Genomic DNA, 115343 nt, shown 5'->3' with positions numbered 1-115343 from the left:
TAACCAAAATGCGTTTAACATTGTCTTTCTCTCGCAGTATGGCCGGTAAATTAACGGCACTGACGCGAGCAGGAGCAGAAAGTTGCCCGGCAGGTGATTCTGTCTTATTTGATGTATTCATCATAGGATGCGCCATCATCGGCAACGAAAGAGGGGCAATAATGCTATCCAAGTGTTCACTGCATGGCAATTCTTTATTTGATCGTGTGCGACGGGTTGACAAGCAAGACGGTTACTACGACCCCAACGGCATGTTTCCCCGCCGTTTCACATTTGGGCTGTCTGCCCTTATCAAACAATATAACCAATTGACGTCATCGGCGCAGGCAGTTTGGACGCGACCAGCGCACAGCCAACGGAGCGTACACGTAGTACGTGACGGCGGCGAGCACTGCTCACGTTCAAAATGGCAAGTAAGATAGTCAATTAGCAGTCAATTTTAAAGGCCGGGGGCTTTCCATAAAGAAGTCGTCAGCCCACTGTCTACTAACGTCAACTGATCGGTATACACTGCTTGCCAGTTGGTTTTGGCTGCTTGATATAGCGCTTTATGTTCAATATTGGGCTGGTATTCTCGCTCCCAGCGCACCAGCCGCTCTCCGGTTTTATCGAGTGCTTCATATAGCCCGACCCCGACACCTGCTGCAATCGCACAGCCTAAAGCGGTGGCCTCTTTTACTACCGGTACACGGACCGGAATACCCGTCACATCCGCCAGAATCTGACTCCATAGTTTGCCTTTTGAACCGCCGCCGGCAAATACCACTGACGAGGCTTTGACACCGGAGAATTCCGCAATTTGTGCCAAGTTACAGGCCGAAACGATTGCTGCGTTCTCTTCCAACGCACGGAATAAAGTGGCTTTGTTGCATTTTTCAGGGTCGAGCGACAGGTTAATAAAGGAAGGTGCGGCGTGATACCAGGATTTAAAGCGCATAACATCAGAGAAAATGGGCATCACTCCGTAAGCACCAGCAGGCACCCGCGCCGCCATATCTTCCAGCAAACTATAAGTATCAATCCCTAACCGCTGGGCGAGTAATTTCTCTTCGGCACAGAATGCATCACGGAACCAGCGCATGGTCAGGCCGGTAAAGAAGCTGATGGATTCTGCTTGCACCATGCCGGGAATGACGTGAGGGTTAATGCGTGTATTCATATTGGGATCAGTAATCGGTTTGGGTAAGTTAACCACCTGTTGCCAGAAAGTGCCCCCCAACACCGCTGTCTGCCCCGGTTGTACCACTCCTAACCCTAAGCAGCCGAGTTGTACGTCACCGCCGCCCATCACTACTGGCGTTCCAGCCAACAAACCACACTCTTGTGCGGCCTCTGCCGTGACATGCCCGAGCAAAGTACCGGTTTCTTTGACTGGCGATAAGATATCAGCGCGTAGCCCGGCCATTTCCAGCAAGTTCGGCTGCCAGTTGCGCGTGACTAAATCCAGCATTCCGGTCGTGCCCGCATTGGAGGGGTCTACCGCCAGCTCGCCACTGAGCATATTCGCCAACCAGTCGCTTATCATGGTTAATGTCCCGGCCTGACGATAAATGTCAGGGCGGTAATGCGCCAGCCACAATAATCGAGGCATCGCACTTAAAGCCAGTGTTTGACCGGAGCACTGATAGACTTCAAGTTCAAAGCCATTATTGTGCAACTCTTTCAATTCACTGACTTCACGGCTGGCTCGGGCATCCACGTTAGCACAAGCCCAAATAGGTTTACCGCTGCGGTCATAGAGCACAATCCCCTCGCGCATTGAGCAGGCTGCAACCGCGCGGATAGCACTGGCTGGCAAGTTGGCCTGATGCAACGCCTGACGGATGCATTGACAGGTCAGCTTCCAGTTGGTGGTTAAATCAAACTCCATCGACCCAGGGACATCAGGTACTGGCAAATGTAGCCATTCAGCCTGTCCGGCTGCTATCTGATTTCCATTAAGATCAAATATTACCGCCCGGACACTGCCGGTGCCTGCATCCAAAGCCATCAGATATTCAGCCGATGAGAGTTGATTCATTGTTCGATCCTCAGCTTCAATGTGTTTTTATATAAATTCGTGTATAAATCCGTCCTCTACTGCCATAAATTAAATCTTGTAAAAATAGTCAATTAAATCAGTTTAATAATAGACCGCGCCGTCAACTCATCAGTCACTAGCGCATTCACATACTTGCCTTTTAGCGCAGCTACAATGGCTTCAGATTTCTCCACCCCGCCCGCCACACCAATCACCGTAGGAATGTTTTTCAAATCTGCCAGTGAAATACCGATTAATTCCTGGTGAATTTGCATATCTGCTGCCAGCGCGCCATCGGCCTGCATAAAGTAACCGAGGATATCGCCGACCGCGCCTTTGCGGCTAAACATCAGTTGTTCACCTTCGCTGATATAGCCAGAGCGCAAAATAGTGGCTTCTTTTTGTTGATTGACCGAACCAATCCCCACCACCGCAACATCAGCCGCACACGCCGCCAGCATCACATCGCGCACACTGTTTTCCTGGCGGAATGTTTCAGCAACTTTGGCACTGGAAGCCCGCAACGGCGCAGGAATAATGCTGACCTGACAGGCCGCATCAAGCTGCCCAATCCCAGTCATATAAGAACCTACACCACCGGAAAGAGTCACCAGGCGCACCTGCTGCGAGGCAATAAAGCCACTTAAATGCTGCAAAGCACACATAGTGGTTTCACCAAAACCAACCGCCAATAGCTGCTGCGGTTGTATCAATGCCATCAATAGATGTGCTGCGCCAATACCCAACCGGCTGCTGATACTAAGATCAGCTAAAGAAGGTAAAATGCGGATATGCTTCAGGCCGAAATGCTGTTGCAGCGCATTTTCCAGTTCCAGACAACCCTCATAGCGCGAATTAATCTGTACCCGGATAACCCCAGACTGACGGCCTTTCTCCAGCAATCTGGAGACCTTCAATCTGGTCAGCCCCAGCAGTTCGCCAATATCCCCTTGTGTTAAGCCATCGTGATAATAAAACCACGCAATGCGAGCGAGCAGTTCCTCTTCACTCATGCTATTACCCGGATATTTGTATTCATCGTTGGACAACATAGGTTTTTCTTTTGTTACTGATTTTTCTTTCATCATTACCGGCTGTTCTCTTCTCACTGCTTATCGATGCAAACCACTTATCGACTCAAATGTGTACGTCATGAATGTTAAATCTTAATAGATAACTACGCTAACAGCTTAAACCACACATTTGAACATATTTTAATTTAAATTTTTTTATTCACAGAATTGTGATCTTGATTACGCCACTAATGGGATTATACAGCTATCTTTTTTGAACACTTTTAATTTTAAATTATTTTTGTTCATTACGGGGACGATAATGCCGCACACTAAAGCCTCACCGCCACCGCTGCTTCAAGTGCGCGGCATCAGCAAACAGTTTTCCGGCGTAGTGGTATTGAAAAGTATCGACTTTACTCTGCAACCGGGTCAGGTCCACGCGCTATTGGGAGGCAACGGGGCAGGTAAATCAACGCTGATGAAGATCATTGCCGGAGTGCTCCCCCCCGACAGCGGCACTATTGAAATAGATGGGCAACCCTGCCTTAACCTCACTCCTGCCAAGGCCCACCAGCTAGGTATTTATCTGGTGCCGCAGGAGCCAATGCTATTTGCTAATTTGTCGGTTCAGGAAAATATTCTATTCCGCTTGCCAAAACATCAAGCAGACAAAAAGAAAATGACACAGCTGCTGCAAAGTTTAGGCTGCCACCTGGATTTGGCAGTCAATGCTGGTTCGCTGGATGTTGCTGACCAACAATTAGTCGAGATCATGCGCGGCCTAATGCGTGATTCCCGAATTTTGATTCTTGATGAACCCACCGCCTCGCTAACACCAGCGGAAACCAATCGCTTATTCAGCCAAATAAAAATGTTATTACAACAAGGGGTTGGGGTGGTGTTTATCTCCCACAAACTCCCGGAAATTCGTCAACTGGCGGATTGGGTCAGTGTGATGCGCGATGGCGGAATCGCGCTGAGTGGGGTCACTCACGACTTCTCAACCGACACCATTATTCAGGCAATTACCCCACAAGCCAAAAACAGTGAGCTAACGGATACCCAGAAGTTATGGCTAGAGTTGCCGGGCAATCGCCGCTCTCAGGCCCGGGCGCAGTCCAATCAACCGGTGATACAAGTGTGCGACCTGAGTGGCGAAGGTTTTGCTCATATCTCTTTTGAGGTACGCGCCGGTGAAATTCTTGGCCTGGCGGGAGTGGTTGGCGCTGGCAGAACAGAATTAGCCGAAACGCTCTATGGTTTGCGGCCCGTCAGCGGGGGCAAAGTCATGTTGGAAGAGAGCGACATCACCACGATGAAAACCGTCAATCGACTGGCTACCGGCCTGGTTTATTTGCCAGAAGACCGGCAGGCCTCCGGCCTCTATCTCGATGCCCCATTGAGCTGGAATGTCTGTTCGCTCACCCAAGGTAACCAGGGGATATGGACTCATCCGGCACAGGAAGCCGCCATTTTAGAGCGCTATCGCCGCGCGTTAAACATCAAATTTAGTCACCTCGAACAGCCGGTTCGCACCTTATCCGGTGGTAATCAACAAAAGCTGCTGATTGCCAAGTGTCTGGAGGCCAACCCGCTACTACTGATTATTGATGAACCGACCCGTGGCGTCGATGTATCTGCCCGCAGCGATATTTATCAATTGATCCGCAGCATTGCGGCTCAGCATGTGGCGATCATTTTTATCTCATCTGATCTGGAAGAAGTGGTGCAAATGGCGGATCGCGTGTTGGTCATGCACCAGGGGGAAATCAGTGGCGCGCTGGAGGGCAGTGCCATGAATGTCGACACTATTATGCATCTGGCCTTCGGTGAACATCATACCGACGCCCATCAGTCTGCCGAAAATGAGGGTGCATCATGTTGAAATTTATTCAAAACAACCGCGAAGGCACCGCCCTGCTGGCGATCCTCGCCTTATTTGCCCTGCTCGGCGTGATCGACCGTAATTACTTCAATTTGCAAACTTTTACCATGATCTTTAGCAGCGCGCAGATCCTGATCCTGCTGGCGATCGGCGCCACTATGGTGATGCTAACCCGCAATATTGACGTTTCTGTTGGTTCGATCACCGGCTTATGTGCGGTGACGGTCGGCATGGCGCTTAATGCCGGTTTCGGGCTGGCACTATCCTGCCTGTTTGCGCTATTGGTTGGCATGGGGGCGGGCTTCTTTAATGGCATTCTGGTGACCTGGCTGCGCATTCCGGCAATTGTCGCCACACTCGGTACGCTGGGGTTGTATCGCGGCCTGATGCTGTTGCTGACCGGTGGCAAATGGATCGAAGGATTACCAGCGGATCTGAAAAGTTTATCAACGCCAATTCTGTTTTCTATCTCGCCCATTGGCTGGCTGATTATGTTGCTGATTGTCGCCATGGCCTTGCTGCTGGGTAAAACCGCCTTTGGCCGCAGCTTCTATGCCACCGGTGATAACTTGCAGGGTGCACGCCAATTGGGAATTCGCACTGATAGCATCCGTATTTTTGCTTTCTCCATGAATGGCGTGATGGCGGCTCTGGCCGGGATAGTCTTTGCCTCACAAATTGGTTTTATCCCCAATCAGACCGGCAGCGGCCTGGAAATGAAAGCCATTGCCGCTTGTGTACTCGGTGGGATCAGCCTGCTCGGCGGCACCGGCACTATTATCGGAGCGATTCTCGGGGCTTATTTACTGACACAAATCGACAGCGTGCTGGTGCTGCTGCGCCTACCGGCGTGGTGGAATGACTTTATCGCTGGCTTGGTATTGCTGGGTGTACTGGTGTTCGATGGCCGGCTGCGTTGCGCCGTCGAGCGCAATATCCGCCAGCAGAAATATGCCCGCTTTACAACTCGTCCGGTAGCGAGTGATAAAAAATCCGCCGCCCCGTCAAAGACACCTGATAGCAAAGCGCCTAATGGCAAGTCATTCACTAAGAAAGAGGTGGCGCGATGAATATTCATAAGCGTTATGGATGGGAGCTGGCTCTGGCTGCACTGTTGGTGCTAGAGATCGGCCTGTTTGGTTTATCCAACTCGCGCATGTTGGATATCAATGTACTGCTGTTCAGCACCAGTGATTTTATCTGCATCGGTATCGTTGCTCTGCCGTTAACAATGGTGATTGTCAGTGGTGGTATCGATATCTCATTTGGCTCCACCATTGGATTGTGCTCAATATTCCTTGGAGTGATGTTTCAGGCGGGCGTACCAATGAGCATCGCCATCCCGCTGACCCTGCTGGTTGGCGCGCTGTGCGGGCTGATTAATGCCGGGCTAATTCTGTATACCGGCGTCAACCCGCTGGTCATCACCCTCGGCACCATGTACCTGTTTGGCGGCAGTGCGCTGTTGTTATCCGGCATTTCCGGCGCAACCGGTTATGAAGGAATTGGTGGCTTCCCAACCGCTTTTACCGATTTTGCCAACCAAACCCTCTTCGGCCTGCCGGTGCCGCTGGTGATTTTTATGGTCTGCGTGTTGCTGTTCTGGTTGCTGATGCACCGCACCCACAGTGGCCGTAACGTCTTTCTTATCGGGCAAAACAGCCGAGTGGCACGATACAGCGCCCTGCCCGTCGCCCGCACCTTATGCCTCTTGTACGCCTTGACCGGCATGGCCTCCGCCATTGCCGCCGTCCTGCTGGTTTCTTACTTTGGCTCGGCACGATCTGACTTAGGAGCATCATTCCTGATGCCCGCAATCACCGCCGTAGTATTGGGAGGGGCCAATATTTATGGTGGCTCCGGCTCCATTCTCGGTACGGCTCTGGCAGTTCTACTGGTGGGTTACTTGCAACAAGGCCTGCAAATGATTGGTACACCAAACCAGATATCCAGCGCGCTGTCTGGTGCCTTACTGATTCTGGTGGTGGTCGGGCGTTCCATCAGCCTGCACCGGCATTTGATTTATGAATGGCTGCAACGTCGCAGAAATACCGTGGTTTAACCTGCTCTTTTTTATAAAAAATTGCCAACACCTCTCTACCCATATCGGAGATAGCCATGAAAACACCAAGATTAAAAAAACTGGCGCTGGTTTGTGCCCTCGGATTTGCCTGTATCACTTTTAGCTCTATAAATGCCGTGCAAGCGGCGGAACGCATCGCATTTATCCCTAAATTGGTCGGGGTTGGCTTCTTCACCAGCGGTGGTAAAGGTGCCGTCGATGCCGGTAAAGAGCTGGGTGTGGATGTCACCTATGATGGCCCGACCGAGCCAAGTGTTTCCGGCCAGGTGCAGTTAATCAATAACTTCGTCAATCAGGGCTATAACGCCATTGTGGTCTCTGCGGTTTCGCCTGATGGCCTGTGCCCGGCACTGAAACGTGCTATGCAGCGGGGCGTCAAAATTCTGACGTGGGACTCTGACACCAAACCTGAATGCCGCTCGGTGTATATCAACCAGGGAACCCCGAATCAATTGGGGTCAATGCTGGTCGATATGGCAGCAAATCAGGTGAAAAAAGACAAAGCCAAAGTGGCGTTCTTCTATTCCAGCCCGACGGTGACCGACCAGAACCAATGGGTGAATGAAGCGAAGAAAAAAATCCAGCAAGAGCACCCCGACTGGGAAATTGTCACTACCCAATTTGGCTATAACGACGCGACTAAATCACTGCAAACCGCTGAAGGTATCCTGAAAGCTTATAGCGATCTCGATGCGATTATTGCCCCGGATGCCAACGCCCTGCCCGCTGCGGCACAGGCAGCGGAAAACCTCAAACGCGACAATGTGGCTATCGTCGGTTTCAGCACCCCGAATGTGATGCGCCCCTATGTTGAGCGCGGCACGGTCAAAGAGTTCGGCCTGTGGGATGTGGTTAACCAAGGCAAGATCTCAGTCTATGTCGCTAATGAAATGCTGAAAAAAGGCGACCTGAATGTCGGCGATAAAATTGATATCCCGAACATAGGCGTGGTCGAAGTCGCACCAAACAGTGTTCAGGGCTATGACCATGAAGCTAAAGGCAGCGGCATTGTGTTACTGCCACAGCGGGTCATCTTCACCAAAGAAAACATCGATAAATACGATTTCTAATCTCGGCGGCCCGTCTCACTGGCGGGCTTGAACAGACCTAAGGGAGTTATGACAGATGGCTGATTTAGACGATATCAAAGACGGTAAAGATTTCGGTATTGGCGTACCACAGCAGAATCCTGCATTTACACTTAAAGGCTGCGGTTCGCTGGATTGGGGGATGCAATCGCGTCTGGCGCGGATTTTTAATCCGAAAACCAACCGCACGGTAATGCTGGCATTTGACCACGGCTATTTTCAGGGGCCGACCACCGGTTTGGAGCGAATTGATATCAACATCGCCCCGCTGTTTGAATATGCCGATGTCTTAATGTGTACCCGTGGTATTTTGCGTAGCATCGTGCCCGCTGCAGCCAATCGCCCGGTGGTACTGCGCGCATCGGGGGCAAACTCAATTCTGACTGATTTATCCAACGAGGCGGTGGCGGTCGCGATGGAAGATGCCCTGCGGCTCAACTCCTGCGCCGTCGCGGCCCAGGTCTATATCGGTACCGAACACGAGCATCAATCTATTAAGAATATCATCCAGTTGGTCGATCAGGGTGTTCGCTACGGTATGCCAACTATGGCGGTGACTGGCGTAGGTAAAGATATGGCGCGCGATCAGCGTTACTTCTCACTGGCGACCCGTATCGCGGCAGAAATGGGGGCTCAGGTGATCAAAACCTATTATGTCGACAGTGGTTTTGAACGTATTGCTGCCGGTTGTCCGGTACCCATCGTGATTGCTGGCGGTAAAAAACTCCCTGAAAGGGATGCGCTGGAAATGTGTTATCAAGCCATTGATCAAGGCGCATCTGGGGTGGATATGGGGCGCAATATCTTCCAATCAGAAGCCCCGATTGCCATGTTGAAAGCGGTTCATGCCGTGGTGCATAAAAATGAGAATGCAGAAACGGCATATAAGCTGTTTTTACATGAAAAAGGCTGAGTCAACTGACCGTTGATTGACCCGCTATGACAAGGAGACCTTCTGTGATAAGGAGAACGCTATGCATGTCACCCTCGTCGAAATTAATGTAAAAGAAGACAAAGTTGAGCAATTTATTGAGGTTTTCCGCGCTAATCATCAGGGATCTATCCTGGAGCCGGGGAATTTACGCTTTGATGTTTTGCAGGATGAATCGATCCCAACACGCTTTTATATCTATGAAGCCTATGTTGATGAAGCCGCCGTCGCGGCGCATAAGAAAACGCCTCATTACCTCCGGTGTGTTGAAGAACTAGAGGGTTTGATGACCGGCCCGCGCAAGAAAACGACCTTTATTGGTCTGATGCCTTAACCGAGATGGGCAGTTGTTCCCCCACGCTGCCCTTTCTTTTCCCCCGCTGAATTTGACACCCAATTTGCGCTATGATTTTTTAATCATCCTGGCGGATATTCTGCATGAAAAATATCTTAGTGCTGTTGAGTACCCTGCTCTTCAATTGTCCGGCAACCGATGCCGCTGTGCTACCTACTGGTAGTGGAAGTTTTCATTTTACTGTGCCGCAATCTACTAAAAAAATTGAAGTTTTCAGTTATCAGCCGCCGGAGGCGAATGCCCGTACGCCAATCGTATTTGTGCTGACGGGATTGAACCGCGATGCCGATAAATACCGTGATGACTGGGTAGAAAACGCCAGGAAAAACAAACTGATTGTGATTGCCCCACATTTTAGCCAACAAGATTATCCCGGCAGTGATGGCTATAATCTGGGCAACATAATCAATTCCCAGACCGGAAAACTTAATCCGCAGGGAGAATGGGCTTTTTCGGTCATCGACAGTCTATTTGCAGAAATGCAAAAACAGGGGATTACCCAACAAAAAAGCTATTACTTGTTTGGCAATAGTGCCGGCTGTCAGTTTGTCCACCGCATGCTAACTTTGATGCCCGCGCCAAAAGTCAAAGCGGCTATTTGCGCGGCGGCCGGTTGGTGGACAATGCCAACCCCCCAAACCCCGTGGCCATATGGTTTAGATAACGCCCCGATAACGGTCAGCCAGCAACAATTAGCCCACTATTTTGCCTTACCAGTGCTTATCACCGTTGGCGGCAAAGATGATAATCCTAATCACCCACTGCTGCGACGCTCTCCTCAAGCCCAGGCTCAGGGAGATAGCCGTTTACAGCGCGCTAAAGCCTATTTTATGGCTGCGGAACAACAAGCCCGGCACAATATAATGCCGTTTAACTGGCAATTTACGATTTTGTCGGGTGTGGCGCACAGTGGCAGCAAAATGTCAGCTTATGCCGCACAGCAATTTGGCTGGTTCGAGCAACACGGTAAATTTAAAGTTCAAGATGATTGAGTGGGCTGATATCAGATAACGCCTATCATAAAAATGAATGCATTAAGTTATTCTTAGCGCCGAATATAATGATTCCAGTATGACGCCCCAATGCCGTGATACCCACCGTAAAACAGGAGTTTCTATGAATACAACTCATCGCCTGATACTGGCTTTCGCTTTCTCCAGCACATTGCTGGCCGGTACTGCTAGCGCAAATAGCTTATTAGACTCAGTAAAAAGCGCAGCAGATCAATACAGTAAATCAGGTGATAGCTCATCTTCACTATCATCATTAACCGGTTTACTCAATGGCGGCGATAAAGCCTTGAGCGCCAGCACCATGACTAATGCTGCCGGTATTTTGCAGTATTGCGTTCAAAATAATGTGCTCTCTGCCAACGGAACTACGGCGATTAAAGATCAATTGATGAGCAAACTGGGGATCACTAGCACTGAAAATGCCAAGAGCCAAGACTACCAGGAAGGCCTGGGTGGGTTGCTGAAAACCGGTGAAGGAAAAAGCCTAAATCTGAACGACCTGGGTAGCGAACAAATTACAGAAAAGATTAAAACCAAAGCCTGCGATTTAGTGCTGAAACAGGGCCAGTCATTCTTGTTGAAATAATGGAATAAGAAATATAAAAGTTTGGCTTAAGTAATAGGCTGTACTCCAAATATGGCCTATTTGCCGCTTAAGAAAATATTCTGACGGTGATAGGCCATCTGCCCCTCATCAGGAAAAAACTGTACCGGTAACCGTAGTTTTCGCCCTTCATACTTAACAAAATTCTCTTCACTGATACTGCTTTTAAGTTTTTTGATCTGGGGAGATAACACCATTTCCAGATGTTCATTAAAGGTTATTAATCCCTGATCAAAAGCTCGGTCATGTAAATTCGACAAACATAGACCATTACTTGGATTAAGCCGGTGCTCTGCACCATGGCTCCAAGGGCGAATATGGCTGGCAACTAATAATATGGGTTCTTCTAAGTCGGTAATACAGCAGCGATTCTCATAAACACGCAATACGTTTTTACGAAATAGCTGCTGGCCCACCCGCGCCTTAATAATAGTAGTCCTTTCTTTACCACTGAAATCTTTCATGCCACTATCAAATAGCTTGGTAGCAGGCTTTTCTAACTCACTCATCGCCTGCTGGCATTGCTGTTCAAAATCTTCGGTATTCTCATTCATCTCCAACCACAATGCACGATCAGCCTTAGAAGCTCCGCTTAATCCTTTGCGACCAGAATCGATAATATAGGGATCAAGACTGGCAAGATTAGCTAATTTCATCACCAATGCAGAGGGCGTTCGACCAATTAATCCCGCGTAGAGAATAATATCGCGGTTATTGGAATCAAATTTCCCATAGGGAATTTGACTATACAATGTAAAGGCAACTAACAGTTGATCCCGCGTCCAGTGATTTGCTGCTGCCATGCATCGCCATCCAGAATGAGTGAGTTGCCTTATTGATTAGGTTAACTATGCCAGGTATGCGGGAAAAAGTGTATGAATGAAGCATGATGAATGGGGATTGATAACACTCCCCCAGGGGGAGTATTTATAATATTAATAAAGTTATTAAATCGCTTTTTCCGATCCTACTAGTTTTTGATTACGATTGACGGCTACTTTGAACAGCCAATATATCAAGCTGGCGGCAAGCAATGAATTGATGGTAGGGATGCCCCACTCAGTCACCACTCCAACAATACTACCAACAATACTGGAAATAATCGCAACCCAACCAATAACTGGGGTTTGGGTTTCATCAGGCAGTTTTCCTTCCAACCGACTTATATCAAGAATTTTACGATGGGAGCGCAATACATAATAGTCCGTCAGCATGATGCCGATAATCGGTGGAAGCACTACTCCTAGCACAGTCAGGAAATCAACAAATCTATCCAGAATACCCAGCACGGAAAGCGTGGTTCCCAGCCCACCAATAACCAACGTAGTTGAGAGATATTTCAGTTTCTTACCAGTGAGCCCTTCGACTGCATTGACAATACCCAGTGATGAACAGTACAGGTTGAGATCATTGACCTTCAAGGTAGAGAACACGACTACCAGCAGGCCGGTGATCCCCACAGCTTGAGACATAATGCTAACAACATCTGCCGTACCCAGTGTCTTAGCAATCAGAATAGCCAAGCCGTTGACCGTACATTTCCCAACGATAATGCCAATAAATATCACACCCAGCACATGTTTATCATTTTTGGAATAACGCGTCAGGTCAGGGGTAACTAAGCTCGCCATGATGGCTCCTCCCATCACGATAGTGATACCCTCACCGGTCGACAGTGTATTGCCTACTGCCGTCAACTGGCTGATATCAGGCACATTATGCCCAGTTAGAACTTTAAAGGAGATATAAGCTACCAGTAAAATAAATATCGGAACAGCAACTCGCGCGGCTATGCGCAGTGCCTTGAAGCCAAAGGCGACCAATATCGTCAGCAGGCTACCGGATAAAATTGCAGCCAGGTTAAAGCCCAGTTTATGGCCTAAAGCAAAATCCAGGGATTTAGCGAAAATAGCATTCTGTATACCAAACCAGCCGAGCAAACTGACTGCGACGACTATCCCGACTAGCGCGGCTCCCAAGCGTCCAAAGCCACACCAGCGTGCCAACAGTGTGCCAGAAACCCCTTCACGCATACCTGCTATCCCGAGGCCGTAGGTAACCACACAAAATATTAGGCTGGCGACGAAAAGCGCGGTGAAAGCATCGGTTAACGTCATGGAATGACCCAGTACAGCGCCAAGCATAAATTGATCCAGCGAAGTCAGCGCCCCCATATAAACGATAGCAACACTGAAAAATGACACTTTTTTATCCTGCGGTACTCGACTTAACGGATAGTCTTCTGTTTTGATCATGATGAAATGTCCCTTTGTTATTCAGATAAATTAAATCCCTTTAACTACTAATAGAACAATCGTATAACGATTAACTCTCACAACGTAAATAACTGCCAAACCACTCAAGCTATTAATAATTGAATATTATATTTACTATTAACAGATCAAATTATATTTTATAACGTATTAATTCTTATTTAACATAGCCATATTGTTAGTGTGCGGATTTTTATATATTTAAATTATATAAATATGGTATGGAATCCCCTACGGAGTTAATGATTAGAATTGCAGTTAGATTAGTACCATCCAACTCTCTCTATCCTAATATCACCTTTATTAAACTGTTACAAGGAGGGTTTCTCACCCATCCACACCATTAAATTAATGTATGTATTTATGATTAATTAATAAGAAAATACAAATTTAAATTATGAATTTAACATGATTATCTGGTTATATTTCGTCCTGTGAATACAGTTTTCATCTCATCAAGGCCAGATCTGTATACTATTGGTCACTAAACCGATATGAAAAAACCATCATATAAATAATGATACTTAATCCGTGGCGAAACCAGAATTATTGGTTGACTCAAAGCTCACTCCTCTCAAATAGAGGAGTGAGCTATTTGGAATAAAATTAAACCGTTTCTTCCGATTCAATTGACTGTTGATTACGACTAACAGCCACTTTGAACGCCCAATAGATAAAGCTCGCAACGACCAGTGAGTTAATCGTCGGGATCCCCCACTCGGTTACCAGCCCAACAATACTGCCGATAATACTGGCTATAATCGCCACCCAGCCAATGACAGGTGTTTGCTTTTCATTAGGTAACGTCCCTTCCTGCCGGGTTTTATCTAAAATTTTACGATGGGAGCGCAGCACATAATAATCCACCAGCATGATGCCAATAATCGGTGGGAATACCACGCCAAGTACAGTCAGGAAATCAACAAACCGGTCGAGAATCCCCAATACTGACAGTGTGGTGCCCAACACACCAATAACCAATGTGGTTGATATATATTTGAGTTTTTTACCCGTTAGCCCCTCGACCGCATTAACAATACCGAGTGAAGAAGAGTACAAATTAAGGTCATTGACCCTTAAGGTGGAGAACACTACGACCAGCAAACCCGCACCACCCGCGGCTTGAGACATTATCGTCACGACATCCGCCGTCCCAAGGGTTTTAGCAATCAATATAGCCAACCCATTGACCACAAACTCGCCTGCAACGATAGTGAAAATCGTCACACCAAGGACATGTTTGCCATTTTTAGAGTAGCGCGTCAGATCAGGCGTCATCAGGCTGGCCACAATAGCGCCGCCAACTACGATAGTAATACCCGCGCTGATAGATAGAGATTCGCCCAGTGGAATCAACTGGATAATTTCATTCAAATTATGGCCAGATAATGTACTAATAGAGATATAAGCCACCAGTAATATAAACATCGGTACCGCAATTCGAGCCGCAATACGTAATGCTTTAAAACCAAAGGCAACCAAGATAGTGAGCAGGCTGCCCGATAAAGCCGCAGCTAATCCAAATCCCAATTTATGGCCCAGAGCAAAATCAAGTGATTTGGCAAAAATAGCATTTTGGATACCAAACCAACCCAACAAACTGACCGCCACGACAATCCCAATCAGTACAGATCCCAAGCGGCCAAAACCACACCAGCGAGCCAGTAAACTGCCAGAAATACCTTCACGCATCCCTGCCAGCCCAAGGCCGTATGTCACCACACCAAATATTATGCTGCCGATAAGAATCGCGGTAAATGCATCAGCCAGTGTCATGGAATTACCGAGTACGGCACCGAGCATAAATTGATCCAGCGCGGTCAACATGCCCATATGAACAATAGCAACACTTAAAAAAGACACTCTTTTATCCTGTGGCACCCGACTTAATGGATAATCTTCAATTTTGATCACGATGAGCTGTACCTTGTTGTTCAGATAGCTTGTTGTTCAGATAAACTGGATTCCTTTTGCCACCAGGCGATCCGGAATGTAATTATCCAAATGCGCAAATTTGCAAAACTCCTCAAACTGTTGCAGCGTGTGGACATCAGATTTTTGATAAATTGTATATATTCTATTTTCTATCGTTTTAGTGCTGATATTATATATCTTCGCAATTTCTTTAACGGAAAGTCTTTGCAGCATTAAAAATATAACGTCAAGCTCAGCACGAGTGAACATACTGTTATTAATTTCAGTTGTCAGAATACTGGGTTTTTGTTGGTTGATATATTTTAATGGGGATAATGTATTAAATGGTTTAGCATTCCACATCACACCAATAACTTCTTTTCTGTCGTTATAAACAGGCAGTTTCTCGCTAATAAACGGAGTCAGGGTATTTTTCCCATACCAATAATGGGTTTCTATTACCGTCACCCGATCCTGCGTTTCTTCTGTCCGCTTGTCATGCTCTATCAGGTCGGGCGCAAATTCAGTCCAATTTCCGGGAAATTCATGGTCCATCTTTCCCTCAACCTCAAAATCCAAGGGTGTATTGGTGTAGAGAAAGGCGGCCTTATTCATATAGATATGGCGGGAATTCAGATCTTTAATGCCCCATGGTTCACTTAAGTGCTCCATCATGGCAATAAGGCCCTTGAAATAAGTTTCATTATTTTTATCGGGCAAATCCATGGCGACCTCGCCGATGAAGAATGGGTTAAATTTCTTTTGCCAGATAGTGTCGCGTATGCTTTTTAGCATACCCGCCTAAATTGCCATATACACGATAGCCTAATTTCTCATAAAAGCCTTTGGCCTGAAAATCGAAAGTATCGACATAAGCCATGTGACATCCACGCTGCAAGGCTTCTTCTTCCGCTTTTTCCATTAACTGACGGCCATAGCCACTTTTACGATAGTCGTCACTCACCCAAAGATATTGGATTTCAAGCCCGCCCCACCAAGTTCTGGCAACTAATCCTGCAACAATTTTTCCATCATCATCGGTCACAGTTAAGAACAGCGGATGAATGTCTACCTTTTGAGTTTTATCATTGTGGGCCCATAGGCCATCAATAACATACTCTTCGTCCTGTGGGTTTGGTTTGTCGGTAACGTTTATCTTCATTTTTGGAACATACCTTCCTATTTTAATAATGCAAATTGCAATTAAATTAATTGATCACAACTTCTTGTAATATCATTTTCCTTAAAGTGTTACAAGAGTGGTTTTCACCCGTTCCCGCCATCCGGTTAAGTGTTTATAGTTATTGTGACGGAGCTAAAAAATACCAATACAATTTGTAATGGTAATGGTGTTTTTCCAGCTCTGCCTGCAAACGCTGATATCGCCTCACCAGGGCCTCATCGGGGAAATCTATCCATAATTTACGGCTCCACCCGCAGAGCAAGAGTCACTTGCCATAGGGGGAGCCGCTCATCTCTCTTCCAATCCATTAAGTTTACTACTTAAAACAGGCCCAACACTTCCCGTCAAAATCATGCGGAATTCAGGCAAGTAGTGATGAATCGATAACTCAGAATAATTTTTCGGAAAGGTGATAACCCGTTCTGCTACCCAGCTCGGGTATCCATTATATGTGCCTACAAAAGCAACATTGATTGGAGTACTCTTATCGTTATTGATATTTTATGGATAATAATCAAAGAGCTAAGATGGCTACTAATTCTCTATCGAACGATATTCTCAGGGCCTGGCAACGGATCGAATTTTTCCAACCCTATACGCTTGAAAGAAAAGATAAAAGTTTGCTGATACCGCTTAAGCAGCTCCAGCATTTAGGCGACAACGCTCTCCCCTGGCTTTCCGCTGAGCTACGCCGGCAGCATGAGATCTCCCCAACGGCATCATTCACTTTGCATATTGGATTGTTTGAGAAAAGTCTCGCCAGCACAATTAGCCAAGATATATTTGGCCCGAATGACGGCAATGATGCGGAGGAGTGTGAGCAACGGCTGAATCAAGAAGGAACAACCTGTTTTGCTAAAGTGCAATTAAATCCAGAGGGGGTGCCCACACTGGATAAATTGTCAGTAAGTTCTCTTCCCTGGGCATTAGGTCATCTACGTAAGCAACGATTTCAGCAACTTGAATCCAGTATTTTCTCTGACGATTGTCAGCATCTTATCAATACTCTTCTCAATTTTCGCGCCACATTAAAGCCCATACGCGAAAAAGGTCTTGGCATCTTGCGAGCTGAAGATATTTTAAAACTATTAACGACACATTTAGTGACATGGGCCGACTTTGAGCCGCAATGGCAATACGCGGTGCAAATTGACTGGTTCAAAGGTAGCAATGACAGTCCTGAAATATCATTGGAAGAAGAGAGCGATGGTATTGAAGAAGAACTTAGTGAGAATGATAAAACATTAGCGCTCCCTATCTTAAATAGCTTCTTCTTTGAAGATATTGAAAATGCTATTGCTGCTATAAAACGCAAAGAACCCTGCAACCCCCTCAAGACTTACCTTTCTCGCAATATGCCACGAAATCCTGATCTGTATTCACAGGAGGGGCTTGAACTCATCATAAATAAATTACATCCAACGAGAATGCCGCAAGGCCGTTGGCCTTCTGAGCCTGGACATGCCATGTCGTTAATGCAGCAGTTTGCGATTAATACGGCAGTGGAAGAACTTTCTAAGGGGGGATTACTTTCAGTCAATGGGCCTCCAGGAACGGGGAAAACAACCTTACTGCGCGATTTAATCGCGCATAATATTGTTGAGCGTGCAAAGGTGCTATCAAGTTTTAACCAAGTGGATGACACACTGGATAATCAGGGTTTTATTAGGCCAGAACTTACCGGTTATGAAATGGTGATGGCATCTTCTAATAATGCCGCAGTGGAAAACATATCCAAAGAACTCCCACAGAAAAAATCGCTTGCAGAAGAGTTCCGCTCTCTTGACTATTTGGCACCTGTCGCCAATCAAATAGCGGCACAATCCCGTCCCAAGAAAGAGCATAAAAGAGATAAAAATGGCGAAGGAAAGGAGCGTGATTATTATCTCTTCCGCCCTCTGGAAGAAAAAAATCAGTGCTGGGGGATAATTTCGGCAGCGTTGGGGAAAAAAGCAAACCGTGAAAAATTCACACAACGATTATTCATTGACGAGCATTTTTTACGCGAAACGCTGGCTGAAACTTCTCGCCCAGCCGATGAAAATTTTCTCAGCCTGTGGCGCAACTGGAAGACCCAGCCAAATAAGGCGTCTTTTGCCGATGCGAAAAAGCATTTTATTGAGTGCCTGAAGCAAACAGAAGAACTGCAACAACAATTAGTACTGTATGCAAATATACTGGCAAAACAACCGGATAATTCCCTCGATACTTTATCAATAACGCGGTTACAAACCGAAAAGTTATGTGATGAGTATAGCGACGGACTAAAACAACTTGAGGCAGAACGAGATCTGCTAGAGAAGCGAGTCCATCATGCTTCACAGCAGCAAAAGATCATTGAAAATGATGCTCCGGGTTGGTTAACTCACTTAATAAATCGTAAACACGTACAAGCGTATCAGGAAGTATTACGTAAATCGCAATATCAATTAGTAACACTCACGGCATCACTCGTTAAGAATGCACAAGAGATTGCCGAACAACGTAAGCAGTTAAATGGGATCGAGATAAAAAAACGCAATATACAGCGAAACATAGCACTAATAACCCAACAGCAGGCTGATGAAGAGCTTGAACGGCTAAAACTACAACAGCGCTTTCCTGATATCACATTGCCTGATAGTGATAAGCGAATTGATGATTCAGCATTACAGCGCACCGCATTTTGGCAGAATGAACAGATAAACCGCCAGCGTTCTGTGCTATTTATAGCCGCGGTGAAACTGCACCAAGCGTGGTTTTATGAAGCTTTGGGAATCAATCGCTTTAGAAGCAATATCATGAATCTTGGTAACTTTCTAACCTCTCCCCATGCTGAAATCACGCCTTTGCGCTGGTGGCAGATACTATTTATGCTGGTTCCCGTAGTGTCGACCACCTTTGCCTCCGTTGGCCGCATGTTCCATGGTGTTAAAAGCGAAGAACTTGGCTGGTTAATGATTGACGAAGCAGGTCAGGCATCTCCACAGCAGGCTGTCGGTGCTATCTGGCGCGCCAAGCGGGTATTAGTCGTTGGAGACCCCTTACAGATCGAACCGGTATTTACGACTTCACCAGCACTGGTTAGGCATTTATGTCAGAACATCTTGCATGAGCATGCCGAAGACTGGAATCCGGGAAAACTTTCAATTCAGCAGGTTGCCGATCGTGTAAACCATTGGGGGTGTGAACTAAATGTCATGAACCATCAGGTTTGGATCGGCATACCTTTGTGGGTTCATCGCCGTTGCATTGAGCCAATGTTTAGTTTGGCAAACAAAATGGCCTACGATAATCGGATGATTCATGGGCTTAGTGATGACAAAATTTGCAGCCAACGGGTGAACGGAGCAGTTGAAAATCACTGGTTAGCTTCAGTTGGCGGCTTGGGTGAAAAACAGTACCGCGATAGCCACGGAAAAAGCTTGCTAAAGCTATTAGATAGACTGCTATCGGAAAATGTAGCGATCCAAACTATTTACATTATCACGCCGTTTAAAGCCGTTAAAACGGCACTTTTAGATCTGCTGGAACAACGCGATTTAAAAGTTTGGCAGCACTACTCTCCACTGATAAAACGCAAAGAAATCAAAGAATGGCAAAAGAATTGTGTCGGCACTGTGCATACTTTTCAGGGGAAAGAGAACGATATTGTTATTTTTGTTCTGGGATGTGATGAGCAAGATGCTGGTGGCGCAAAATGGGCATCAAGCAAACCCAACCTATTGAATGTCGCCCTTACCCGAGCGAAGAAACACATTTTTGTGATTGGTGATCCAAAGGTATGGCAGCAACTTCCCTGGTTTGGTGAGGTCGCGAGGGCATTACCGATAAATAGGTTGATGTAGGATAATTCAGATTGATGTGGCTCAACCGTAAAGTTTACCCAAATTAATGAGCGGCGAGCTCGCCGCGTAAATCAAGGAGTGATGATGAATCGAGCCCAAGCCCAACAACTATTACAAACAGCCTTGGCAAACCCCACAGCCGAATTTCGAGATGGCCAGTGGGAAGCCATTGATGCGCTGGTCAATCAGCGGCAGAAACTGCTGGTGGTGCAGCGCACCGGTTGGGGTAAAAGCTCGGTTTATTTTATCAGCACCAAGATTTTTCGCGATCAGGGTATGGGGCCTACCATTATTGTGTCACCTTTGTTGGCACTGATGCGCAACCAGATTGAATCGGCCCAACACTTAGGTATTGTGGCCGAAACCATGAACTCTGCTAATGCCGCAGATTGGCAGACGGTCACTCAGCGCATTCTCAATAATCAAATCGACTGTTTGCTCATTTCCCCAGAGCGGCTGGCAAATGACACCTTTATTGCCACGGTGCTGCAGCCTATTGCGAACCGAATAGCCTTAATGGTGATTGATGAAGCACACTGTATTTCTGACTGGGGCCACGATTTCCGCCCTGATTACCGTCGTATCGTCAATATCCTGCGTCAATTACCCGCCAATACGCCGGTGCTGGGTACCACTGCTACAGCTAATAACCGGGTTATTGACGATATTCACACCCAGCTTGGCGATATTCAGATTCACCGCGGCCCATTGATTCGCCAAAGCCTTGCCCTGCAAACAATGTTACTACCCGATCAGGCCTCACGTTTGGCGTGGTTAGCGCAGGTGATTCCTACCTTACCGGGCACCGGTATTGTCTATACCTTAACAGTGCGTGACGCGGAGCAAGTCGCGAACTGGTTGAGCGATAACGGTATTGATGCCAAGGCTTACCACGGCAGTGTCGAAGCCGACGGCTTTGAGAACAGCAATACCTACCGTCAGCATCTGGAAGAGCGGTTACTTAACAACCAACTTAAGGTTCTGGTAGCAACCGCCGCCCTGGGTATGGGGTATGACAAACCGGATTTAAGTTTTGTGATTCACTATCAGGCACCTGGTTCTATCGTGGCTTACTACCAGCAAGTTGGGCGAGCCGGGCGCGGTATTAATCATGCTGTGGGCGTATTGATGTCGGGCGTAGAAGATAAAAATATTCATGATTTTTTCCGTAATTCGGCTTTTCCGTCAGAGGCGCAGGTCAACGAAATTTTGCAGGTACTGGAAAACAGTGATGGCTTGTCACTGCGTAATATCGAAGAGCAAACTAACTTACGCTATGGCCAGATTGAGAAAGTGCTTAAGTTACTCAGTGTGGAAAACCCTGCACCGGTCATTAAAGATGGAAACCGTTGGGTCAGAACGCCAGTCCGTTACCAAATGGATCATGTCCGTATTGCACATTTGACCGGACAGCGGGTTCAGGAATGGCAAGAAGTTCTGGCATATCTGGCTGATACCAGCTGCAAGATGACTTTTCTGCGCTGTGCTTTGGATGATCTTGACCCAACGCCTTGTGGTAAATGCGCGTCTTGTCTTGGTCAGCCGATTATCGAGCAAATTATTGATCCGGCTCTGGCACATCGTGCAGGTACTTTCCTCAAACATGCAGAAATGACCATCTCCCCCAACATACAGGTCGCAGCCAATACTTTCTTGGAGTATGGCTTTCGAGGCAATCTGCCACAGAATCTTCGAGCACAGGAAGGCCGTGTATTGTCGCGCTGGGGAGATGCCGGTTGGGGGCGCACAGTTGCCGATAATAAACATACAGGTCGCTTTAGTGATGAATTGGTGGAAGCCATGGCCGAGATGATTCAGCAGCGTTGGCATCCCCATCCAGCACCACAATGGGTATGCTGCGTACCCTCACGTAAACATCCTGAATTAGTTTCCGATTTTGCGCGTCGCCTGGCGGCACGTTTGGGGCTACCTTTTGTCGATGCCGTCAGTAAAGTTAAAAATAATCAGCCACAAAATAGCCAACAAAATCGTTTTCACCAATGCCGAAATCTGGATGGCGCCTTTGCTATTAACCCGCCCCTACCTAACGCCCCAGTGTTATTGGTGGATGATGTTGTGGGTTCGGGCTGGACGCTGACTGTCATAGCAGCACTATTACAACAAGCAGGTAGTGGTATGGTATATCCTGTGGCACTTGCTTCATCTTCGGTAAAAGAGTCATGAATGCATCCGGTTTATTGTCAAAAACAGCCCAAGCAACCTTGCTGCTTACCAGCTACTTTTCTAACGCGAGCAGCGAAAATGCAAAACCGCTGACTAACGCGGAATGGGGGCGGTTTGCCTTGTGGTTGAAAGAAAAATCAACGACGCCAGCTGATTTGTTGGTGGCCGATCCTCAAACCTTACTGAATGGTTGGCACGATACACGTATTAGTACGGAGCGAATCATAGAGCTGTTGAATCGAGGACATAGTCTCGCGTTCGCCATGGAGAAATGGCAGCGAGCGGGTCTATGGGTGGTGACCCGCTCAGATCCGGAATACCCATGGCGATTAAAGCAACGACTCAAAACAGATTCGCCGCCCGTTTTATTTGGCTGTGGTAATAAAGCGTTGCTGAATGCGGGAGGGTTAGCTGTTGTTGGCTCTCGCAATGCCAATGATGCAGATCTCAATTTTACCGATCAAGTGGGGGTTAAAGCTGCGACAGAAAGTGTAGCCATTGTCTCGGGTGCTGCTCGCGGGGTAGATGAAACCGCAATGTTGGGGGCAATGAGGCAAGGCGGTACTGTCATTGGGGTCATGGCAGATAGCCTGTTAAAAGCGGCCACCAGTGCCAAGTGGCGCAAAGGCCTGATGGATAACCATGTGGTATTAGTATCGCCTTTCTACCCTGAAGCCAGTTTTTACGTGGGTAATGCTATGGCTCGCAATAAATATATCTATTGCCTGGCAGACAGTGCTTTGGTCATTCATGCTGGCAGGAAGGGTGGCACACTGAGTGGTGCAGAGGAAAATCTGAAAAAAGGCTGGGTTCCCCTGTGGATTAAGCCAACAACCGACCAGGATTCGGCCAATGCTGATTTGGTGGTTAAGGGAGGGCGCTGGTGTGAGGCTGATAGTCATAGCCTAACAATTTCCGACTTACTGAAAAACACTAGCAACCTGGCAATGCAGTTGAAAGTAGAGCCACTCACTCTCTTTTCATTACCTGCGCAGCCTGAATTGTTTGCAAAATCAGAAGTCAAGTTAGCAACAGCGGTTTGTAAAACCGAACAAAGTGGTTCGGTTATTAAAGAAACAACAGATAATACACCGCCTTCAAAAAACCGTGCTGAGGTTGAAAAGTCAACGGTGAATTCTATCGATTTTTATCAGCTATTCACTACTGAACTTCAGCGATTGGCAAAATCGCCAGCCACAGTTGATGAGCTTATCGAGAGCACTGGACTCCATAAAACACAGTTGAATGACTGGCTGAAGCGTGCTGAAGAAAATGGTGTGGTGAAAAAACTTAGTCACCCGGTACGTTATCAAGTACAGGAGAAGCAATAGAAAAATTTATACATGGCTGACCTGCTCCCCGTTGATTAACACACTCCGATGTTAGTAATGTCTTCATCAGCAACGTGAAGACATCCCATGAAGAAGCGTTTTTCCGACCAACAGCTCATCAGTGTTCTCCGCGCAGCTGAGGCCAGGATTTCGGCCCGTGAGCTCTACTCACTGACACAGATTCGTAAAGCCTTGCCGCTAGCAAGAAGCTCTTATCAAACGTACAATCAAAACCCTAAAATAGCCCTTTCCAAAAAAGAATTGCTTTTAACAGGACTCATTGTGAATAAACAACAGCTTGCGGCAAAAATCTGGGAATCTGCCAACCAGATGCGCTCTAAAATTGAAGCCAACGAATACAAAGATTACATACTCGGCTTTATCTTCTACAAGTACCTAAGCGACCAGCTGGTGCAGTTTGTCACCAGACAGGGTATGACGCCCGAAGATATCAAAGCCCTCAATGAAGAAGACGCCGACACCGTTAAATACGTGCAAGACAACCTGGGCTACTTTATTGCCTACGATAATCTGTTTTCTACCTGGGTTGATTCCACATCCGACTTTGATGAATCTAACGTACGTGATGCGCTCTCAGCCTTTAGCCGTTTGATTTCGCCAACTTACAAAAAACTGTTTGAAGGCATTTTTACCACCTTAGAAACCGGTTTAAGCAAACTGGGTGAAAGTGCTGGCAAACGCACCAAAGCCATCAGCGACTTACTGCACCTGATCAAAAGCATCCCCATGAATGGTAATCAAGGGTATGACGTACTGGGCTACATTTACGAATACCTGCTTGAGAAATTTGCCGCCAATGCAGGTAAAAAAGCCGGTGAGTTTTACACGCCTCATGAAGTCTCAGTACTCATGTCAAACATCATCGCCCACGAGTTAAAACACAAAGATACCATCAAAATTTACGACCCCACTTCCGGCTCGGGTTCGTTGCTGATCAATATCGGTGAGGCATTCGAGAAATACGCTAAAAACAAAGACAGCATCACCTATTTCGCCCAAGAGTTAAAAGCCAATACCTACAACCTAACCCGTATGAACCTCATCATGCGCGGTATCAAAGCCAGCAACATTAAAACCCGTAATGGCGACACCCTGGAAGAAGATTGGCCATATTTTGATGACAGTGACCCACTAGGATCATATTACGCGTTGCATGTCGATGCCGTGGTGTCCAACCCGCCTTACTCACAAAACTGGGATCCCAGCTTTAAAGACAGCGATCCGCGCTATTCACGTTTTGGCCTGGCACCTAAAACCAAAGCCGATTTTGCTTTTTTGCTGCACGACCTCTACCACCTAAAACCCGATGGCATTATGGCTATCGTACTGCCCCATGGGGTCTTGTTCCGTGGCGGTGAAGAAGGTCAAATTCGCAAGCAACTTATTGAGCAGAATCATATTGATACTGTTATCGGTTTACCAGCTAATATCTTTTTTGGCACCGGCATTCCCACGGTGATTTTGATACTCAAGCAAAAACGCCAAAACACCGATGTATTGGTGATCGATGCCTCCAAACACTTTATGAAAGAAGGCAAAAACAACAAACTGCAAGCCAGTGATATCAAACGCATTACTGATGCGGTGATTAACCGCGAAAGTATCGACAAGTTCTCGCAACTGGTGAGCAAACAAACCCTGCGCGACAACGGCTACAATCTCAACATACCGCGCTATGTGGACTCCTCTGCAGCAACACCAAGCTGGGATTTACACGCCACCATGCTCGGCGGCATCCCCAACAGCGAAATTGCCGAGCTACACAATTTCTGGCAAGCCTTCCCGCAATTGCACGATACTCTGTTTACGCCAAAATCCGCCGCCTACAGTGAGCTGGCTATTGCCAAACAAGACGTCAACGCCAGTATTAGTGGGCACCCGCAAGTGCTAGAGTTTATCAGCGCCTACAACCAAGCTTTTAATGGCTTTGATGACTACCTAAACATCCAGTTAATACAAAACTGGCACAGCGTAAAGCGTAACCAACAAGAGGCGGTATTAAGTGCCGAGCTATTTACCCGCTTAGCTCCCATTGCCCTCATCGACAAATACCAAGCCTATCAATTTCTGAACAACCAATGGCAACTCATCAGCGCCGATTTAGAAATGATGCAAACCGAAGGCTTTGCCGCCGCCAAACAAGTTGACCCCAACATTGTTATAAAGAAAAAAAACGGCCAGGACACTGAAGTACAAGATGGCTGGAAAGGCCACATATTGCCGTTTGATTTAGTGCAACAAACGTACTTAAGTGATGACTTACAAGCCCTGGCAGCTCAAGAAACCCGCCTGGCAGAAATCGCCAGCATGCTGGAAGAAATTTTAGAATCGCTAACCGAAGAAGAAAAAGAACAAGATACGGTCAAAGAAAGCCAAGACGGCTTTGCCAATACCGAAGTCGGTAAGGCAGCCAAAGTCTTCTTGAAAGAGCAAAAAGATACCAAAACTAAATTTGCCGAAGACAGCTATGAAGCCAAAATTATTCGCGCGAACAAATTAATCGATGAAGAAAAAACCCTGAAAAAAACGGTCAAAGATGCCGCCACTGCCCTGCACTTAAAAACCAAAATAACTATCGAAGCATTAACTGATGCACAAGTGAACAACCTGCTGCGCCTTAAATGGATTGCGCCATTAAGCACCGAACTCGCCGCCATGCCAAACACAGTGATTAGCCAACTTACCAGCCAAGTGCAAGCCCTTGCCGATAAATACGCCGTCACTTACTCGCAAGTGGCCAATGAGATAAAAAACACCGAGCAAGAACTGGCACAGATGATGAGCCAGCTCACCGGTAATGAATTTGATATGCAGGGCTTGAATGAGCTCACCCGCTTATTGAAGGGCGAATAAGATGAGTATTGATAGCAGGGTGCCAGAGATTCGGTTTAAGGGGTTTAGTGAGGAGTGGGAAAACCTAACTTTGGGTGATCTTGGTTCTGTCGCCATGAATAAAAGAATTTTTAAGCATCAAACGACCATAACCGGTGACGTTCCATTCTTTAAAATAGGTACTTTTGGAAAGCAACCTGATGCTTTTATTAATAAAGCTCTATTTGATGAATATAAAGCAAAATACCCATATCCAGTTGCGGGAGACCTTCTACTGTCAGCTTCTGGAAGTATTGGTCGCGTTGTTGAATACAAAGGGGAAGATCAATACTTTCAGGACTCAAATATTGTTTGGCTAAAACATGATGGAAAGATAGACAATGCTTTCTTAAAGGTTTTTTATTCTATGGTTAAATGGGGTGGGCTAGAAGGCAGCACTATCAAACGACTCTACAACAAAAACATTTTAGACACCGAAATTAGTACACCTGAAAGACAAGAACAAAACGTCATCGGCAACTACTTCCAAAAACTCGATAGCCTAATCAACCAACACCAACAAAAGCATGACAAGCTCAGCAACATTAAAAAAGCCATACTGGAAAAAATGTTCCCCAAACAAGGTGAAACCATCCCAGAGATTCGCTTTAAAGGGTTTAGTGGGGGGTGGGAGGAAAAAAACGTTGATCAGCTTGGTGAGATTATAACGGGTTCTACACCATCGACACAGAACTCAAATAATTATTCTAATGATGGAATACCTTGGGTTACACCAACTGATATTTCGAGAAACGTTACATTTAATACAGCGAAGAAGTTATCACAAACAGGCTGTAAAGTAGCTCGCATAGTCCCAAAAGATACAATTTTGGTTACATGTATTGCCAGCATAGGAAAAAATACAATTCTAGGAACCCAAGGTAGTTTTAACCAGCAAATAAATGGCGTTGTTCCAAATGAAAAAGAGAATGATCCATATTTTCTATTTTCTGCAAGCATATTGTGGTCAGAAAAATTAAAGCGTTCTGCTGCTTCTGGAACCATGCAAATTGTAAATAAAACTGAGTTTTCTGAATTAAAAACCCGTGTACCAAAAAAAGAAGAACAAACCGCCATCGGCAACTATTTCCAAAAGCTCGACGCATTAATCAACCAACACCAACAGCAAATCGCCAAATTAAATAACATCAAGCAGGCCTGCTTGAGCAAAATGTTTATATAGGGAGTGTTCATGACCACCTTTAAAACCGAAGCGCAATTTGAGCAGGCCTTTATTGAAGTACTGACCCATAAGGGCTGGGAAACAGAGATACTCAAAAATAAAACCGAAGCGGATTTACTGCAAAATTGGGCGTCCATTTTATTTGAAAACAATCGCCAGCGGGATCGCTTAAACGATGTGCCGTTAACCGATACGGAAATGCAGCAGATTATTGAGCAAATCAAAGAGCTTAAAACCCCGCTCAAGCTCAACGGTTTAATTAACGGTAAAACCGTGGCCATTAAGCGCGATAACCCAGCCGATACCTTGCATATGGGTAAAGAAGTCAGCTTAAAAATATACGACCGCCAGGAAATCGCTGCAGGCCAAAGCCGTTACCAAATTGTGCAGCAACCCAAATTTGAACGCGGCAGCCCTTTGCGCAATGATCGCCGTGGCGATGTGCTATTACTGATTAACGGTATGCCGGTTATCCATGTCGAGCTAAAGCGCAGCGGCATTCCGGTTAGCCAGGCAGTAAATCAAATTGAAAAGTACAGTAAAGAGGGTGTATTTAGCGGCCTATTTTCGCTTATCCAAGTGTTTGTGGCCATGGAGCCCAACGAGGCCAAATACTTTGCCAACCCCGGGCTAGACGGCAAATTTAATACCGACTATCAATTTAACTGGGCCGATTTTAATAACGAACCCATGAACCACTGGAAAGACATCGCCTCTACCTTGCTTTCTATCCCTATGGCACACCAGTTGATTGGCTTTTATACCGTCGCCGACGATACCGACGGCGTGCTTAAGGTGATGCGCAGTTATCAGTATTACGCCGCCAATGCGATATCTGACAAAGTGGCCAAAACTAACTGGCAGCAACTGGGTAGTGCGGCCAATAACCCTGACCGCCTCGGGGGCTATGTGTGGCATACCACCGGTTCGGGTAAAACCATGACCAGCTTTAAATCGGCACAATTGATTGCACAATCAAAAGATGCCGATAAAGTGATTTTTTTAATGGACAGGATTGAGCTGGGCACCCAGTCGCTCGCGGAATACCGCAATTTTGCTGGCGATGGCGAAGACGTACAAGCCACCGAAAATACTCATGTACTCATTACCAAATTAAAAAGCACCGCTCCCGCCGATACGTTAATTGTTAGCTCTATTCAAAAAATGAGTAATATTTTTGAAGAAGTTGATGATGAGGGAACAGCAACAAATTCGACCGACATAGAAAAAATCCGCGCTAAGCGCTTGGTGTTTATTATCGATGAGGCGCACCGTTCTACCTTTGGCGACATGCTGATTATTATTAAACGTACCTTTCCGCGCGCCTTGTTTTTTGGCTTTACCGGCACACCGATTCAAGAAGAAAACGAAAAAAACGGCAATACCACCAGTACTGTATTTGGCAACGAGCTACACCGCTACAGCATTGCCGACGGTATTCGCGACGGCAATGTTTTGGGCTTTGACCCTTACAAAGTCTGTACCTTTAAAGATAAAGATCTACGCCAGGCCGTCGCCCTTGAACAGGCTAAGGCCGATTCGGTTGCAGATGCAATGTCTACGGCTGCCAAAAAGAAAAAATTTAATTATTTTATGAATGATGTGCCAATGGCTGGCCATAAAGATGCAACAGGTAAGTATGTCAAAGGCATAGAAGATTATGTGCCAAAAGAGCAATATCTCACTGAAGCCCATCAAGAAAAAGTAGTAGAAGATATTCTGGCAGAGTGGGATGTGCTCAGCCAGGCCAATAAGTTTCACGCTATTTTGGCCACTAGCAGCATTGCCGAAGCCATTGACTATTACCGCCGTTTAAAAGCCGCCAAACCTGAACTTAAAGTATCGGCCCTATTTGACCCAAATATTGATAACGACGGCAGCAGCGACCGTGGCCCCACCTTTAAAGGCGATGGCCTGGACGAAATTATGGCCGACTATAACGCACGTTATGGCCAGGATTTTGATTTTGCCCGCCATGCAGCCTTTAAAAAAGATTTAGCGGCACGCCTTGCCCATAAAAAGCCTTACGAGCGCATCCATACCGAGCCTTCAAAGCAATTAGATTTACTGATTGTTGTAGATCAAATGCTCACTGGCTTTGACTCTAAATGGCTCAATACCTTGTATTTAGACAAGGTGATTAAATACCAAAATATTATTCAAGCGTTCTCGCGTACCAATCGCTTGTTTAGCCCCGACAAACCCCACGGCATCATCCGTTATTATCGTTATCCACACACCATGGAGCAGTACATTAACGATGCGGTAAAACTCTATTCCGGCGACAGACCTATCGGCTTATTTGTTGATAGGTTAGAAAGCAACCTTAAAGCCATAAATGAATTAGTGGCGGACATTACCGAGCTATTCGTCAGTGCGGGTGTTGAGAACTTTGAAAAACTGCCAGACGATATAGAAACCTGCGCCCAATTCGCCAAATTATTTAACACCTTTAGCCAACACCTGGAAGCAGCTAAAGTACAAGGTTTTCATTGGGAACAGTCGATCTATTCCTTTACTGAAAATGATGTAGAACATGAGGTAACGCTGGCCATAGACGAACAAACTTACCTGAGCCTGGTTCTGCGCTATAAAGAGTTGGTAGGCAAAAGTGATGGCGGTGGCGCTGGTGGCGGTGATGTGCCTTTTGATATCAGTGGTTATTTAACTGAAATAGATACCGGCAAAATCGATGCCGACTATATGAACAGCCGCTTTGATAAATTTTTAAAAGAGCTGAACCAACACCAAGACCCTGCGAGCATTGAAACCACATTAAATGAGCTGCATAAGTCGTTTGCATCGCTCACCCAAAGCGAGCAAAAGTACGCCAAGCTCTTTTTGCACGACTTGCAACGCGGCGATGCGCAGTTAATTGAAGGCCATACTTTTAGAGACTACATCAACACCTACAAAGATAACGCTGAAAATGCGCAATTAAACGCCGTTGTTAATGCTCTTGGTTTAGATAAAGAACGGCTCATAGCATTAATGGCTGATAGTGTTAATGACAAAAATCTCAACGACTTTGGTCGCTTCGACGCATTAAAAGATTCGGTAGATAAAGAAAAAGCCAAGGTCTATTTTGAAAAAAAAGACGGTGTAACCCTACCTCTATTTAAGCTGAATATTCGCATTGATCAGTTTTTAAAACAGTTTATTTTGGCACAAACGGATGATTTCTTAAGTGACAGAGATGTTGTTGGTGATGTGATGGACGTCCCTCCCTCAGCGTAAGTCCTGCCACACTTATGCTAAGTGTTCTTTTTTTCAGAGGTGAACTCGATAAAAGTTATTGGTATCGAACTGGCTAAATCTGTCTTTCAGATCTGTGTAAGTATCCCACTTACCTATACACCCTAAATGGGGAAAGAGAGCAAACCCGCGTCATGACTGGGCTGAGAGCACAGAGCCAAAAACCAGGTGGGGGAACAAGTGGGGATCAGTTAAGTGGGGGAAATGTGGGGGAACGATTATCGAAAAGACTGACTGAAAAATATGTTTCCAAGAGCAATTCAAATGCTACATAGATAATTATCTACTTGTTTATTTAATCGATATTAATGGGTTATCCATAGCCGTCATAACGCTACATAAAAAAACATCTCAATAAGTCCCCTATTGGATTCACTTCCTGGCAATATCATAAGCTTTTTCATCTTCCCGTTTACCAACAGCAACGATCCAAATCACAATCTCCTCATCGATAACTTGGTAAATCAGCCGAAAGCCAGATGCGCGTAATTTTATTTTGAAACAACCAGCCAGATCACCGTGCAAACGTGCTGACTCAATATAGGGATTTTCTTGTAATTTTCTTAGTTTCTTTTTAAATTGCTCTCGGATAGTTTTATCTAGTTTGTACCATTCTTTTAATGCCCGTTCGTCAAAGTCGATATTAAAGGTCATCAATATTTACTCTGATACGCTTTGCAGGATTTTTCAAACGTTCACGGACAACAGCTAAAATATCAGCATCCTCATCTTGATTACTGACCATGACAGATACTTCTGAAAAAGGCAGCTTTTCGTTCTCTGCAACATAACGTAGGAACAGGCGTAGTGCCTCAGAAGGCGAAAGATTCAGTTTTTCAAACGCCTGATATGCACTTTTCTTCAGTTCATCATCCACACGAATTTGGATAGTACTCATTTTAAAAACCTCCTGTAATGACATTTATAATGCCGTATAGCGCATTACAAATGTAGTGCAATAGATGAGGCTACACCCAATATTGTTCATACTTATTACTCGGGCGATACCCGTGTGTTAACACATAATAGTGAACACCACACCTGTAACGCCTTTATAAGCATTAATATATTATCATTCCAGAGAATCTCTGGCGCATATTTGGGGGTCACAAATTTTCCGAACCGAGCTGACCCCCATTTTGACCCCTAGTAATGATGGCTGCTAATGGACGTAGAAATACCAGAATGGAGACGCGGCAAAAATCACCAGAATGTTAGATGCTGTTTTATATAGACTTTTACGGAAGATAATGGACTTTGCTGAACGGCAGGCAAAAAAAAAGCCACCTTGCGGTGACTTGATTTACATACTAATGGTGCCGAAGGCCGGAATCGAACCGGCATGCCTCGCGGCGGTTGATTTTGAATCAACTGCGTCTACCGATTTCGCCACTTCGGCACTGAAGTAGTATGCGGAGAACGAGGTGAATTATACCTACCCGAAGTCCGCATGCAACTGTTATCCCACCAAGTTTAGTCTAAGTGTTGAAAAAACCGCCATCAACGCCGTTTTAGCAGCAAATAAACACTGATTAGGAGGAAAAGTATACTCGGTAACAGTGCGCCGATGACCGGTGGGATGTTGTAAACCAAGCTAAGCGGGCCAAAAATCTGATCCAACACGTAGAAAACAAAACCAAAGAAGATACCGGTAACTACCCGAACCCCCATTGGTACACTGCGTAATGGGCCAAAAATGAATGACAACGCCATCAACATCATTACGGCAACAGAGAATGGCGCAAATATCTTGCCCCACATATTCAATTCATACCGGCTCGACTCCTGCCCGCTTTGCCGCAGATATTTGCTGTAATCGTGCAACCCGCTAATAGAGAGCGAATCTGGGTTCATGGCAACCACACCCAACTTCTCTGGCGTCAGGTTGGTCTTCCATTCACCGGTTAGTGTCTGCGAGCCAGTCACCTTATTTGGATTGCTTAAATCAGACTCATCAACCTGCGATAAACGCCATAGGTTGTCTTCAAAAGTTGCGGTGGCAGCATAGCGAACCGAGAGCAAGCGATCTTGTTGATCGAAATGATAAATATTCACCCCGGTCAGTTCTTTATCACCCGATACACGCTGGATATAAATAAAGTCAGAGCCGTCTTTTGCCCATAGCCCAGATTGCGTTGACAACAACGAACCGCCATACATTTGCTGCGCACGGAAGTTGCGCGCCATCTGCTCGCCTTGCGGCGCAACCCACTCACCGATGGCCATGGTCAGCAACACAAGCGGAATAGCTGTTTTCATCACCGAGGCGGCAATTTGCATGCGGGTAAAGCCCGAAGCCTGCATTACCACCAGTTCACTGCGTGTAGCCAATGTACCCAGCCCCAGCAATGCACCCAGCAGCGCTGCCATCGGGAAGAAGATCTCGATATCTTTAGGAATGCTGAGCAAGGTGTACATGCCAGCAGATGCTGCTGAGTAATCGCCCTGCCCGACTTTACGTAACTGATCGACAAACTTGATAATGCCGGACAGCGATACCAGCATGAATAGCGTCATCAGGATGGTATTGAGGATAGTCCGTCCGATATAACGGTCTAATACACCAAACATCAGGCAGCACCTCTCAATCGAGCACGTAACTTACGAGCCGGCAGGCCATCCCACAGGTTCAATATCACCGCAAGAGCCAGATAAGCACCATTTACAGCCCACATCCAGATCGAGGGGTCCAGCTTGCCACTACTTGCGTTAGAGCGCAGGGAGCTTTGTAACAGGAAGAAAATTAAATACAGTAACATAGCTGGCAACATACTCAGTACACGGCCCTGGCGCGGGTTAACCACACTGAGGGGCACCACCAGCAGCGCCATGACGATAACCGACACAATCAGCGTTAGACGCCAATGAAACTCAGCGCGGGCATCGGGCTGATGCGAACGCCACAGCTGTTTCATGGTCATTTGGTCAGCCGCATTATTATTTTGTTGGACTTCCTGATGACCAATAATGGCCTGATAATCGACAAAATCAGTAATACGGAAGTCGCGCAACAATGCGGTGCCTTCATAGCGGGTACCTTTATTTAAGATAACCACTTGCGAACCATCAGGCCGTTCGGTCATGTAGCCACTGTCAGCGACAACAACGGAGGGGCGCTGATTACCGTTTGGCCGCAATTGTGCCAGAAATACACGGTTAAACTCTTTGCCCGTCACATTACCGATAAATAAGGCTGAATTGCCATCAGTTGAGGATTTAAACTGCCCACCAGCCAACGCGGCCAGGCTAGGGTTGGCTCTGGCATCGTTCAGCACTTCGTCTTGATGTTTAGAAGACCAAGGGCCAAGCCAAATAGTGTTGACCGCCGCCAGCGCAGAAGTGACCAGCGCCAGGATCAATGCAGCCATAATCAAGGATTTCTTGCCCATGCCGCAGGCATGCATCACGGTGATTTCACTCTCCGTGTACAATTTACCTAGCGTCATCAATAAGCCAAGGAATAAGCTTAACGGCAGGATAAGTTGTGCCATTTCCGGCACACCGAGCCCTAAAAGGGATAAAACCAGGTTTGTCGGGATTTCACCATCGACCGCAGCGCCTAATATCCGTACTAACTTCTGACTAAAGAAGATTAATAGCAGGATGAACAGAATCGCAATTTGGCTCTTAAGTGTTTCCCGTACCAGATATCTAATGATGATCACGCTAATACGCCTGTGAAAACTTGTCTTTTTGCAGGAAAATCGATAGTTTCATCGTTAATCCGCCATTTATTCTCATCATATGGCAACCTTCACAGCTAAAATAGTATTACAGCATCTAGCGTTTAGGTGTCCTATAGGAACATGCTTATAGTCGCCAAAACAAAACAACTTATGCCGTTAAGGTTAACACACGTCGTTAACACAACGGAGAGAGATCGTTGCGGAGCGCTACATTCTAGCGGTAGCTCCCGCCTTTGTCTTTAAGATTCAGGAGAGTGCATGGAGTTCAGTGTAAAGAGCGGCAGCCCGGAAAAACAGCGCAGTGCCTGTATTGTAGTCGGCGTTTTCGAACCTCGTCGTCTATCTCCCATTGCCGAACAACTCGACAAAATTAGTGATGGCTACATCAGCGCTTTATTGCGCCGTGGTGAACTTGAAGGCAAAGTCGGGCAGACGCTGTTACTGCACCATGTGCCGAATATTCTCTCCGAGCGCATCTTGTTAATTGGCTGTGGCAAAGAGCGTGAGCTTGATGAGCGCCAGTACAAGCAAGTGATCCAGAAGACCATCAATACCCTTAATGACACCGGATCAATGGAAGCTGTTTGTTTCCTGACCGAGCTGCATGTTAAAGGCCGCAATACTTACTGGAAAGTGCGCCAGGCAGTAGAAACAGCGAAAGAGACGCTTTATACCTTCGATCAGCTTAAAAGTAATAAAACCGAGCCGCGTCGCCCATTACGCAAGATGGTATTCAATGTACCCACTCGCCGCGAACTGACCAGCGGTGAGCGCGCAATTCAGCATGGTCTGGCGGTAGCATCCGGTATTAAAGCGGCGAAAGACTTGGGCAATATGCCGCCAAATATTTGTAATGCCGCCTATCTGGCTTCGCAAGCACGCCAGTTAGCCGATGCATTCAGCACCAATATAATCACTCGCGTGATTGGTGAGCAGCAAATGAAAGAGTTGGGAATGCACTCCTATCTTGCTGTAGGCCATGGTTCGCAGAATGAATCATTGATGTCGGTGATAGAATATAAGGGTAATCCAAACCCGGACGCTAAGCCAATTGTGCTGGTGGGCAAAGGCTTGACCTTCGATTCTGGTGGTATTTCCATCAAGCCAGCCGAAGGCATGGATGAGATGAAATACGACATGTGTGGCGCTGCAACTGTCTATGGCGTTATGCGTGTCGTGGCCGAGCTTCAATTGCCATTGAATGTGATTGGTGTATTGGCGGGCTGTGAAAATATGCCAGGTGGCCGCGCTTATCGCCCAGGCGATATCCTCACTACCATGTCTGGTCAGACAGTTGAAGTGCTCAATACTGATGCTGAAGGCCGTCTGGTGTTGTGCGATGCATTGACCTATGTTGAGCGTTTCGAGCCAGAAGTGGTGATTGATATCGCGACCCTAACAGGGGCGTGTGTTGTGGCATTAGGCCATCACATCACCGGTTTGATGTCGAATCACAATCCATTAGCTCACGAGCTTATCGGGGCATCCGAACAAGCGGGTGACCGTGCATGGCGTTTGCCACTGGGTGATGAGTTCTACGAGCAACTGGATTCCAATTTTGCCGACATGGCAAATATTGGTGGCCGTGCGGGCGGTGCGATTACCGCCGGTTGCTTCCTGTCACGCTTTACTCGCAAATACAGCTGGGCGCATTTGGATATCGCGGGTACGGCATGGCGTTCAGGTAAGAACAAAGGCGCAACTGGCCGTCCAGTCGCGTTGTTATCCCAGTTCTTGCTTAACCGCGCAGGGTTAAACGGCGACGATTAATCGTTTTGATGTATTCCATTTGATATACACCCAAAGTAATTGAAGTTGCAGGTAGGCAGCCAGCGAACTCATCCCGATGAGCTTATTCAAGTAGGTCAACTACAAGTAAGTGATTCGGGTGGGTGAGTGAACGCAGTGAACACCCCTGCGGCTTCAAGTACGAAGGGTGAGAGAATTTATGAAAAACGCCACCTTTTATCTGCTCGAACACGACACGCCCGCTGGTGAGCTGCGCGCTCATGAGGCGTTGGCCTGCGAAATTGCGGCTGAGCGTTGGCGGGCAGGCAAACGGGTACTGATCGCCTGTGAAAGTCAGGAGCAGGCCCAGCGGCTGGATGAAGCGCTATGGCAACGGGCACCAGAGCAATTTGTTCCCCATAATTTGGCGGGTGAAGGGCCAAAGTATGGCGCACCAGTCGAACTGGCTTGGCCGGAACGACGTGGAAATTCCCCCCGCGACCTGCTTATCAGCCTGCTACCAGAGTTCGCAGGTTTTGCCACCGCTTTCCATGAAGTGGTAGACTTCGTTCCTTACGAAGAAAATTTGAAACAGTTGGCGCGCGACCGATATAAGTCTTATCGCAGCGTCGGCTTCCACTTGACCACGGCAACGCCGCCAACTAATTGAACTAAAAAAGAAAATGGAAAACACACCTTCTAATACCGACAAAACTGAGCCGTCCCTCGATAAAACATACAGCCCGCAAGAAATCGAACAGCCGCTGTATGAACACTGGGAAAAACAGGGTTATTTCAAGCCGAACGGCGATACCAGTAAAGAAAGCTACTGCATCATGATCCCGCCGCCGAACGTCACCGGTAGCCTGCACATGGGCCATGCGTTTCAACAAACCATCATGGATACCTTGATTCGTTATCAACGTATGCAGGGCAAAAATACCTTGTGGCAAGCCGGGACTGACCATGCCGGTATCGCGACCCAAATGGTGGTTGAGCGCAAGATCGCCGCAGAAGAAGGCAAAACTCGCCACGATTACGGCCGTGACGCATTTATCGATAAAATCTGGCAATGGAAAGGCGAATCTGGCGGCACCATTACTCGCCAAATGCGCCGTCTGGGTAACTCCGTGGATTGGGAACGTGAGCGTTTCACCATGGACGATGGCCTATCCAATGCGGTTAAAGAAGTGTTTGTACGTCTGCACAAGGAAGACTTAATTTACCGTGGCAAGCGCCTGGTCAACTGGGATCCAAAACTGCGCACGGCTATCTCTGATCTGGAAGTCGAAAACCGCGAATCGAAAGGCTCCATGTGGCATCTGCGTTATCCGCTGGCCGATGGTGCTAAAACTGCGGATGGCAAAGACTATCTGGTCGTCGCCACCACGCGTCCGGAAACCGTATTGGGTGATACCGGCGTGGCAGTAAACCCGGAAGATCCGCGGTATAAAGATCTGATCGGCAAAGAAGTGATCCTGCCGCTGGTTGGTCGCCGTATTCCGATCCTCGGTGACGAGCATGCCGACATGGAAAAAGGCACCGGTTGTGTGAAAATCACGCCAGCGCACGATTTTAATGACTATGAAGTTGGTAAACGCCACGCCCTGCCGATGATCAACATTCTGACTTTCGACGGTGATATCCGTACCGAAGCGGAAGTATTTGATACCAATGGCGAAGCGACTGATGCGTGCAGCGGTGCAATTCCAGAACAGTTCCAAGGTTTGGAGCGTTTTGCTGCCCGTAAAGCTGTAGTGGCTGAATTCGATAAACTTGGCCTGCTGGAAGAAGTCAAAGCCCACGACCTGACTGTGCCTTATGGCGACCGTGGCGGCGTAGTTATCGAGCCGATGCTGACTGACCAATGGTATGTTCGCACCGCTCCGCTGGCTAAAGTGGCAATCGAAGCTGTCGAAAACGGCGAGATCCAATTCGTACCGAAGCAGTACGAAAATATGTATTACTCGTGGATGCGCGATATCCAAGACTGGTGTATCTCCCGTCAGTTGTGGTGGGGCCACCGCATTCCAGCCTGGTATGACGAGCAGGGTAAAGTGTATGTGGGCCGTGATGAGGCTGAAGTACGCCGTGAAAACAACCTGGGTGCTGATGTTGCATTGCGCCAGGATGAAGACGTGCTGGATACCTGGTTCTCCTCTGGCCTGTGGACTTTCTCCACTCTGGGCTGGCCTGAGCAAACCGAAGCACTGAAAACCTTCCACCCGACCAGTGTTGTGGTCAGTGGCTTTGATATTATTTTCTTCTGGATTGCCCGCATGATCATGCTGACCATGCACTTTATGAAAGATGAAAATGGTAAGCCGCAGGTGCCATTTAAAACCGTCTACATGACCGGTCTTATCCGTGATGACGAAGGGCAGAAAATGTCCAAGTCGAAAGGTAACGTGATTGATCCACTGGATATGGTTGATGGTATCTCGCTGGAAGAATTGCTGGAAAAACGTACTGGCAACATGATGCAGCCGCAGCTGGCGGAGAAAATCCGTAAGCGCACCGAGAAGCAGTTCCCGAACGGTATTGAACCGCACGGTACAGATGCTCTGCGCTTTACGTTGGCAGCTCTGGCCTCTACCGGCCGTGATATCAACTGGGACATGAAGCGCCTGGAAGGATATCGCAACTTCTGTAATAAGCTGTGGAACGCCAGCCGTTTCGTGCTGATGAACACCGAAGGGCAGGATTGCGGGCAGAATGGCGGCGAAATGGTACTGTCACTGGCTGACCGCTGGATTCTGGCTGAATTCAATCAGACCATCAAAGCCTACCGCGAAGCGATGGACACTTACCGCTTCGATTTGGCCGCTAATATTCTGTATGAGTTTACCTGGAACCAGTTCTGTGACTGGTATCTGGAACTGGCCAAGCCGGTGATGAACAGCGGTTCTGAAGCGGAACTGCGCGGGACGCGTCATACTCTGATTGAAGTTCTGGAAGCCCTGCTGCGTCTGGCACACCCAATCATTCCTTACATCACAGAAACCATCTGGCAGCGAGTCAAAACCCTGAAAGGTATTACTGCGGACACCATTATGTTGCAGCCTTTCCCGGAATATGATGCCAGCCAGGTTGATGAGAAAGCACTGAGTGATCTGGAATGGATCAAACAAACCATTATTGCGGTGCGTAATATCCGTGCAGAAATGAACATCGCACCGGGTAAACCACTGGAAGTGATGCTGCGTGGAGCCAATGCTGAAGCTCAGCGCCGCGTACTGGAAAACCAGAGTTTCATCCAGTCACTGGCGCGATTGTCCTCTCTCACCCTGTTACCTGAAGGTGATAAAGGCCCGGTATCTGTGACCAAGTTGGTTGAAGGTGCGGAAGTACTGATCCCAATGGCTGGTCTGATTGATAAAGCTACCGAACTGGAAAGGCTGGCAAAAGAAGTGGCTAAGCTGGAAGCTGAAATTGAGCGTATCGAAGGCAAGTTGAGTAATGAAGGTTTTGTGGCGCGTGCGCCAGAAGCCGTGGTTGCCAAAGAGCGCGAAAGAATGGCAGCCTGTGCTGAAGCCAAGCAGAAGTTAATTGAGCAACAGGCAACTATCGCCGCACTGTAATTAACCTGAGATTCAACAGCAAAATAGAAACAGCGGACTATTTAGGTAGCCGCTGTTTTTTTATCATTGCAGCCTGACATCATTCAGTGGTATTACAGATTATTACTAAGTTATTACCTTTAGGTTTAAAGAGTATGACCACAGCCACACCTATCCGCCTGCTGGTACGCCCTATCACCGTAGCAGACAACCTCGCTATCGCTAATGTCATTCGGGAAGTTTCGGCTGAATTCGGCCTGACTGCCGATAAAGGCTATACCGTGTCTGATCCCAATTTGGATCACTTATATGAGCTGTACAGCCAGCCACGTAGCGCTTACTGGGTAATTGAAGTCGACGGAAATATTGCGGGCGGCGGTGGCGTGGCACCTTTGTCGGGTGGTGAAGCGTCTCTGTGTGAATTGCAGAAAATGTATTTCCTGCCGATATTGCGTGGTAAAGGGTTGGCTAAGCAGTTGGCGTTACAAGCGCTGGAGTTTGCCCGTCAACAGGGCTTCAACCGCTGTTATCTGGAAACCACGGCTAGTTTGACCAGTGCCGTAGGCTTATATGAAAGATTAGGTTTTGAGCATATCAATGGCCCAATGGGAAATACCGGTCATGTGGATTGCGAAGTGACTATGCTGAAAACATTATGATTATTCAGAGTGCATTGCATCCTGAGGTTATTGACAGCACTTTTATAGTGCTGTGAGTGAAGGGTTGACCGCACCTCAGGGCGCTCCGGTCGCTTACACGACTACGACCCCAACGGCACGATTCCCCTTCATCTGCAGTCTGAGGGCGCCTCAAGCGCCCTGATAGTATTAGCAAACAATCTACAGCTTCAAGTACGAAGAGGAATCTAGTGGCGCTTACCGTCGTCGTCTTCGTCCACTAACTCTTCGTCGTCGAACTCGCCGTCTTCATCATCTTCTGCGTTAGGATCTTCATAGTAAGTGCCCCAACCGTCATAATTCACGCCACAGTTTTCAGCCAGTGCAATCAGCTGTTCAACCTGCGCATCAATAATTTCAGCATTCAGCGCAACTTCGCTGATCACATCACAACACATCACCACTGAGCCATCTTCGACTTCCAGCTCTTCAGCATCTGTCACTTCATAACCCAGCTTGAATGCTTCAACAGCAGCCTTTTCCAGCACTTCGAATTTCTCGGCTGAAAGGTGGTGTTCAATAGTGTAGAGCGCATCCGGATCGCTGCCATCATCCAGAAGTTCTTCGATGATCAGGCGGGTCTCGTCACGTTGTTCGTCTAGCATTTCGCGGTTTGCCATGCCTTTATCCTCAGTCAATGGGCTTAGTATGGCGCTATTTTCCCACACCCACGCTGTTGCCTCCACTACAAACGAGAAAGATTTATTGATTGGGGTTGTAATTGAATATTTATACGTATAAATTGAATTTAAATTCAATTGGACTATTCAGGATGCAAAAGATGAACACCATGAGTCAGTTCTATAAACGTCACTTTCTAAGGTTACTGGACTTTACCCCCGCCGAGATTACAGCCCTGCTAGAGTTGGCAGCTGATCTGAAGCAAGCCAAGAAATCCGGCTGTGAGAAACAAAGATTGGTAGGTAAGAATATCGCGCTCATCTTCGAAAAAGACTCGACCCGTACTCGATGCTCTTTCGAAGTTGCCGCATATGATCAAGGTGCGCGGGTGACTTATCTCGGCCCAGGCGGAAGTCAAATAGGGCATAAAGAATCAATTAAAGATACCGCCAGAGTATTAGGCCGGATGTATGACGGTATCCAATATCGTGGTCACGGCCAAAAGGTGGTTGAAACGTTGGCTGAATTTGCCGGCGTGCCGGTATGGAATGGCCTGACCAATGAATTCCATCCAACCCAGTTACTGGCCGACTTACTGACTATGCAGGAGCACTTGCCGGGTAAGCCATTGAGTGAAATGAAATTTGCCTATCTTGGCGATGCTCGTAACAACATGGGTAATACCCTATTAGAAGCGGCCGCTTTGGTAGGGATGGATTTACGCCTGGTCGCGCCAAAAGCCTGCTGGCCGGAGGCCGAATTAGTCGCCGATTGTCAGGCGCAGGCTAAAAAGACCGGCGGTAAAATTACCTTGACCGAAGATATTGCCGAAGGCGTCAAAGGGGCTGATTTCTTGTATACCGATGTATGGGTTTCGATGGGCGAACCGAAAGAAGTCTGGCAGGAGCGGGTTGCATTGCTCAAGCCCTATCAGGTCAATATGGATGTGGTGAAACTGACCGGCAACCCACAGGTTAAATTCCTGCATTGCTTGCCCGCGTTCCACGATGACCAAACTACCGTCGGCAAACAAATGGCGGAACTTTATGACTTACCGGGGGGCATGGAAGTGACCGACGAAGTATTTGAATCGGCTCACAGCATTGTGTTTGATCAGGCCGAAAACCGCCTGCACACCATCAAAGCCGTGATGGTTGCCACTCTGGGAACAGCATAAAAATAAAGGCCGACCATTTAATGTGTTGGCTTTTAATTATTTTCACACCTAATCAATAAGCGTTATTGGCGCAGGCAGATTGAGTGCGGACAGCGCGCAGCCGACGGAGCATACACGGAGTATGTGACGGCGGCGAGCACTGCCCGAAGCTCAAGCTGGCAAGTGAAATAGCTTATTTTACCGCCAACTTAACTACTGCCTTACGCACATTAGCCGGTTCGCCTACTGCACATAATGGTTTATGCACTTCTCCTGGGTAGAACACCACAAAATCACCGGTTTGCATGACAAACTGCTTCTCATCAACTCCTGCTGGTAAGAAAGCAATATCTTTGTCTGCCAACCAGTCGGTATCGGGTTTGCCAGCAGGTAAGTTACTGAAAGTCATCCCCTCAACACCCGCCAGGACTATCTGAATATCCAGATATTTAGCGTGATATTCCGCACGGCGGTTTTCCAGATAGTCAGTGCTGTCATTGGAAATCAATACGAACAGGTTATTGCCATCAATATCATGCTTACCCAATGGCGTTTCTGCTGTGATGTGACTTTTCACATATTCAATAGCTTCTTTTAATTGCGCAGGCAGATAAGGCAATAATTCCAAATGATGGATGTTTCCGGTGATCATGGTTTTCCCTTCATATAAGTAAAATGAAATGATGTTCCATTATAACCATTTCATTCTATCTTTAGTGGGAAGTCTCTAACATTTATTTATGCCGAAACAGTCTGTGGTGTTGCTTACATGGGTTTCTACCACCAGAATTAAATCGCCGCAGAATCATTACATTTTTACAATATTTCTTTATCACTAATTGTTATAACAAATAACTGTTGAGACTTTGACCACAGACGGCAAAGCCATTATCGTGAGAAACTGCGATGAAATAGTCGAAAAAACAATAATTTCCCATTGGTGTTACTACACCCGCTATATTTTAAAAACACGATGGTTTAATCCATTTCAGGGAGTCTCAATGAAAGCTAAAATTCTGTCACTGTTGGTTTTGACAGCACTATCCGGCAGTGCACTGGCAGCAACGCCGCCAGATACTCTGGTTGTGGTGCAATCCCTGGATGATATCGTTAGCCTTGATCCGGCTGAAAGTAATGAGCTATCCAGTATTCAGACCGTCCCAAGTCTTTATCAGCGGCTGGTGCAAGCCGATCGTGATAATCCGGCAAAAATAGAACCCGTTCTTGCACAAAGCTGGCAAGGCGATGCTGCGGCAAAAACCCTTACGGTAAAATTACGTCCGCAGGCAGTATTTGCCTCTGGCAATCCGGTGCAAGCTGATGACGTAATTTATTCCTTTAATCGCGCAGTCAAAATGAACCGTTCACCGGCCTTTATCCTGAATGTCTTGGGCTGGGATGCGAGTAATATCGATCAACATTTGAAGAAAATTGATAACAACACCGTACAACTGAGCTGGAGTGCAGATGTCAGTCCCGCAGTTGCGCTGAATATTTTATCAACCCCCATTGCCTCAATTGTTGATAAAAAAGCGGTGACCGCTAATGTGAAAGATGGCGACTATGGTAATGCTTGGTTGAAAATGCATTCAGCCGGTAGCGGTCCATTCAAAATGCGTGTTTATCAACCGCATCAGGCCATTGTACTGGATGCCAATCCGACATCACCTGGCGATAAGCCTCTGATTAAAAATATCATTATTAAAAATGTTCCCGATCCAAGTGCTCGTCGCCTGCTGATCCAGCAAGGTGATGCTGATATCGCGCGTGAGTTAGGGCCAGACCAAACTGCGGCGCTGAAAACCCAGGCAGGGATTAAAGTTGTCGAAATCCCGTCTGCCGAACAAAACTATTTGGTCTTTAATACGGCCAATCAGGCCAATCCGCTGTTGAGCAAACCAGAATTCTGGCAAGCCGCCCGCTATTTGGTTGATTATCAGGGAATTACCAAAGATTTGCTGAAAGGCCAGTATTTTGTACATCAAAGCTTCCTGCCAGTGGGTTTACCGGGTGCGCTGGAAAGTAATCCTTTCACCTTTGATCCTGCTAAAGCTAAAGAAATTCTGACCAAAGCCGGTATTAAAGATGCCACGCTGACTCTGGATGTGGAAAACAAACCGCCATTCATTACAATTGCTCAGTCGCTGCAAGCCAGCTTTGCCCAAGGTGGCGTGAAATTGGTGTTATTGCCAGCTGCAGGTAGCCAGGTATATGGCCGCGTGCGTGCCAAACAGCATCAGTCAGCTATCCGTTTGTGGATCCCGGACTACTTCGATGCACACTCAAATGCCAGCGCCTTTGCCTATAATGACGGTAAGAGCAGTACTGTTGCCGGTTTAAACGGCTGGGTTATTCCTGAGCTGAATAAACAAACATTGGCGGCAGTCGCCGAGGCTGACCCGGCCAAGCGCACCGCGCTCTACACTCAGTTACAGGAAGAGCTGCAAAAGAACTCGCCTTATATCTTTATTGATCAAGCCAAAGCACAAGTTGTGCTACGAGATAATGTAAAAGGCTATCAACAAGGTCTGAATGCAGATATGGTCTATTATGACCGTGTCAGCAAGTAGCGCTGATCTATCAATAAAGTTTTATGAAATATAGGTAGGTTGCTAGTCGATGTCTGTCGCACTAAATCAAACGCCGGGAACCCTATCCCGGCGTCGTCTTTGGGGGTTTTTACAGGGATTATTTACCCTGGCCCTAACCTTATTCGGTCTACTGGTTATCACCTTTTTCCTGTCGGCGTTGTCGCCGGTGGACAGGGTGCTGCAAATCGTGGGCGACCACGCCAGTGAGGCTACTTATCAGCAAGTTAAACAACAACTTGGGTTGGATAAACCTTTACCGGTTCAGTTCTGGCATTATCTGGAGCGGCTGGCTCATGGGGATCTGGGTGTCGCCAGCGCCAGCGGTCAGCCGGTATTACAAGATCTACTGACCGTTTTCCCTGCCTCATTGGAACTGGCAACATTATCGCTAGTCATTGGCGCAGCACTGGGAGTTATCCTCGGCTTATTGTGCGCGCGCTGGGCGGGTAGCAAACTGGATGCCACTATCCGCTTTATCACATTGCTGGGGAATTCGGTTCCTATCTTCTGGCTTGGCCTGCTGATGCTATTGCTATTTTATGCTCGCCTGCAATGGAGCCCCGGCCCCGGCCGTCTTGATGATATTTATCAATATACCGTGGAAGCGAAAACCGGTTTTGCCCTGATCGATACTTGGCGCTCAGGTGATGCTGGTGCCTTTAGTAATGCTCTGGCTCATTTGATCTTACCGGTTTCCCTGCTGTCTTATTACGCGCTTGCCAGCATTACTCGCCTGACACGTTCAGCTTGCCTGAGTGAACTGAATAAAGAGTACATCACGCTGGCAAGAGCCAAAGGCGCGGGTGAGATGCGGATTTTATTGACGCATGTGCTGCCGAATATCCGTGGCACCTTACTGACAGTGATTGCTCTGGCCTATACCAGCATGTTGGAAGGCGCGGTACTCACCGAGACCGTTTTTGCCTGGCCGGGCATTGGCCGTTATCTGACCAGCGCGCTGTTTGCCGGAGACACCACGGCCATTATGGGCGGAACACTGTTGCTCGGTATGTGCTTTATTTTGATTAACAATGTGACGGATCTGCTGGTCCGCTTGCTGGATCCGAGAACGCGCTGATATGTCGATACCGATAACAAAAATCTGCCACACGCTAAAGCGTTCCCCCTCCACCAGCATTGGGCTGTTTATTCTCTCCTCACTGGTGTTCATCGCGATTTTCGCCCCGTGGCTGGCACCATTTGATCCCAACTGGCAAAACGCAGCCGACCGGTTGCTACCTCCGGGCGCAGTTCACTGGCTGGGAACTGACAGTTATGGCCGCGATATGCTGTCGCGTCTGATTTACGGCACGCGCCCTACCTTGGGATTGGTACTGCTGGTTACCGTCATAACCTTGCCGCTCGGCTTACTGGTCGGGGTGCTTTCTGGTTATTACGGCGGCTGGCTCGAACGTATTCTGATGCGCGTTACCGATGTGGTGATGTCGATGCCACGGCTGATTCTGGCTTTTGCTTTTGTTGCCATGCTTGGCCCCGGATTAATTAACGGCGCGCTGGCATTGGCCCTAACCACTTGGCCGGCCTATGCCCGTCAGGCCAGAGCTGAGATTCAGTTATTACGTAAAAGTGATTATCTGGCAGCCGCTGAGATGATGGGAATCAAAGGGTTGCGGTTACTGTGGGGTCATATTCTCCCTATGTGCCTTCCTTCAGCGGTGGTGCGCCTGGCATTGGATTTAGCGGGTATTATCCTGGCTGCGGCAGGTCTTGGCTTCCTCGGGTTAGGGGCACGCCCGCCCATGTCAGAATGGGGTTCCATGGTCGCGGATGGCATGCAGGTTATCTTTGACCAATGGTGGATTGCCGCCATTCCGGGCTGCGCTATCTTACTGAGCAGCATGGCATTTAATCTGTTAGGCGATGGCCTGCGCGATATTTTGGACCCTCACCATGACTGATAAAATTTTTGCCATCGACAATCTCTGTGTCGATTTCCAGCAGCAGCGAGTGGTGGATAATATTTCATTCCATCTCGGCCGCGAACGGGTGGCACTGGTGGGTGAGTCCGGTTCGGGCAAATCCATTACCGCCAGAGCATTGATGGGATTAGTTCGTGCTCCGGGCAAAGTCAGTGCTAAAAAGCTCAGTTATTATGCTGATAGCACCGATCAACAGGGCAATTCAGGTCAGGTTATCGAACACGACCTATTGCAGTTGAAACCGAAACAATGGGGCGCATTACGTGGCAGCGAAATGGCTATGGTGCTGCAAGATCCACGCTATGCGCTGAATCCGGTACGCACCGTGGGGAAACAAATTGAAGAATCCCTGCTGCTACATAATACGCTTTCCCGCGCGGATACCCGCGAGCGGGTATTGAATGCGCTAGCCTCGGTCGGACTCAATGAAAGTGCCTGGCACAGTTATCCCGGCCAACTTTCTGGCGGTATGGGCCAACGGGCCATGTTAGCTATTGCTTTAGTGAATAACCCACGGGTATTAATTGCCGATGAGCCAACCTCCGCATTGGACGCCAAATTGCGTAATCAAATACTGGAGTTGATTGTCGAACAGACTGAGCAGCGCAATATGAGTTTGTTGTTGATTAGCCACGATCTGCCGTTAGTCGCCGAGCATTGCCATCGCGTGTTGGTGATGTATCAGGGGAAACTGGTGGATCAAGGCGCGGCGGCTGACCTGCCCCATTCGACTCATCCTTATACCCATACCTTGTGGGCTTGCCGCCCGAATGCCAGTACCTATGGCACGGATCTGCCGGTATTAGATCGCAGCGCTGATTTCTCTGGAGGTTCCCGTGGCACTGATTGAAGTCAAAAATCTACAAGTCAGCTTTGCCCAAAAGAATCAGCTAAAAACAGCGGTTGAGTCGGTCAGTTTTGCGGTTGAAGCAGGTGAAACATTCAGCCTGATTGGGGCATCTGGCTGCGGTAAATCGACCGTATTACGTACTTTGGCCGGTTTACAGCGGGAGTGGCAAGGCGAGATAACCTTGCTGGGCCAACCATTACAACCAGGGCAACGTTTCATCGGCCAATTGCGTAAAGATGTGCAGATGGTATTCCAAGACCCTTATGCGTCACTGCACCCACAACATAATATTCAGCGCACACTGGGTGAGCCGCTAAAGATTCACGGTGAGCAAAACATCCAACAACGTATTGACCAAGCTTTAGAACAAGTGGGCTTGCCGGCGTCTGCGGCACAGCGCTATCCGCATCAATTTTCCGGTGGCCAGCGCCAGCGCATTGCCATTGCCCGCGCCCTGCTATTGCGACCAAAACTGCTGCTGTTGGATGAACCAACCTCAGCATTAGATATGTCAGTGCAAGCGGAAATCCTCAATCTACTCAATCATTTGAAACGCGAACACGGTATGACCTATTTGTTGGTCAGCCATGACAGTGATGTGGTGGCACATATGTCCGAGCGTGCAGCCATGATGGAGAGTGGGAAAATTGTGAGAGAGTTTACGCGGCGGGATCTTGAGTTGGCGGAACATTTTATGGGGTAGCACTTTATAGGACAACAAAGGCCGTTCAGTACCCGGCAAAACCGAGTACTGAATACTATCGAAACATTAGGTAGCGGTAGAGAAGCCGTTCTAAATCTTGTTTCATACTGACAAAAGCCAGTATTTCCACAGTTTGACCATCATAGTCATAGATGACGCGGTACTCACTGCCGGGATCCAGCCGCTCACGCAATTGCACACCGCTATCTGATAACATTGAGTTAAAACGATAGCGGACCGGATCTTCACTGATCGCTGTTATTGATGATATCAATAAATTATCAACGAACTCCCCAGCCTTAACCGGCCCCATAGTAGCGCTTTTAAAGGATTCGATATCCTGAAGAGTCCATTCTGCTGCTGGTGATATAATTATTTGGGGCATTCCTAACCTCAATATTATTACTTGCGCGCAGCGCGCAGCTTCCTTAGCGTTTCTTCCGGCGACATGCCTTGCTGGTTTTTAATATCCTGTTTAGCCAACATAACCAGCTTCAGCAAAGCATTTGATTGGCGCTCAAGATTACGTTCCCTAATCTCCGCCTCCCTTTCTGCTGCGGGTTGGACAAACAGCTCAGCGACACCATTTTTTGTGACGAAAACGCCACCGTCAAAAAGTTCGGGAGAGCCTAGCCCTTCTCGCGCCGCTTTTTGGGACATAGTCGTTGCCATATAGGTTGCTCCTTCAATGATCTTTCATACTCTAAGCAAGCTATCACCCGCACAGTTAAATATCAAATTTATACTAAATTTGTACCCGCACAATCATATCAACTAAAAACCCTTCATCACTCCCACCACACCTTGAACATAGCGCTCTAAAGTCTCCTCCTCCATCGCATTGGCCCCTTGCACTAAATAGGGTGGGAGGAAATCCATACCCGTCATATTGGCCATCGCGTGGAAGGGCAATAACAAATCCAGCGCCGGGTAACGATTATAGCCCTGTGGGCTGTAGGCCTGCTCATTGCCGCCAGTCGACACCACCAATTGCAATGGCTTACCACGCAATTTGTCCCCACTACTGCCATAAGCAAAGCCGTAAGTTAACACCGCATCCTGCCATTCACTTAAAATGGCCGGCGAGCTATACCAGTAAAATGGAAACATCATCACTATCACATCATGTGATTCCAATAATTCTTGCTCGCGAGCGACATCAATTTGAAAATCCGGATACTCACGAATCAGCTCATGCACGGTAACATTCGGTAGTGGACGAATGGCTTCTATTAACTGATGGTTGATACGGGATTCATCCGGCTTACGGTGGGCAGTCAACACTAAAATACGTGGCATAACAGTTTCTCCAACAGGTTTAATGACACTATCTTTTCATTTTCAGCGCTGCCGGTGTAGGCTGCAATCAGTCACATTAATTTCAACCTAAGGTATCAACCAATGTCGCTACCTTCCGATATTCATCGCTTATTACCCGCCTTCCTAAGCGCCGCCCAAAATGAGAATTTTTCTGTCGCGGCCCGTCAATTAGGGGTAACTCCTGCCGCTGTCAGTAAAAATGTCCGCGTATTAGAAGAAAAACTGGCGCTGCGTCTGTTTCAACGCAATACCCATAGTGTGGTGCTAACTGATGAAGGTAAGGCTTTATTAGCGCGGGTTGCTCCGCTTTGGCAGGCGCTATCACACACTCTGGACACCGCACGTAACGATGAACAACATCCCAGCGGCACGGTTCGAGTCAGTTTGATCCCCGGTTTTGGCCGCCAACTATTAATGCCGCTGATTCCTGTGTTTATGGCGCGCTACCCGCTGATTGATTTAGATCTCTCGCTGGAAGCCAGAGTGGTTAATTTGGTCGGAGAAGGGTTTGATGTGGGGATCGGTACTCACATTGATCCTGATAGTCGCTTGATTGCACGCCAGTTTTACCCAATGCAAATGGTGTTGGCGGCCAGCCCCGCTTATCTGGCGCGCTATGGCACCCCCAGCAATCCGCAGCATCTCTATCAGCATCAGTGTTTACTACACCGCAATCCATCAACTGGACGAATAGTCAAATGGCTGTTGCAACACAATAATGAGGTGCAATCTTTCGAGTTGTCGGGCCGTTTGGTCATTTCACAACCCGAAGTATTAATGAATGCGGCGTTGGCCGATATGGGAATAACCTATATCGCACAATGGCATGCTGAACCCCATTTTGCAGACGGCAGTTTGGTGCCCGTGCTAGCCCATAACTGGCCTGCACCGGTGCCATTATGGCTCTATTATGCCTCTGCCGATTTACCCCCGCGGGTGCGCGTTTGGGTCGATTTTTTACTGGAACATTTCCGCCCAATGAAGCGCTAACCCATACTATTTTGTGCAAAAAAAGTGGCATAAAAATGTCCATTTTGTGATGCACTGAACAGGGAATAAACCTAAAGCTGATTTCCTTGTTCTAGGTCAATTATGTTGACTGTCACTTCTGCCATTACCCATATATAGTGTCTATAGGAATTAAGACATCTATATGTAGTAGTTATCCACAAAACCATCCACACCCCCTCGCAGCCCTTATGTGCTGCGGTTTGCCTTGTGGATAAGATTGTTTTGGGGCTAATCCTACGCGGCAGGATACAGGAGCGACATTGTGAAAACAGTAGTGATTAAACGGGACGGTTGTCAGGTACCTTTTGATGAGGTACGAATCAAGGAAGCGGTCGAGCGTGCAGCCTTGGCGGTTGGCGTAGTAGACGCGGATTATTGTGCAACTGTTGCCCGTGTGGTCGCTCAGACGATGGAGAACCAGCCGAAAGTTGATATCCGCGATATCCAAACTGCGGTAGAAAACCAACTGATGGCCGGTCAATACAAGCAGCTCGCCCGAGCCTATATTGAGTATCGCCATGACCGGGATATCTCGCGTGAACTGCGTGGTCGCCTGAATCAGGAAATCCGGGGTTTGGTAGAACAAAGTAACAAAGCTCTGCTGAACGAAAATGCGAATAAAGACAGCAAAGTCATCCCGACTCAGCGTGATCTGCTGGCCGGTATTGTCGCGAAACACTACGCCAAACAACATATTTTGCCGCGAGACGTGGTCTTGGCTCATGAACGTGGTGAAATTCATTATCACGATCTGGATTACGCGCCATTCTTCCCGATGTTCAACTGCATGTTGATTGACCTCGATGGCATGCTGACTCAAGGTTTTAAAATGGGTAATGCGGAAATCGAACCGCCAAAATCCATTTCTACTGCTACCGCAGTGACCGCGCAGATTATCGCGCAGGTTGCCAGCCATATCTATGGCGGCACAACCATTAACCGCATCGATGAAATTCTGGCCCCGTTTGTCACCGAAAGTTTCAATAAACACAAGCGGGTCGCTGAAGAGTGGCAGATCCCTGATGCCGCCGGTTATGCCATGTCACGCACCGAAAAAGAGTGTTATGACGCTTTCCAGTCACTGGAATATGAAGTGAATACCCTGCATACCGCCAATGGTCAGACTCCGTTTGTCACCTTCGGCTTTGGGCTGGGTACCAGCTGGGAATCGCGCATGATTCAGCAGGCGATTCTGCGTAATCGCATTGCTGGTTTGGGCAAAAACCGTAAAACCGCGGTGTTCCCGAAACTGGTGTTTGCTATCCGCGATGGCCTTAACCATAAATTTGGCGATGCTAACTACGATATCAAACAGTTAGCACTGGAGTGTGCCACCAAGCGCATGTATCCAGATATTCTCAATTACGATCAAGTGGTTAAAGTTACTGGTTCTTTCAAAACACCGATGGGCTGCCGCAGCTTCCTCGGCGTCTATGAAGAAGATGGCAAACAGATCCACGATGGCCGTAACAATCTGGGGGTTATCAGCCTTAACCTGCCACGTATTGCATTGGAAGCCCAAGGCGATGAAGAGAAATTCTGGCGGCTGCTGGATGAGCGCCTGCTGTTAGCCAAGAAAGCTTTGATGACTCGTATTGCCCGACTCGAAGGGATCAAAGCCCGCGTGGCACCTATCCTGTATATGGAAGGGGCTTGTGGTGTGCGCTTGCAAGCGGATGACAATATCTCTGAAATCTTCAAAAATGGCCGCGCATCTATCTCGCTGGGCTTTATTGGTATTCATGAAACGGTTAATGCTCTGTTTGGCAATCAATCCCATGTCTTTGACGACGAAAAGTTACGTGCAAAAGGCGTGGCTATCGTTGAGCGCATGAGACAAGCAACGGATAGCTGGAAAGAAGAAACTGGCTACGCCTTTAGCCTGTACAGCACGCCGAGCGAAAACCTGTGTGACCGCTTCTGCCGCCTGGATACCGCAGAATTTGGCGTGGTAGAAGGTGTCACCGACAAAGGCTATTACACCAACAGCTTCCATCTGGATGTTGAAAAGAAAGTTAATCCTTACGACAAACTGGACTTCGAAGCACCTTATCCTCCATTGGCTAATGGCGGTTTCATCTGTTACGGCGAATACCCTAACTTGCAGCATAACCTCAGAGCGCTGGAAGATGTCTGGGATTACAGCTACAGCCGAGTGCCATATTACGGCACCAACACACCCATTGATGAATGCTACGAGTGCGGTTTTACCGGCGAATTCTCCTGTACCAGCAAGGGCTTCACCTGCCCGAAATGTGGTAATCATGAGCCATCAAAAGTGTCAGTCACCCGTCGGGTATGTGGCTATTTGGGTAGCCCGGATGCACGGCCATTTAACGCCGGCAAACAAGAAGAAGTGAAGCGCCGCGTTAAGCATTTGGCAAACGGACAACTGGGCTAACCACTTTGAATTACCATCAATATTACCCGGTCGATGTTATCAACGGCCCTGGCACTCGCTGTACGCTGTTCGTCTCTGGCTGCGTACACGAATGTGTGGGTTGCTATAACAAAAGCACCTGGCGACTGAATTCGGGTAAGCCATTTACCCAAGAAATGGAAGATAAAATCATAGCGGATCTGAACGACTCCCGTATCCGTCGGCAAGGGTTATCCCTCTCCGGCGGTGATCCGCTGCATCCACAAAATTTGTCCGCCATTCTGCAACTGGTCAAACGCGTACGCCAGGAGTGCGATGGTAAAGATATTTGGCTCTGGACCGGCTACACCCTGGCTGAACTGACCGCCGACCAACAACAAGTGGTGGATTTAATTAATGTGCTGGTCGATGGCAAATTCGTGCAAGACCTAAAAGACCCATCGCTTATTTGGCGCGGCAGCGGTAATCAAGTTATCCATCACCTGCGCTAATTGGCAAAGTTATAGGTTAAGGTCGCATTAAACCGCCAATCACGACGCGTACTATCACTGGGCAGGTCGCCAATCGGCCTCGCCCCTTCCAGTGATAAGGAATAGTGTTTGTTATCACCAAAGGTCACTCCCACCGCGTAAGAAGCCAGTTTTTGTGCACGAAATATCGGTGAGTTATACCAAGTGTGTGCCGTATCCAGCACCGCATAAGGTTGAATGGTTTTCAGCCAATTGCCATTTTCCCGATTATGTATATAGCGCATTTCTACCTGTCCGCCATAGCCATAATCCCCCGTCGCCTCACCATCTGGATAACCTCGGCCAAACCGTAACCCACCAAAAGTCACATGCTCTGCTTCTGGTAAATCATTGTCAGACCAATCACCTTCCGCCGAGGCACTCAATCGCCATTTTTCGGCCATTAAATACGCGCCATCTCCGGTGAGTTTCCAGCGGGTAAAACCTAAGTCTCCCCAAGGAACTGAACTAGAGGCCAAAGCGCCGTTTATTCCTTTGCGCACGCTGGCACGGGTGCTCCAATAAGATTGGGTATATTCCTGATAACCCGTCAGTGCCAACTCGGCCGCCGGGTAACGCATCCGTTGGTTCTGTTCTTCTAAATCGAGCAATGTATTATTAAGATTATTAAATCGGGCCCGGCTTTTTAGATTATAGCTTTTCTCCAGATAATCTACGCCCCCGCTCACTGTCCATTGACGTTTACGGGTTAATTCCAACGGATAACTTAACACCACACCACCAGTATATTGTATCTGTTGAGTGCGGCTGGATAATGTGATGTTATCGGGGTACAGTGTCAGCACATCAGTATAATCTTTCGGATCTTGCTTATAATAACTGCCACGGGTTTGCAGTAATAAGCCATTGCTACCTAAATATTGTTGATAGTTTACACCTAAGTATTGGTCACGATTCTTGCTGTCTAACGGTAATAATGTTGCGACACCCAATTGCTCTGCATAAGGTGTAAAGCCACTTAAAGTTGCATTAAGTACCCCGCTGTAAACACCTTTGCGGCTATCCAATGCGGTACTGATATTCCAATTACGTGGATGATCGGCTTTAATATCTAATAATGTTGCGCCATAAATATTATCCGGGTTTTTAGCCGTGGCGATCACTTTAGTATCCGGCGTTCGGCTCATCAAAATGCTGTAACGTTCAAAGGTATCCTGTGTCAGCGGATTCTCGGCCATAATGCGCTGAGACAACTTGGTCAGCCAGCGCCCTATCGCTGTGTTGTCACTTTGAATTCGAGTATTAGCAATATAGCCTTCAACCAAACCTATTTTTAATGTGCCATTGGCAAAGTTATCAGTCGGCAAATAAGCATAAGAGAGAATATAGCCATCTTGCTGATACATTTTTGTAATAGATTGCGTTGCTAAAAGCAGAGTCTTTAATGATACTTTTTTACCAATATAAGGCGTAAGTGGCTTACTGAGTATATTAATATCATATTGGGTACCACCGATAAATTGGATATGTTTCACATCAATTAAAGTATCCAGTGTTAGTTTAGAACTGGGTTCTGGCACTGGAGTTGAAATCGTTGGAGCCACAGTACGAGGTGTTTGTGGTCGCGCAATATCACGCGATATTTTGGAAGGGTTATTCTGGTCAATTAACATAGGGACGGTATTAGCGAGCGCGCTGAACTGCCATACACTTCCTGCACCAAATAAAAATAATACCCACACTCTATTATTCATAGAATATTTCCTTATGCGCACATTAAATTATAATTTTAATAGTCTATTTATTTTTATAATAACGATGCTCTCCCCTGGAATAAGGGAGAGCTAGTATCGTTATACCCGTCATACTTCAAGCTGCATGTGCGTTAGCTGCTCTCGCTCACCCGAATCACTGACTGACGTCAACTCATCGGGGTTCACTCAATTGCCGCCTTCCTGCAACTCGAATTATCTAGGGTATGTATATTTAATTGGTTTTTGGTTTTAATATTCCGCCTATCCCGCCAGCTAAACCACCACTGGCATTGGCATTAGCTGAGACGCCAGCAGTCAATCCGCCGGTAACACCACCGACAGTATTGTTTACCCCGGCCAACAAGCCGCTGTTGCTGCCACCAGAGGTTGGTGTCAATGTATTCGTGACACCTGCCAGCAAGCCATTCGAACCACCTGTTGATGTTGGCGGAGTCACTAAACCGCCCGCCTTCTCAACGGCTTGCCCACTACCTTGCAGTACCTGTCCAACACCCGCTAACGTTGGCGCACTGGTACCCACTTGAGTGCCAGTCGTCACAATAGTACCGCCGACAGCGGTCAGTAAATTATTCACTGGCGCGCCAATACCGGTGGTTGAACCGACGGTCTGAGTAATATCTTGTACCTGGCCCACCACTGGCGTCACTATCCCGGTTGCGGCAGTGGTTAGCTTACTCGTCGTTCCTGTTTGCAGGTCTTGCGCCAATCCGTTACCGATAGAAGTGACTGCACCACCGGTTTTATCAACTAACCCACCTGCGGTACCGGTAACTCCGCCCAATGGCGTATTGGCAGCGATACCTGAAACTGTTCCACCTAATCCTGAAACTCCGGTACCAACATCAGCCACGGCCTTCGGTACACCGGCAGCCGTAGTGCCCAATGCATTAGGATTATTTCCTAATTGACCTACGCCATTATGTAAACCGGTCCCGACGTCACTGACAGCATTACCCGCACTATCGACGACGGTAACCAAACCACCACCAACGATTGGCAAGCTACCTACAGGGGTTTGGCTAACAACACCGCTGACAGTATTACCTACCCCATCGACGGCAGTGCCAACACCACTGACCACATTGCCAACCGCAGAATTATTCGCGGTCGTACCACCATCCGTTCCTCCGCCGGTGCCACCTCCAGAGCCAGTACCACCACCACTGCCTGAACCTGTTCCTCCGGTTGTCTGACCCGCATTATTCTTCGCAGAATTGTGAGAACCTCCGCCACTGCCACTACATGCCGCGAGTGAGCAAGCCAGTAATATTGCCAAACTTATTTTGCTCAGACGGCTGATATTTTTAGGGCACATAGTAAAACCCCCCAGAGAGAACGCCACGGCGGCGTAAATTAACTATAAGAGACACTTATGTTTCCCTCAAGTTAAGATAATGTTTATTTTTTGTTTAAAGTGAGGATTTATCGTAGTGATATGTATCAGATTGATAATGCGATAAAACTTTTTCTTATAAGCACCACTTTTTAGCCCATAAAAAACCCTACCAACAACCGCAAGATTTCATCGTTCCGCCATCTCAGCTTAACCCTACTGTCATTAAAAACCGCCAGCATAGCGGGTGAGAAAACTTACTGGTTATCACCATGACAATCCGCCACCTGCTCATCAGTATTGCTCCTTGTGTTTCATTGTGGATGGCCGTCAGAAGTGATGATGCACACAGAGGGGTTATCTGCCATGCACTTATCTAGACCACCGACCAGTTATCCCACCCGCTATCAACAAATTGCGGCCCAGTTAGAGCAGGAACTGCGTGGTGCTTATCGCTGCGGGGATTATCTGCCGTCTGAACAGCAGTTAGCCGAACGCTATCAGGTCAATCGTCATACCCTGCGTCGGGCCGTCGATGAATTGGTCGAGCGCGGCTGGCTGCAACGTCGGCAAGGTATCGGCATTTTGGTGTTAATGCGCCCTTATGACTACCCGCTGCATGCCAATGCGCGCTTTAGCCAAAACTTATTAGATCAGGGTAGTGACCCCACCAGTGAGCGCTTACTCGCCGTCTTACGCCCGTGCATTGAGCATGTTGCTAAAGCGCTGTCATTGGATGAAGGGACGACAGTGATTCATTTACGCACCTTGCGACGAGTCAATGGTGTACCGGTCTGCGTTATCGATCATTACCTGCCAGATCTAAATTGGTGGCCCGCATTGCAGCAGTTTAACTCCGGTTCACTACATCAATTCATCAGCCAACATCTGCAACAGCCTTTAAGCCGTAGCCAGACTCGCATTAGCGCACGCCGTGCTCAGGCCAAAGAGAGCCGTTTACTTGAGATTGCTACCCATGCACCGCTGCTCTGTGTGCGCACCTTGAATATCCGTGTTGATAGCCAGCAGGTGGCGGAGTACTCCGTCAGCCTGACACGCGCCGACATGATTGAACTGACCATGGAGCACTAAATGGAAAGTATCTCGAACACCCGGCAGGGCTGGATGTCGGTGTTGGCCCACAGCCAACCGGAGCAATTGCTTGCACATTGGCAATCCTTGAATCTGGCACCGCAATATCAAGTGATCCGTGCGCCAGAGATTGGTTTGAGCCAATTACAGGCGCGAATGGGCGGCACTGGCCGCCGGTTTATTCTGGGCGATATGACCCTCACTCGCGCGGTAATCAAACTCAACCACAGCACAGATATCTATGGTTACAGCTACATTGCCGGGCGCAATAAACCTCATGCAGAACTCTGCGCGCTATTAGATGCGTTATTGCAGCTTTCCACCCTTAATGGACAACCAGCCGGTCTGAGTGAATTGCTGCTGAAAACCGTCATTCATCCTCTAGCGGCCATACAGCAGGAGCGGCGGGAATTGCGCGCTCGCGCTATCGCCACCAGTAAAGTGGATTTCTTCACCCTGGTGCGAGGAGAAGACTAATGAGCCTATTAAACCATTTTGATCAGCCGGTTGATGATGCTCAGCACGCTTTTCGCCGTATTCTCAAGGCATTAAGCGAACCGGGAGTTGTCGTTTCACTGCCCCATGGCAGCGGCTGGCAGCCATTAAATCCCGCCACCACCAGCATCCTGCTGACCCTGGTTGATCAGGAAACGCCGCTCTACCTGGATGAACCGCTCAACCATGATGTCGTGCAACAGAATATACGTTTTCATTGCGGAGCGCCGCTGACAACCAGCATCAAAAATTCACTTTTTTCTTTATTTGACAATGAGATAAAAGAAGAACTTTTGATTGGCTGCCCCGCAGGTAGTGAACTTTCGCCAGAGCACTCCACCACCGTCATTCTTCAGGCCACAAGTCTGCACCTTGGTGTACCTCTGCGCCTACGCGGGCCGGGAATTGAGCACCACCGTACTGTGGCTCCGCAATTGCCCTCTGCTGTGCTGAATTACCTGCTTAACCGCCCGATCGCATTCCCTGCCGGCCTCGATTTTCTGTTGACCTGCGGCGAGAACCTAATGGCTATCCCACGAACCACCCATGTGGAGGTGTGCTGATGTACGTTGCAGTCAAAGGGGGCGAAAAAGCCATTGCGGCAGCCCATCAATTACTCGAACACCAGCGCCGTGGTGATACACAGATCCCGGCTATCGATTGCGAACAGATTGAGCAACAGCTCGGTCTGGCGGTAGATCGGGTGATGACTGAGGGCGGTATCTATGATCGCGAGCTGGCTGCATTGGCCATCAAGCAAGCCAGCGGTGATCTGGTCGAAGCGATTTTCCTACTGCGCGCCTACCGCACCACATTACCGCGTCTGGCCGTCAGCCAACCGTTGGCAACTGGCAATATGCGGCTGGAGCGGCGCATCTCCGCCATTTACAAAGATTTGCCCGGCGGGCAAGTGCTCGGCCCCACCTATGATTACACCCATCGACTACTGGATTTCACCCTGCTGGCCTCGGGTGAAGCGCCGCACGCGCTCAATCGCAGGGAAATATCGCCAGAAGATGTATCGCAAAATAATTGCGCTCATGTGTTTGATTTATTAGCGCAACAGCAATTAGCAAAAGTTGAGCGAGATGACGGCACCCCGCCGGAAGATATCACCCGCAACCCACCGGTTTATCCGTGTAATCGCTCAGCTCGGCTGCAACAGCTGGTGCGCGGTGATGAAGGTTTCCTGCTGGCGCTGGGCTATTCCACCCAGCGCGGTTATGGTCGAACTCATCCATTCGCCGCCGAGATCCGCACCGGCGAGCTGACCATTTCAATTGAACCGGAAGAACTGGGATTTGCGATTGATATCGGTGAGATCTTACTCACCGAATGCGAAATGGTGAATGGTTTTGTCAGCCCGGCAGCAGAACCCCCGCATTTCACTCGCGGTTACGGTTTGGTATTTGGTCGTGGTGAGCGCAAAGCCATGTCGATGGCCTTGATGGATCGCGCCTTGCAAAGCCGGGAATACGACGAAAATGTCGCCAGCCCAGCGCAAGATGAAGAGTTTGTGTTATCCCACGCCGACAATGTCGAAGCCGCCGGTTTTGTTTCTCATCTCAAACTGCCCCATTACGTTGATTTTCAAGCGGAGCTGGAGTTACTCAAGCGCCTGCGCCGTGAGCATTCATCCGTAGCCGTAGAACAACAGGAGCCGCGCCATGACTGAAGTTCTCACCGGTTACAATCTGGGTTATCTGGACGAGCAAACCAAAAGAACATTACGCCGCGCGTTACTGAAAGCCGTGGCCATCCCCGGTTATCAGGTACCATTCGGCGGCCGTGAGATGCCGATGCCTTATGGCTGGGGCACCGGTGGCATTCAGCTAACCGCCTGCCTGATTGGCCGTTACGATGTGCTGAAAGTGATCGACCAGGGAGCCGATGACACCACTAATGCGGTGTCGATCCGCCGCTTCTTCCAGCGGGTCAGCGGAGTGGCGACTACTGAAAAAACTACTGACGCCACGGTGATCCAGACCCGGCACCGCATTCCAGAAACGCCGCTGACGGAGGATCAGATCCTTATCTATCAGGTACCGATCCCGGAGCCGCTGCGCTTTATTGAACCGCGTGAAACCGAGACGCGCAAAATGCATGCGCTGGAGGAGTACGGCGTAATGCAAGTCAAGCTATATGAAGATATCGCTCGCTACGGCCATATCGCTACCACCTATGCCTATCCGGTAAAAGTGAATGATCGCTATGTGATGGATCCATCGCCAATTCCGAAATTTGATAATCCCAAAATGCACATGATGCCCGCGCTGCAACTGTTTGGGGCCGGTCGTGAAAAGCGCCTTTATGCCCTACCACCTTTTACCAAAGTGGAAAGTCTGGACTTCGACGATCACCCCTTTAGCGTGCAGCAATGGGATGAACCCTGTGCTTTGTGCGGCTCGCGCCACAGTTATCTCGATGAGGTGGTGATGGACGATAAGGGCAGCCGGATGTTTGTTTGTTCGGATACTGATTTTTGCCAGCAGCAACTGGTTCAGGCCGCCACACAAGAGGTGAATATTCAATGATCGTTGAACAGGTTATTTCAAAACCCTCTGCTGTTCACCCGCTGTTGTCGGTGGAGAATCTTACCCATTTGTATGCGCCGGGTAAGGGGTTCAGTGATGTCTCTTTCCAGCTGTATCCCGGTGAAGTGTTAGGGATTGTTGGTGAATCGGGTTCGGGTAAAACCACCTTGCTTAAATCCATTTCAGCCCGTCTGGCACCGCAACATGGGCAAATTTTTTATCGGCCTGATGCCCAATCAGCGGTTGATTTGTATCAGATGGCCGAAAGCCAACGCCGCCGTTTACTGCGCACCGAATGGGGCGTAGTGCATCAGCACCCACTTGATGGGCTGCGGCCACAAGTCTCGGCGGGCGGCAATATCGGCGAGCGACTGATGGCTATTGGCCAACGCCATTATGGCGAGATACGCCAACAAGCAGGCCACTGGCTGGAAGATGTCGAGATCGCCTTATCCCGTCTTGATGACCTGCCCACCACCTTCTCCGGCGGCATGCAGCAGCGACTGCAAATTGCCCGCAATCTGGTGACACATCCGAAGCTGGTATTTATGGACGAACCGACTGGTGGCCTGGACGTGTCAGTGCAAGCACGGTTGCTGGATTTACTGCGCAATCTGGTGGTGGAAATGCAATTGGCGGTGGTGATTGTCACCCATGACTTGGGGGTTGCCCGCTTATTGGCTAACCGTTTGCTGGTGATGAAAGAGGGGCAAGTTATCGAAAGTGGCCTGACTGACCGGGTGCTGGATGACCCGCATCACCCTTATACCCAGCTACTGGTTTCATCGGTATTACAAAACTGAGTGAGAACTGACTATGAACGCCCTACAGCTGCCTATGCTACAACTGCCTATACTACAAATGAAAGTTGAAAATCTCAGTAAAACCTTTGTATTACACCACCAGCACGGTATTCGCCTGCCGGTACTGCATCAAACTTCATTGGAAGTTGGCAGTGGTGAGTGTGTGGTGCTGCACGGCCATTCCGGCAGCGGAAAATCCACTTTTCTGCGCTCTTTATATGCAAATTACCTACCCGACAGCGGCCATATCTGGGTGAAACATCAGGGAGAATGGCTGGATATGGTGAGCGCGCAAGCCCGGCAAATTATGGCGGTGCGCCGCCATACGGTGGGCTGGGTCAGTCAATTCTTACGGGTGATCCCACGAATCAGTGCATTAAACGTGGTGATGCAGCCCCTGCTGGAATTGGGAGTTGATCGACAAATCTGCCAACAGCGGGCGCAGGATCTGTTGACGCGACTTAATGTGCCACCGCGGTTGTGGGATCTGGCCCCTTCTACCTTCTCCGGCGGCGAGCAACAGCGGGTTAATATCGCGCGAGGGTTTATTGTCGATTATCCCATTTTGTTGCTGGATGAGCCGACGGCTTCTCTCGATAGCACCAACAGCGCCGCTGTGGTCAGCCTGATTGATGAAGCTAAACAGCGCGGAGCCGCAATAGTCGGTATTTTCCACGATGAAAAAGTACGCAATCATGTCAGTGACCGCTTACTGACTATGACACCGCCCCCCTCTCACGCCAGCACAGAGATCCCATCATGATCTTCAACAACGTCAATCTTATTCTTGAGGATCAGGTGGTCAGCGGATCACTGGAAATCCACCAAGGGGTGATCCGCAGTTATAGTGATCGTCCGACACAACTTTCAGCTGCAATTGATGGACAAAATAGCTGGTTGTTGCCGGGGTTGATCGAGCTGCATACCGATAATCTCGACAAGTTTTTCACCCCCCGCCCCAATGTGGATTGGCCAGCACATTCGGCTATGAGTAGCCACGATGCGCTCATGGTTGCCAGCGGGATAACTACCGTGTTGGATGCCGTGGCGGTTGGCGATGTGCGGGATGGCGGCCATCGGCTGGATAATCTGCAAAAAATGATTAACGCCGTGGTAGAAAGCCAGCGATCAGGATTGAATCGAGCCGAGCATCGAATTCATTTGCGCTGTGAATTACCCCATGACAGCACCTTGCCACTATTTGAAGAACTGATGATGCAGCCAGAGCTTTCATTGGTATCTCTGATGGATCACTCACCGGGCCAGCGCCAGTTCGCTTCACGCGCTAAGTACCGTGAATATTATCAGGGTAAATATCACCTTAACGATCAGCAAATGGCAGAGTTTGAAGAAGAGCAAATCAGCCTATCCGCCCGCTGGTCGGGGCAGAATCGACAGGCCATTGCCGCTCATTGTCGTCAGCGGGGAATAGCTTTGGCCAGCCATGACGATGCCACCGCTGAACATGTGGCGGAATCACAGGCATTGGGTAGTGTCATTGCTGAATTTCCCACCACCGAAGTGGCGGCCAGAGCCTCACATCAGCATGGGTTACAGGTATTGATGGGCGCACCCAATATTGTGCGCGGCGGCTCCCATTCAGGCAATGTCGCCGCGCACCAACTGGCATCACTGGGCGTGTTGGATATCTTATCTTCCGATTATTACCCCGCCAGCCTGCTGGATGCCGCATTCCGTATCGCGCATGACGAGAGCAACAGCTTCACCTTAGCACAAGCGGTCAATCTGGTGACACGTAACCCGGCCAGAGCTTTAGGGTTAGCGGATCGCGGCGTGATTGCCGAAGGTAAGCGAGCTGATTTGATATTGGCGCGCACCCATGAAGGTTCGCACAATCAGCATGTGTATGTACAAAACGTCTGGCGGCAGGGAATACAGGTGTTCTGATGGCACGCTTAATCTATCTGATGGGTGCTTCCGGTGCAGGCAAGGATTGCCTGCTGTCCGCGCTACGAGCGGCCATGCCCACCAACGTTATGGTCGCGCATCGTTATATTACCCGCGCAGCCAATGCGGGTGCTGAAAATCATATCGCATTGAGTGAACAGGAGTTTTTATTGCGCGCCAAACAGGGGCTGTTTGCACTGTTTTGGCAGGCACATCAGCATCATTATGGAGTAGGAATTGAGATTGATATCTGGCTACAGCACGGGTTGGATGTGGTGGTCAATGGTTCCCGAGCCTATTTACCCGAAGCCCAGCAGCGCTATCACCACCAATTACTGCCACTGTGTCTGACCGTTTCGCCGGCAATTTTGGCCCAGCGCTTACTGCAACGTGGGCGTGAGAACAGTGAGCAAATCCAGGCGCGTTTACAGCGGGCGCAACATTATCAACAGCAACTGCCGGTTAACTGCCAGCGACTTTGTAATGATGGCGAACTGCACCACACGCTGGGGCAATTACAGCAATTACTGGCAACGCCCCCCACAACACAGCAGGAGGGGAATCAAGAATGGAACTAACATTGTTAGGAACCGGATGCGCCCAACAGGTGCCGGTGTTTGGTTGTCAGTGTGTGATTTGTACCAAAGCCAGATTACAACCCGCGTTGCGCCGTCAACCTTGCAGTGCAATGTTGCGCTATCAGGGGGAAACGACCTTGATTGATGCCGGGTTGCCGACACTGGATCAACTGTTTGCTGGAGGGGAAATTCAGCGTTTTTTGCTTACACATTACCACATGGATCACGTTCAGGGGTTATTTCCGTTACGTTGGGGGTGTGGAAATGCGATCCCGGTGTACGGGCCGCCAGATCCTGATGGCTGCGACGATCTGTATAAGCATCCGGGAATATTGGCTTTTCAGCCACCACTCAGCGCATTTCACCCGATTCAATTTGGCGATTTACGGGTTACGCCAGTGCCCCTCAATCACTCAAAAATCACCTTCGGCTACCTGCTGCAAAGCCCTAACCGAACTATCGCCTATCTCACCGACACCATTGGTTTGCCCGCCGATAGCGCGCTATTTTTAGCCAGTAAGAATATTGATTTATTGATACAAGATTGCAGCCATCCGCCACATCATCTTTCCCCACACCGTCCGCCGCCACGTAATCATAATGATGTGACAATGGCCCTCGCGATCAGTGAGTTACTAAAACCGGCAGCCACCTTGCTGACCCACATCAGCCACCAGTTGGATGCCTGGGCGCTCGACAACATCCTGCCCGACGGCGTCGCCATCGCGCAAGATAATCAGATAATTAGCTTATTATGATTAATGTTGCTGCATTTGGGCTGAAGTTAGAATAACAACGCCCTCTTTCGGTGGAGCAAAAGCCTGATCAAGCAGCGCTTGTGCCACATCTTTGGCTTTAATTAAGCGCCATTTATCAGGTAATAAGGCAAACAACGGCGCGCTAAGGCTTTCCATCAAGCGCGGTTTAGTGCGTTGACCGGCCAGCATTGAAGGTCGGGCGAAAGTGAGTTGTGGCCAGCCCTGAGTTTGTAAATCTCGCTCTGCCTCGCCTTTGGTGCGGTTATAGAATAACCACGAGTTCGGGTTAGCGCCCATCGCGCTCACTAGCAGGAAATGCCGCGCGCCAAGCCGCAAACCGGTTTCGCCCGCAGCCAACACCAGCCGATAATCCACCTGACGAAATGCCGCCTGACTGCCCGCTTGCTGGCGAGTGGTACCCAGACAGCAAAACACCAAATCCACCGGCTCATCCAGAGTTTTTAGTAACTCGCCGATATTCTCGCCTTGCGGGTTAATCAGTTTATTCATGACTGGCAACGGCTTGCGGGTTGGCGCAATAATAGAGGTTACGCGGGCATCCAAACGCAGCAAGCGCAGTAACTCGCCCCCCACCAGGCCACTTGCCCCCAGTAATAATACCTTCGCCATCTGACCTCCTGATAAAAACGCTAGCACCACCCCAACATGGAGATAATCATCAAATCAATTGATATGAATAATACATACTAGAAACACAATACCCTAAATAATTCATATGGCAGTAAGGTGATCGCTGGGAGGTAAGCCATTGGGTCGACAGGTATTCGGTGGAGTCGTCAACAACATTCCCCTATGCGGCCTGATAACGGCCATCAAGTGACAGACCTGATGCGGCGCAGCAAGCTACAGTCAGTCATATCAGCGTAATCACCACGTATATTTTACAGTCATAGAGTTATGCACACTGTTTTATGTGGAATACTGTTAAATAAGATTTTTAATTACAACAGACATTTAGGAAAAGGAAAACGCCATAAGATGTTGATAGTGATCATAGATATATAAATCCATCCTGTTTTTTAAAAAAATTATAGGTAACAACAAACTCATTGAAAAATAAATTAAATTCATTCCTGTATTTTAAAAATGACAAAAAAACAATCCTATTAATAAACACTCTGGTTACAAATTACTCTGTGAATATTTAATTTAATAAATAAAAGCCTCATGATAATATGAGGCTTTCCAATATTCATTATAAATATAGTGAAATTTATCATGACCCATTATAGAAAATCATAATAGAAAATTAAATATTTATTCACTATAGTTGGCTCGTGCATTGGAGTTTAAATTCAATTATGGCCTACCCTTTTTAATGTTCCACTTTCCGTCTTTGGTATAAGTTACCGTTACTGCAAATCCTGAGAAATCAGATAGGTTAACGATTTGAGCACTATTTGATACCGTAGAATAATCGGCCAGTTGATTACTTGAATATTCACCCGTCGTTACAAAGAATGTTAATTTTGGAGCAATTGCGACTGTTTTAGCAGGCCGAGCTTCCCAAGTCATACCTACAAATCCATTTTCAGTCTGTATGCCAAACGTTTGACTGGGATACCATGAATTTTGAATAACTCTATCAGGATTAAATGAGTTATCCGTATAATTTATTTCATCTTTATTTGCCACACCATCTGCTTTATCGAGGTCAGGGGCTTGATGTTCAGGCCCATCATAAAAGGTTGCTTTCCAAACATCCTGGATATTGACATCCTTTAATTGCGAAGTGGCAACTTTCACGTTTAGTCCAACAGCCTTATTTGACGATTTCGCCCCGAGCTTATACTGAATAGGAATACCAAAGGTAGCTTCTGGGGAGGAGCCGGAAGCTATTGTTAGATTGGCAGCTGAGTTTGCATATATAGTAGAACCGACAGCTAATTTATCGGGTTTATCAAGGAATAACCAAAATGTTTCGGTATTGGCAGACTCACTGACTATATATATCGTGTATAAGTCTCCTTGTAATTGGCTCATCGAGTATTCTAATGGATTATTGACTACTGCACATGTAAGAATATCAACATTTTTACAAGGCTCACCCGATGATGTTGCTAACGATTTTTTGTTAAGCCATGAATTAAATAACGTTTTAAAATCATCGGCAGCATTAACACAATCACTTTCAATACCAAATCCAAAATCTATTGAGTCACCATTAACTTTTGGTAAATAAAATTTAAAGCGTGTTGTACATGTCACCATTTTATTTTTAACTAAATCAGCACTTTCTTTAGAATCGAATGTTGCTTTGGCCGAGCCTTTTTTAGGTTCTGAATTCATGATAGTTACCTTAAATAGAATAGAGTTGAACTCGATATTTAATCAAGTCGTAAGATATTACTATATTGAAATATATATTTTGTGGGGCAATAAATATGGGGGTTTTATGCCCACCTAATATTTATAGATGTGAATCATAAGAATTGTTACTGCTTTTTTTGTTTATTAACAAAATGTGATATATATCACTAAAATATAAAATTAATTGCACACCTTACAAAAAACACATATCACATTGATTTATAACACTATATAAAACGACAAATTTCATATCTCATTAATTTGTGGTGACTTTAATTTGCATAAAATCCGAAATTAATACCATTTATAGCAAATGATATATTAATAAATAATTATGTATGCTAATTATTATAGGGCCTTATCCACGTTTCCATTGTGTAAACCCACTGACAATATAAATATTCTAAGTATTTTTAACGACAACCCCCTCGCCGGTGAAACGAATGACAAAAAACAGTAGGTCACTGCGGCTCAATACGAGACCAATACAATTTCTTGCCAAAACCAAGGGTATTATTGGTCATCTTGATTTCCAGCAAATTGAGCTGCCAGAGGGGGGCGGATACGACTTTAGCTACCGGGAAACGGCGGCAATAGTGTTGGCGGGCGATGTGTTCTGCGTCATCTTTTAATTCGGTTATTTCACCGCGATATTGAATGCCTTTTATCAAAGCTACCGTGCGTGGCTGGGTAGCAATTGTGCCGACCACCTGCGGGTTTATCTGCATCAGCTCGCCGTGACGGGTATGCTTTTCTGTCATCAGATAAAGCGCCATTTTCGCTTCATCAAAAACATAAAAACAGTTGGCACACCACATATCCATACCGCTGCCAGCGCACAGCGTCAGTACATGTTGCTGGCGCAGGAAGCGGTTAATGGAGGTCAGGTCATCAGGGTTATTCACATCACTCATTGTTCACATCACTTTCCAGCTGAAAAACAGCCTTGAGTGTACATCAACTTTAGCTTGATTAACCTTGACCCGACTAACTTTGCCACATCAGACGGTCGCGTGATGTCAGGGTGTCGGCCGGAAGAGTCGCGAGTACCGCCTGATAGCGTTGCGCCTCTTTTGGGTAACCGCGCGCCGCCTGTAATAACAGCCGCAATGCACTGTCATAGTCGATTCCTCGCAAATCGCGGTAAGGCCATAATTCAGGTTCAGCAATAAATGGCAGCAAATAATCAATCCCTTGCTGCACATTGCGCCCATCCTGTACCCACTCCCAGCGGTCAATTTCAACATGTTCGCCATAACGGCACAGCAGCAAATGCGCCTCCATATTGAATAAGGAATAGTGGAAAGGCACAGTGCGCTCCAGTTCCATCCACTGCTTACCGTCTTGCGCTATTTGTGCCGCCAGCCGCTGGGTAATTCCCTGGCGGATAATGGTGGAAACCAATCCACGATCACCATAGAACATCGCATTGGCCGCGCGCTGAACGTCATACCAGGTGCCGTGGTTGTTGTGCCAGACATACTCTGAATGACCCACTTCGCTGTGGAACATCCAGTGGTTAAAATCGCGGAACCACTGCTGCAACACCGCAGTATCCTCGGTATCCAGCAACTTGGCGGGCAATATCAACCCGATGGTATCAATCACCATCCACATCAATCGGGTATCAATTAATCCCGTCCCCCGGCCAGAGACAATGCCGGGGATAGCCTGACCATAATTCAGGTGTGGGTTCATGCGGGTTTTGGCATCCAAAAACCAGCAACGGATCTGTTCTGCCGCCACCTGAGCATAGCGGCTATTACCGGTAAAATAGTATGCCAGCCCGAGGGTTAAGCAGCGGTCACACATCCGCTCAATGCGCTGAGTATCGGTATCGTCATTCTGGCTCTGTGGATTGGTATGCCCATCGCGGCGCACATAGGGCAATCCATTGGGCTTACGCGGATTCGGCCACCAGTAAGTGCCAAAACTATAATAATCGTGAATGTCGCCACTGACGGGAAGTAGCGTTTTGTGTGTCACACTTTCCGGCGGTTGATCGCGCAATGCATCTGCTTCACTTAATAACCGGCGCAAGGCCGGTTGTAATGGTGAAAATGGCTGCTGCAATACCGCTTTCGCCTTGGAAAGGCAGTCCACATCTAACGTGTACAGTTTCATCGGTGTCGCAGACGTTTTTATTGGCGTCATGGGCATTGCTTCCTTTATGCTGCCTGGCAGGTAACCCGCACACCAGTGGCGGCATCAAAAATGTGGATACCGGCGAGCTTGGGTTGTAAATACACCGTCTCCCCTGCATTCACCGCCAGACGCTGTTTGAAGACCGAGGTAAAGCGCCCCCCGCCGGTGCTACAAAATAGCTGCATATCCGAGCCGGTATTTTCAATCGCGGTAATGGTCGCTTTCAGTGCACTGGCACTGTGGCTTTCATCCACCACATTGACCTGTTCCGGGCGAATGGCATACACCACATTTTGCCCATCCGTCACTTGCAAACCGGCAGGCAATGTCAGCAAAGAGCCATCTTCCAGCCGCAGCAGGAATTCATCGCCTTGTTCTGTAGTCTTTCCAGTATTGAGTACTACAGTGCCTTTCAGTTGATTGATCTCCGGTGATCCGATAAAACCGGCCACAAACAGATTGGCAGGGCGATCATAAAGATCCAGTGGTGAACCCACTTGCTCAATACGGCCGTCGCGCAATACCACGATCATCTGCCCCATGGTCATGGCTTCAATCTGATCATGAGTGACATACACCGACGTGGTTTTTAGCCGCTGATGCAATTCACGGATCTCGCCACGCACCTGAGTACGCAATTTGGCATCCAGGTTCGACAAAGGCTCGTCGAACAAGAACACTTGTGGGTTACGCACGATGGCGCGCCCCATAGCAACCCGCTGGCGCTGGCCACCGGACAAATCTTTCGGTAGCCGCTCCAACAGTGCCTGTAATCCCAGTAACTCGGCGGTGGATTCCACTTTTTGATTGATATCGGCTTTGGACATTTTGGCCATTTTCAATGCAAAACCCATGTTCTCGCGCACCGTCATCTGCGGATAAAGAGCATAACTTTGGAACACCATAGCAATGTCGCGCATCTTGGGTTCAACATCAGTGACATCTCTATCATTGATGCCCACCGTGCCGCCAGAGATCTCCTCCAACCCGGCAATCATGCGCAGTAAGGTAGACTTTCCGCAGCCGCTTGGGCCAACCAACACACAAAATTCACCATCAGGGATCTCCAGCGATACATCGCGGATCACATGGGTGTCACCGTAAGATTTACAGACATTTTTAAGTACAACCGATCCCATTTTGTTTCTCCCTAGCCTTTAACCGCGCCAGACATGATCCCGCGATTGAAATGTTTTTGCAGACCCAGATACACGATGATGCTTGGCAACATCGCCAACAGAGTGATGGCAATAAAGATGTTTGGTGTGATGGTTTCGTCAGTACGTAATGTGCCGAGGATCACCGGAATAGTGTTCAAACTGTCCTGATTCACCACAATCAGTGGTAACAGGTATTGATCCCAAATCATGATGAAGCCGAAGGTCACCACCGTGCCCAATGCCGGTTTGACCAACGGCAGGATGACGTGGAAGAAGATTTGCCATTCGCTGGCACCATCAATACGCGCCGCTTCTTCCAGCTCTTTCGGGATAGCCGCCATAAACTCGGTCAATACGAAGATAGAGAAAGCCCAGCCCACCACCGGCAAGATCATGCCCAGATAGCTGTTGTATAGCGAAGCATCGATAAGCGGCAGTCGCCAGTTGATTATCATATACAGCGGAATGGCGATCACTTCTTCCGGCAGCATCATGGTCGACAGAATAACCAAGCTGGTCAGCGAGACGCCGACAAACTTTTTACGCGCCAGCGCATAGGCAGCTAGCGCACTGACCGATACCTGTAACACGGTGCCGAAGAACACCACGACGATGGAGTTCAGCAGGTATTGCCAGACGCCAATATCCATCCAGGCGAAAATAAAGTTATCCCACGAGAACTGATTGGGCCAGGCCAACAACTCACCAGGTTTGACCGGCGCGCCGCTGAATGCGGTGGCGATAATGCCCCAGTACGGGCCGACAAATACCACCAGCAACAGGCCATAAATTATCCAGCGGCCGATACTGTTCCAACTTTTACTTTTCATTATCAGTCTCCGGCTCGGTTAGTAACGGGCGATGCGCTTTTTCAAGGTGAGATGACATATGGTCAGCACCACAGTGAAGGCGAATAACAGGAAGGACACCGCTGATGCATACCCATAATCAAACTGTTCGAAACCCAGCTTGTAGATATGAGTCATGATCATTTCTGTCGCATTAGACGGGCCACCGCCGGTGGTGGCATAAACTTCGGCAAATACTCGGAAACCGCGGATGAATGACAGCATCAGCACCACAGAAAGTGCTGGGATCATGCCGGGCAAAGTGACGTAACGCAGGCGGTTCCACCAGTTAGCGCCGTCCACATTCGAGGCGTCATACAAATCACGGCTAATCCCCACCAGACCGGCAATAAAGATAACCATGTTGTAAGGCACGGCTTTCCAGATATGCAGCAACATCACGGTCCATAGCGCCTGGTCGGTATCTGCCAGAAAACCCTGCGCTTCAATGCTGAACCACGACAAAATGTGGTTCACCACCCCATTACTGGTCGGATTAAACAGAATTCGCCACATTTCGGCGACGATCGCCGCACTGGTCACCGCGGGCAAGAAGATAGCGGTACGGATAAAACGCAAATGTCGTGCCGGGCCTTCTAATAGCATGGCTAAGAAGAAGGCGATAAAAGCAGCCACCACCATGGTGACCACCACATATAACAGGGTGTTGAAAACCGCAGAATGTAGAGCTTCATCACCCATCGCGCGGGAAAAGTTGTCAAACCCGACCCACTCATTTGGCTGGTTAAAGTTAACCTTGTAAAAACTCATCACCAGCCCTTGCAGCATCGGGATGAATTTAAACCAGGTGAAGATGACCAGTGCCGGGGCCAGGAACAGCCACGGAACCAGATTACGTTTTAGTCGGGGGGTTAGCGTTATCATGATTTACTCACTGCCCTAAGACATTCTGTTTAGCCAACTCATCATTCACCTTCTGATTCACTACTTTTAATTCAGCAGGAATATCACCTTCACAGTTGGCTAAGATGCGGTTGAAACCTTCAGCAGTCACCTGGCGAATCGGCGTCCAGTTAGGGACTTGCGGAATATAGCGGCCATGCTCGGCGTACAAATCAGCAAACATTGCCCACCGCGGATCGTTATAAACCGCTTTAGTATCAACCAGTTTATTAATGGATAAGCGCACTACTGGCATATTATTGCTGCCCATTCCCATGCCGATTTGTTGCCCTTCCGGTGAAATCATGAATTCTATGAATTTCTGAGCGGCTGCTTTTTTCTGGCTGCTTTTCATCATAAATACCGTGGTACCTTCAGCCAGTGTTGCCTGCCCTTTAGGCCCTTTTGGCGGCGGGATCACTTCAAAAGTATCTTTGCCGGGGTCTTTATCAAATAGAGCAATATGGTATGGGCCGGTGACGAACATGCCGCTTTGACCGGAGCGGAAAGAAGGAATAGCATCTGCGGTGGTGGCATTAATCGCCCCCGGCTGTACTGTTTTGTCGCATACCATGCCGCGTATGAAACTCAGAGTTTCAACCGCTGCGGGTTCTTCCAGTGAGCCTTTAAATTTGCCCTCACCGGCTGGACGAATGAAATCCCCTCCGGCTTGCCAGAGATAGGAACTGATAAACCAACTGGCGTAACCACGGGTGGTAGAGGCGGGCAAAATAAAGCCGTAAGTGTCATTTTTACCATTGCCATCGGGGTCATTGAAGGTAAAGGCTTTGGCCAGGGTACTGATATCTTCCCAGCTTTTGGGTAGCTCTAACCCCAGTTTTTCTCGCCAATCTTTACGGATAAACAAAGCAAAGGTTTGTGCTGAAGTGGGTACGCCATAATATTTGCCATCAATATACTGGGCACTCTCCCAAGCGGTATCTATGATATCTGCCCCGCCAATGATATTTTTCGGTTCAATTGGCTCAACAATCCCCAATTGGACAAACTGCCCGATAGCCGCCGCATCATTGAAAATCAAGTCTGGCAGCGCGTTGCCTGCTGCGGCTCGTGCCAGGCGCTGTTCAAAATCGGTAGTGGCATTGAAATATTCGATTTTGATGCCAGTTTTCTTCTCAAAAGTTTCAGCTTCTGTCTTATAAATATTTTTGGAATCATTACTGGCACGTATCCATACCTGCAATGTTTCTGCTGCGTGGAGAGAAGGAATCCCTATGGCTAAATAAGTTAACAACAGCAAAGATTTTATTTTTACTTTTGACATTATCATTTTTGTCTTCATCTCAGCGTCCTCGTTGAAATCTAATTTTTATGAATTTACCCAGAAGTTTAAATAACAGAATAAAATCACGAAACACTCGACAACATTAGAACCCAGAGGAAAACAAAAAACCACACCACAAAAAACAAAACTTAATTCCATTTTGAATTTTCTGCTTAAGATCACACTTGAAAAATGACACAAAATATAGAGTTAATTAAATTAAACATTAAAAACAACAATATAAAATCTTCATTTTAAAAATTAAAAAAATCACGAGATTATTTAAATTACCTAAAAAACGTCTAAAACAGAGATTTAATTTGATACCAATCACAATTTAAATCATTTATTCACAGATAATTTATAAGATGGATCTGGATCACAAAAGTCCAGAAACTTTACCCTAGAATTCAAATCCATCTGAAATGGAACGGTGTTCTTTTTATTGAAATAACACGAACACAGTTAATAACCTTGTTTTTATTAGGTGAAAGAATCTATTCATTAAAAATGGATTAATTAATTACATTAACCAAAAGATTTTATTTCAAATTCTGTAAATCATAAAAAATAAGGAAAGTGATGATGAAAATGTTGGCTAAAAAAAATCTATTAATGGCTATTCTTCTGGGATCCTCATCCTTTATTTACGCTGCGGAAAGTCAGCCATTATTATTAAAAATGGATGATATTAACTACAGCATTGAACAAATTAAGCAGAACAACCCACTATATGAAAAATCCTATAAAAATCTGATAACTAAGGCTGATAAGGCCCTAAAAAAACCGCTTTATTCCGTCATGGATAAAAGCCTGTTAGCCGCCAGTGGCGACAAGCACGACTATTACAGCTTTCCACCTTATTGGTGGCCAGACCCAAGCAAGAAAGACGGTATGCCTTATTTGCGCAAAGATGGTGAAACAAATCCTGATGCCAACAGTGATGCGACAGATAAAAAGCGCATGAACAACTTCAGTGAAGATGTCTATTATCTGGCACTGGCTTATAGCTTTACCGGCAAACCAGAGTATGCCGACAAAGCACGCGAACAATTGGTCAACTGGTTCGTCAATCCCAACACCCGAATGAACCCAAATCTCCAATATGCTCAAGCTATTCCAGGAATCAATGAAGGCCGAGGTATTGGTCTGATCGATAGCCGAGCACTGGTAGACGTGATAGATGCGGTTGAATTAATAAGGCCCGCCAATGTGCTCACTGAGACTGACTATCAGGCCATCAAACTTTGGTACAAAGATTTTTACCAATGGATGACCACCAGCCAGAATGGTTTCGAAGAGGATAATTGGCACAATAACCACGGCACCTATTTTGATATGCAGGCCGCCTCTTTTGCGCTATTCAGCAACCAAAAAGCCGCAGCGCAAAAGCGCCTGGAAATCACTCAACTACGCCGAATTCCATCACATTTTGATATCCAGGGCCGTCAGAATGCTGAACTGGAGCGTACCCGTCCGTGGCATTACAGCAATTTCCATCTGGAAGCCTACAACAAGCTGGGTCGACTGGGAGAAGTTGCCAATAAAGATATCTGGCATTTTAGCCTCGACGAACACAGCCTGAAAAAAGGCTATCAATATGTCGCGGGCTTTATCAATACCGACCAAGCCTGGCCGTATAAAGACCTGGATGGCGTGCAAGATAAAAAAGCACTGGTCAATATGATGACGGCTGCACGCGCCTACCCGACAGACCCTGATTTCCAGCAGAAAGCGCAATATCTGATGGCCAAATACCCGGATGCCGTCGAAATCTTGCTCTACCCGATAACACAGCCCCTAATCGCCAAAAAATAAGCATCGTCGAGGACACATCAGATATGAAGCAGTTTACGGACAGGCAGATGACTAAAATCCGCCAGCGCGTTATGCAACAACAGGGAAATAGCGTGCAGCAGTCCGAGATTATTGCCACGCTGATTGAGGATAATCAGGTGGTTTTGGGCTCAGACACACTAGTCCCTGCCACCGGTATCGCCACCTGGAATCATTACTATTATTGCCCCGATCACGGTGTGAAGTTAGTGTGGGATCGCTATTCACCGACGCAACACCGTTGCCCGATAGACTCTCATTTGTTTAGCGGAGAACCCTATGATGGTGCCTGGTGGCGGGCGCTTAACGGCCTAAATGCCAAGGCCTGTAATCAGCTCGGTTTGCTGTGGCAACTCACTGGCGAGATACGCTACTTCGAAAAGGTGCGGGATATTTTGATAGATTATGCTCGCTACTATCCCGACTATGAAGTGCACGGCGGTATCCCTTACAACGGGCCGGGCAAAGCCAATGCACAAACCTTGTGTGAGGCCAATTGTCTACTCGATTTTGCATTGGGTTATGATTTCATTGCCGAGGCACTCAGCCAGGAACAGCGTGATTGCATAGCCGGGCGCTTATTGCGCGAGGGGGCTGATTTCCTGATGCAACACCGCACCCGTCAGTTGCATAACCATGAAGTGAAAATTAGCAGCGCTATCGCGGTGATCGGGCTGATCCTCGAAGATGAACTCTATGTTGAGTTTGCCGTTAATGCTGAGTATGGCCTGCGTTATCAGCTAGAGCATGGGTTGTTCAATGAAGGGTTCTGGTTTGAAGGCTCAGTGCATTATCACTTTTATGCATTGCAAGGCTTCTGGTCATTTGAAAAACTGGCCGCAGGGAGCCGTTACAGTCTGCTGGCGTTACCTTATTACCGCGATATGCTCAGTTTCCCTTTAAAATTACTGATGCCCGATGGCACATTCCCTCGCATCAATGATTGCACTGCGGGTCAGGAGCAGCTTAATCATGCCCATTTGTATGAGTTTGCCTTTAAAACTTATGGTAATGATGAATATGCCGCCGCCCTGCACCATATTTATCGCCAGGAACCGCGTTTGAATTTGGATGCGCTGCTGTACGGCGTTGAAGAATTGCCACCACCAATGATTGATGTCATTCCAACAGATACGCTGCATGCACCAGATTGTGGATTGACCATTCTTCGCCAACCGCAATCTGGCCGCGCTTTGCTGGTAAAACACAGTCCATACGGGGGTGAACATGACCATTATGATCGGCTGAATCTCATTCTGTTTGAGCAAGGGCAAGAGGTTCTACCGGATTTAGGCACTACCGGTTATGGCGCACAACTGCATTATGGTTATTACAAAAATAGTGCCACCCACAATACGCTCAGTATTAACCAGAAAAATCAGCCGCCCGCTGTGCCAGTTATTCATCACTGGCATCAATCCGCAAACTTTAGTTGGTTGGATACCGAGGTCGATTGGAGCCAAAAAGCCCCCACGCTGGACAGTCATACCCGAGTCCAATGGGATAGCGAGGCTTACCTTGATGTCAAATTTCGCCGCCGTATTTTATGGTTAGAAGATGCGATTATCGATATCAGCAGTATCGTCAATCCACATCAACAACAGTGGGACTGGACACTGCATATCGACGGGGCGGTAATTGAATCGGTAGGAGAAAGTACGACCTTCTGCGCTAGCGGGCCAATGCAATATTTACATCAAGTTACGGCCCAACCACTGAATGGCGTGATTCAGTGCCGCTATCAAACAGCGGCTCGCCCGATAACACTCTGGCTCGCCGCAGATGCCACTCTGTTTCAGGGGTTGGCCCCGGCAAACCCGTCAGTGCGTGATATCAGTTATTTGATTTTGCGTCATCATCAACCTGAATCACTGGTTACCTGCGTATTTGATATGAATAACCACGACCCGCTGCAGGCAGTGCAAGTGGACAATGATGGCGAGATTTTATCTATCAAATTGACTCGTCAACAGCAGGTTATACAGGTAAAAATTCCCTTTACCGCCAGTGCACTACCGCTATTCAGTTAAATTCCTCCTCACAGGGGCAGCTTTTGCCCCTGTTTTGCCACATTTATATCTAACGACAATAAGATGACAAGCATAACCTTCCTTATTATAGGGATTTAGACAAGCAACAGCCTGATAACGTGATTTAGCTAACATTTACTGCATATGCTTAATTTGAATTAATATGCAATATTTCCGTATAAATTTGGATGTAACAAATAATTTTGGCTTAACAAATAAAATACAATTTCAATTAAGAACCCGCTCTCATTGCAAATATCGCATAATAATAGCTCTGACAATGTATCTGCCGTGTTAAATATAACCTTACTGTTTTGCATAATATCCAGTACAGTTTTGAATATATAACGTTTAAAATGAATAAAAATAGCTATTTATTCATTTTTTAGTCAAAAGTCATTTAGAAATCGGATAAAAACATGACATTCGTCACAGAATGAATAAGTGTTATGACTAAAATAGCCGTCATCAGTTCGTTTTTAGAAAATCTTGTTTAAAACGACATCCTTGTTTAAACCGGAAATTTGTTTAAAAAAACAGAGACCTTACACAAATGGAAAATAACAACAAGAAAATGGCGCATATAAGGCGGACAACGCATTTGATGATGCCGGCGCACCGTAGTTATTTTAATTTTTCTTATTACCATTATAGATAATATCCCTCCTGCGATGACATCCGTTTTTTATTGGATAGTCATTGTCTATGCACAATTTTTAACAACAACGAAAATCTCTTGATATCTTTTCGTTATGTTAACTATTGTCTGCTTTCTCCGAAAAGACCAACACACAGTAATATTTCAACGCCGAATAGATTGTTGCTAATTACGACTCAATTTCTATTGGCTTGGTGTTTAAGTCTTTCAGCAGAAACATAGCTATCCTGTAAAAATTAAATGTCACCTTTGTCATTAATGCTAAATGACATGAGGATCACTGCGCCTTAAATTCTGTCTTTTTTATGTAAAGACAAGGAATGGTATAAAGGCAACGTGTTGCGCAGAAAAGCAGACTTACTTATTAATGAGTTTTAATTCATTGATACGGGCTGCTATACACAAAATTTATTAAACGACTAAATCCAACTTGCAAAAATGTTGGACGGGTTCATATACCCTAAATAAAATAAGAGAGAAAAATAAATGAAAAAATTAAATATCGCGGCGAGTACATCTGCCATGCCTTGTTTCGAATCACAGCGGGAAGTTGTAGATGTTTTACACACCGATTTTACTGATGTAGCTGCTGTGGTACTTTCTGTTCAAGACATTAATAATGGTGTCATTGAAAGCATTCATTCATTAGGTCTGGACATTCCAATTTTTGCGGCTGTCTGTTGTGAAGAAGAACTGAATACCGATGTATTACCATCTTTAAATGGGGTATTTGAACTGTGCGGTGACAATACTGACTTTTACGGTAAACAACTGGAATCCGCAGCTGAAAAATATGAAAAAGAGTTGCTACCTCCGTTCTTCAGTACATTAAAAAAATATGTTGAGATGGGGAATTCTACTTTTGCCTGTCCGGGACACCAAGGTGGTCAGTTCTTCCGTAAACATCCGGCTGGACGTCAATTCTTTGACTTCTACGGTGAAACTATTTTCCGTTCTGATATGTGTAACGCTGACGTCAAATTAGGCGATTTGCTTATTCATGAAGGCGCACCTTGTGATGCTCAAAAACATGCTGCAAAAGTATTTAATGCCGATAAAACCTATTTCGTACTGAACGGGACATCAGCTTCTAATAAAGTCGCCACCAATGCCCTATTAGCCCGTGGTGATCTGGTACTGTTTGACCGTAATAACCATAAATCCAACCATCATGGCGCACTGATTCAAGCAGGGGCTACACCGGTTTATCTGGAAACTGCCCGTAACCCGTTTGGCTTTATCGGTGGTATTGATGCTCACTGTTTTGAAGAGAAATACCTGCGTGAACAGATACGTAGCGTAGCCCCAGAACGTGCCAACGAAGCGCGCCCATTCCGCCTGGCGATTATCCAATTAGGCACTTATGACGGTACCATTTATAACGCTCGTCAGGTTGTGGATAAAATCGGCCACCTTTGTGACTATATTCTGTTCGACTCTGCTTGGGTCGGTTATGAGCAGTTTATTCCTATGATGAAAGATTGCTCACCATTATTACTTGAACTGAATGAAAACGATCCAGGTATTATCGTTACGCAATCAGTACATAAACAACAAGCCGGTTTCTCGCAAACCTCGCAAATTCATAAGAAAGATAAACATATTAAAGGCCAGGATCGTTATTGTAACCATAAGCGTTTTAATAATGCCTTTATGTTGCACGCTTCCACCAGCCCATTCTATCCATTATTCGCAGCATTAGATGTTAATGCGAAAATGCATGAAGGGAAAAGTGGTCAGCGCATGTGGTTAGATTGTGTGAAGACCGGTATTGAAGCCCGTAAAATGATCTTAAATACCTGTAATATGATTAAACCTTTTGTGCCGGTAGAAGTTGATGGTAAACCTTGGCAAGAATATGACACCGAGGCTATGGCTCAAGATTTACGCTTCTTTAATTTCATTCCAGGCGAAAAATGGCATGCTTTTGAAGGTTATGAAGCATCACAATACTTTGTCGACCCTTGTAAATTGTTATTAACTACACCAGGAATTGATACCAATACCGGCGAATATACCGCTTCAGGTATTCCGGCAACTATTCTGGCTAACTTCCTACGTGAAAATGGCATCGTGCCAGAAAAATGTGACCTTAACTCCATTCTGTTCTTATTAACGCCAGCAGAAGACTTGGCGAAAATGCAACATTTGGTGGCACAAATTGCTCGCTTTGAACGTTTCATTGAAGAAGATGCATTACTGAGTGATGTATTACCAACAGTTTATCGTAATAACGAAACTCGTTATAAAGGCTATACCATCGGTAAATTATGTCAGGAAATGCATGACCTTTATGTCAGCTACGATGTTAAACAGCTGCAAAAAGAAATGTTCCGCAAACAATATTTCCCTAAAGTTATGATGAATCCTCAGGATGCCAATATTGAATTCGTTCGTGGACATGCTGAATTAGTTCCATTATGTAAAGCAGAAGGCCGAATTGCCGCTGAAGGCGCACTTCCTTACCCACCGGGAGTATTGTGTGTTGTCCCTGGTGAAGTTTGGGGTGGTGCTGCTCAACGTTATTTCCTGGCACTTGAAGAAAGTATTAACCTATTGCCAGGCTTTGCACCTGAATTACAAGGTGTTTATTTACAAGTCGATGAAGACGGATGGAACCGCGCATACGGCTATATGATGAAAAACAAGTAAAAAAGAAGATTTCTATTATACAACACCAATAACTCAAACCTGCGGGAAAATATTCCCGCAGTCTCTGAAATTTAAAAAGAGATAATAAAAATGAGTAAAACAAATAATAAGATGGGAGTAGTACAGCTAACTATTCTGACTGCCGTCAATATGATGGGGTCAGGCATAATTATGCTGCCAACCAAACTCGCCGAAGTTGGGACGATTTCTATCGTTTCATGGTTAGTCACCGCCGTCGGTTCCATGGCGCTGGCTTATGCATTTGCCCAGTGCGGGATGTTCAGCCGTAAATCGGGTGGGATGGGCGGTTATGCAGAATACGCTTTCGGTAAATCCGGCAACTTCATGGCCAACTATACCTATGGTGCGTCTCTATTGATTGCCAATATCGCTATTGCCATATCGGCGGTCGGGTACGGAACTGAATTACTGGGTGCTACCTTAACACCACTGGGTATTTGTATCGCGACTATCGGCGTACTGTGGTTGGCAACGGTGGCTAACTTCGGTGGCGCACGTATTACCGGGCAAATCAGTAGTGTCACTATCTGGGGGGTGATTATTCCGGTAGTGGGGATTTCGATTATTGGTTGGTTCTGGTTTAGCGGCTCCGCTTACGCGGCGGCATGGAACCCACATGGCGTGCCTACTTTTGAAGCTATCGGCTCTTCCATCTCAATGACATTATGGGCTTTCCTGGGGCTGGAATCTGCCTGTGCCAATACCGACGCCGTAGAAAACCCTGAACGTAACGTTCCGATTGCAGTATTGGGCGGGACTTTAGGTGCAGCGGTTATCTATATTATTTCGACCAACGTCATCGCCGGTATTGTCCCTAATATGGACTTGGCGAACTCAACAGCGCCATTTGGCCTGGCATTCGCTTATATGTTTACCCCGGCTGTGGGTAAAATCATCATGGCATTGATGATTATGTCTTGTGTGGGTTCATTGCTCGGCTGGCAGTTCACCATCGCTCAGGTATTTAAATCCTCTGCCGATGAAGGTTTCTTCCCGAAAATCTTCTCTAAAGTCAGTAAAGCTGATGCGCCAATCAAAGGGATGCTGACTATTGTTGTCATCCAGAGTGTTTTGTCACTAATGACTATTAGTCCATCATTGAATAAACAATTCAATGTGCTGGTCAATCTGGCCGTCGTAACCAATATCATCCCTTATATTCTGTCGATGGCAGCGTTGGTGATTATTCAGAAAACCGCCAATGTTCCACCTGCAAAAGCGCGCAAAGCCAATATCATTGCCTTTATCGGTGCGATGTATAGCTTCTATGCGCTTTATAGTTCAGGCCAGGAAGCCATGACTTGGGGTGCGATTGTCACCTTCCTCGGTTGGACATTGTACGGTTTGGTTTCACCACGCTTTGAATTTGCAGCAAAGACTAAATAAGCAATCGAATGGTTCATATTGAGCCAAATAGAACCAATTTAAACTGATCAGGTGCCAGCAGATAAAAAAGTCAGGATGCAATGGGAAATTCCGGTAATAATGTTCCGAACTGCTACCCCCGGACTGGAATAAGATTATGTCGGACAGCCTTTGGCATCTCTATCTGCTGCGCACCACCAGTGGCATGCTGTATACCGGCATTACCACTGATGTGGCCAGGAGACTGACGCAACATCAAGCTGGAAAAGGCGCAAAAGCGCTGCGGGGCAAAGGAGAGTTAGCGCTGGTATTTCATTGTGAAGCAGGGGATCGCTCAACGGCGTTGAAGCTGGAATATCGGGTCAAGCAGCTCAGTAAGCAACAAAAAGAAAAGCTGGTGATGAACCAGCCCTCTTCATTGGTATCGTTGCTAGACGTTAGAACCGATTAAACGGCGCAGAAAACACCACTTCGCCATCAGCATCTGTCAGTGCATCTTCTGCCAACGCATACACCTGAAAAGCTTCTTCAGTATCAGGCCAACGGCAGGTTAATTGATGACGGGCCGCTGGCACAAAGCCAAAACGCTGATAATAGGCGGGATCGCCTAATACCACCACCGCGGCATAGCCGAACTCATTGAGAGAGTCGAGGCCTTCGTAGACCAGCTTCTCAGCCAATCCTTGACGACGCAGACCTTCTTCCACTGCCAGCGGGGCCAGTGCAACCCATTGACGGTCTTCGCCGCCCACATCTACCGGGCTGAATGCCGCATAACCCACTACACCGCCTTCATCATCGGTTGCCACAATACCCAGCGTCAGTAAGCCATCTTCGCGTAATTGTTGCACTAATTCTGCTTCATCATCGCCCTTGAATGCCTTGCGTAATAAGGCGTCGATCCCCGGAGCATCCACTGGAATTTCAACCCGGATCAGCACGATGCTAATGTACGGGAAGTACTCGCCGCACCCTCTTGCTGACCCGCTTCAATAAATTCCGCCAGTTGTTGTAGGCCGACTCGCAGTAGCGTCGGCATGGATTCCAATTCAATGGCATCCATCAGATTTTTCACATACAGGCCCAATTCGGTATCCCCTTCAATTCGCAGCCGGCGCTGGAAAAATAGCGTATCCGGATCTTCTTTACGGGCAGCGATCAGAATCAGATCGTTGGCATCACCGCTGAAGCTAACATCCGCTTCAGCCTGTTGGCTCACCACCAGCCTACCGTTTTCCACGGTCATAAACCATTGCAATGCGAGGTCACGCACTTCAATTTTTAACCAGCGAGACTCCAGAAACTCCAGATCTCCGTCCAGCAGCGCCTGACGGAATTGCCAGCCCAACACTTGCTCCAACACCTGGCGTTGCAAAGCAAATGGCGTAAGTTTTAACGGCCCCCGCAGCAGCGCTGGCCCTTGGCGTACAAGGCGTGCTCGTAGTTCTCCCAACACAGGCTGACTCCTCTTAACCCAGATAAATAGGTAACTATGTTATATCAATAAATTTTGCACCAAGTTGTCTCTGAAAGTCTTGCTAAATATCAGAAGAATGGCACCAATGCGAAAGAAACTGCCCTAAATCAAGGTCAGTTCACGGCGGGTTAACTAAAATCGCCATTCGCTAAACTCTACTATCATCTTCGGATAGGGAAAATTCTATGGAGCTGCTTTGTCCTGCCGGTAATTTACCCGCATTAAAGGCCGCAATCGATAATGGTGCTGACGCGGTTTATATCGGCTTGAAAGATGATACTAACGCCCGCCATTTTGCCGGACTGAATTTCACCGATAAAAAATTACAGGAAGCCGTCAATTACGTTCACAGCCGCAAACGGAAATTGCATATCGCCATTAATACGTTTGCTCATCCTGACGGCTATTCCCGCTGGCAACGGGCCGTTGATATGGCGGCACAACTTGGGGCTGATGCCCTGATTCTGGCGGATTTGGCGATGTTGGAATATGCCGCCGAACGCTACCCGGAAGTTGAGCGCCATGTGTCGGTACAAGCATCAGCGACCAATGATGAAGCTATCCGCTTCTATCAACGTCATTTTGATGTCGCACGGGTGGTTTTACCGCGGGTGCTATCCATGCATCAGGTAAAACAACTGTCCCGCACCAGCCCGGTTCCATTGGAAGTTTTTGCCTTTGGCAGTTTGTGCATTATGGCTGAAGGGCGGTGCTATCTTTCATCCTATTTGACCGGTGAATCACCCAATACCGTCGGTGCCTGCTCCCCGGCACGCTTTGTACGCTGGCAGCAAACCCCGCAAGGGATGGAGTCTCGCCTCAATGAAGTGCTGATCGACCGTTATGAAGATAACGAAAATGCTGGCTATCCGACCTTGTGCAAAGGGCGCTATTTGGTGGATGGGCAGCGCTATCATGCACTGGAAGAGCCGACCAGCCTCAATACACTTGAACTGCTACCGGAATTATTTGCCGCCAATATTGCCTCGGTGAAAATTGAAGGGCGTCAGCGCAGCCCAGCTTATGTCAGCCAGGTGGCGAAAGTGTGGCGGCAGGCGATTGACCGCTATCTGGCCAACCCTGCGCAATTTTCCGCCAAAGAAGAATGGATGGAACAACTGGGCGCTATGTCCGAAGGCACCCAAACCACCCTAGGCGCTTATCATCGCAAGTGGCAGTAGCCGGAGGAAATATGAAGTACGCCTTAGGCGCAGTACTCTATTACTGGCCAAAAACCGATATTGAAACTTTTTATCAGGCCGCTGCCAGCAGCAGTGCCGATATTATTTATCTTGGTGAGAATGTTTGTACCAAACGCCGCGAAATGAAAGTGGGTGATTGGTTAGCACTCGCCAAAGACGTTGCCGCCAGCGGCAAACAGGTAGTGATTTCCACACTGGCCCTGCTGCAAGCGCCGTCAGAATTAAATGAATTAAAGCGCTATGTCGAAAACGGCGATTTCTTGTTAGAAGCTAATGACTTGGGTGCGGTCAATATGGCGGCGGAGCGCGGTTTACCCTTTGTCGCCGGTCATGCCCTCAATTGCTACAACGCCTATACTCTGCGGATTTTGCACCGTCAGGGTATGATGCGCTGGTGTATGCCGGTTGAGCTTTCACGCGATTGGCTGGCTAATGTGCTGCAACAGTGTGAAGAGCTGGGGTTCCGCAATCAGTTTGAAGTCGAGGTATTGAGCTACGGTCACCTGCCGCTGGCTTATTCTGCCCGCTGCTTTACTGCGCGCTCAGAAGATCGGGCTAAAGACGAGTGTGAGACCTGCTGCATTAAATACCCGCAAGGGCGGCCGGTGCTGTCACAGGAAGACCAGCAGGTGTTTATCCTTAATGGGATTCAGACCCAAAGTGGCTATTGCTATAACCTCGGTAACGATCTGATTTCCATGCAAGGTTTGGTGGATATCGTCCGTCTTTCGCCGCAAGGCATGGAAACGCTGGGTGTCATTGATCAGTTCCGCGCCAACGAATTGGGATTAAACCCACTGACACTGGCCGATAAAGCCGATTGTAATGGCTACTGGCGACGGCTCGCCGGTCTGGAATTGGTGTCATAAGCCAATAACAATAAGCCGGGTGAGCATCACTGCCCTCCCGGTTATTTATACTTATCAACGCTTAATCACAGTGACACTTTCGTGCCATAATCTCGATAATCTGACTGTCTGTTTGCCGCATCGCACCACAGGCCAGCGCACACAGATTAGCGATTGACTGATCGACATCATCTGCAACGATCCCCTCATTGCCGGTGACCCCGCTGCTGTCTAATGCCATCAACACCGCCTTATACGCCGCACTAACACTGGTGGAAACTTTCATCGCGCAACTGTTGGCCGCGCCATCACAGATAATCCCGCTGATATCACCAATCATACTGCCAATGGCCAATGCTACCGGTTCATAACGCGGCTCCAGCAGCCACGCCATCCCTGCCGCGGCCCCCATTGCGGCGGTGGTGGCGGCACATAATGCAGACAAAGTGGGTAACTGGCTGTGAATATAAATCGCCATCAAATGGGAAAGAATAAGCGCCCGCGCCAGCTCTTCCTCACTGGCTCCGACGTGTTCTGCCACCACCACTACTGGCATGGTAGCGGCAATCCCCTGATTTCCGCTACCGGAATTACTCATCGCGGGCAACAGTGCTCCGCCCATACGTGCATCAGATGCCGCCGCCGAGCGAATCATGATATCCGACAGCAAATCCTTAACCAGCAGCCCCCGCCCGCGCTGACGCATCAGTGAAGCACCAATGTGCAAGCCATAGTTGCCCGTTAGCCCTTCTTGCGACAGTGCCCCATTCAATTTGGCGGCCTGTAAAATAAAGGCAATCTGCTCAAATGGCACTTGGGTAGCAAATTGATAAACCTGACGAGCCGTCGCCTGTTTCAGACAATCATGAGCATGGCATGCCGCCTGTTCTGACGGGGACTCTGGCGCCAGTTCAAACAGAACATTGCCATTGATGACAATTCTCACCACTTGAGTGTGGCCACCGGCAATAGTGACACAAGCCCATTGATCTCCCTGATATAACGTGGCTTCAGCAAACAGGATTTCATCCCCCGCCTGCATATCGACTCGTACATCCCCCCGATCCAACATGGCTTTCGCCTCTGCTACCTGTTGCGAGCTGAGGTTTTTCAACACCTCCAGCCCGCCGTCAGGATCACCGCCTAATGCCCCGACTGCGGCGGCGATGGGTAATCCCACCATGCCGGTGCCAGGCACTGTCACACCCATACCATTTTTCATCAGGTTTGGTGAAACCCGCGCCTCAATACGCTCAGCTTTCGCGGGCAAATATGAAGCAGCAATGGCTGATGCCAACGCCAAGGCGATCGGCTCAGTACACCCTACGGCGGGTTGCACATCCCGTTGAATGACATGGATAAACGCCGTCCATAAAGCAGAATCAGTTGTGTTACTCATAATAAATACCTTCAAACATTTACAGCAGGTAATGTCAGATGCCGTTATTTCAAGAGAATGCCAGGAATGGAGAAATACACAGTAAAACGCCGGTAATAATAATGACGGTCAGAGACAGACCTTTATATTTATGTAGCGCCGGCACTTTATAAACTAAATAGGCAGGAATCAAACACCCCACCATACCGAATATTGGGCTACAAATAGAAGTAAAGCTCAAGACGGGTGCGTTTAATATAATCGCGCCCCATGCCAGTAATACAGCAAAGACCATGATTCCATTTTGCACCCAGCGCTCATTAATATTTTCAGGTGGCATGATTCGACGTAATATATTAAGCACAATACCTTGTGTCGCTTCGCGGAAACCTAAATAAACACCAAAGAATGCCGTCATTACTGCAAAGATATTTAAAATAACACTGACTACCGTTGCCCATCCGCCGGGGAAGAATTTAGCGGCGATGGCTAGTGCTGAAATGTTTTGCTCATAAGCTTTAACCGCTTCATCGTGTCCCATTGCCAGCGTAAAGGAAACCGCATAGAAGAACACCGTGCAGAATAAAATACCAAAAGCAATATTCATCGCCCGCAGGGCTTTATGACGAGCCACTTCCAGTGACTTTTCCTTGGCTCGATATGAGATGACCATTGGACTGAGTGTTTGAATAAACAAAATAGACGTCAGGGTAAACGGCAGTGTAATTATTGCATTTTTTATCAGTAAACCCACGGGTGGCAGCATACCAACGTTGTACAAGTGCCACATCCCTACCATCGAAATACCCAATGCAGCCACCACCAATAACTTGGTAATCACCATAAAGCTCGACAGTTTGAACAGCAGTTTTTCACCTCGTGAGGAGATTGCCACCAGCACGCAAATTAGCACTAAACCATAGAAAGGATTATCGGATAATAACCCTTCGGTTACACCGAATGTTTGTAAATAGGAAGCGCTGTCATTGGTGATGGCAGTGGAATAAACAAACATCCAGATGACCAGCATAATAAAATAGAGCGCACCTAAAACGATCCCCCAGTTTTTTCCTAAATATCCACTGATAACACTCGGGTAATCTTTACATTCTGGTGATTCTGCCAATGTATTAATAAATAATCGTTGGAAGAGATACATGGCAGGATAACCAATAATAGATGAAAGCAAAAACACCCATAATCCCATCAACCCAACTTGCACCGGTAAAAATACAATCCCGGCACCGATAGCCATCCCAATACTCATTATTACCCAGCCAAAATCCGTGCTGTCAAATTTAATAGCTTCCTGCCATTCCCTCTCAGTCATATTGGCATTTTTAGCTGCCGGAGAATCAATTAAAATGACACTCTCATTTTTTTTTGCCGTTTCCATAATCGGTCTCGCCTTAATCTCTGGTTAGTAGGTTTTATTGTTATAAATATGTACAGAGCGAGTTATCCGCTATTTAACCCACTAGGGAAAATAGCCGAGGGCAGGTGTTCTTATTTTTTGGCTATATTACGCCGAGGAATAGAGAATGTTTTTTTCACTTAGCCTAATTAATTCATCACCAATGGAAAATTATTCTACAAAAAGAGTCTTATCCTGAATTTTAATCTACTAGTATGATCAATTAGCAGTATATTATTTCACAAAAAAGCAGGTCAATCATTAAGACATTGATAAATAAAGATTATATGTAACTTACCAGTATATATGCATTGCGGAACAATGTTTTTTCAACAGTAAATCTGTGACAATCATCAATAAAAATTAACCACTCAAATAGAAAGGTTAATGTGATATTTGTCGATATGCTCACATCTTTCAGAACCAATAGCACTTGAAACAGTATTAAATGTTTTATAATTTATTTATCGGTCAATAAATCAGAATAATTGACTGGGGAAATCAGCCAGCAGTGCTAAATTGGCGAAATGCTAAAGATAAAGATGCGGGTACGTTATGCACCCGCAGAAGGAGAGACTAGTCTTTGCTGGCGTCAGATATCCCGCCGCCCAGAACTTTATATAATGTAATCATATTATTAGCTTGTGTTTGTTGCACAGTAATCAAACTGGCTTGTGCCGAATACAAAGTGCGCTGAGCATCCAGCATATTCAAATAAGTATCGATTCCTTGTTTATAGCGTTTCTGCGCCAATTCAAAACTTTCCTGTGCTGCCGCCACATAAGCTTGCTGGGCCGCCAACTGCTCCTGAATGGTGGCTTTACGCGCCAGAGCATCAGCAACTTCCTTAAAAGCGGTCTGAATGGCTTTCTCATAGGCAGCGATATAACCGTTTTTCTGTGCTTGTGAATAATCCAGTGCTGCCTGATTCGCCCCGCCATCAAATATCGGTAAGGTAATAGCTGGGGTAAATGACCAAATCCCGGCTCCCTCACTGAGCAACGTTGACAGTGCCGAACTGCCCACGCCGCCACTGGCAGTCAAGGTCACGCTGGGGAAAAACGCCGCCCGAGCCGCCCCAATATTGGCATTAGCCGATTTCAATTTATGCTCAGCTGCCAAGACATCAGGCCGGTTCAACAACACATCAGAGGAAAGCCCAACAGATACCGCTTTGATAACCTGTGGCAAGGTAGCTGCCGCTGCTGGTAATAAATTCGCAGGTACCGGCTGCCCCACCAGCAAATCCAACGCATTTTTATCCTGCGCGACTGTCGTTTTGTATTGCGCAACATCGGCCCTTGCTGATTGATACAAGGTTTCCATCGCGGCCACATCAATACGTGACGCTACGCCATTTTTCTGCCGCAGTTGCGCTAACTTGAGCGACTGCTCCGCACTGTTTAGCGTTTCTTCGGCCAACAATAATTGATTCTGGTCAGCCGCTAAGGTCACCCAGGCGGTTGCCGTATCAGCAATCAAGGTAATACGCGTGGTTTTCGCGGCCTCTTCTGTTGCCAGATAGGTTTCAAACTCAGCACGAGACAAACTGCGTTTTTTGCCGAATAAATCCAGTTCAAAGGCACTGACACTGATCTCAGCACCATAACTCTGACTGATCGCCGTATTATTGTTGCCGTCGGATGTATCGGATAATGAGCGCCCGCGGCTCCCCTCTACTCCGGCATTGACCGTTGGCAGCTGAGCGGCACGTTGTACACCATATTGCGCACGAGCAGCTTCGATATCAGCAATAGCCTGACGTAAATCGCGGTTACTGCCTAATGCCAGGGTAATAACCTGGCGCAACTTAGGTTCAGTCACGGTTTCCTGCCACGGAATATCTGCCGCCGTGCTGCTACTGGCGGTTGAATAAGGTAACGTTGCCGGAACCGGTGCTGCCGGACGTTGATAATCTGGATCGAGAGAAATACATCCTGCCAGAAGCGCGGGTAACAATAATGTCAGTATGCGACTGAACATTTCAGACTCCTTTATGTTCAGTGGTTTTTTTTGACTTGCCGCTGAACACGCGACGAATCAATACAAAGAATAGAGGGACGAAAAAGACGGCCAGCGCGGTCGCCGTTAAGGTACCGCCAATAATACCGCTACCGATTGAGATACGGCTGTTGGCTCCAGCACCAGTAGAAATTGCCAGAGGCATGACCCCAGCAACAAACGCCAGTGACGTCATCAGGATAGGCCGCAAGCGCGTCGCAGCGCCCTGCAAAGCCGCCGCCACCAATGGCTCACCACGTAAATAGGCTGCCTCAGCAAATTCAACAATCAAAATGGCGTTTTTTGATGCCAGCCCAAGTGTCGTCAGCAAGGCCACCTGGAAGTAGATATCATTCTCCAGACCACGCAATGTCGCTGCGGCTACTGCCCCAATTATCCCTAACGGGATAACCATCATGACCGAGAAAGGCACCGACCAACTCTCATACAGGGCTGCCAAACACAGAAATACCACCAAGATTGAAATGGCATACAGTGACAATGCTTGCCCACTGGCTAATCGTTCCTGATAAGACAATCCGCTCCATGAATAACTGGTACCGGGTAATTCAGCTGCCAATTTCTCCATGCGATCCATTGCTGTACCTGAGCTGCTGCCGGAAACTGCCTGCCCCTGAATTTCATAAGACGCCTGCCCGTTATAGCGCGAAAGGGTTTCCGGGCCATAGATCCAACGTGTGGTCGCAAAAGCAGAAAATGATGTCATGGCATCACTGCTACCACGCACGAACCATTGATTGATATCTTCTGGTTTAGAACGGGAATCTACATCACCCTGCATATACACTTTTTTCACCCGCCCACGATCAATAAAATCATTGATATAGGTACCCCCCCAAGCAGCACTCAGTGTGGCGTTCACATCACTTATTGATAAACCTAATGCTGCGGCTTTATCGTTATCAATATCCACCTGTAGTTGCGGCATTTGTTGTAAGGTATTGGCGCGAACGGAGGTCAAAATAGGATCTTTACTGGCGTTGCCAATCAGTTGATCGCGCAAAGTAAGTAACTGCTCACGGCTGGTATCGCCAGCAGCCTGTAGCTCAAAAGTAAAGCCATTCGACTGACCCAATCCATCTACCGCGGGCGGTGTCATACTGAAAATTTGGGCGTCACGAATAACCGATAACGCCTTCATCGCGCGGTCAGCAATGGCTGTTGCGGTGTTTTCACTGCCCGGTCGTTCACTCCAGTTTTTCAATGCAATAAACGCCATACCGGCATTTTGCCCGCTGCCACTGAACCCAAAGCCAGAGATAGTGAAGACCGCTTTGGTATTGTCCTTTTCCTGTGTCAGGAAATAGTTTTCTACCGCCTTACTGACTTCCATAGTGCGCCCACTGGTTGCCCCGGCAGGCAAGGTATATTGCACCATGACATCACCTTGATCTTCAGTGGGTAAAAAGCCGGTCGGCAGACGAATAAACAGTATGCCCATCGCCACAATCAGCACGGCGTAAATCAGTAAATAGCGTAAAGATCGATGGATAACATTCCCGACCATGCTTTCATAACGCGTCTGCATTCGGTCATAACGACGGTTGAACCAGCCGAAGAACCCCGTGTTTGATGGCGGCTTATGATTGGGTTTAAGGAATGCGGCGCACAGTGCGGGTGTGAGGGTCAATGCCACCAGTACCGACAATGCCATCGCTGATACAATCGTGATGGAAAACTGGCGATAAATCACCCCGGTCGCACCACCAAAGAAAGCCATCGGCAAGAACACCGCCGAGAGCACCAGTGCAATCCCAACCAATGCACTGGAAATTTCACCCATTGATTTCTCAGTGGCTTCACGAGGTGGGAGATTATCTTCCCGCATCACCCGCTCGACGTTTTCCACCACGACAATGGCATCGTCTACCAATAAACCGATAGACAGCACCATACCAAAAAGTGTCAACGTATTGATTGAGTAGCCAAATATTGCCAGTACGCCAAATGTTCCCAGCAATACGACGGGAACCGCAATCGCGGGTATCAAGGTAGCGCGGATATTTTGCAGGAAAACGTACATCACGATAACCACCAGCAAGATGGCTTCGATCAGTGTTTTGACGACTTCCTCGACCGACACTTTAATAAAATCAGTGCTGTCTTTGGGATAGGCAATTTTGTAGCCGTCAGGTAGGCTCAACTCGAACTCGACTGCTTTCGCCTTGACTCTCTCGGCGGTCGCTAACGCATTGGCACCCGGCGCTAACATCACCGCGATCCCCGCGGCCGGATGACCATTTAGACGAGTGGTCACGCTGTAGTCTTCATTACCCAGCTCAACACGGGCCACATCACTCAGCCGTACCACCGCGCCGGTGCTGTCACTTTTAACAATAATATTGTTAAATTGCTCCGGTGTTTTCAGGCGGGATTGCGCCATGACCGTCGCGGTCAATTGCTGTTCTTTGCCACTCGGTAATGCTCCGATTTTACCAGCAGAAACCTGTGTGTTCTGTGCTTCAACGGCAGTTTGAATATCACTGGGCATCAGGCTGTAAGCCGCCAATTTGGTTGGATTTAACCAAATCCGCATCGCATATTGCGAACCAAACACTTGCACACTCCCCACCCCTTCGAGACGAGCCAGTGGGTCTTGCAAGTTGCTGACCATATAGTCGGCAATATCCGTCCCGGTGTGTTTGTCCTTTTCATCATACAGCGCCATGATCAACAAGAAGTTTGTCTGCGATTTGGTCACTGTGACCCCTTGCGACTGCACCTCGGTTGGCAAGCGAGTTAGCGCCTGCTGCACCTTATTTTGCACCTGTACCTGTGCAGTATCGGCATTGGTTCCCGGTTTAAAGGTCGCGACAATATTGGCCTTGCCATCAGAGCTACTGGAGGAAGAGAAATAGAGCAAACCATCCAACCCTGTCAGTTCTTGCTCTATCACCTGTGTCACACTGTTTTCGAGTGTTTCAGCCGAAGCTCCGGTGTAAGTGGCTTTAATAGAAACGGATGGCGGTGCCACATCGGGATATTGGGCTATCGGCAAGGTTTGCATCGCAACCGCTCCGCCCAACATGATAACAATGGCAATGACCCAGGCGAAAACCGGACGATGGATAAAGAAACGAGCAAACATCGATTATTTCTCCCCGGTTGATGACGTGGCAGATTCAGCCACAACAGGCAGCCTGGTGCTCACCTCTACCGGTTTAACTTCATCACCGACAGTGACTTTTTCCGTTCCCTCAACAATCAGGCGATCACCCGCAACCAACCCGCTGTTAATCAGCCAGTAGTTATCAATGGCACGCTCGGTGACCACTTCACGCCGCTCAACTTGCTGCTGTTGATTGACGACCAGCGCAGTAGCATGGCCTTTCGCATCATGGGTGATGCCTTGCTGAGGCGCTAAAATCGCAGCATTATTCACACTGTTACGCACCGAGGCGCGCACAAACATGCCCGGTAATAATTGATGTTCTGGGTTAGGAAATTCAGCCCGCAGAGTCACCGCGCCAGTCGCTTCATCCACGGCCACTTCGGCCAGTTGCAGCGAACCCTCATGAGCATAAGTTGAGCCATCTTCCAACGTCAGCTGAACAGGGGCATTCACCACCGTTTCATTACCGGCCTGCTGCTGTTTGCGTAGAGCAAGTAATTGCGCACTGGATTGAGTTAAATCAACATAAATGGGGTCGAGGTTACGGATGGTTGCTAATGCCGTGGTTTGGTTAGCCGTCACCAGCGCCCCGGGCGTCACAGAGGAGATACCGATGCGACCTGAAATGGGTGCCCGCACTTGGGTATAGGCCAAATTGATACGTGCGGCTTCCAGCGCGGCTGTTTTTTCAGCCACATTGGCCAATGCTTGTTGATAGCTGGTTTGGGCATCATCGGCATCTTGCTGTGATACACCATTCTCTTTAGCTAATGCGGCATAACGCTGGGCTTTCAGCCTGGCGGATTTTACGCTGACCTGAACATTTTGCAGCGCGGCTTTTGCGGTGTCATAAGCCGCCTGATAACTGGCTGGGTCTATTTGATACAACACTTGGCCAGCACTGACCTCAGCCCCTTCAGTGAATAAGCGCTTCTGGATGATCCCATCGACTTGCGGCCTGACTTCAGATGTCATCACCGCAACCGTTCGGCCCGATAAATCGCTGCTCAATGTCACGGGTTCGGTTTTTAAGGTCACCACTCCCACCTCTTTGAGTGAGGGCGTAGCTGAAGGTGAAGAGCTTTGATCGCAAGCGGCCAGCGTGCACACCAAACACGCCAAAATAATCTTACTGCGCATAAATTTGTACCGTAAATTGTGATGAGAATAATCATTCGCAATTGTACGGATATCGGCTGTTTGCTTTTTTCAGTGTTATGTAAGGATTGCGAAAAAAAATATTTCAGCCCAACGAGAGGTAAGGTTTACCAGCTCTTTAATCGCCGCATTTATTACCCCGTCAGCAACTGTTATTTAGATTATGCTGCTAAGGGTAATAGCCTCGCATTTCTGTGAGCAAATTAGTTAGATCCTCAACGTCATTGGTGGTGCAGGTAGGCAGCCAGCAAACACATCCCGATGAGCTTACACAAGTAAGTGATTCGGGTAAGTGCGCGCAGCTAACAACCCTGCAACGTCAAGGACAAAGAGGATTAGTGCGTTCGCCCTTCAAGCGACTCGACATAAGGTTAAGATGGACGATTCTATGACTGACAAAAAAACTGTACCGCTTTCTGTTCTCGATTTATCACCGATAGCTCAGGGCAAGACGCCACGAGATGCATTTCACGCTTCGCTGGATTTGGCTCAACATGCTGAAAAGTGGGGATATCACCGCTACTGGCTGGCTGAGCATCATAATATGACCGGCATTGCCAGTGCTGCGACCTCTGTGCTAATTGGCTATATTGCCGGTGGCACCAGCACCATCCGCGTCGGTTCAGGTGGTGTTATGCTGCCAAACCATTCGCCATTAGTGATAGCTGAGCAGTTTGGTACCCTCGCCTCGCTGTATCCTAACCGTATCGACCTCGGTCTGGGCCGGGCACCTGGCACTGATCAGCGCACCATGATGGCACTACGCCGACACCTCTCCGGTGAGGTAGATAACTTCCCGTCTGACGTGCGCGAACTGCAAAACTACTTTGCCGAGGTGCAACCTGGGCAAGCAGTCCAAGCGGTTCCCGGTCAAGGTTTGCATGTTCCTCTGTGGCTGCTGGGTTCCAGCCTGTATAGCGCGCAACTGGCAGCGGCTATGGGGCTACCTTTTGCTTTCGCCTCGCATTTTGCGCCAGACATGCTATTCCAGGCGCTTAAATTGTATCGCGAAAACTTCAAACCCTCCGCTCAATGGGCAAAACCTTATGCGATTGTGTGTGTGAATGTCGTCGCCGCAGACAGCCAGCGTGATGCCCGTTTCTTGTTTACCTCGATGCAGCAGCAGTTTGTCAATTTGCGCCGTGGCACACCGGGGCAGCTTCCTCCGCCAGTCGAAGATATGGAGAAAATCTGCTCGCCAGCCGAACAGTTTGGTGTAGACCAGGCGCTGCGTCTGTCCATTATTGGCGATAGGAGCCAAGTCAAACACGGACTTGAGTCATTATTGCGAGAAACTCAAGCTGATGAATTAATGGTGAATGGCCAGATCTTTGATCACCAAGCGAGATTATATTCATTTGAGATAGTTGCCAGCCTGCAACAAGACTTACAACCAGGCGAGCCTCTCTAATCTATTTATATACAATGAATTAGAGATATAATAAAACCAGCTCTAGGGCTGGTTTTATTTTTAACCATAAAGTCATCACAAACTCATCATTGAACTATTTCATTCAGCTAAAAAAATGTATTGAATTTGTTAGATAAAAACAGGTAATAATATAAAGGCCATCAGAGTCGTGAAAATAAACACGTGCTAATCCAATAAACTCTATTTTGGGTTTCCTACCCTTTTCGTTTCGTTCCATTTTTTTAAGAAAAATAAAATCGATGGCTGAAGTGAATCATAATAAAACCAATAACTCGCACAATGGTTTATCGCAAGATACTCGTTTGTGGCAGTTTTTGTGTGCGATGACAGTGCATTACTTTGCCAAGGAAACATCAATTCCTTTCAGGGATCGACTCTTTGCCTATGCATGCTGGGCTAGTCTGACTCAACTTCTGCTTCAGCATCTTTTTTCGCAAAACTAGCGATATTCTGCGCTTTTGTTGCCTCGCATTGCTCTACTGAAATAGTGCCTTTTGTTTTTCTATCTTGATATTCTTTAAATGCCGGGTCCCAAATCCAATTATTTTTAAAGTACTCCCCTTCAGCTAATTTAGCGCAAAGGTCTTCATTATTTAGTGAGGTTACAGGCGTTGAGCATGCAGTAAGAACAAAAGAAAAAAGAGGTATAGCTATATAAGCTTTCATTTTTAGATCCTTATGATAAATAGTTTTTTGTTGCAAAACAAATCTATCACAATGGTATGTAATCTTTCTTAATTTAAAAGAAAACATATGTAAATGGACTATCAATTGTGAATTAATTATGATGCTAAACAATATGCAACTCAAATATCCAATTACAATAAAAAAATATAAGCTGAATTATTTTTATTTCTATTTTGATTAAGAATTGAAAGTAATAGATTATTTCTAATCTTCATTAGGTAAATTCGTCCCAAATATTTTTTGTTATTAGGCAAAATGAGTCCGTTTGATACACATAAAAAAACCAGCCCGAAGGCTGGTTTTTATGTTTAATCATCAAGGATGACTAAGACTTATGCGTCACCGAAACGACGACGAGCAGGTGCTGCAGGCGCTGCGGCATCATCACGACGTGGTGCAGCTGAACGCTGACCATCACGATTGCCACGACGCTGTTCGCCAGCACCAGCAGGAGCACGGTCACTACCGAATGAACGACGAGGAGGAGCACCAGCAGCACCGTCACGGCGTTCGCCACCGAATGAACGGCCAGCACCACCGCCACGACGCTCACCACCACCGTTACCGCCAGCAGGACGCTCACGGCGTTCATGCGGCTGTGCATCACCCAACAGCTGCATGTTCAGCGGCTTGTTCAGGATACGGGTGCGAGTGAAGTGAGATAACATTTCGCCCGGCATGCCTTTCGGCAGTTCGATAGTTGAATGTGAAGCAAACAGCTTGATGTTACCGATGTAACGGCTGCTGATATCACCTTCGTTAGCAATAGCGCCAACGATATGACGAACTTCAACACCATCATCGCGGCCAACTTCAATGCGGTACAGTTCCATCTCACCAACATCACGACGTTCGCGACGTGCTGGACGTTCGCCACCGTCACGGCTGTCAGAACGAGGTTCACGACGGCTGTCATTACGGTCACGACCGCGATCGCTACCACGGTCATCGCGAGTATTGAATTCACGCTGTGGACGACGTGGTGCTTCTGGAGGCAGAATCAGAGGACGTTCGCCTTGTGCCATTTTCAGCAGTGCAGCAGCCAGAGTTTCAATATCAAACCCTTCTTCTGGTTGCAGCTTCGCCAGCAACGCACGGTACATATCCAAATCACTGCTTTCCAGTTGTTGGCCAACTTTAGCCGCAAATTTGGCTAAGCGACGTTCGCCCAGTAATTCAGCGTTTGGCAATTGGACTGGTGGGATAGTCATCTTCATAGTACGTTCAATGTTCTGCAACAGACGACGTTCACGTCTATCAACGAACAGTAATGCACGACCTGCACGACCTGCACGACCGGTACGACCGATACGGTGGACATAAGACTCTGAATCCATAGGGATATCATAGTTTACTACCAGGCTGATGCGCTCAACGTCCAAACCACGAGCCGCAACATCAGTTGCAATCAGAATATCTAAACGACCATTTTTCAGGCGTTCAAGAGTCTGCTCACGTGCAGCCTGATTCATGTCACCATTCAATGCAGCACTGTTATAACCGCTACGTTCCAAAGCTTCAGCCACTTCCAGCGTCGCGTTTTTGGTACGAACGAAAATGATAGCAGCGTCAAAATCTTCAGCTTCCAGGAAACGAACCAATGCATCGTTTTTACGGACACCGTCTACAACCCAATAGCTCTGGCTGATATCAGGACGGGTAGTCATGCTAGACTGAATGCGAACTTCCTGTGGCTCTTTCATAAAGCGACGGGTAATACGACGAATCGCTTCTGGCATAGTGGCAGAGAACAGCGCGGTCTGATGTTCAGCCGGGATCTGCGCCAGAATATTTTCCACGTCTTCGATAAAGCCCATGCGCAGCATTTCATCTGCTTCATCCAACACTAAACCACTCAGGTTGGACAGGTTAAGGGTACCGCGTTTCAGATGGTCTAACAGACGACCTGGGGTACCAACAACAACTTGTGGCCCCTGGCGCAAAGCGCGTAATTGAACGTCATAACGCTGGCCGCCATACAGAGCTACCACGTTAACGCCGTTCATATGTTTAGAGAAGCTAGATAATGCTTCAGCAACTTGAATAGCCAACTCACGAGTTGGAGCCAGTACTAACACTTGCGGTGCTTTCAGGCTTGGATCAATGTTGTGTAACAGCGGCAGACCAAATGCGGCTGTTTTGCCACTACCGGTTTGCGCCATGCCGAGAACATCACGGCCGTTCAACAGGTGTGGAATACACTCCAACTGGATAGGAGATGGTTTTTCATAACCAAGATCGGTCAGAGCAGAAAGAATTGGAGCGGACAGCCCCAGATCAGCAAAAGAGGTTTCAAGCTCAGTAGTCATGTACACGTGCCTCATTAATAATGGCAGCCAGTCTACATAACTCGTCGAGAAAATTTTCAGTCATTTTCATTGAAAAGTGTGAACCGGCTCAAATTAGATTATAAAACGAACAAAAAGGCCATCACCTGTTAGGGTGATTAACGTTGGCAAAAACCAAGGTAGTCAGGCTAATAGTTGTTCGTCAGCTATTGCTGGTCCGATTCCGATAGGTCGTCTTGTTCTTGGCCCAAAAGCGCCAATTCCAACAATGCATAGCGGTGCTCAACAAAGTTATGAACGTTGTTAGCTACCGTCAGTTTGAACAGCGCCGAAGCGGTGTCCTTGTCCCCCAGACTTAGGTAATGTTTACCTAAATAGAAGTCAGTTTCACTGAGATGCTCAGCGAGCGAAGTGTTATCCGTTGCATCTGCCTTAAGCCTTTCCATCAGCGTTTTTTCGCTGATCGTGCCCAGGTAGAATTCGACAATATTCCATCCCCATTGCCCTCTGTCCGATTTTTCATAGCGCTGTTGTAACGCTACTGCCGCTGTCTTGGGATCGATTTCTCTTTCCACTAGATACAGCCACAACGAACGGAAGGGATCATTTGGATCGTCTTGATAAAACGCCTGCAGATCATCCTGCGCCAACGGGAGTCGACCGCCATAATACAGAGCGATACCCCGGTTTAAACGCGCGTAATTGTAAGTTGGATCAAGCTCTAGTACAGAATCAAACGCTTCATAGGCAGCATCAAAATTGCCTGCCTGCGTTAAATAAATGCCCAGATAGTTAAAAACTTCTGGCATATCAGGACGAATAGCTAACGCTTGCGAAAAATCATTTCGCGCTAGTGCCCGTAGCCCGAGGCTATCATACAGCACTCCGCGCTCATATAAAAGCTGTGCGCGCTCATCATCCGTAAGTGCCCGACTTGCAAGGATTTGTTCCATGCGCGCCAGAATCACTTCCTGCTGCAACGTAGGTTGCAACGGGATTGCCAATACCTCGTCTTTACGCCAATCATGGTTGCTGCATCCTGCCAGCATGAGTGCTGTCACAACGTAACACCAGCGCAAGAAAGGCTTCATTTCCTACTCCCGAAGACAAACATTGGATAAATATCCTTTCATCCATTTGTTTAACACAAGAGCATCCTGCCCTCGAGATAACACAGCTCCTCACTCATGAGTAAGGAGCTGTGGAATACTAATTACTCTGCTGCTTCTGGTGCCGGTGCTTCTGCATCAGGAGTAGTCGCTTCTTTCATGCTCAGGCGGATACGGCCTTGGCGATCAACTTCGATAACTTTAACCGGTACTTCCTGACCCATTTGCAGGTAATCAGTCACTTTATCAACACGCTTGTCAGCGATTTGAGAAATATGTACCAAGCCTTCTTTACCCCCGCCGATAGCAACAAATGCACCGAAATCAACGATACGAGTCACTTTACCCGCATAGATACGGTTCACTTCGATTTCAGCAGTAATCTCTTCGATACGACGGATAGCATGTTTCGCTTTATCGCCGTCAGTTGCTGCAATCTTAATGGTGCCATCATCTTCGATTTCAATGGTGGTGCCAGTTTCATCAGTCAGCGCACGAATCACAGAACCGCCTTTACCGATCACATCCTTGATTTTCTCAGGATTGATTTTCATGGTGTAGATACGTGGAGCAAACTCAGAGATATCGCCGCGCGGAGTGCTGATAGCCTGTTCCATAACACCCAGAATGTGCAGACGCGCACCCTTAGCCTGGTTCAGAGCTACCTGCATGATTTCGCGGGTGATACCTTCAATTTTAATGTCCATTTGCAGTGCGGTGATACCGTCACGGCTACCGGCTACTTTAAAGTCCATGTCGCCCAAGTGATCTTCGTCACCCAGAATGTCAGACAGAACAACAAAGTTTTCATCTTCTTTAACCAGACCCATTGCGATACCAGCAACAGCGGCTTTAATCGGCACACCTGCGTCCATCAGGGCCAGAGAAGCACCACAAACAGAAGCCATTGAGGAAGAACCGTTAGACTCGGTGATTTCAGAAACCACACGCACAGTGTAAGGGAACTCGCTCGGGCTTGGCATCACTGCCAACACACCACGTTTCGCCAGACGACCATGGCCAATCTCACGACGTTTCGGTGAACCAACCATACCTGTTTCACCAACAGAATATGGAGGGAAATTATAGTGTAGCAGGAATGAGTCAGTACGCTCACCCATCAGCTCATCAATATTTTGTGCGTCACGTGCAGTACCCAGTGTTGCTGTAACCAGCGCCTGAGTTTCACCACGGGTGAACAACGCAGAACCGTGGGTACGCGGCAACACGCCAGTACGCACATCCAGACCACGGATCATGTCTTTTTCGCGACCATCGATACGCGGTTCGCCACGCAGTACACGGCTACGAACTACGTCTTTCTCAACGCTACCCAGGATATCCTGAATTTCCGCAGCATCTAATGTATCGTCTTGCGCTAACAGCGCTTCAGTCACATCAGCTTTGATAGCATCAACTTGAGTATAACGCTCTTGTTTCTCGGTAATGCGATAAGCATCGCCCAGACGTGCAGCAGCCAGCTCAGCAACGCGCGCATGCAGCGCTTCGTTTACTGGCTCAGCATGCCAATCCCACTTCGGTTTGCCCGCTTCAGCAACCAGAGCGTTGATATTTTCAATCACAACTTGCTGTTGTTCGTGGCCGAAGACAACCGCGCCTAACATTTGATCTTCAGACAAGATGTCTGCTTCTGATTCAACCATCAATACTGCACCCGCAGTACCGGCAACAACCAAGTCCAGACGGCTTTCTTTCAGCTCATCGGTGGTTGGGTTCAGCACATACTGGTCGTTGATAAAACCAACACGAGCAGCACCGATTGGGCCGTTGAATGGAATACCTGACAGGCTCAGCGCAGCTGATGCACCAATCAGTGCCACGATGTCTGGGTTAATTTGTGGGTTAACAGAAACAACAGTCGCAATAACCTGAACTTCATTCAGGAAGCTGTCTGGGAACAGTGGGCGAATCGGGCGGTCAATCAGACGTGAAGTCAGTGTTTCGCCTTCACTTGGGCGGCCTTCACGACGGAAGAAGCTGCCTGGGATACGACCAGCAGCGTAGGTACGCTCCTGATAGTTAACAGTCAGAGGGAAGAAACTCTGGCCTGGTTTAGCTTTCTTTTGGCCAACAACAGTAACGAATACTGCGGTGTCATCCATGCTGACCATAACGGCAGCAGTCGCCTGGCGAGCCATCATGCCAGTTTCAATGGTAACGGTATGTTGGCCGTACTGGAATTTACGAATAATCGGAGTCAGCAAAATAGTATCCTTATACTATGCGGTGCCGGATCGTATTGACGATCTCATCCACCTGTTACTAATACCTTCACACTGCATCCTCGCGACTAATGACAACCCTTAACTCCCATGAGTTAAAGTCTCTCATTAGCCGCGCGAACCTCTGCACCGGAAGATCCTATGTTTTAAAAATATAGAACAACAACAATATACTAACGTATTTTATCATTGCTTCTTAGAAAAAAGGGGCCAATTTGGCCCCTTTCTCCCGAAACTCGCAGACTTAGCGACGCAGACCCAGACGTTCGATCAGGGAAACATAACTCGCTACATCTTTACGCTTCAGGTAGTCCAGCAGCTTACGACGCGTGGATACCATACGCAGCAGACCACGACGACTGTGGTGATCTTTTTTGTGCTCGGAGAAGTGACCTTGCAAATGGTTAATTTGAGCAGTCAACAGAGCAACCTGAACTTCGCTTGAACCGGTGTCATTAGCATCGCGACCGAAGTCAGCAACAATTTTAGCTTTCGCTTCAACACTTAGAGACATGATACAACTCCAAATATATAGATAAATTAAGACAGGCGCCGATCTCTAATTCAGCAACCCAATATGTAAGCCGCACTATTCTACTCTTTGAACTGCGGGATCGCAAGGAAGGCCTTCTGGCCTACGGTGTGTTTCCTGCCGCTACACCTGCTACAACAGGGTTTGCACTATCCACATGTTCTACAACCAAGCGTTTCGGAGCAACGCGGCCATCTTCAGCAATCGTACCGATACCAATGAAATTACGCTCTTCACCCTCAGTGATACGAACCATTCCTTCACCAGGGGCTCCCGCTACATGTACTGGTTGCCCTTGTTTCACATAGGCCGCAACAGCAGGTAACAGATTGACTTCAGGGAAGTTTAATACCGCGCTATCCATCGGTAATAGCAACGCATCCAGTTCAGCATTTGGCGACCGCTCTTCTGCTTGCGCTGTTTCAACAATTGCAGTCAACTGTTCCAATGTCACCATGCGGTCACTTGGATAGGTCGCCACTTGCAACCGACGCAGATAACTCACATGTGCGCCGCAGCCTAGTAATTCGCCCAAATCATCAATAATGGTACGAATATAGGTGCCTTTGGAACAGTGGATTTCCATTTCCAGGTCATTGCCTTCCCAGCGGATAAACAGCAGTTCGTACACGGTAATACTGCGCGCTTCACGTTCTACTTCAATCCCCTGACGGGCATATTCATACAGCGGTTTGCCTTGATGCTTCAGCGCAGAATACATGGACGGCACCTGCTGGCTGCTACCACGGAAACTGTCCAACGCGGCATCCATCTGTGCCTGCGTGACATTAACTTCACGCTCGCTGATTAATGCGCCTTCGGCATCAGAGGTATCTGTGCGTTGACCTAAACGGGCAACCACACGATAGCGCTTATCTGAATCGAGCAAAAATTGGGAAAACTTGGTCGCTTCACCCAAACAGATAGGTAACATACCGGTCGCCAATGGATCGAGTGCACCGGTATGGCCTGCGCGGTTTGCGCTAAAGAGACGTTTTACTTTCTGCAAAACATCATTAGAGGAGAGGCCCAGCGGCTTATCCAATAACAGAACGCCGTTAATGTCACGGCCGCGACGACGTGGACGACCCATTACTTCTCCTCGTCGCTTCCTGGATTAACCTGACGTTCTACATCATTTTTGATGACATTAGTCACCAGGTTAGACATCCGCATCCCTTCAATCAGAGAGTTGTCATAAGCGAAGGTCAGTTCTGGCACGATACGCAAACGCATCGCTTTACCCAGCAGAGTGCGGATATAACCGGAAGCATCTTGCAGCGCTTTAATGCCATTCTTTACTGTATCCGGATCAGCATTGTCAGTTAACACATTCAGGAAGGTCACAAAGACTTTAGCGTAAGCCAAATCACGAGACAGTTCGATGCCTGACACAGTTGCCATGCCAACACGAGGGTCTTTGATTTCGCGCTGTAAGATGAGTGCGATCTCTTTCTGCATTTCCTGTGAAACACGCTGAGAACGGCTGAATTCTTTTGCCATTTGGGATTCTCCAGACAATTTGGGGGGCCAAGGCCCCCCAAATGGATATAAGCAAATCAGAGGTGGTTAAGCGATGGTACGTTTAATTTCGATAATTTCGAAGACTTCGATCACATCGCCAGTACGGACGTCATTGTAGTTCTTAACGCCGATACCACATTCCATACCATTACGGACTTCGTTAACGTCATCTTTGAAGCGGCGCAGAGATTCCAGCTCGCCTTCATAGATAACCACGTTGTCGCGCAGAACACGGATTGGATTATTACGCTTAATCACACCTTCAGTAACCATACAACCAGCAATCGCGCCAAATTTCGGTGATTTAAATACGTCACGAACTTCAGCCAAACCGATAATCTGCTGTTTGTACTCAGGTGCCAACATACCACTCATTGCCTGCTTAACTTCGTCAATCAGGCTATAAATAACTGAGTAGTAACGCAGATCCAGGCCTTCGGTTTCAACAACACGACGCGCTGAAGCATCAGCACGGACGTTGAAGCCAAGGATGATTGCGCCAGAAGCAGCTGCCAATGTTGCATCAGTTTCAGTGATACCACCAACGCCTGAGCCAACAATGCGTACTTTCACTTCATCAGTAGACAGTTTTTCCAGTGAATCACAGATAGCTTCACAAGAACCCTGTACGTCAGATTTGATGACGATGTTCAGTTCAGAAACTTCACCTTCGGTCATGTTAGCAAACATGTTTTCCAGTTTAGATTTCTGCTGACGAGCCAGCTTAACTTCACGGAATTTGCCCTGACGATACAGTGCAACTTCGCGGGCTTTTTTCTCGTCACGAACAACAGTAACTTCGTCACCGGCAGCAGGAACACTGGACAAACCAAGGATCTCAACTGGGATCGACGGACCAGCAGACGTGATATCACGGCCTAGCTCATCACGCATCGCACGCACACGGCCATACTCAAAGCCACACAGTACGATATCACCTTTGTTCAACGTACCTTGTTGAACCAGCACGGTAGCTACAGGGCCACGGCCTTTATCCAAGAAGGATTCGATAACAACACCGCTTGCCATGCCAGTACGAACCGCTTTCAGTTCCATGACTTCAGCTTGCAGCAGAATGGCTTGCAGCAAATCATCGATACCAGTACCCACTTTCGCAGATACCTCAATGAATGGAACATCACCACCAAAATCTTCAGATATAATACCGTGTTGAATCAATTCAGTTTTAACACGATTTGGATCTGCAGCTGGTTTATCGATTTTGTTCACTGCAACCACAACCGGCACGTTCGCCGCTTTGGCATGCTGAATAGCTTCGATAGTCTGCGGCATCACGCCATCGTCGGCTGCAACAACCAGCACCACGATATCAGTCGCTTGAGCACCACGGGCACGCATTGAAGTAAATGCGGCGTGTCCTGGAGTATCCAGGAAGGTGATCATGCCGTTTTCAGTTTCAACGTGATAAGCACCGATGTGCTGAGTAATACCACCGGCTTCACCTGACGCCACTTTCGTGGAGCGGATGTAATCCAGCAGAGAAGTTTTACCGTGGTCAACGTGGCCCATGATGGTCACAACCGGAGCGCGGTGCTCGGCTGCGGCTTCAGCGCCAGTATCACGGTCGCTCATCAGCGCTTCTTCCAGCTCGTTTTCACGACGCAGGATAACTTTATGGCCCATCTCTTCAGCAACCAGCTGTGCTGTTTCCTGATCGATAACCTGGTTGATCGTTGCCATTGCACCCAGTTTCATCATCGCTTTGATGACCTGAGAGCCTTTAACTGCCATTTTGTTGGCCAGTTCAGCAACAGTCACAGTTTCACCGATCACTACATCACGGTTAACGGCGACGACAGGTTTGTTGAAGCTCTGCTGCAATGTGCTTGGCTTACGTTTGCCTTTACGGCCAACAGCACGTGCTTCTTCACGATCAGCTTTAGACTCAGAGAGTTTATTGCCTTTCTTCTGTTTAGTCGCTTTACCACCACGGGTGCGGCTGCGGCGATCACCTTCAACTTTGGCGTCGTTTTCATCTTCCGCGGCGCGCGCATGTTGTGAGGTAGTTACATGGTAATCGGCAGACTCAGTCTGCTCAGCCACAGGTTCTGGCCATTTACCTTCGTTTTCGGCTGCCATTTTACGGGCTTCCTCAGCAACGCGTTTAGCGTCTTCCTCGACCTTACGGCGTGTTTCTTCTTCTACTGAGCGTTTCAGCTCGGCAGCTTCAGCTTCACGGCGTGCTTTATCAGTCTGAGCTGGCTTGGTTTTTTCGTCGGTTTGTTGATTCGTCACTTTTTCTTTTTCCGCTGCTTGGCGCTTAGCTTTTTCAGCGGCCTCACGTTTGGCTTGTTCTTCGGCCGCACGTTTAGCTTTTTCTTCAGCGATTTTCTGCGCTGCTGCTTCCGCTTCACGTTGTGCCTGCTCTTCCGCTTCACGCTGTGCCTGCTCTTCCGCTTTCGCTTGTTCAGCTTCCGGCGTATTTACATAAGTGCGTTTCTTGCGGACCTCGATTTGCACCGATTTACTTTTTCCGCCGGTGCTCGGAATATTCAAGGTGCTACGCGTTTTGCGTTGCAGCGTGAGTTTATTAGGCGCACTACCGTGTTCACGGTTTAAGTGTGCCAGCAATGTTTCTTTTTCTTGCTGGGTAACTGAGTCTACTTCAGACTTCTTGATCCCTGCATCAGCAAATTGCTGTACCAGGCGATCAACTGGAGTCTGAATTTCATCTGCCAGCGATTTTACGGTTACATCTGTCATGCTGTTCCTTCCTGCTACAGTTTATTACGCGTTATCGCCAAACCAACAGATATTACGTGCGGCCATAATCAGCTCGCCGGCTTGCTCATCGCTAAGCCCTTCAATATCTGCCAGATCGTCGATACCCTGCTCGGCAAGATCTTCCAGCGTACACACACCGCGCGCAGCCAATTTAAATGCCATGCTACGTTCCAGACCGGCCAGGTTCAGCAGGTCATCAGCGGGTTTTTGGTCGCCAAGACTTTCTTCTTGTGCCAGGGCCAGCGTGGTCAATGCAGCTTTGGCGCGGTCACGCAGCGCTTCAACCGTATCTTCGTCAAGACCATCGATTTCCAGAAGCTCTTTCATTGGCACGTAAGCCAACTCTTCCAGAGAAGAGAAACCTTCCTCTACCAAAACGGTGGCAAAGTCCTCATCGATATCAAGATATTTGGTGAAGGTATCAATAGCGGCATGAGCCTCGGCCTGATGCTTCGCCTGAAGATCGTCCGCCGTCATTACGTTCAGTTCCCAGCCACTCAGTTGTGCTGCTAAACGTACGTTCTGACCATTACGGCCAATTGCCTGCGCCAGGTTACTGGCTTCAACGGCAACATCCATCGTGTGTTTGTCTTCATCAACCACAATTGACGCAACATCAGCTGGCGCCATGGCATTAATAACAAACTGGGCTGGATTATCATCCCACAATACAATATCAATGCGCTCGCCGCCAAGTTCGCTGGAAACAGCTTGAACACGGGCACCACGCATACCAACACAGGCACCGACTGGATCGATACGTTTGTCGTTGGTTTTAACCGCAATTTTAGCACGCGAGCCAGGATCACGGGCCGCAGCTTTAATTTCGATCAATTCTTCGCCGATTTCTGGCACTTCAATACGGAACAACTCGATCAGCATTTCAGGACGTGAACGGCTGACAAACAGCTGAGCACCACGTGCTTCTGGACGGACATCGTACAAAACACCACGGATACGGTCGCCTGGACGGAAGTTTTCACGCGGTAACATGTCTTCACGGTTAATAACCGCTTCGGCATTATTACCCAGATCCAGTGCAATACTGTCGCGGTTAACTTTCTTAACCGTACCGGTCACAATCTCACCTAAATACTGGCGGAATTGTTCAACAACCATAGCACGTTCAGCTTCACGTACTTTTTGTACGATAACTTGCTTGGCGGTTTGGGTTGTAATGCGGTCAAAAGTGACAGATTCAATCTGATCTTCTACATAATCGCCCAACTGGAGCGAAGGATCTTCGTATTGAGCCGCTTCTAACGTAATTTCGCGGGTTGGCATCGTGACTTCATCAACGGCAACCCAACGACGGAAGGTGTCGAAATCACCAGTTTTACGGTCAATGCTGACGCGAACTTCAATTTCTTGTTCGTATTTTTTCTTGGTCGCTGTCGCTAAAGCGGTTTCCAACGCCTCAAAAATCTTCTCGCGCGGAAGGGATTTCTCATTGGAAACTGCTTCTACAACAGCCAGAATCTCTTTGTTCATCCTAGTTGCCTCATCCAAACTTTAAAAGTGGGGTACCAGGTTCGCTTTCTGGATGTTGCTCAGCGCGAACACTTCATCTTTTCCATCCACAGTAACCGTGATCATTTCACCATCAACGGCTTTGATAATGCCCTGCCATTTACGGCGGTTCTGCATTGCCATACGCAAAACCAGAGTGACTTCTTCACCAAGGTAACGAGTATAGTGCTCAGCAGTGAACATTGGGCGTTCAAGGCCCGGAGAGGAAACTTCTAAGTTGTAAGCGACCGTAATGGGATCTTCTACATCCAAGACAGCGCTGACCTGGTGGCTGACATCAGCACAAGCATCAACAGTGATTCCGTCGTCACTATCAATATAGATTCGTAGCGTCGATTGGCGCCCCCGGATGAACTCAATGCCGACTAATTCATAGCCTAAGGCCTCAACCGGTGCTGAAATTATCTCTGTTAACTTTTGTTCTAATGTGGACAAGCCCACCCCCAAGACATAAAAAAAGGGCCTAATAGCCCAGTGATTCTGCTGTCAAATAACAAAAAACCCCGAAATTCGGGGCTTTATGCAACTGGACCCTGTTTGCCGCAAAGCGGCTTCGGTACAACTTTCTGACAAGTATTTTTTTCAAATTGAAATCGAAAGTATCTGAGGTCTACCGAATACAACATTTGAAAAAAAACACTTTAGGAAAGTGGTTGCGGGGGCCGGATTTGAACCGACGACCTTCGGGTTATGAGCCCGACGAGCTACCAGGCTGCTCCACCCCGCGTCCGAAAACGTGGCAAATATTACGTTGATAACGACAAAAAAGCAAGTTATCTGTCTGATTTGGTACCGAGGACGGGACTTGAACCCGTAAGCCCAATCGGGCACTACCACCTCAAGGTAGCGTGTCTACCAATTCCACCACCCCGGCACTGATTCAAATGGTTGTTTTTACTGTTTAAGTTTTCACAACCACTTTAAAACTTTCTTTCTCGTTCTTACTACTTACTACTTTTGAAACATTACTGCGGGATATCACTACTCGGCTTAGTCGGCGCTACTGGTGCTGTAGTCTGCTCAGCTTTTGCTGGCTGACCCAGATTTTCCCACTCGCTGCCTTTATTGCCCTGGTTGGTGCTCATATTACCCAAAATTAAGCTAATGACGAAAAACAGCGCCGCCAATACAGCCGTCATACGGGTCATAAAGTTACCGGAACCATTCGAACCGAACAGAGTTGCAGAAGCACCTGCTCCGAATGAGGCTCCCATATCCGCGCCTTTGCCTTGCTGTAACATGATCAGAGCAACTAGCCCAATCGAAATCAGCAAGAAAATAACCAGAAGAGCTTCGTACATAGTTGTACCTGTATCCTTGCGGGTTCACCGCATGCCAAATGCTTCTCACCCATCAAGCGGGGACTTATTCACCCACTTAAGCGGGTGTGAATACTAACCAAAGCGTCTAATACACGCAAGGGCAATTTCATTACATGGGTTCATTTGCAGAAAAAAACGCCAAGTTATTCAACTTCAGTGTAATTTACAGGGGAGAGCAGCCTCTCCCTCATCAAAAAAGTCATTAACCTGCGGCTTTCACAGCATCAGCAATCCGATTGGCCATTTCTGCAATCACTGATTCTGCGTCATCGCCCTCAACCATCACTCGGATTAATGGCTCAGTACCTGATTTACGTAACAGGACACGACCACGATCACCCAGTTCTTTTTCAACCTGACGGGTAACTTCTTCGACTTTCTCTGATTTCAGCGGATTATGATCGCCGGAGAAACGCACATTCACCAGGATTTGTGGTAGCAATTTCATACCGCTGCACAAATCATGTAAGGTCATATGGTTACGCACCATTGCTGTCAGCACTTGCAGGCCAGCAACGATACCATCACCGGTGGTGGTTTTATCCAACAGGATCACATGACCGGAGTTCTCAGCCCCAATACGCCAGCCTTTTTCCTGCATAGCTTCCAACACGTAGCGGTCGCCTACTTTGGCGCGAACAAATGGGATACCCAGCTCTTTCAAGGCTAATTGCAGCCCCATATTACTCATCAAAGTGCCGACAGCACCGCCTTTCAGTTGACCCTGACGCAAACCTTCACGGGCAATAATGTAGAGGATTTGGTCACCATCAACCTTGTTACCCAAATGATCGACCATCATCAGCCGGTCACCATCACCATCAAAGGCAAGGCCAACATCTGCCTTCTCTGCAAGAACACGCTCTTGCAGCAAACGGACATCTGTAGCACCGCATTTTTCGTTAATGTTCATACCATCTGGCTCACAGCCAATGGTAATCACGGTTGCCCCTAGCTCACGTAATACACTTGGCGCAATGTGATAAGTCGCCCCATTGGCGCAATCGACCACAATTTTCAGCTCATTCAAACTGAGCTCGCTCGGGAATGTCCCTTTACAAAATTCAATATAGCGGCCCGCAGCATCCACAATGCGGTTAGCTTTACCCAGTTCCGCAGACTCTACGCAAGTGAGTGGTTTTTCCATCTCGGCTTCAATGGCTTCTTCCACATCATCAGGCAATTTAGTGCCATCAATTGAGAAGAACTTGATGCCATTGTCATAGAAAGGATTATGAGAGGCAGAAATAACGATACCGGCTTCTGCACGGAAAGTTCGCGTCAGGTAAGCAACCGCAGGCGTCGGCATAGGGCCGGTAAATGAGGCAGATAGCCCAGCAGCAGCCAAGCCAGCTTCAAGTGCAGACTCCAACATGTAGCCAGAAATACGTGTATCTTTACCAATAATAATTTTACGAGAACCATGTCGAGCCAGAACCTTTCCGGCGGCCCAGCCGAGCTTTAATACAAAATCTGGCGTAATCGGACTGTCACCCACTTTGCCGCGAATGCCATCTGTACCAAAGTATTTACGGTCGCTCATAATTTTTATTCATCCCTTCGCTGAAAGTGTTGCCTCGACGACTCGCATCGCCTCGACAGTTTCTTTGACATCGTGCACCCTGACAATCTGTGCACCTTGCATGGCGGCAATAACAGCACAAGCCACACTACCAATAACCCGCTGTTGTGGCGGAACATTCAGTAGCTGACCGACCATTGATTTTCGTGACATCCCGACCAAAAGTGGCAACTCAAAATGGTGAAGTTCGGCCAAGCGTGCCAGTAGCTGATAATTATGCGCCAGATTTTTACCGAAACCGAAGCCTGGGTCGAGTAACAATTTACTTTTTGCGATACCAGCCGCAATACAGCGGTCAATATGGTGCTTAAAAAACTGATTTACATCGGCCATCAGATCATCGTAATGAGGGGACTGCTGCATACTCTGTGGCTGCCCTTGCATATGCATAAGACACACCGGTAACCCAGTTTTAGCCGCAGCTTCAAGTGCACCAGGCTCTTGCAACGAACGAATATCATTGATGAGATGAGCGCCCGCACGAGCCGACTCGGTGATAACCGCCGCTTTAGATGTATCGACAGATAACCAAACATCAAAACGTTTCGCCAGCGCTTCTACCACAGGCACGACCCGATCAAGTTCTTCTTGTTCACTGACTTCAGTAGCGCCTGGGCGGGTAGATTCTCCGCCAATATCAATCAGCGTAGCACCGGCTGATAACATCCGTTCGGCGTGTTGTAATGCTTTATCAAGATTATTGTGACGCCCACCATCTGAAAATGAATCCGGTGTGACATTCAAGATACCCATTACTTGTGGGCGAGTGAGATCCAAAACCAGATCTCTGGCCGTTAAATGCATGCGTTCGCGCCTTAAAGTGGCAATTCACTTCGATTCTATATCATAGAAAAAGAAAAACCCCGGGCAAGCCCGAGGTTTATATTAATCACAACGCTTTATACTCGGTATACTTCAAGCTGCATGTGCGTTAGCTGCTCTCGTTACTCGGCCCGTCCATGGGCCTCGCCTCGTTGAGGCCACTGCAAGCAGCGTTCAAATCTGCTCCCAGCAGATTTGTCACCCGAATCATTGACTGGCGTCAACTCATCGGGATTCATTCACTTGCCGCCTTCCTGCAACTCGAATTATTTAGAGTATAGATGCCAACAGTAGACTTACTTATCGCCCAATTGTTCTGACATCGTATTGCCTGGCGTTGGTGTATGTGGCTCATCAACCGGCGTAGGTGCCTTTGGCGTACTATCGTTGTCCGTTGATTTAGTCTTGTTCGCATCATCCCAACCCGCTGGCGGGCGAACTTCTTTGCGATTCATCAAGTCATCAATCTGCGGTGCATCAATAGTTTCATACTTCATCAGCGCATCTTTCATGGAATGAAGGACATCCATGTTTTCTAACAGCAATTTACGTGCACGCTGGTAGTTACGCTCAATAAGTAATTTAACTTCCTGATCGATAATACGCGCGGTTTCATCGGACATATGCTTGGCTTTCGCCACTGAACGGCCAAGGAATACTTCGCCTTCTTCTTCAGCATACAGCAACGGCCCCAGTTTCTCGGAGAAGCCCCACTGAGTCACCATGTTACGCGCAATAGACGTTGCCACTTTGATATCATTCGAAGCACCGGTAGAGACTTTTTCCGGGCCATAAATGATCTCTTCAGCAAGACGACCACCATACAAAGTCGAGATCTGGCTTTCCAGTTTCTGACGGCTGGCGCTGATTGCATCACCTTCCGGCAGGAAGAATGTCACACCCAATGCACGACCACGAGGAATAATGGTCACTTTATGTACTGGGTCATGTTCAGGCACCAGGCGACCAATGATCGCATGCCCTGCTTCATGGTATGCCGTTGATTCTTTCTGCGCTTCTGTCATTACCATGGAGCGACGTTCCGCACCCATCATAATTTTATCTTTCGCTTTCTCGAACTCAACCATGGAAACGACGCGCTTGTTACCGCGAGCGGCAAACAGTGCGGCTTCGTTGACCAGGTTGGCCAGGTCAGCACCAGAGAAACCTGGTGTACCACGAGCGATAACAGAAGCATCAATGTCGATATCTAGTGGTACGCGACGCATGTGGACTTTCAGAATCTGTTCACGTCCACGTACATCCGGTAAACCAACCACAACCTGACGGTCGAAACGGCCCGGACGCAGTAACGCTGGGTCAAGAACGTCTGGACGGTTAGTTGCCGCGATGACGATGATGCCTTCATTGCCTTCAAAGCCATCCATCTCAACCAGCATTTGGTTCAGTGTCTGTTCACGTTCGTCATGACCGCCACCCAGACCTGCACCACGCTGACGGCCTACCGCATCAATTTCATCGATAAAGATGATACAAGGCGCGGCTTTTTTAGCCTGTTCAAACATGTCACGGACACGGGATGCACCCACACCAACGAACATTTCTACGAAGTCAGAACCCGAGATGGTGAAGAATGGTACTTTAGCTTCCCCTGCAATGGCTTTCGCCAGCAAGGTTTTACCTGTCCCCGGAGGGCCGACCATCAATACGCCTTTCGGAATTTTACCGCCCAGTTTCTGGAAACGGCTTGGCTCACGTAAGTACTCAACCAATTCACTGACTTCCTCTTTTGCTTCGTCGCAACCCGCCACATCAGCAAAAGAAGTTTTTATCTGATCTTCTGTCAGCATTCGGGCTTTGCTCTTGCCAAAGGACATTGCCCCTTTGCCACCGCCGCCCTGCATTTGACGCATAAAGAAGATCCAGACCCCAATCAGCAACAGCATTGGGAACCAAGAAATAAAGATAGAGGCCAGCAAGCTCGGCTCTTCCGGTGGCTCACCAACAACTTTCACATTTTTAGTCAATAAGGTATCTAACAGCTTTGGATCGTTGACCGGAATGAAAGTCGTATATTTGCTGTTATCTTTCTTACTAACGTTAATTTCACGTCCATTGATACGTGCTTCACGAACCTGATCTTGGGTTACGTCGGACATGAAAGTAGAGTAATCCACTCTACGGCCATTCGATTCGCTGGGTCCAAAGCTCTGGAATACAGACATCAGTACGACTGCAATAACTAACCAGAGAATTAGGTTTTTCGCCATGTCACTCAAGGGATTAACCTCATATTACAACTGTGTTAACAAACAGCGTTAGGGTACTACAGTTTCCGCCCTGTCGCTACAATGTACACTTCACGCGATCGCGCACGAGAAGCGTCTGGCTTACGAATCTTAACTTTCGTAAACAGGGAGCGAATTTCCCGTAGGTATTCATCAAAGCCATCTCCCTGGAACACCTTCACCAGGAAACTTCCGCCTGGTGCAAGTACATCACGACACATATCTAAAGCTAATTCAACCAGATACATTGATTTAGGAATATCGACGGCCGGAGTACCACTCATATTCGGGGCCATATCACACATGACCACCTGAACCTTTTTATCCCCAACACGTTCAAGTAAAGCTTTCAGAACCAGTTCATCACGAAAATCGCCCTGAAGGAAATCGACACCAACGATAGGATCCATTGGTAGAAGATCACATG

Annotated in this window: 96 protein-coding genes and 3 tRNA genes (2 of these 99 cut by a window edge); 46 read left to right on the top strand and 53 right to left on the bottom strand. The window is 47.7% G+C overall.

Annotated features, from left to right (window positions below; all coding sequences use genetic code 11):
• The 3 genes from rfaQ to lsrR form a co-directional block, all read right to left on the bottom strand.
• Positions 1 to 124, bottom strand: partial view of a putative lipopolysaccharide heptosyltransferase III gene (gene rfaQ, locus QSV56_RS12930; RefSeq protein ID WP_046695478.1) — the beginning only. 1034 nt of this gene lie to the left of the window's left edge; the window shows 124 of its 1158 coding nt (coding positions 1–124); its start codon is at positions 122 to 124; its stop codon lies off the left edge, out of view.
• A 315-nt stretch (positions 125 to 439) separates the two neighbouring features.
• Entirely contained in the window at positions 440 to 2020 is a 1581-nt protein-coding gene (gene lsrK / locus QSV56_RS12925) for an autoinducer-2 kinase (protein ID WP_019080621.1), read from the bottom strand.
• A gap of 92 nt (positions 2021 to 2112) precedes the next feature.
• Complete coding sequence (gene lsrR / locus QSV56_RS12920; protein WP_172654237.1) at positions 2113 to 3108, bottom strand: transcriptional regulator LsrR; 996 nt, start codon at positions 3106 to 3108, stop codon at positions 2113 to 2115.
• Between the two features lie 247 nt (positions 3109 to 3355).
• On the opposite strand from lsrR, the gene lsrA reads away from it, so the two are divergent.
• The 8 genes from lsrA to QSV56_RS12880 all read left to right on the top strand — a co-directional run bounded on the left by lsrA (position 3356) and on the right by QSV56_RS12880 (position 10977).
• Entirely contained in the window at positions 3356 to 4921 is a 1566-nt protein-coding gene (gene lsrA / locus QSV56_RS12915) for an autoinducer 2 ABC transporter ATP-binding protein LsrA (protein ID WP_046051645.1), read from the top strand.
• Entirely contained in the window at positions 4915 to 5991 is a 1077-nt protein-coding gene (lsrC, locus tag QSV56_RS12910) for an autoinducer 2 ABC transporter permease LsrC (protein WP_046695479.1), read from the top strand. The genes lsrA and lsrC overlap by 7 nt, the downstream gene beginning before the upstream one ends.
• A gap of 2 nt (positions 5992 to 5993) precedes the next feature.
• Positions 5994 to 6983: an autoinducer 2 ABC transporter permease LsrD gene (gene lsrD, locus QSV56_RS12905; protein WP_272480972.1), complete on the top strand. Its 990-nt coding sequence runs from the start codon at positions 5994 to 5996 to the stop codon at positions 6981 to 6983.
• A 56-nt stretch (positions 6984 to 7039) separates the two neighbouring features.
• Positions 7040 to 8074 (top strand): autoinducer 2 ABC transporter substrate-binding protein LsrB, encoded by a 1035-nt coding sequence (gene lsrB, locus QSV56_RS12900; protein WP_050131149.1) that lies wholly within the window; start codon positions 7040 to 7042, stop codon positions 8072 to 8074.
• A 55-nt stretch (positions 8075 to 8129) separates the two neighbouring features.
• Positions 8130 to 9005, top strand: coding sequence for a 3-hydroxy-5-phosphonooxypentane-2,4-dione thiolase (gene lsrF / locus QSV56_RS12895; RefSeq protein WP_019080627.1), 876 nt, complete (start codon positions 8130 to 8132; stop codon positions 9003 to 9005).
• 61 nt (positions 9006 to 9066) lie between these two features.
• The gene (lsrG, locus tag QSV56_RS12890; RefSeq protein ID WP_019084046.1) at positions 9067 to 9357 is read left to right on the top strand and encodes a (4S)-4-hydroxy-5-phosphonooxypentane-2,3-dione isomerase; all 291 of its coding nucleotides are present in this window, start codon (positions 9067 to 9069) and stop codon (positions 9355 to 9357) included.
• Between the two features lie 104 nt (positions 9358 to 9461).
• Complete coding sequence (locus tag QSV56_RS12885; protein WP_060722687.1) at positions 9462 to 10370, top strand: hypothetical protein; 909 nt, start codon at positions 9462 to 9464, stop codon at positions 10368 to 10370.
• Between the two features lie 124 nt (positions 10371 to 10494).
• A complete protein-coding gene (locus QSV56_RS12880; RefSeq protein WP_046051647.1) occupies positions 10495 to 10977 on the top strand; it encodes a DUF2501 domain-containing protein in 483 nt (160 codons plus the stop codon).
• Positions 10978 to 11033: 56 nt separating this feature from the next.
• Here the strand turns inward: QSV56_RS12880 and QSV56_RS12875 are convergent, their stop codons facing one another.
• The 5 genes from QSV56_RS12875 to QSV56_RS12855 all read right to left on the bottom strand — a co-directional run bounded on the left by QSV56_RS12875 (position 11034) and on the right by QSV56_RS12855 (position 16344).
• Positions 11034 to 11798, bottom strand: a complete 765-nt coding sequence (locus QSV56_RS12875) for an HNH endonuclease (RefSeq protein ID WP_046695482.1) — start codon at positions 11796 to 11798, stop codon at positions 11034 to 11036.
• Between the two features lie 144 nt (positions 11799 to 11942).
• Positions 11943 to 13250: a cytosine permease gene (locus QSV56_RS12870; RefSeq protein WP_019080632.1), complete on the bottom strand. Its 1308-nt coding sequence runs from the start codon at positions 13248 to 13250 to the stop codon at positions 11943 to 11945.
• Positions 13251 to 13874: 624 nt separating this feature from the next.
• Positions 13875 to 15182, bottom strand: a complete 1308-nt coding sequence (locus tag QSV56_RS12865) for a cytosine permease (protein ID WP_301212617.1) — start codon at positions 15180 to 15182, stop codon at positions 13875 to 13877.
• A 36-nt stretch (positions 15183 to 15218) separates the two neighbouring features.
• Positions 15219 to 15908: a PAS and helix-turn-helix domain-containing protein gene (locus tag QSV56_RS12860; RefSeq protein ID WP_026017973.1), complete on the bottom strand. Its 690-nt coding sequence runs from the start codon at positions 15906 to 15908 to the stop codon at positions 15219 to 15221.
• Between the two features lie 25 nt (positions 15909 to 15933).
• Positions 15934 to 16344: a GNAT family N-acetyltransferase gene (locus QSV56_RS12855; RefSeq protein WP_019080635.1), complete on the bottom strand. Its 411-nt coding sequence runs from the start codon at positions 16342 to 16344 to the stop codon at positions 15934 to 15936.
• A gap of 548 nt (positions 16345 to 16892) precedes the next feature.
• On the opposite strand from QSV56_RS12855, the gene QSV56_RS12850 reads away from it, so the two are divergent.
• The 6 genes from QSV56_RS12850 to QSV56_RS12825 all read left to right on the top strand — a co-directional run bounded on the left by QSV56_RS12850 (position 16893) and on the right by QSV56_RS12825 (position 31019).
• Positions 16893 to 20192, top strand: coding sequence for an ATP-binding protein (locus tag QSV56_RS12850; RefSeq protein ID WP_050161957.1), 3300 nt, complete (start codon positions 16893 to 16895; stop codon positions 20190 to 20192).
• Between the two features lie 84 nt (positions 20193 to 20276).
• Complete coding sequence (locus QSV56_RS12845; protein ID WP_301212614.1) at positions 20277 to 22376, top strand: RecQ family ATP-dependent DNA helicase; 2100 nt, start codon at positions 20277 to 20279, stop codon at positions 22374 to 22376.
• On the top strand, positions 22373 to 23707 hold the full coding sequence (locus tag QSV56_RS12840; protein ID WP_050161959.1) for a DNA-processing protein DprA: 1335 nt from the start codon (positions 22373 to 22375) through the stop codon (positions 23705 to 23707). Before QSV56_RS12845 ends, QSV56_RS12840 begins: the two co-directional genes overlap by 4 nt.
• A 282-nt stretch (positions 23708 to 23989) precedes the next feature.
• Positions 23990 to 26581: a type I restriction-modification system subunit M gene (locus QSV56_RS12835; protein ID WP_301212611.1), complete on the top strand. Its 2592-nt coding sequence runs from the start codon at positions 23990 to 23992 to the stop codon at positions 26579 to 26581.
• Between the two features lies 1 nt (position 26582).
• Positions 26583 to 27782: a restriction endonuclease subunit S gene (locus QSV56_RS12830; RefSeq protein ID WP_301212609.1), complete on the top strand. Its 1200-nt coding sequence runs from the start codon at positions 26583 to 26585 to the stop codon at positions 27780 to 27782.
• A gap of 9 nt (positions 27783 to 27791) precedes the next feature.
• Positions 27792 to 31019: a type I restriction endonuclease subunit R gene (locus QSV56_RS12825; protein ID WP_301212607.1), complete on the top strand. Its 3228-nt coding sequence runs from the start codon at positions 27792 to 27794 to the stop codon at positions 31017 to 31019.
• Positions 31020 to 31409: 390 nt separating this feature from the next.
• Here the strand turns inward: QSV56_RS12825 and QSV56_RS12820 are convergent, their stop codons facing one another.
• The 5 genes from QSV56_RS12820 to lptF form a co-directional block, all read right to left on the bottom strand.
• Entirely contained in the window at positions 31410 to 31691 is a 282-nt protein-coding gene (locus QSV56_RS12820; RefSeq protein ID WP_221865726.1) for a type II toxin-antitoxin system RelE/ParE family toxin, read from the bottom strand.
• A complete protein-coding gene (locus tag QSV56_RS12815) occupies positions 31681 to 31935 on the bottom strand; it encodes a type II toxin-antitoxin system RelB/DinJ family antitoxin (protein ID WP_172654243.1) in 255 nt (84 codons plus the stop codon). The genes QSV56_RS12820 and QSV56_RS12815 overlap by 11 nt, the downstream gene beginning before the upstream one ends.
• Before the next feature lie 416 nt (positions 31936 to 32351).
• Positions 32352 to 32436, bottom strand: a tRNA-Leu gene (locus QSV56_RS12810).
• Positions 32437 to 32537: 101 nt separating this feature from the next.
• Positions 32538 to 33608 (bottom strand): LPS export ABC transporter permease LptG, encoded by a 1071-nt coding sequence (gene lptG / locus QSV56_RS12805; protein WP_019084212.1) that lies wholly within the window; start codon positions 33606 to 33608, stop codon positions 32538 to 32540.
• Positions 33608 to 34702 (bottom strand): LPS export ABC transporter permease LptF, encoded by a 1095-nt coding sequence (gene lptF, locus QSV56_RS12800; protein WP_005166255.1) that lies wholly within the window; start codon positions 34700 to 34702, stop codon positions 33608 to 33610. Before lptF ends, lptG begins: the two co-directional genes overlap by 1 nt.
• Positions 34703 to 34981: 279 nt before the next feature.
• On the opposite strand from lptF, the gene pepA reads away from it, so the two are divergent.
• From pepA to QSV56_RS12780, 4 genes are all read left to right on the top strand, one after another.
• On the top strand, positions 34982 to 36493 hold the full coding sequence (gene pepA / locus QSV56_RS12795; protein WP_005175279.1) for a leucyl aminopeptidase: 1512 nt from the start codon (positions 34982 to 34984) through the stop codon (positions 36491 to 36493).
• A 178-nt stretch (positions 36494 to 36671) separates the two neighbouring features.
• Positions 36672 to 37121, top strand: a complete 450-nt coding sequence (locus tag QSV56_RS12790) for a DNA polymerase III subunit chi (protein WP_002209309.1) — start codon at positions 36672 to 36674, stop codon at positions 37119 to 37121.
• Between the two features lie 13 nt (positions 37122 to 37134).
• Positions 37135 to 40032 carry a valine--tRNA ligase gene (locus tag QSV56_RS12785; protein WP_050157176.1) on the top strand — a complete coding sequence of 966 codons (2898 nt, stop codon included), beginning with the start codon at positions 37135 to 37137 and terminating at the stop codon, positions 40030 to 40032.
• Between the two features lie 134 nt (positions 40033 to 40166).
• Positions 40167 to 40670, top strand: coding sequence for a GNAT family N-acetyltransferase (locus QSV56_RS12780; protein WP_019080645.1), 504 nt, complete (start codon positions 40167 to 40169; stop codon positions 40668 to 40670).
• 206 nt (positions 40671 to 40876) lie between these two features.
• On the opposite strand, the gene rraB is transcribed toward QSV56_RS12780, so the two are convergent.
• Positions 40877 to 41308, bottom strand: a complete 432-nt coding sequence (rraB, locus tag QSV56_RS12775; protein ID WP_026018335.1) for a ribonuclease E inhibitor RraB — start codon at positions 41306 to 41308, stop codon at positions 40877 to 40879.
• Between the two features lie 170 nt (positions 41309 to 41478).
• On the opposite strand from rraB, the gene argF reads away from it, so the two are divergent.
• A complete protein-coding gene (gene argF, locus QSV56_RS12770) occupies positions 41479 to 42486 on the top strand; it encodes an ornithine carbamoyltransferase (protein ID WP_301212660.1) in 1008 nt (335 codons plus the stop codon).
• Between the two features lie 172 nt (positions 42487 to 42658).
• On the opposite strand, the gene QSV56_RS12765 is transcribed toward argF, so the two are convergent.
• Entirely contained in the window at positions 42659 to 43117 is a 459-nt protein-coding gene (locus QSV56_RS12765) for a YhcH/YjgK/YiaL family protein (protein WP_050875469.1), read from the bottom strand.
• A gap of 349 nt (positions 43118 to 43466) precedes the next feature.
• On the opposite strand from QSV56_RS12765, the gene QSV56_RS12760 reads away from it, so the two are divergent.
• From QSV56_RS12760 to QSV56_RS12740, 5 genes are read left to right on the top strand one after another with little or no spacing between them, the layout of a single operon-like run.
• Positions 43467 to 45035, top strand: a complete 1569-nt coding sequence (locus QSV56_RS12760) for an ABC transporter substrate-binding protein (protein WP_019080649.1) — start codon at positions 43467 to 43469, stop codon at positions 45033 to 45035.
• 49 nt (positions 45036 to 45084) lie between these two features.
• Positions 45085 to 46134, top strand: coding sequence for an ABC transporter permease (locus tag QSV56_RS12755; protein WP_005156165.1), 1050 nt, complete (start codon positions 45085 to 45087; stop codon positions 46132 to 46134).
• 7 nt (positions 46135 to 46141) lie between these two features.
• Positions 46142 to 46975 carry an ABC transporter permease gene (locus QSV56_RS12750; protein ID WP_026017978.1) on the top strand — a complete coding sequence of 278 codons (834 nt, stop codon included), beginning with the start codon at positions 46142 to 46144 and terminating at the stop codon, positions 46973 to 46975.
• Positions 46968 to 47846, top strand: a complete 879-nt coding sequence (locus tag QSV56_RS12745) for an ABC transporter ATP-binding protein (RefSeq protein ID WP_046051677.1) — start codon at positions 46968 to 46970, stop codon at positions 47844 to 47846. The genes QSV56_RS12750 and QSV56_RS12745 overlap by 8 nt, the downstream gene beginning before the upstream one ends.
• Complete coding sequence (locus QSV56_RS12740) at positions 47833 to 48549, top strand: ABC transporter ATP-binding protein (RefSeq protein ID WP_019084219.1); 717 nt, start codon at positions 47833 to 47835, stop codon at positions 48547 to 48549. Before QSV56_RS12745 ends, QSV56_RS12740 begins: the two co-directional genes overlap by 14 nt.
• A 55-nt stretch (positions 48550 to 48604) precedes the next feature.
• Here the strand turns inward: QSV56_RS12740 and QSV56_RS12735 are convergent, their stop codons facing one another.
• From QSV56_RS12735 to QSV56_RS12725, 3 genes are all read right to left on the bottom strand, one after another.
• A complete protein-coding gene (locus QSV56_RS12735) occupies positions 48605 to 48934 on the bottom strand; it encodes a type II toxin-antitoxin system RelE/ParE family toxin (protein WP_026017979.1) in 330 nt (109 codons plus the stop codon).
• A gap of 17 nt (positions 48935 to 48951) precedes the next feature.
• Positions 48952 to 49221: a hypothetical protein gene (locus QSV56_RS12730; RefSeq protein ID WP_046051680.1), complete on the bottom strand. Its 270-nt coding sequence runs from the start codon at positions 49219 to 49221 to the stop codon at positions 48952 to 48954.
• Between the two features lie 102 nt (positions 49222 to 49323).
• Positions 49324 to 49848 (bottom strand): NAD(P)H-dependent oxidoreductase, encoded by a 525-nt coding sequence (locus tag QSV56_RS12725; RefSeq protein WP_019080655.1) that lies wholly within the window; start codon positions 49846 to 49848, stop codon positions 49324 to 49326.
• Between the two features lie 102 nt (positions 49849 to 49950).
• Here QSV56_RS12725 and QSV56_RS12720 point away from each other — a divergent pair, with 102 nt between their 5' ends.
• From QSV56_RS12720 to nrdG, 3 genes are all read left to right on the top strand, one after another.
• Complete coding sequence (locus tag QSV56_RS12720; RefSeq protein ID WP_046051682.1) at positions 49951 to 50859, top strand: LysR family transcriptional regulator; 909 nt, start codon at positions 49951 to 49953, stop codon at positions 50857 to 50859.
• 283 nt (positions 50860 to 51142) lie between these two features.
• Entirely contained in the window at positions 51143 to 53281 is a 2139-nt protein-coding gene (gene nrdD / locus QSV56_RS12715; RefSeq protein WP_019080657.1) for an anaerobic ribonucleoside-triphosphate reductase, read from the top strand.
• A 5-nt stretch (positions 53282 to 53286) separates the two neighbouring features.
• Positions 53287 to 53751 (top strand): anaerobic ribonucleoside-triphosphate reductase-activating protein, encoded by a 465-nt coding sequence (gene nrdG, locus QSV56_RS12710; protein WP_046695488.1) that lies wholly within the window; start codon positions 53287 to 53289, stop codon positions 53749 to 53751.
• Here nrdG and QSV56_RS12705 read toward each other — a convergent pair.
• Together QSV56_RS12705 and QSV56_RS12700 are read right to left on the bottom strand one after the other, a co-directional pair.
• Positions 53748 to 55484, bottom strand: coding sequence for a ShlB/FhaC/HecB family hemolysin secretion/activation protein (locus QSV56_RS12705; RefSeq protein ID WP_050121497.1), 1737 nt, complete (start codon positions 55482 to 55484; stop codon positions 53748 to 53750). The two genes, nrdG and QSV56_RS12705, sit on opposite strands and share 4 nt — an antisense overlap.
• 232 nt (positions 55485 to 55716) lie before the next feature.
• A complete protein-coding gene (locus tag QSV56_RS12700; protein ID WP_046051683.1) occupies positions 55717 to 56820 on the bottom strand; it encodes a collagen-like triple helix repeat-containing protein in 1104 nt (367 codons plus the stop codon).
• Positions 56821 to 57204: 384 nt separating this feature from the next.
• Here QSV56_RS12700 and phnF point away from each other — a divergent pair, with 384 nt between their 5' ends.
• The 10 genes from phnF to phnP are packed head-to-tail and all read left to right on the top strand — an operon-like array spanning position 57205 to position 65006.
• Entirely contained in the window at positions 57205 to 57930 is a 726-nt protein-coding gene (gene phnF, locus QSV56_RS12695; protein ID WP_046051684.1) for a phosphonate metabolism transcriptional regulator PhnF, read from the top strand.
• Complete coding sequence (gene phnG / locus QSV56_RS12690) at positions 57931 to 58407, top strand: phosphonate C-P lyase system protein PhnG (RefSeq protein ID WP_019080662.1); 477 nt, start codon at positions 57931 to 57933, stop codon at positions 58405 to 58407. It abuts the gene before it with no gap.
• A complete protein-coding gene (phnH, locus tag QSV56_RS12685) occupies positions 58407 to 58988 on the top strand; it encodes a phosphonate C-P lyase system protein PhnH (RefSeq protein ID WP_046051685.1) in 582 nt (193 codons plus the stop codon). The genes phnG and phnH overlap by 1 nt, the downstream gene beginning before the upstream one ends.
• On the top strand, positions 58988 to 60100 hold the full coding sequence (locus tag QSV56_RS12680) for a carbon-phosphorus lyase complex subunit PhnI (RefSeq protein WP_046051686.1): 1113 nt from the start codon (positions 58988 to 58990) through the stop codon (positions 60098 to 60100). The genes phnH and QSV56_RS12680 overlap by 1 nt, the downstream gene beginning before the upstream one ends.
• Positions 60093 to 60959, top strand: a complete 867-nt coding sequence (locus tag QSV56_RS12675; protein WP_046051687.1) for an alpha-D-ribose 1-methylphosphonate 5-phosphate C-P-lyase PhnJ — start codon at positions 60093 to 60095, stop codon at positions 60957 to 60959. The genes QSV56_RS12680 and QSV56_RS12675 overlap by 8 nt, the downstream gene beginning before the upstream one ends.
• Complete coding sequence (phnK, locus tag QSV56_RS12670) at positions 60956 to 61762, top strand: phosphonate C-P lyase system protein PhnK (protein WP_301212587.1); 807 nt, start codon at positions 60956 to 60958, stop codon at positions 61760 to 61762. Before QSV56_RS12675 ends, phnK begins: the two co-directional genes overlap by 4 nt.
• Positions 61763 to 61775: 13 nt before the next feature.
• A complete protein-coding gene (gene phnL, locus QSV56_RS12665; RefSeq protein WP_301212585.1) occupies positions 61776 to 62525 on the top strand; it encodes a phosphonate C-P lyase system protein PhnL in 750 nt (249 codons plus the stop codon).
• A complete protein-coding gene (phnM, locus tag QSV56_RS12660; RefSeq protein ID WP_019084233.1) occupies positions 62522 to 63670 on the top strand; it encodes an alpha-D-ribose 1-methylphosphonate 5-triphosphate diphosphatase in 1149 nt (382 codons plus the stop codon). The genes phnL and phnM overlap by 4 nt, the downstream gene beginning before the upstream one ends.
• On the top strand, positions 63670 to 64248 hold the full coding sequence (gene phnN, locus QSV56_RS12655; RefSeq protein WP_046695494.1) for a ribose 1,5-bisphosphokinase: 579 nt from the start codon (positions 63670 to 63672) through the stop codon (positions 64246 to 64248). The genes phnM and phnN overlap by 1 nt, the downstream gene beginning before the upstream one ends.
• Positions 64239 to 65006 carry a phosphonate metabolism protein PhnP gene (gene phnP, locus QSV56_RS12650; protein ID WP_046695495.1) on the top strand — a complete coding sequence of 256 codons (768 nt, stop codon included), beginning with the start codon at positions 64239 to 64241 and terminating at the stop codon, positions 65004 to 65006. The genes phnN and phnP overlap by 10 nt, the downstream gene beginning before the upstream one ends.
• On the opposite strand, the gene QSV56_RS12645 is transcribed toward phnP, so the two are convergent.
• The 8 genes from QSV56_RS12645 to QSV56_RS12610 all read right to left on the bottom strand — a co-directional run bounded on the left by QSV56_RS12645 (position 65007) and on the right by QSV56_RS12610 (position 73696).
• A complete protein-coding gene (locus QSV56_RS12645) occupies positions 65007 to 65636 on the bottom strand; it encodes a hypothetical protein (protein ID WP_046051691.1) in 630 nt (209 codons plus the stop codon). It abuts the gene before it with no gap.
• A gap of 690 nt (positions 65637 to 66326) precedes the next feature.
• The gene (locus QSV56_RS12640; protein ID WP_019080671.1) at positions 66327 to 67316 is read right to left on the bottom strand and encodes a hypothetical protein; all 990 of its coding nucleotides are present in this window, start codon (positions 67314 to 67316) and stop codon (positions 66327 to 66329) included.
• 482 nt (positions 67317 to 67798) lie between these two features.
• Positions 67799 to 68251 carry a YhbP family protein gene (locus QSV56_RS12635; RefSeq protein ID WP_046051692.1) on the bottom strand — a complete coding sequence of 151 codons (453 nt, stop codon included), beginning with the start codon at positions 68249 to 68251 and terminating at the stop codon, positions 67799 to 67801.
• Positions 68252 to 68324: 73 nt separating this feature from the next.
• Positions 68325 to 69491 carry an alginate lyase family protein gene (locus QSV56_RS12630; protein ID WP_019080673.1) on the bottom strand — a complete coding sequence of 389 codons (1167 nt, stop codon included), beginning with the start codon at positions 69489 to 69491 and terminating at the stop codon, positions 68325 to 68327.
• A 14-nt stretch (positions 69492 to 69505) separates the two neighbouring features.
• Positions 69506 to 70621 (bottom strand): ABC transporter ATP-binding protein, encoded by a 1116-nt coding sequence (locus QSV56_RS12625; protein WP_005156237.1) that lies wholly within the window; start codon positions 70619 to 70621, stop codon positions 69506 to 69508.
• Between the two features lie 11 nt (positions 70622 to 70632).
• Positions 70633 to 71472, bottom strand: a complete 840-nt coding sequence (locus QSV56_RS12620) for a carbohydrate ABC transporter permease (protein ID WP_005156238.1) — start codon at positions 71470 to 71472, stop codon at positions 70633 to 70635.
• An 18-nt stretch (positions 71473 to 71490) separates the two neighbouring features.
• A complete protein-coding gene (locus QSV56_RS12615; protein ID WP_005156239.1) occupies positions 71491 to 72375 on the bottom strand; it encodes a carbohydrate ABC transporter permease in 885 nt (294 codons plus the stop codon).
• 7 nt (positions 72376 to 72382) lie between these two features.
• Positions 72383 to 73696 carry a sugar ABC transporter substrate-binding protein gene (locus tag QSV56_RS12610; RefSeq protein WP_019084238.1) on the bottom strand — a complete coding sequence of 438 codons (1314 nt, stop codon included), beginning with the start codon at positions 73694 to 73696 and terminating at the stop codon, positions 72383 to 72385.
• Positions 73697 to 74263: 567 nt separating this feature from the next.
• Between QSV56_RS12610 and QSV56_RS12605 the strand changes: the two genes are divergently transcribed.
• From QSV56_RS12605 to QSV56_RS12580, 6 genes are all read left to right on the top strand, one after another.
• A complete protein-coding gene (locus QSV56_RS12605) occupies positions 74264 to 75496 on the top strand; it encodes an alginate lyase family protein (RefSeq protein ID WP_301212579.1) in 1233 nt (410 codons plus the stop codon).
• Between the two features lie 23 nt (positions 75497 to 75519).
• On the top strand, positions 75520 to 77544 hold the full coding sequence (locus QSV56_RS12600; protein ID WP_046051694.1) for a heparinase II/III family protein: 2025 nt from the start codon (positions 75520 to 75522) through the stop codon (positions 77542 to 77544).
• Between the two features lie 553 nt (positions 77545 to 78097).
• Positions 78098 to 78202 carry a leader peptide SpeFL gene (gene speFL, locus QSV56_RS21975; protein ID WP_105877053.1) on the top strand — a complete coding sequence of 35 codons (105 nt, stop codon included), beginning with the start codon at positions 78098 to 78100 and terminating at the stop codon, positions 78200 to 78202.
• Between the two features lie 486 nt (positions 78203 to 78688).
• Positions 78689 to 80854 (top strand): ornithine decarboxylase SpeF, encoded by a 2166-nt coding sequence (gene speF / locus QSV56_RS12590; RefSeq protein ID WP_005175347.1) that lies wholly within the window; start codon positions 78689 to 78691, stop codon positions 80852 to 80854.
• A 90-nt stretch (positions 80855 to 80944) separates the two neighbouring features.
• A complete protein-coding gene (gene potE, locus QSV56_RS12585; RefSeq protein ID WP_005175349.1) occupies positions 80945 to 82261 on the top strand; it encodes a putrescine-ornithine antiporter in 1317 nt (438 codons plus the stop codon).
• Between the two features lie 136 nt (positions 82262 to 82397).
• Positions 82398 to 82691, top strand: a complete 294-nt coding sequence (locus QSV56_RS12580) for a GIY-YIG nuclease family protein (protein WP_005156248.1) — start codon at positions 82398 to 82400, stop codon at positions 82689 to 82691.
• On the opposite strand, the gene QSV56_RS12575 is transcribed toward QSV56_RS12580, so the two are convergent.
• Positions 82678 to 83181: a GNAT family N-acetyltransferase gene (locus QSV56_RS12575; RefSeq protein WP_046051695.1), complete on the bottom strand. Its 504-nt coding sequence runs from the start codon at positions 83179 to 83181 to the stop codon at positions 82678 to 82680. The two genes, QSV56_RS12580 and QSV56_RS12575, sit on opposite strands and share 14 nt — an antisense overlap.
• Positions 83175 to 83696 (bottom strand): SCP2 domain-containing protein, encoded by a 522-nt coding sequence (locus QSV56_RS12570; protein ID WP_011815454.1) that lies wholly within the window; start codon positions 83694 to 83696, stop codon positions 83175 to 83177. Before QSV56_RS12570 ends, QSV56_RS12575 begins: the two co-directional genes overlap by 7 nt.
• A 206-nt stretch (positions 83697 to 83902) precedes the next feature.
• On the opposite strand from QSV56_RS12570, the gene QSV56_RS12565 reads away from it, so the two are divergent.
• Together QSV56_RS12565 and QSV56_RS12560 are read left to right on the top strand one after the other, a co-directional pair.
• A complete protein-coding gene (locus QSV56_RS12565) occupies positions 83903 to 84898 on the top strand; it encodes a peptidase U32 family protein (protein WP_019080678.1) in 996 nt (331 codons plus the stop codon).
• Positions 84899 to 84909: 11 nt separating this feature from the next.
• Positions 84910 to 85788, top strand: coding sequence for a U32 family peptidase (locus tag QSV56_RS12560; protein ID WP_019084241.1), 879 nt, complete (start codon positions 84910 to 84912; stop codon positions 85786 to 85788).
• Positions 85789 to 85849: 61 nt separating this feature from the next.
• Here the strand turns inward: QSV56_RS12560 and QSV56_RS12555 are convergent, their stop codons facing one another.
• The 5 genes from QSV56_RS12555 to QSV56_RS12535 all read right to left on the bottom strand — a co-directional run bounded on the left by QSV56_RS12555 (position 85850) and on the right by QSV56_RS12535 (position 94833).
• The gene (locus QSV56_RS12555) at positions 85850 to 87166 is read right to left on the bottom strand and encodes a serine dehydratase subunit alpha family protein (protein ID WP_046051696.1); all 1317 of its coding nucleotides are present in this window, start codon (positions 87164 to 87166) and stop codon (positions 85850 to 85852) included.
• A gap of 49 nt (positions 87167 to 87215) precedes the next feature.
• Positions 87216 to 88541, bottom strand: coding sequence for an amino acid permease (locus QSV56_RS12550; protein WP_005175361.1), 1326 nt, complete (start codon positions 88539 to 88541; stop codon positions 87216 to 87218).
• 594 nt (positions 88542 to 89135) lie between these two features.
• Positions 89136 to 90542, bottom strand: a complete 1407-nt coding sequence (locus QSV56_RS12545) for an efflux transporter outer membrane subunit (RefSeq protein WP_046051698.1) — start codon at positions 90540 to 90542, stop codon at positions 89136 to 89138.
• 1 nt (position 90543) lies between these two features.
• Positions 90544 to 93669 (bottom strand): efflux RND transporter permease subunit, encoded by a 3126-nt coding sequence (locus QSV56_RS12540; RefSeq protein ID WP_050157156.1) that lies wholly within the window; start codon positions 93667 to 93669, stop codon positions 90544 to 90546.
• 3 nt (positions 93670 to 93672) lie between these two features.
• Positions 93673 to 94833 (bottom strand): efflux RND transporter periplasmic adaptor subunit, encoded by a 1161-nt coding sequence (locus tag QSV56_RS12535; RefSeq protein ID WP_046051699.1) that lies wholly within the window; start codon positions 94831 to 94833, stop codon positions 93673 to 93675.
• Between the two features lie 406 nt (positions 94834 to 95239).
• Here QSV56_RS12535 and QSV56_RS12530 point away from each other — a divergent pair, with 406 nt between their 5' ends.
• Positions 95240 to 96262 (top strand): LLM class flavin-dependent oxidoreductase, encoded by a 1023-nt coding sequence (locus QSV56_RS12530; RefSeq protein ID WP_046695500.1) that lies wholly within the window; start codon positions 95240 to 95242, stop codon positions 96260 to 96262.
• 417 nt (positions 96263 to 96679) lie between these two features.
• On the opposite strand, the gene QSV56_RS12525 is transcribed toward QSV56_RS12530, so the two are convergent.
• The 18 genes from QSV56_RS12525 to rlmE form a co-directional block, all read right to left on the bottom strand.
• Positions 96680 to 96949: a hypothetical protein gene (locus tag QSV56_RS12525; protein ID WP_046051701.1), complete on the bottom strand. Its 270-nt coding sequence runs from the start codon at positions 96947 to 96949 to the stop codon at positions 96680 to 96682.
• A gap of 353 nt (positions 96950 to 97302) precedes the next feature.
• Positions 97303 to 99279, bottom strand: a complete 1977-nt coding sequence (locus QSV56_RS12520; protein ID WP_050131067.1) for a DEAD/DEAH family ATP-dependent RNA helicase — start codon at positions 99277 to 99279, stop codon at positions 97303 to 97305.
• Complete coding sequence (yrbN, locus tag QSV56_RS21970) at positions 99269 to 99343, bottom strand: protein YrbN (RefSeq protein WP_223499600.1); 75 nt, start codon at positions 99341 to 99343, stop codon at positions 99269 to 99271. The genes QSV56_RS12520 and yrbN overlap by 11 nt, the downstream gene beginning before the upstream one ends.
• A gap of 121 nt (positions 99344 to 99464) precedes the next feature.
• The gene (gene nlpI, locus QSV56_RS12515) at positions 99465 to 100349 is read right to left on the bottom strand and encodes a lipoprotein NlpI (protein ID WP_005156264.1); all 885 of its coding nucleotides are present in this window, start codon (positions 100347 to 100349) and stop codon (positions 99465 to 99467) included.
• A gap of 122 nt (positions 100350 to 100471) precedes the next feature.
• Positions 100472 to 102592 carry a polyribonucleotide nucleotidyltransferase gene (pnp, locus tag QSV56_RS12510; protein WP_005156266.1) on the bottom strand — a complete coding sequence of 707 codons (2121 nt, stop codon included), beginning with the start codon at positions 102590 to 102592 and terminating at the stop codon, positions 100472 to 100474.
• Positions 102593 to 102854: 262 nt separating this feature from the next.
• Positions 102855 to 103124, bottom strand: a complete 270-nt coding sequence (rpsO, locus tag QSV56_RS12505) for a 30S ribosomal protein S15 (protein ID WP_005156269.1) — start codon at positions 103122 to 103124, stop codon at positions 102855 to 102857.
• A gap of 121 nt (positions 103125 to 103245) precedes the next feature.
• On the bottom strand, positions 103246 to 104235 hold the full coding sequence (gene truB / locus QSV56_RS12500; RefSeq protein WP_046051703.1) for a tRNA pseudouridine(55) synthase TruB: 990 nt from the start codon (positions 104233 to 104235) through the stop codon (positions 103246 to 103248).
• Complete coding sequence (rbfA, locus tag QSV56_RS12495; protein ID WP_005175393.1) at positions 104235 to 104645, bottom strand: 30S ribosome-binding factor RbfA; 411 nt, start codon at positions 104643 to 104645, stop codon at positions 104235 to 104237. The genes truB and rbfA overlap by 1 nt, the downstream gene beginning before the upstream one ends.
• A gap of 66 nt (positions 104646 to 104711) precedes the next feature.
• On the bottom strand, positions 104712 to 107390 hold the full coding sequence (infB, locus tag QSV56_RS12490) for a translation initiation factor IF-2 (protein ID WP_005175395.1): 2679 nt from the start codon (positions 107388 to 107390) through the stop codon (positions 104712 to 104714).
• Positions 107391 to 107414: 24 nt separating this feature from the next.
• Complete coding sequence (gene nusA / locus QSV56_RS12485) at positions 107415 to 108902, bottom strand: transcription termination factor NusA (protein WP_005156278.1); 1488 nt, start codon at positions 108900 to 108902, stop codon at positions 107415 to 107417.
• Positions 108903 to 108923: 21 nt separating this feature from the next.
• Entirely contained in the window at positions 108924 to 109376 is a 453-nt protein-coding gene (gene rimP, locus QSV56_RS12480) for a ribosome maturation factor RimP (protein WP_005156279.1), read from the bottom strand.
• A 215-nt stretch (positions 109377 to 109591) separates the two neighbouring features.
• A tRNA-Met gene (locus QSV56_RS12475) sits at positions 109592 to 109668 on the bottom strand.
• A gap of 60 nt (positions 109669 to 109728) precedes the next feature.
• A tRNA-Leu gene (locus tag QSV56_RS12470) sits at positions 109729 to 109815 on the bottom strand.
• A 91-nt stretch (positions 109816 to 109906) separates the two neighbouring features.
• Positions 109907 to 110242, bottom strand: coding sequence for a preprotein translocase subunit SecG (gene secG, locus QSV56_RS12465; protein WP_004389230.1), 336 nt, complete (start codon positions 110240 to 110242; stop codon positions 109907 to 109909).
• A gap of 223 nt (positions 110243 to 110465) precedes the next feature.
• The gene (gene glmM / locus QSV56_RS12460; RefSeq protein WP_005156280.1) at positions 110466 to 111806 is read right to left on the bottom strand and encodes a phosphoglucosamine mutase; all 1341 of its coding nucleotides are present in this window, start codon (positions 111804 to 111806) and stop codon (positions 110466 to 110468) included.
• 9 nt (positions 111807 to 111815) lie between these two features.
• Positions 111816 to 112649 carry a dihydropteroate synthase gene (gene folP / locus QSV56_RS12455; protein WP_019080688.1) on the bottom strand — a complete coding sequence of 278 codons (834 nt, stop codon included), beginning with the start codon at positions 112647 to 112649 and terminating at the stop codon, positions 111816 to 111818.
• 314 nt (positions 112650 to 112963) lie between these two features.
• Complete coding sequence (gene ftsH / locus QSV56_RS12450) at positions 112964 to 114898, bottom strand: ATP-dependent zinc metalloprotease FtsH (protein ID WP_005156284.1); 1935 nt, start codon at positions 114896 to 114898, stop codon at positions 112964 to 112966.
• Between the two features lie 56 nt (positions 114899 to 114954).
• Positions 114955 to 115343 carry the 3' portion of a 23S rRNA (uridine(2552)-2'-O)-methyltransferase RlmE gene (rlmE, locus tag QSV56_RS12445; RefSeq protein ID WP_005175402.1) on the bottom strand. Its footprint extends 241 nt past the window's final position, so the window shows 389 of its 630 coding nt (coding positions 242–630); its start codon lies off the right edge, out of view; it ends in the stop codon at positions 114955 to 114957.

It is taken from the genome of Yersinia sp. 22-579 (assembly GCF_030433455.1).
GTDB classification, from domain to species: domain Bacteria; phylum Pseudomonadota; class Gammaproteobacteria; order Enterobacterales; family Enterobacteriaceae; genus Yersinia; species Yersinia enterocolitica.
This window is presented reverse-complemented; position numbering and strand designations above follow the sequence as displayed.

Excerpts from the sequence above, each read along its gene's own strand:
- QSV56_RS12610 (WP_019084238.1), bottom strand. The coding sequence starts at position 73,696 with ATGAAGACAAAAATGATAATGTCAAAAGTAAAAATAAAATCTTTGCTG.
- QSV56_RS12545 (WP_046051698.1), bottom strand. The coding sequence starts at position 90,542 with ATGTTCAGTCGCATACTGACATTATTGTTACCCGCGCTTCTGGCAGGA.
- QSV56_RS12880 (WP_046051647.1), top strand. The coding sequence starts at position 10,495 with ATGAATACAACTCATCGCCTGATACTGGCTTTCGCTTTCTCCAGCACA.
- folP (WP_019080688.1), bottom strand. The coding sequence starts at position 112,649 with ATGCATTTAACGGCCAGAGATCTGGTTTTGGATCTCACTCGCCCACAA.
- nlpI (WP_005156264.1), bottom strand. The coding sequence starts at position 100,349 with ATGAAGCCTTTCTTGCGCTGGTGTTACGTTGTGACAGCACTCATGCTG.
- rbfA (WP_005175393.1), bottom strand. The coding sequence starts at position 104,645 with ATGGCAAAAGAATTCAGCCGTTCTCAGCGTGTTTCACAGGAAATGCAG.
- ftsH (WP_005156284.1), bottom strand. The coding sequence starts at position 114,898 with ATGGCGAAAAACCTAATTCTCTGGTTAGTTATTGCAGTCGTACTGATG.
- QSV56_RS12850 (WP_050161957.1), top strand. The coding sequence starts at position 16,893 with ATGGCTACTAATTCTCTATCGAACGATATTCTCAGGGCCTGGCAACGG.
- glmM (WP_005156280.1), bottom strand. The coding sequence starts at position 111,806 with ATGAGCGACCGTAAATACTTTGGTACAGATGGCATTCGCGGCAAAGTG.
- QSV56_RS12640 (WP_019080671.1), bottom strand. The coding sequence starts at position 67,316 with ATGAATTCAGAACCTAAAAAAGGCTCGGCCAAAGCAACATTCGATTCT.
- QSV56_RS12625 (WP_005156237.1), bottom strand. The coding sequence starts at position 70,621 with ATGGGATCGGTTGTACTTAAAAATGTCTGTAAATCTTACGGTGACACC.
- speF (WP_005175347.1), top strand. The coding sequence starts at position 78,689 with ATGAAAAAATTAAATATCGCGGCGAGTACATCTGCCATGCCTTGTTTC.
- QSV56_RS12840 (WP_050161959.1), top strand. The coding sequence starts at position 22,373 with ATGAATGCATCCGGTTTATTGTCAAAAACAGCCCAAGCAACCTTGCTG.
- lsrA (WP_046051645.1), top strand. The coding sequence starts at position 3,356 with ATGCCGCACACTAAAGCCTCACCGCCACCGCTGCTTCAAGTGCGCGGC.
- QSV56_RS12565 (WP_019080678.1), top strand. The coding sequence starts at position 83,903 with ATGGAGCTGCTTTGTCCTGCCGGTAATTTACCCGCATTAAAGGCCGCA.
- lsrB (WP_050131149.1), top strand. The coding sequence starts at position 7,040 with ATGAAAACACCAAGATTAAAAAAACTGGCGCTGGTTTGTGCCCTCGGA.
- QSV56_RS12645 (WP_046051691.1), bottom strand. The coding sequence starts at position 65,636 with ATGGCGAAGGTATTATTACTGGGGGCAAGTGGCCTGGTGGGGGGCGAG.
- lsrC (WP_046695479.1), top strand. The coding sequence starts at position 4,915 with ATGTTGAAATTTATTCAAAACAACCGCGAAGGCACCGCCCTGCTGGCG.
- QSV56_RS12705 (WP_050121497.1), bottom strand. The coding sequence starts at position 55,484 with ATGAATAATAGAGTGTGGGTATTATTTTTATTTGGTGCAGGAAGTGTA.
- QSV56_RS12605 (WP_301212579.1), top strand. The coding sequence starts at position 74,264 with ATGAAAATGTTGGCTAAAAAAAATCTATTAATGGCTATTCTTCTGGGA.
- pepA (WP_005175279.1), top strand. The coding sequence starts at position 34,982 with ATGGAGTTCAGTGTAAAGAGCGGCAGCCCGGAAAAACAGCGCAGTGCC.
- QSV56_RS12580 (WP_005156248.1), top strand. The coding sequence starts at position 82,398 with ATGTCGGACAGCCTTTGGCATCTCTATCTGCTGCGCACCACCAGTGGC.
- QSV56_RS12860 (WP_026017973.1), bottom strand. The coding sequence starts at position 15,908 with ATGGATTTGCCCGATAAAAATAATGAAACTTATTTCAAGGGCCTTATT.
- QSV56_RS12615 (WP_005156239.1), bottom strand. The coding sequence starts at position 72,375 with ATGATAACGCTAACCCCCCGACTAAAACGTAATCTGGTTCCGTGGCTG.
- rraB (WP_026018335.1), bottom strand. The coding sequence starts at position 41,308 with ATGGCAAACCGCGAAATGCTAGACGAACAACGTGACGAGACCCGCCTG.
- QSV56_RS12760 (WP_019080649.1), top strand. The coding sequence starts at position 43,467 with ATGAAAGCTAAAATTCTGTCACTGTTGGTTTTGACAGCACTATCCGGC.
- nusA (WP_005156278.1), bottom strand. The coding sequence starts at position 108,902 with ATGAACAAAGAGATTCTGGCTGTTGTAGAAGCAGTTTCCAATGAGAAA.
- infB (WP_005175395.1), bottom strand. The coding sequence starts at position 107,390 with ATGACAGATGTAACCGTAAAATCGCTGGCAGATGAAATTCAGACTCCA.
- QSV56_RS12560 (WP_019084241.1), top strand. The coding sequence starts at position 84,910 with ATGAAGTACGCCTTAGGCGCAGTACTCTATTACTGGCCAAAAACCGAT.
- QSV56_RS12825 (WP_301212607.1), top strand. The coding sequence starts at position 27,792 with ATGACCACCTTTAAAACCGAAGCGCAATTTGAGCAGGCCTTTATTGAA.
- lsrF (WP_019080627.1), top strand. The coding sequence starts at position 8,130 with ATGGCTGATTTAGACGATATCAAAGACGGTAAAGATTTCGGTATTGGC.
- QSV56_RS12790 (WP_002209309.1), top strand. The coding sequence starts at position 36,672 with ATGAAAAACGCCACCTTTTATCTGCTCGAACACGACACGCCCGCTGGT.
- QSV56_RS12520 (WP_050131067.1), bottom strand. The coding sequence starts at position 99,279 with ATGACTACTGAGCTTGAAACCTCTTTTGCTGATCTGGGGCTGTCCGCT.
- truB (WP_046051703.1), bottom strand. The coding sequence starts at position 104,235 with ATGGGTCGTCCACGTCGTCGCGGCCGTGACATTAACGGCGTTCTGTTA.
- phnH (WP_046051685.1), top strand. The coding sequence starts at position 58,407 with ATGAGCCTATTAAACCATTTTGATCAGCCGGTTGATGATGCTCAGCAC.
- phnM (WP_019084233.1), top strand. The coding sequence starts at position 62,522 with ATGATCTTCAACAACGTCAATCTTATTCTTGAGGATCAGGTGGTCAGC.
- speFL (WP_105877053.1), top strand. The coding sequence starts at position 78,098 with ATGGAAAATAACAACAAGAAAATGGCGCATATAAGGCGGACAACGCAT.
- secG (WP_004389230.1), bottom strand. The coding sequence starts at position 110,242 with ATGTACGAAGCTCTTCTGGTTATTTTCTTGCTGATTTCGATTGGGCTA.
- QSV56_RS12680 (WP_046051686.1), top strand. The coding sequence starts at position 58,988 with ATGTACGTTGCAGTCAAAGGGGGCGAAAAAGCCATTGCGGCAGCCCAT.
- phnF (WP_046051684.1), top strand. The coding sequence starts at position 57,205 with ATGCACTTATCTAGACCACCGACCAGTTATCCCACCCGCTATCAACAA.
- lsrK (WP_019080621.1), bottom strand. The coding sequence starts at position 2,020 with ATGAATCAACTCTCATCGGCTGAATATCTGATGGCTTTGGATGCAGGC.
- QSV56_RS12530 (WP_046695500.1), top strand. The coding sequence starts at position 95,240 with ATGACTGACAAAAAAACTGTACCGCTTTCTGTTCTCGATTTATCACCG.
- QSV56_RS12550 (WP_005175361.1), bottom strand. The coding sequence starts at position 88,541 with ATGGAAACGGCAAAAAAAAATGAGAGTGTCATTTTAATTGATTCTCCG.
- phnL (WP_301212585.1), top strand. The coding sequence starts at position 61,776 with ATGAACGCCCTACAGCTGCCTATGCTACAACTGCCTATACTACAAATG.
- lptG (WP_019084212.1), bottom strand. The coding sequence starts at position 33,608 with ATGTTTGGTGTATTAGACCGTTATATCGGACGGACTATCCTCAATACC.
- phnK (WP_301212587.1), top strand. The coding sequence starts at position 60,956 with ATGATCGTTGAACAGGTTATTTCAAAACCCTCTGCTGTTCACCCGCTG.
- QSV56_RS12525 (WP_046051701.1), bottom strand. The coding sequence starts at position 96,949 with ATGAAAGCTTATATAGCTATACCTCTTTTTTCTTTTGTTCTTACTGCA.
- QSV56_RS12815 (WP_172654243.1), bottom strand. The coding sequence starts at position 31,935 with ATGAGTACTATCCAAATTCGTGTGGATGATGAACTGAAGAAAAGTGCA.
- argF (WP_301212660.1), top strand. The coding sequence starts at position 41,479 with ATGAGTCAGTTCTATAAACGTCACTTTCTAAGGTTACTGGACTTTACC.
- lsrG (WP_019084046.1), top strand. The coding sequence starts at position 9,067 with ATGCATGTCACCCTCGTCGAAATTAATGTAAAAGAAGACAAAGTTGAG.
- QSV56_RS12635 (WP_046051692.1), bottom strand. The coding sequence starts at position 68,251 with ATGAGTGATGTGAATAACCCTGATGACCTGACCTCCATTAACCGCTTC.
- QSV56_RS12855 (WP_019080635.1), bottom strand. The coding sequence starts at position 16,344 with ATGAAGATAAACGTTACCGACAAACCAAACCCACAGGACGAAGAGTAT.
- QSV56_RS12600 (WP_046051694.1), top strand. The coding sequence starts at position 75,520 with ATGAAGCAGTTTACGGACAGGCAGATGACTAAAATCCGCCAGCGCGTT.
- QSV56_RS12555 (WP_046051696.1), bottom strand. The coding sequence starts at position 87,166 with ATGAGTAACACAACTGATTCTGCTTTATGGACGGCGTTTATCCATGTC.
- QSV56_RS12535 (WP_046051699.1), bottom strand. The coding sequence starts at position 94,833 with ATGCGCAGTAAGATTATTTTGGCGTGTTTGGTGTGCACGCTGGCCGCT.
- phnN (WP_046695494.1), top strand. The coding sequence starts at position 63,670 with ATGGCACGCTTAATCTATCTGATGGGTGCTTCCGGTGCAGGCAAGGAT.
- QSV56_RS12675 (WP_046051687.1), top strand. The coding sequence starts at position 60,093 with ATGACTGAAGTTCTCACCGGTTACAATCTGGGTTATCTGGACGAGCAA.
- lsrR (WP_172654237.1), bottom strand. The coding sequence starts at position 3,108 with ATGATGAAAGAAAAATCAGTAACAAAAGAAAAACCTATGTTGTCCAAC.
- QSV56_RS12845 (WP_301212614.1), top strand. The coding sequence starts at position 20,277 with ATGAATCGAGCCCAAGCCCAACAACTATTACAAACAGCCTTGGCAAAC.
- QSV56_RS12630 (WP_019080673.1), bottom strand. The coding sequence starts at position 69,491 with ATGACGCCAATAAAAACGTCTGCGACACCGATGAAACTGTACACGTTA.
- QSV56_RS12730 (WP_046051680.1), bottom strand. The coding sequence starts at position 49,221 with ATGGCAACGACTATGTCCCAAAAAGCGGCGCGAGAAGGGCTAGGCTCT.
- rpsO (WP_005156269.1), bottom strand. The coding sequence starts at position 103,124 with ATGTCTCTAAGTGTTGAAGCGAAAGCTAAAATTGTTGCTGACTTCGGT.
- QSV56_RS12745 (WP_046051677.1), top strand. The coding sequence starts at position 46,968 with ATGACTGATAAAATTTTTGCCATCGACAATCTCTGTGTCGATTTCCAG.
- QSV56_RS12885 (WP_060722687.1), top strand. The coding sequence starts at position 9,462 with ATGAAAAATATCTTAGTGCTGTTGAGTACCCTGCTCTTCAATTGTCCG.
- QSV56_RS12720 (WP_046051682.1), top strand. The coding sequence starts at position 49,951 with ATGTCGCTACCTTCCGATATTCATCGCTTATTACCCGCCTTCCTAAGC.
- QSV56_RS12755 (WP_005156165.1), top strand. The coding sequence starts at position 45,085 with ATGTCTGTCGCACTAAATCAAACGCCGGGAACCCTATCCCGGCGTCGT.
- QSV56_RS12820 (WP_221865726.1), bottom strand. The coding sequence starts at position 31,691 with ATGACCTTTAATATCGACTTTGACGAACGGGCATTAAAAGAATGGTAC.
- potE (WP_005175349.1), top strand. The coding sequence starts at position 80,945 with ATGAGTAAAACAAATAATAAGATGGGAGTAGTACAGCTAACTATTCTG.
- QSV56_RS12735 (WP_026017979.1), bottom strand. The coding sequence starts at position 48,934 with ATGCCCCAAATAATTATATCACCAGCAGCAGAATGGACTCTTCAGGAT.
- phnG (WP_019080662.1), top strand. The coding sequence starts at position 57,931 with ATGGAAAGTATCTCGAACACCCGGCAGGGCTGGATGTCGGTGTTGGCC.
- QSV56_RS12780 (WP_019080645.1), top strand. The coding sequence starts at position 40,167 with ATGACCACAGCCACACCTATCCGCCTGCTGGTACGCCCTATCACCGTA.
- QSV56_RS12620 (WP_005156238.1), bottom strand. The coding sequence starts at position 71,472 with ATGAAAAGTAAAAGTTGGAACAGTATCGGCCGCTGGATAATTTATGGC.
- QSV56_RS12765 (WP_050875469.1), bottom strand. The coding sequence starts at position 43,117 with ATGATCACCGGAAACATCCATCATTTGGAATTATTGCCTTATCTGCCT.
- phnP (WP_046695495.1), top strand. The coding sequence starts at position 64,239 with ATGGAACTAACATTGTTAGGAACCGGATGCGCCCAACAGGTGCCGGTG.
- QSV56_RS12725 (WP_019080655.1), bottom strand. The coding sequence starts at position 49,848 with ATGCCACGTATTTTAGTGTTGACTGCCCACCGTAAGCCGGATGAATCC.
- QSV56_RS12785 (WP_050157176.1), top strand. The coding sequence starts at position 37,135 with ATGGAAAACACACCTTCTAATACCGACAAAACTGAGCCGTCCCTCGAT.
- QSV56_RS12540 (WP_050157156.1), bottom strand. The coding sequence starts at position 93,669 with ATGTTTGCTCGTTTCTTTATCCATCGTCCGGTTTTCGCCTGGGTCATT.
- QSV56_RS12700 (WP_046051683.1), bottom strand. The coding sequence starts at position 56,820 with ATGTGCCCTAAAAATATCAGCCGTCTGAGCAAAATAAGTTTGGCAATA.
- QSV56_RS12870 (WP_019080632.1), bottom strand. The coding sequence starts at position 13,250 with ATGATCAAAACAGAAGACTATCCGTTAAGTCGAGTACCGCAGGATAAA.
- QSV56_RS12830 (WP_301212609.1), top strand. The coding sequence starts at position 26,583 with ATGAGTATTGATAGCAGGGTGCCAGAGATTCGGTTTAAGGGGTTTAGT.
- QSV56_RS12875 (WP_046695482.1), bottom strand. The coding sequence starts at position 11,798 with ATGGCAGCAGCAAATCACTGGACGCGGGATCAACTGTTAGTTGCCTTT.